At 49.2% G+C, this 115,343-nt stretch carries 109 protein-coding genes, 1 tRNA gene and 3 pseudogenes (2 of these 113 running past the window's edge); 27 read left to right on the top strand and 86 right to left on the bottom strand.

The window, feature by feature from the left end; all coding sequences use genetic code 11:
* The 4 genes from gltX to FD09_RS06570 all read right to left on the bottom strand — a co-directional run.
* On the bottom strand, nt 1-415 hold the start of the coding sequence (gltX, locus tag FD09_RS06585) for a glutamate--tRNA ligase (RefSeq protein ID WP_057819565.1). 1,094 nt of this gene lie to the left of the window's left edge; only the first 415 of its 1,509 coding nucleotides appear in the window; it begins with the start codon at nt 413-415; its stop codon lies off the left edge, out of view.
* A gap of 114 nt (nt 416-529) precedes the next feature.
* Complete coding sequence (locus tag FD09_RS06580; RefSeq protein WP_057819563.1) at nt 530-1,663, bottom strand: PIN/TRAM domain-containing protein; 1,134 nt, start codon at nt 1,661-1,663, stop codon at nt 530-532.
* Nucleotides 1,660-3,066 carry a DNA repair protein RadA gene (gene radA, locus FD09_RS06575; protein ID WP_057819561.1) on the bottom strand — a complete coding sequence of 469 codons (1,407 nt, stop codon included), beginning with the start codon at nt 3,064-3,066 and terminating at the stop codon, nt 1,660-1,662. The genes FD09_RS06580 and radA overlap by 4 nt, the downstream gene beginning before the upstream one ends.
* Nucleotides 3,067-3,130: 64 nt before the next feature.
* Nucleotides 3,131-3,673: a dCTP deaminase/dUTPase family protein gene (locus tag FD09_RS06570; RefSeq protein ID WP_057819559.1), complete on the bottom strand. Its 543-nt coding sequence runs from the start codon at nt 3,671-3,673 to the stop codon at nt 3,131-3,133.
* Between the two features lie 121 nt (nt 3,674-3,794).
* Here FD09_RS06570 and FD09_RS06565 point away from each other — a divergent pair, with 121 nt between their 5' ends.
* Nucleotides 3,795-4,073, top strand: coding sequence for a GNAT family N-acetyltransferase (locus tag FD09_RS06565; RefSeq protein WP_057819558.1), 279 nt, complete (start codon nt 3,795-3,797; stop codon nt 4,071-4,073).
* 72 nt (nt 4,074-4,145) lie between these two features.
* Here FD09_RS06565 and FD09_RS06560 read toward each other — a convergent pair whose 3' ends face one another.
* The gene (locus FD09_RS06560; protein ID WP_057819556.1) at nt 4,146-4,880 is read right to left on the bottom strand and encodes a YebC/PmpR family DNA-binding transcriptional regulator; all 735 of its coding nucleotides are present in this window, start codon (nt 4,878-4,880) and stop codon (nt 4,146-4,148) included.
* 355 nt (nt 4,881-5,235) lie between these two features.
* Here FD09_RS06560 and FD09_RS06555 point away from each other — a divergent pair, with 355 nt between their 5' ends.
* Together FD09_RS06555 and FD09_RS06550 are read left to right on the top strand one after the other, a co-directional pair.
* On the top strand, nt 5,236-5,877 hold the full coding sequence (locus FD09_RS06555) for an endonuclease III domain-containing protein (protein WP_057819554.1): 642 nt from the start codon (nt 5,236-5,238) through the stop codon (nt 5,875-5,877).
* A gap of 54 nt (nt 5,878-5,931) precedes the next feature.
* Nucleotides 5,932-7,278, top strand: coding sequence for a D-serine ammonia-lyase (locus FD09_RS06550; protein ID WP_057819553.1), 1,347 nt, complete (start codon nt 5,932-5,934; stop codon nt 7,276-7,278).
* Here FD09_RS06550 and FD09_RS06545 read toward each other — a convergent pair.
* Together FD09_RS06545 and glmS are read right to left on the bottom strand one after the other, a co-directional pair.
* Nucleotides 7,253-8,035 (bottom strand): methyltransferase domain-containing protein, encoded by a 783-nt coding sequence (locus tag FD09_RS06545; RefSeq protein ID WP_057819551.1) that lies wholly within the window; start codon nt 8,033-8,035, stop codon nt 7,253-7,255. The two genes, FD09_RS06550 and FD09_RS06545, sit on opposite strands and share 26 nt — an antisense overlap.
* Before the next feature lie 93 nt (nt 8,036-8,128).
* The gene (gene glmS, locus FD09_RS06540) at nt 8,129-9,940 is read right to left on the bottom strand and encodes a glutamine--fructose-6-phosphate transaminase (isomerizing) (RefSeq protein WP_057819549.1); all 1,812 of its coding nucleotides are present in this window, start codon (nt 9,938-9,940) and stop codon (nt 8,129-8,131) included.
* Nucleotides 9,941-10,162: 222 nt separating this feature from the next.
* Between glmS and FD09_RS06535 the strand changes: the two genes are divergently transcribed.
* The gene (locus tag FD09_RS06535) at nt 10,163-11,320 is read left to right on the top strand and encodes an ArgE/DapE family deacylase (RefSeq protein ID WP_057819547.1); all 1,158 of its coding nucleotides are present in this window, start codon (nt 10,163-10,165) and stop codon (nt 11,318-11,320) included.
* Nucleotides 11,321-11,402: 82 nt separating this feature from the next.
* Here FD09_RS06535 and glmM read toward each other — a convergent pair whose 3' ends face one another.
* From glmM to cdaA, 3 genes are read right to left on the bottom strand one after another with little or no spacing between them, the layout of a single operon-like run.
* Nucleotides 11,403-12,773 (bottom strand): phosphoglucosamine mutase, encoded by a 1,371-nt coding sequence (glmM, locus tag FD09_RS06530; protein WP_057819545.1) that lies wholly within the window; start codon nt 12,771-12,773, stop codon nt 11,403-11,405.
* Nucleotides 12,774-12,802: 29 nt separating this feature from the next.
* On the bottom strand, nt 12,803-13,897 hold the full coding sequence (locus FD09_RS06525) for a CdaR family protein (protein ID WP_057819542.1): 1,095 nt from the start codon (nt 13,895-13,897) through the stop codon (nt 12,803-12,805).
* Nucleotides 13,887-14,747 carry a diadenylate cyclase CdaA gene (cdaA, locus tag FD09_RS06520; protein WP_057819541.1) on the bottom strand — a complete coding sequence of 287 codons (861 nt, stop codon included), beginning with the start codon at nt 14,745-14,747 and terminating at the stop codon, nt 13,887-13,889. Before cdaA ends, FD09_RS06525 begins: the two co-directional genes overlap by 11 nt.
* 449 nt (nt 14,748-15,196) lie before the next feature.
* Between cdaA and FD09_RS06515 the strand changes: the two genes are divergently transcribed.
* Nucleotides 15,197-15,847, top strand: coding sequence for a DUF1361 domain-containing protein (locus FD09_RS06515; protein ID WP_057819539.1), 651 nt, complete (start codon nt 15,197-15,199; stop codon nt 15,845-15,847).
* Here the strand turns inward: FD09_RS06515 and FD09_RS06510 are convergent.
* The 5 genes from FD09_RS06510 to FD09_RS06490 are packed head-to-tail and all read right to left on the bottom strand — an operon-like array spanning nt 15,844 to nt 20,227.
* A complete protein-coding gene (locus FD09_RS06510; RefSeq protein WP_057819537.1) occupies nt 15,844-16,917 on the bottom strand; it encodes an ABC transporter substrate-binding protein in 1,074 nt (357 codons plus the stop codon). The two genes, FD09_RS06515 and FD09_RS06510, sit on opposite strands and share 4 nt — an antisense overlap.
* Nucleotides 16,914-17,732: an ABC transporter permease gene (locus FD09_RS06505; protein WP_057819535.1), complete on the bottom strand. Its 819-nt coding sequence runs from the start codon at nt 17,730-17,732 to the stop codon at nt 16,914-16,916. Before FD09_RS06505 ends, FD09_RS06510 begins: the two co-directional genes overlap by 4 nt.
* On the bottom strand, nt 17,716-18,510 hold the full coding sequence (locus tag FD09_RS06500; RefSeq protein ID WP_057819618.1) for an ABC transporter permease: 795 nt from the start codon (nt 18,508-18,510) through the stop codon (nt 17,716-17,718). Before FD09_RS06500 ends, FD09_RS06505 begins: the two co-directional genes overlap by 17 nt.
* A 44-nt stretch (nt 18,511-18,554) precedes the next feature.
* On the bottom strand, nt 18,555-19,643 hold the full coding sequence (locus tag FD09_RS06495) for an ABC transporter ATP-binding protein (protein WP_057819532.1): 1,089 nt from the start codon (nt 19,641-19,643) through the stop codon (nt 18,555-18,557).
* Nucleotides 19,644-19,690: 47 nt separating this feature from the next.
* The gene (locus tag FD09_RS06490) at nt 19,691-20,227 is read right to left on the bottom strand and encodes a helix-turn-helix domain-containing protein (RefSeq protein ID WP_057819530.1); all 537 of its coding nucleotides are present in this window, start codon (nt 20,225-20,227) and stop codon (nt 19,691-19,693) included.
* A 139-nt stretch (nt 20,228-20,366) separates the two neighbouring features.
* Here FD09_RS06490 and FD09_RS17080 point away from each other — a divergent pair.
* Nucleotides 20,367-20,750, top strand: a pseudogene (locus FD09_RS17080) (alcohol dehydrogenase catalytic domain-containing protein); the annotation flags it as partial.
* A 584-nt stretch (nt 20,751-21,334) separates the two neighbouring features.
* Here the strand turns inward: FD09_RS17080 and FD09_RS06480 are convergent.
* Nucleotides 21,335-23,455: a cation:proton antiporter gene (locus FD09_RS06480; protein WP_057819527.1), complete on the bottom strand. Its 2,121-nt coding sequence runs from the start codon at nt 23,453-23,455 to the stop codon at nt 21,335-21,337.
* Between the two features lie 36 nt (nt 23,456-23,491).
* Nucleotides 23,492-24,394, bottom strand: coding sequence for a UDP-N-acetylmuramate dehydrogenase (murB, locus tag FD09_RS06475; RefSeq protein WP_235812224.1), 903 nt, complete (start codon nt 24,392-24,394; stop codon nt 23,492-23,494).
* A gap of 137 nt (nt 24,395-24,531) precedes the next feature.
* On the opposite strand from murB, the gene FD09_RS06470 reads away from it, so the two are divergent.
* Entirely contained in the window at nt 24,532-25,332 is an 801-nt protein-coding gene (locus FD09_RS06470) for an exodeoxyribonuclease III (protein ID WP_057819523.1), read from the top strand.
* On the top strand, nt 25,329-25,862 hold the full coding sequence (locus FD09_RS06465; RefSeq protein ID WP_057819521.1) for a 3'-5' exonuclease: 534 nt from the start codon (nt 25,329-25,331) through the stop codon (nt 25,860-25,862). The genes FD09_RS06470 and FD09_RS06465 overlap by 4 nt, the downstream gene beginning before the upstream one ends.
* 63 nt (nt 25,863-25,925) lie before the next feature.
* On the opposite strand, the gene tsaE is transcribed toward FD09_RS06465, so the two are convergent.
* The 3 genes from tsaE to FD09_RS06450 form a co-directional block, all read right to left on the bottom strand.
* Entirely contained in the window at nt 25,926-26,402 is a 477-nt protein-coding gene (gene tsaE, locus FD09_RS06460; protein WP_057819518.1) for a tRNA (adenosine(37)-N6)-threonylcarbamoyltransferase complex ATPase subunit type 1 TsaE, read from the bottom strand.
* Between the two features lie 11 nt (nt 26,403-26,413).
* Nucleotides 26,414-27,397, bottom strand: a complete 984-nt coding sequence (gene pta, locus FD09_RS06455) for a phosphate acetyltransferase (RefSeq protein ID WP_057819516.1) — start codon at nt 27,395-27,397, stop codon at nt 26,414-26,416.
* Nucleotides 27,398-27,902: 505 nt separating this feature from the next.
* Complete coding sequence (locus FD09_RS06450; RefSeq protein ID WP_057819513.1) at nt 27,903-28,589, bottom strand: uracil-DNA glycosylase; 687 nt, start codon at nt 28,587-28,589, stop codon at nt 27,903-27,905.
* 190 nt (nt 28,590-28,779) lie between these two features.
* Here FD09_RS06450 and FD09_RS06445 point away from each other — a divergent pair, with 190 nt between their 5' ends.
* Both FD09_RS06445 and FD09_RS06440 read left to right on the top strand, forming a co-directional pair.
* Nucleotides 28,780-29,673, top strand: a complete 894-nt coding sequence (locus FD09_RS06445) for a Cof-type HAD-IIB family hydrolase (protein ID WP_057819511.1) — start codon at nt 28,780-28,782, stop codon at nt 29,671-29,673.
* 1 nt (nt 29,674) lies between these two features.
* Entirely contained in the window at nt 29,675-30,226 is a 552-nt protein-coding gene (locus FD09_RS06440) for an LURP-one-related/scramblase family protein (protein ID WP_057819509.1), read from the top strand.
* Nucleotides 30,227-30,283: 57 nt separating this feature from the next.
* On the opposite strand, the gene FD09_RS06435 is transcribed toward FD09_RS06440, so the two are convergent.
* The gene (locus FD09_RS06435; protein WP_157053706.1) at nt 30,284-30,841 is read right to left on the bottom strand and encodes a GNAT family N-acetyltransferase; all 558 of its coding nucleotides are present in this window, start codon (nt 30,839-30,841) and stop codon (nt 30,284-30,286) included.
* Between the two features lie 260 nt (nt 30,842-31,101).
* Between FD09_RS06435 and FD09_RS06430 the strand changes: the two genes are divergently transcribed.
* The 6 genes from FD09_RS06430 to FD09_RS06405 all read left to right on the top strand — a co-directional run bounded on the left by FD09_RS06430 (nt 31,102) and on the right by FD09_RS06405 (nt 38,385).
* Nucleotides 31,102-32,238 (top strand): ABC transporter ATP-binding protein, encoded by a 1,137-nt coding sequence (locus tag FD09_RS06430; protein WP_083487610.1) that lies wholly within the window; start codon nt 31,102-31,104, stop codon nt 32,236-32,238.
* Nucleotides 32,228-33,121, top strand: coding sequence for a carbohydrate ABC transporter permease (locus FD09_RS06425; protein ID WP_057819504.1), 894 nt, complete (start codon nt 32,228-32,230; stop codon nt 33,119-33,121). Before FD09_RS06430 ends, FD09_RS06425 begins: the two co-directional genes overlap by 11 nt.
* A gap of 13 nt (nt 33,122-33,134) precedes the next feature.
* Nucleotides 33,135-33,953 carry a carbohydrate ABC transporter permease gene (locus FD09_RS06420; RefSeq protein WP_415649990.1) on the top strand — a complete coding sequence of 273 codons (819 nt, stop codon included), beginning with the start codon at nt 33,135-33,137 and terminating at the stop codon, nt 33,951-33,953.
* A gap of 6 nt (nt 33,954-33,959) precedes the next feature.
* Complete coding sequence (locus tag FD09_RS06415; RefSeq protein ID WP_057819616.1) at nt 33,960-35,279, top strand: ABC transporter substrate-binding protein; 1,320 nt, start codon at nt 33,960-33,962, stop codon at nt 35,277-35,279.
* 90 nt (nt 35,280-35,369) lie between these two features.
* Nucleotides 35,370-36,599, top strand: a complete 1,230-nt coding sequence (locus FD09_RS06410; RefSeq protein WP_057819500.1) for an MBL fold metallo-hydrolase — start codon at nt 35,370-35,372, stop codon at nt 36,597-36,599.
* Between the two features lie 40 nt (nt 36,600-36,639).
* A complete protein-coding gene (locus FD09_RS06405) occupies nt 36,640-38,385 on the top strand; it encodes a helix-turn-helix domain-containing protein (RefSeq protein WP_057819498.1) in 1,746 nt (581 codons plus the stop codon).
* Between the two features lie 68 nt (nt 38,386-38,453).
* Here the strand turns inward: FD09_RS06405 and smpB are convergent, their stop codons facing one another.
* From smpB to secG, 3 genes are all read right to left on the bottom strand, one after another.
* Complete coding sequence (gene smpB / locus FD09_RS06400; RefSeq protein ID WP_057819497.1) at nt 38,454-38,930, bottom strand: SsrA-binding protein SmpB; 477 nt, start codon at nt 38,928-38,930, stop codon at nt 38,454-38,456.
* 42 nt (nt 38,931-38,972) lie between these two features.
* Nucleotides 38,973-41,396 carry a ribonuclease R gene (rnr, locus tag FD09_RS06395; protein WP_083487608.1) on the bottom strand — a complete coding sequence of 808 codons (2,424 nt, stop codon included), beginning with the start codon at nt 41,394-41,396 and terminating at the stop codon, nt 38,973-38,975.
* Between the two features lie 107 nt (nt 41,397-41,503).
* Nucleotides 41,504-41,740 carry a preprotein translocase subunit SecG gene (gene secG / locus FD09_RS06390; RefSeq protein ID WP_057819495.1) on the bottom strand — a complete coding sequence of 79 codons (237 nt, stop codon included), beginning with the start codon at nt 41,738-41,740 and terminating at the stop codon, nt 41,504-41,506.
* 138 nt (nt 41,741-41,878) lie between these two features.
* On the opposite strand from secG, the gene FD09_RS06385 reads away from it, so the two are divergent.
* Nucleotides 41,879-42,328 carry a hypothetical protein gene (locus tag FD09_RS06385; protein WP_057819494.1) on the top strand — a complete coding sequence of 150 codons (450 nt, stop codon included), beginning with the start codon at nt 41,879-41,881 and terminating at the stop codon, nt 42,326-42,328.
* Here FD09_RS06385 and FD09_RS06380 read toward each other — a convergent pair.
* From FD09_RS06380 to FD09_RS06350, 7 genes are all read right to left on the bottom strand, one after another.
* Entirely contained in the window at nt 42,297-43,871 is a 1,575-nt protein-coding gene (locus tag FD09_RS06380) for a ClC family H(+)/Cl(-) exchange transporter (RefSeq protein ID WP_057819492.1), read from the bottom strand. The genes FD09_RS06385 and FD09_RS06380 overlap by 32 nt on opposite strands.
* Nucleotides 43,872-43,952: 81 nt before the next feature.
* Nucleotides 43,953-45,245, bottom strand: coding sequence for a phosphopyruvate hydratase (gene eno / locus FD09_RS06375; protein ID WP_057819491.1), 1,293 nt, complete (start codon nt 45,243-45,245; stop codon nt 43,953-43,955).
* Nucleotides 45,246-45,336: 91 nt separating this feature from the next.
* On the bottom strand, nt 45,337-46,092 hold the full coding sequence (gene tpiA / locus FD09_RS06370) for a triose-phosphate isomerase (RefSeq protein ID WP_057819489.1): 756 nt from the start codon (nt 46,090-46,092) through the stop codon (nt 45,337-45,339).
* A 21-nt stretch (nt 46,093-46,113) separates the two neighbouring features.
* Nucleotides 46,114-47,325, bottom strand: coding sequence for a phosphoglycerate kinase (locus FD09_RS06365; protein WP_057819487.1), 1,212 nt, complete (start codon nt 47,323-47,325; stop codon nt 46,114-46,116).
* A gap of 108 nt (nt 47,326-47,433) precedes the next feature.
* Nucleotides 47,434-48,456: a type I glyceraldehyde-3-phosphate dehydrogenase gene (gene gap, locus FD09_RS06360; protein WP_057819485.1), complete on the bottom strand. Its 1,023-nt coding sequence runs from the start codon at nt 48,454-48,456 to the stop codon at nt 47,434-47,436.
* A gap of 38 nt (nt 48,457-48,494) precedes the next feature.
* Complete coding sequence (locus FD09_RS06355; RefSeq protein ID WP_057819482.1) at nt 48,495-49,532, bottom strand: sugar-binding transcriptional regulator; 1,038 nt, start codon at nt 49,530-49,532, stop codon at nt 48,495-48,497.
* Nucleotides 49,533-49,906: 374 nt separating this feature from the next.
* Nucleotides 49,907-49,978 (bottom strand) — tRNA-Arg (locus FD09_RS06350).
* A gap of 125 nt (nt 49,979-50,103) precedes the next feature.
* Here FD09_RS06350 and FD09_RS16905 point away from each other — a divergent pair.
* On the top strand, nt 50,104-50,238 hold the full coding sequence (locus FD09_RS16905) for a hypothetical protein (RefSeq protein ID WP_268873284.1): 135 nt from the start codon (nt 50,104-50,106) through the stop codon (nt 50,236-50,238).
* A gap of 131 nt (nt 50,239-50,369) precedes the next feature.
* Nucleotides 50,370-50,963, top strand: coding sequence for an ATP-dependent Clp endopeptidase proteolytic subunit ClpP (gene clpP, locus FD09_RS06345; protein WP_057819480.1), 594 nt, complete (start codon nt 50,370-50,372; stop codon nt 50,961-50,963).
* A 101-nt stretch (nt 50,964-51,064) separates the two neighbouring features.
* On the opposite strand, the gene FD09_RS06340 is transcribed toward clpP, so the two are convergent.
* The 33 genes from FD09_RS06340 to FD09_RS16465 form a co-directional block, all read right to left on the bottom strand.
* Complete coding sequence (locus FD09_RS06340) at nt 51,065-51,532, bottom strand: MarR family winged helix-turn-helix transcriptional regulator (RefSeq protein WP_057819478.1); 468 nt, start codon at nt 51,530-51,532, stop codon at nt 51,065-51,067.
* A 5-nt stretch (nt 51,533-51,537) separates the two neighbouring features.
* Nucleotides 51,538-52,491, bottom strand: coding sequence for a DNA-binding protein WhiA (gene whiA, locus FD09_RS06335; RefSeq protein WP_057819476.1), 954 nt, complete (start codon nt 52,489-52,491; stop codon nt 51,538-51,540).
* A complete protein-coding gene (locus FD09_RS06330) occupies nt 52,491-53,528 on the bottom strand; it encodes a gluconeogenesis factor YvcK family protein (protein WP_057819475.1) in 1,038 nt (345 codons plus the stop codon). Before FD09_RS06330 ends, whiA begins: the two co-directional genes overlap by 1 nt.
* Nucleotides 53,525-54,415: an RNase adapter RapZ gene (gene rapZ, locus FD09_RS06325; RefSeq protein WP_057819473.1), complete on the bottom strand. Its 891-nt coding sequence runs from the start codon at nt 54,413-54,415 to the stop codon at nt 53,525-53,527. The genes FD09_RS06330 and rapZ overlap by 4 nt, the downstream gene beginning before the upstream one ends.
* A gap of 137 nt (nt 54,416-54,552) precedes the next feature.
* Nucleotides 54,553-57,441 (bottom strand): excinuclease ABC subunit UvrA, encoded by a 2,889-nt coding sequence (gene uvrA / locus FD09_RS06320; protein WP_057819471.1) that lies wholly within the window; start codon nt 57,439-57,441, stop codon nt 54,553-54,555.
* A 4-nt stretch (nt 57,442-57,445) separates the two neighbouring features.
* Nucleotides 57,446-59,449 carry an excinuclease ABC subunit UvrB gene (gene uvrB, locus FD09_RS06315; protein WP_057819470.1) on the bottom strand — a complete coding sequence of 668 codons (2,004 nt, stop codon included), beginning with the start codon at nt 59,447-59,449 and terminating at the stop codon, nt 57,446-57,448.
* A gap of 254 nt (nt 59,450-59,703) precedes the next feature.
* The gene (locus FD09_RS06310) at nt 59,704-60,357 is read right to left on the bottom strand and encodes a YfbR-like 5'-deoxynucleotidase (protein WP_057819468.1); all 654 of its coding nucleotides are present in this window, start codon (nt 60,355-60,357) and stop codon (nt 59,704-59,706) included.
* Between the two features lie 131 nt (nt 60,358-60,488).
* Nucleotides 60,489-62,213, bottom strand: coding sequence for a phospho-sugar mutase (locus FD09_RS06305; RefSeq protein ID WP_057819466.1), 1,725 nt, complete (start codon nt 62,211-62,213; stop codon nt 60,489-60,491).
* A 192-nt stretch (nt 62,214-62,405) separates the two neighbouring features.
* Entirely contained in the window at nt 62,406-63,362 is a 957-nt protein-coding gene (trxB, locus tag FD09_RS06300; protein ID WP_057819464.1) for a thioredoxin-disulfide reductase, read from the bottom strand.
* 74 nt (nt 63,363-63,436) lie between these two features.
* Nucleotides 63,437-64,294 (bottom strand): sugar phosphate nucleotidyltransferase, encoded by an 858-nt coding sequence (locus FD09_RS06295; protein ID WP_057819463.1) that lies wholly within the window; start codon nt 64,292-64,294, stop codon nt 63,437-63,439.
* Nucleotides 64,295-64,309: 15 nt separating this feature from the next.
* Nucleotides 64,310-65,341: an NAD(P)H-dependent glycerol-3-phosphate dehydrogenase gene (locus FD09_RS06290; RefSeq protein ID WP_057819461.1), complete on the bottom strand. Its 1,032-nt coding sequence runs from the start codon at nt 65,339-65,341 to the stop codon at nt 64,310-64,312.
* Nucleotides 65,331-66,173, bottom strand: a complete 843-nt coding sequence (lgt, locus tag FD09_RS06285) for a prolipoprotein diacylglyceryl transferase (protein WP_057819460.1) — start codon at nt 66,171-66,173, stop codon at nt 65,331-65,333. The genes FD09_RS06290 and lgt overlap by 11 nt, the downstream gene beginning before the upstream one ends.
* Before the next feature lie 26 nt (nt 66,174-66,199).
* Nucleotides 66,200-67,147 carry an HPr(Ser) kinase/phosphatase gene (gene hprK, locus FD09_RS06280; protein ID WP_057819458.1) on the bottom strand — a complete coding sequence of 316 codons (948 nt, stop codon included), beginning with the start codon at nt 67,145-67,147 and terminating at the stop codon, nt 66,200-66,202.
* A gap of 547 nt (nt 67,148-67,694) precedes the next feature.
* The gene (locus FD09_RS06275) at nt 67,695-67,991 is read right to left on the bottom strand and encodes a hypothetical protein (protein ID WP_057819456.1); all 297 of its coding nucleotides are present in this window, start codon (nt 67,989-67,991) and stop codon (nt 67,695-67,697) included.
* Nucleotides 67,992-68,279, bottom strand: a complete 288-nt coding sequence (locus FD09_RS06270) for a PspC domain-containing protein (RefSeq protein ID WP_083487606.1) — start codon at nt 68,277-68,279, stop codon at nt 67,992-67,994.
* A gap of 25 nt (nt 68,280-68,304) precedes the next feature.
* Nucleotides 68,305-69,774 carry a daptomycin-sensing surface protein LiaX gene (liaX, locus tag FD09_RS06265; RefSeq protein WP_057819454.1) on the bottom strand — a complete coding sequence of 490 codons (1,470 nt, stop codon included), beginning with the start codon at nt 69,772-69,774 and terminating at the stop codon, nt 68,305-68,307.
* Nucleotides 69,775-69,949: 175 nt separating this feature from the next.
* Nucleotides 69,950-70,627, bottom strand: a complete 678-nt coding sequence (gene phoU / locus FD09_RS06260; protein WP_057819452.1) for a phosphate signaling complex protein PhoU — start codon at nt 70,625-70,627, stop codon at nt 69,950-69,952.
* Between the two features lie 27 nt (nt 70,628-70,654).
* Nucleotides 70,655-71,449: a phosphate ABC transporter ATP-binding protein PstB gene (pstB, locus tag FD09_RS06255; protein WP_057819614.1), complete on the bottom strand. Its 795-nt coding sequence runs from the start codon at nt 71,447-71,449 to the stop codon at nt 70,655-70,657.
* A 21-nt stretch (nt 71,450-71,470) separates the two neighbouring features.
* Nucleotides 71,471-72,280 (bottom strand): phosphate ABC transporter ATP-binding protein PstB, encoded by an 810-nt coding sequence (gene pstB / locus FD09_RS06250; protein WP_057819450.1) that lies wholly within the window; start codon nt 72,278-72,280, stop codon nt 71,471-71,473.
* A 12-nt stretch (nt 72,281-72,292) separates the two neighbouring features.
* Nucleotides 72,293-73,177, bottom strand: coding sequence for a phosphate ABC transporter permease PstA (gene pstA, locus FD09_RS06245; protein ID WP_057819448.1), 885 nt, complete (start codon nt 73,175-73,177; stop codon nt 72,293-72,295).
* Complete coding sequence (pstC, locus tag FD09_RS06240) at nt 73,177-74,103, bottom strand: phosphate ABC transporter permease subunit PstC (RefSeq protein WP_057819446.1); 927 nt, start codon at nt 74,101-74,103, stop codon at nt 73,177-73,179. Before pstC ends, pstA begins: the two co-directional genes overlap by 1 nt.
* A complete protein-coding gene (locus tag FD09_RS06235) occupies nt 74,103-74,963 on the bottom strand; it encodes a phosphate ABC transporter substrate-binding protein PstS family protein (RefSeq protein WP_057819445.1) in 861 nt (286 codons plus the stop codon). Before FD09_RS06235 ends, pstC begins: the two co-directional genes overlap by 1 nt.
* A complete protein-coding gene (locus FD09_RS16670) occupies nt 74,960-75,142 on the bottom strand; it encodes a hypothetical protein (protein ID WP_157053703.1) in 183 nt (60 codons plus the stop codon). The genes FD09_RS06235 and FD09_RS16670 overlap by 4 nt, the downstream gene beginning before the upstream one ends.
* Before the next feature lie 102 nt (nt 75,143-75,244).
* Nucleotides 75,245-76,675 carry a sensor histidine kinase gene (locus FD09_RS06230; protein WP_057819443.1) on the bottom strand — a complete coding sequence of 477 codons (1,431 nt, stop codon included), beginning with the start codon at nt 76,673-76,675 and terminating at the stop codon, nt 75,245-75,247.
* Complete coding sequence (locus tag FD09_RS06225) at nt 76,672-77,382, bottom strand: response regulator transcription factor (protein ID WP_057819441.1); 711 nt, start codon at nt 77,380-77,382, stop codon at nt 76,672-76,674. The genes FD09_RS06230 and FD09_RS06225 overlap by 4 nt, the downstream gene beginning before the upstream one ends.
* Before the next feature lie 128 nt (nt 77,383-77,510).
* The gene (gene ftsX, locus FD09_RS06220) at nt 77,511-78,398 is read right to left on the bottom strand and encodes a permease-like cell division protein FtsX (protein ID WP_057819439.1); all 888 of its coding nucleotides are present in this window, start codon (nt 78,396-78,398) and stop codon (nt 77,511-77,513) included.
* Nucleotides 78,388-79,074, bottom strand: a complete 687-nt coding sequence (gene ftsE, locus FD09_RS06215; protein ID WP_057819438.1) for a cell division ATP-binding protein FtsE — start codon at nt 79,072-79,074, stop codon at nt 78,388-78,390. Before ftsE ends, ftsX begins: the two co-directional genes overlap by 11 nt.
* Before the next feature lie 104 nt (nt 79,075-79,178).
* Nucleotides 79,179-80,301 (bottom strand): peptide chain release factor 2 gene (prfB, locus tag FD09_RS06210; RefSeq protein ID WP_201782860.1). Its coding sequence is split into 2 segments (ribosomal slippage): nt 79,179-80,228 and nt 80,230-80,301, totalling 1,122 coding nucleotides; the frame shifts between segments, so codons are not numbered across the junction.
* Between the two features lie 67 nt (nt 80,302-80,368).
* On the bottom strand, nt 80,369-82,732 hold the full coding sequence (gene secA / locus FD09_RS06205; protein WP_057819436.1) for a preprotein translocase subunit SecA: 2,364 nt from the start codon (nt 82,730-82,732) through the stop codon (nt 80,369-80,371).
* 125 nt (nt 82,733-82,857) lie between these two features.
* On the bottom strand, nt 82,858-83,430 hold the full coding sequence (gene hpf, locus FD09_RS06200) for a ribosome hibernation-promoting factor, HPF/YfiA family (protein ID WP_057819435.1): 573 nt from the start codon (nt 83,428-83,430) through the stop codon (nt 82,858-82,860).
* Between the two features lie 137 nt (nt 83,431-83,567).
* Nucleotides 83,568-84,059, bottom strand: a complete 492-nt coding sequence (locus FD09_RS06195; protein WP_157053702.1) for a ComF family protein — start codon at nt 84,057-84,059, stop codon at nt 83,568-83,570.
* A gap of 210 nt (nt 84,060-84,269) precedes the next feature.
* Entirely contained in the window at nt 84,270-85,334 is a 1,065-nt protein-coding gene (locus FD09_RS06185) for a DEAD/DEAH box helicase (RefSeq protein ID WP_057819429.1), read from the bottom strand.
* A gap of 38 nt (nt 85,335-85,372) precedes the next feature.
* Complete coding sequence (locus tag FD09_RS16465; RefSeq protein WP_235812227.1) at nt 85,373-85,687, bottom strand: hypothetical protein; 315 nt, start codon at nt 85,685-85,687, stop codon at nt 85,373-85,375.
* On the opposite strand from FD09_RS16465, the gene FD09_RS06180 reads away from it, so the two are divergent.
* Nucleotides 85,601-86,272, top strand: a complete 672-nt coding sequence (locus FD09_RS06180; RefSeq protein WP_057819427.1) for a YigZ family protein — start codon at nt 85,601-85,603, stop codon at nt 86,270-86,272. The genes FD09_RS16465 and FD09_RS06180 overlap by 87 nt on opposite strands.
* A 66-nt stretch (nt 86,273-86,338) precedes the next feature.
* Here FD09_RS06180 and FD09_RS06175 read toward each other — a convergent pair whose 3' ends face one another.
* From FD09_RS06175 to trmL, 13 genes and pseudogenes are all read right to left on the bottom strand, one after another.
* Nucleotides 86,339-87,430 (bottom strand): glycosyltransferase family 4 protein, encoded by a 1,092-nt coding sequence (locus tag FD09_RS06175; protein ID WP_057819424.1) that lies wholly within the window; start codon nt 87,428-87,430, stop codon nt 86,339-86,341.
* Between the two features lie 168 nt (nt 87,431-87,598).
* Nucleotides 87,599-89,182 (bottom strand): ribonuclease Y, encoded by a 1,584-nt coding sequence (rny, locus tag FD09_RS06170; protein WP_057819422.1) that lies wholly within the window; start codon nt 89,180-89,182, stop codon nt 87,599-87,601.
* A gap of 719 nt (nt 89,183-89,901) precedes the next feature.
* Nucleotides 89,902-90,963: pseudogene (gene recA, locus FD09_RS06165) on the bottom strand (recombinase RecA); the annotation flags it as partial.
* A 175-nt stretch (nt 90,964-91,138) separates the two neighbouring features.
* On the bottom strand, nt 91,139-92,371 hold the full coding sequence (locus FD09_RS06160; RefSeq protein WP_057819610.1) for a competence/damage-inducible protein A: 1,233 nt from the start codon (nt 92,369-92,371) through the stop codon (nt 91,139-91,141).
* Between the two features lie 103 nt (nt 92,372-92,474).
* Nucleotides 92,475-93,062, bottom strand: a complete 588-nt coding sequence (pgsA, locus tag FD09_RS06155; protein ID WP_057819419.1) for a CDP-diacylglycerol--glycerol-3-phosphate 3-phosphatidyltransferase — start codon at nt 93,060-93,062, stop codon at nt 92,475-92,477.
* Between the two features lie 63 nt (nt 93,063-93,125).
* Nucleotides 93,126-93,506 carry a RodZ domain-containing protein gene (locus FD09_RS17075; RefSeq protein WP_415650029.1) on the bottom strand — a complete coding sequence of 127 codons (381 nt, stop codon included), beginning with the start codon at nt 93,504-93,506 and terminating at the stop codon, nt 93,126-93,128.
* Between the two features lie 393 nt (nt 93,507-93,899).
* A pseudogene (locus FD09_RS17070) lies at nt 93,900-94,106 on the bottom strand (helix-turn-helix domain-containing protein); the annotation flags it as partial.
* Nucleotides 94,107-94,231: 125 nt separating this feature from the next.
* Complete coding sequence (ymfI, locus tag FD09_RS06145) at nt 94,232-94,960, bottom strand: elongation factor P 5-aminopentanone reductase (RefSeq protein ID WP_057819414.1); 729 nt, start codon at nt 94,958-94,960, stop codon at nt 94,232-94,234.
* Nucleotides 94,957-96,264 (bottom strand): EF-P 5-aminopentanol modification-associated protein YfmH, encoded by a 1,308-nt coding sequence (gene yfmH, locus FD09_RS06140; RefSeq protein WP_057819412.1) that lies wholly within the window; start codon nt 96,262-96,264, stop codon nt 94,957-94,959. Before yfmH ends, ymfI begins: the two co-directional genes overlap by 4 nt.
* Nucleotides 96,254-97,528, bottom strand: coding sequence for an EF-P 5-aminopentanol modification-associated protein YfmF (gene yfmF / locus FD09_RS06135; RefSeq protein ID WP_057819410.1), 1,275 nt, complete (start codon nt 97,526-97,528; stop codon nt 96,254-96,256). Before yfmF ends, yfmH begins: the two co-directional genes overlap by 11 nt.
* 14 nt (nt 97,529-97,542) lie before the next feature.
* Nucleotides 97,543-99,924 (bottom strand): DNA translocase FtsK, encoded by a 2,382-nt coding sequence (locus FD09_RS06130; RefSeq protein WP_057819409.1) that lies wholly within the window; start codon nt 99,922-99,924, stop codon nt 97,543-97,545.
* A 137-nt stretch (nt 99,925-100,061) separates the two neighbouring features.
* The gene (locus tag FD09_RS06125; protein WP_057819407.1) at nt 100,062-100,466 is read right to left on the bottom strand and encodes a DUF1149 family protein; all 405 of its coding nucleotides are present in this window, start codon (nt 100,464-100,466) and stop codon (nt 100,062-100,064) included.
* Between the two features lie 66 nt (nt 100,467-100,532).
* Nucleotides 100,533-101,042, bottom strand: a complete 510-nt coding sequence (gene trmL, locus FD09_RS06120; RefSeq protein WP_057819406.1) for a tRNA (uridine(34)/cytosine(34)/5-carboxymethylaminomethyluridine(34)-2'-O)-methyltransferase TrmL — start codon at nt 101,040-101,042, stop codon at nt 100,533-100,535.
* Nucleotides 101,043-101,732: 690 nt separating this feature from the next.
* On the opposite strand from trmL, the gene FD09_RS06115 reads away from it, so the two are divergent.
* Entirely contained in the window at nt 101,733-102,680 is a 948-nt protein-coding gene (locus FD09_RS06115; protein WP_057819404.1) for a magnesium transporter CorA family protein, read from the top strand.
* A gap of 125 nt (nt 102,681-102,805) precedes the next feature.
* Complete coding sequence (gene rpsN / locus FD09_RS06110; protein WP_057819403.1) at nt 102,806-103,075, top strand: 30S ribosomal protein S14; 270 nt, start codon at nt 102,806-102,808, stop codon at nt 103,073-103,075.
* Between the two features lie 62 nt (nt 103,076-103,137).
* On the opposite strand, the gene FD09_RS06105 is transcribed toward rpsN, so the two are convergent.
* Complete coding sequence (locus FD09_RS06105; RefSeq protein WP_057819401.1) at nt 103,138-104,400, bottom strand: AI-2E family transporter; 1,263 nt, start codon at nt 104,398-104,400, stop codon at nt 103,138-103,140.
* A gap of 29 nt (nt 104,401-104,429) precedes the next feature.
* Nucleotides 104,430-104,819, bottom strand: a complete 390-nt coding sequence (locus tag FD09_RS06100; RefSeq protein ID WP_057819609.1) for a PTS glucitol/sorbitol transporter subunit IIA — start codon at nt 104,817-104,819, stop codon at nt 104,430-104,432.
* Nucleotides 104,820-104,958: 139 nt separating this feature from the next.
* Between FD09_RS06100 and FD09_RS06095 the strand changes: the two genes are divergently transcribed.
* From FD09_RS06095 to FD09_RS06085, 3 genes are all read left to right on the top strand, one after another.
* Entirely contained in the window at nt 104,959-105,990 is a 1,032-nt protein-coding gene (locus FD09_RS06095) for a lactonase family protein (RefSeq protein WP_057819399.1), read from the top strand.
* Nucleotides 105,991-106,072: 82 nt separating this feature from the next.
* Nucleotides 106,073-106,897: an undecaprenyl-diphosphate phosphatase gene (locus FD09_RS06090; protein ID WP_057819396.1), complete on the top strand. Its 825-nt coding sequence runs from the start codon at nt 106,073-106,075 to the stop codon at nt 106,895-106,897.
* A 21-nt stretch (nt 106,898-106,918) separates the two neighbouring features.
* A complete protein-coding gene (locus FD09_RS06085; RefSeq protein WP_057819394.1) occupies nt 106,919-107,563 on the top strand; it encodes a copper homeostasis protein CutC in 645 nt (214 codons plus the stop codon).
* Between the two features lie 58 nt (nt 107,564-107,621).
* Here FD09_RS06085 and FD09_RS06080 read toward each other — a convergent pair whose 3' ends face one another.
* The 3 genes from FD09_RS06080 to yjbM are packed head-to-tail and all read right to left on the bottom strand — an operon-like array spanning nt 107,622 to nt 110,033.
* Nucleotides 107,622-108,524: an RluA family pseudouridine synthase gene (locus FD09_RS06080; protein WP_057819392.1), complete on the bottom strand. Its 903-nt coding sequence runs from the start codon at nt 108,522-108,524 to the stop codon at nt 107,622-107,624.
* Nucleotides 108,521-109,345 (bottom strand): NAD kinase, encoded by an 825-nt coding sequence (locus FD09_RS06075; RefSeq protein WP_338054138.1) that lies wholly within the window; start codon nt 109,343-109,345, stop codon nt 108,521-108,523. The genes FD09_RS06080 and FD09_RS06075 overlap by 4 nt, the downstream gene beginning before the upstream one ends.
* Nucleotides 109,317-110,033, bottom strand: coding sequence for a GTP diphosphokinase (gene yjbM / locus FD09_RS06070; RefSeq protein ID WP_057819390.1), 717 nt, complete (start codon nt 110,031-110,033; stop codon nt 109,317-109,319). The genes FD09_RS06075 and yjbM overlap by 29 nt, the downstream gene beginning before the upstream one ends.
* A 425-nt stretch (nt 110,034-110,458) precedes the next feature.
* Between yjbM and FD09_RS06065 the strand changes: the two genes are divergently transcribed.
* On the top strand, nt 110,459-111,079 hold the full coding sequence (locus FD09_RS06065) for a DsbA family protein (RefSeq protein ID WP_057819388.1): 621 nt from the start codon (nt 110,459-110,461) through the stop codon (nt 111,077-111,079).
* Here the strand turns inward: FD09_RS06065 and FD09_RS06060 are convergent.
* The 4 genes from FD09_RS06060 to FD09_RS06045 all read right to left on the bottom strand — a co-directional run bounded on the left by FD09_RS06060 (nt 111,067) and on the right by FD09_RS06045 (nt 114,911).
* The gene (locus tag FD09_RS06060; RefSeq protein ID WP_057819386.1) at nt 111,067-112,053 is read right to left on the bottom strand and encodes a competence protein CoiA; all 987 of its coding nucleotides are present in this window, start codon (nt 112,051-112,053) and stop codon (nt 111,067-111,069) included. The genes FD09_RS06065 and FD09_RS06060 overlap by 13 nt on opposite strands.
* Before the next feature lie 85 nt (nt 112,054-112,138).
* Nucleotides 112,139-112,864, bottom strand: a complete 726-nt coding sequence (locus FD09_RS06055) for an adaptor protein MecA (protein ID WP_057819384.1) — start codon at nt 112,862-112,864, stop codon at nt 112,139-112,141.
* 581 nt (nt 112,865-113,445) lie between these two features.
* Nucleotides 113,446-113,844, bottom strand: a complete 399-nt coding sequence (locus FD09_RS06050; protein ID WP_057819382.1) for a Spx/MgsR family RNA polymerase-binding regulatory protein — start codon at nt 113,842-113,844, stop codon at nt 113,446-113,448.
* 326 nt (nt 113,845-114,170) lie between these two features.
* Entirely contained in the window at nt 114,171-114,911 is a 741-nt protein-coding gene (locus tag FD09_RS06045) for an MBL fold metallo-hydrolase (protein ID WP_057819380.1), read from the bottom strand.
* Between the two features lie 40 nt (nt 114,912-114,951).
* Between FD09_RS06045 and FD09_RS06040 the strand changes: the two genes are divergently transcribed.
* A protein-coding gene (locus FD09_RS06040) for a hypothetical protein (RefSeq protein WP_057819378.1) crosses the window boundary here: on the top strand, nt 114,952-115,343 show its 5' portion. The gene runs 151 nt beyond the window's last position; only the first 392 of its 543 coding nucleotides appear in the window; the start codon lies at nt 114,952-114,954; its stop codon lies off the right edge, out of view.

Here is a 115,343-nt window from a genome sequence, read left to right as displayed (position 1 = left end):
TTCCCTCATATTCATACTCGTAATGGGGGGCTTCGCCGGCAGCTTTTTGGCCTTCCCGCTGAGCGGCTAATTCGTCTTCTGTCATATAAGACTCATAGGCTTTGCCTTCGTCCAACAGCTGCTTGATCAAACGATCATAGATATCCTTGCGTTCACTCTGGCGATAAGGGCCAAAAGAACCGCCAACATCTGGCCCTTCATCCCAATCGATACCTAACCAGTGCAGGTTATCGATTTGGCTTTGGGTACCGCCCTCGATATTCCGCTTTTGGTCTGTGTCTTCGATCCGCAACACCATGGTGCCGCCATTGTGGCGCGCAAATAAGTAGTTGAATAGGGCCGTCCGGGCATTACCAATATGCAAGTGGCCCGTCGGTGATGGGGCATACCGTACACGAATCTTTCCGTCAGTCAAGAAAATAACCTCTTTCCAAAGTCAAAATATACCTTATTAGTGTAGCGACAAAAAGAAATGGGTGCAATAGGCCGGATGAAAACAGACCGCACTAGCACACCATTTCCAGAAAACTTACTTCTTAGAATTATTGTCCTCGCCGTGATCACCGATCTTCTTTTGTTGGTGGGCGGGTTTCGCGAAGATCATCCGGCCAGCACTTGTCTGGATCGCACTAGTGACAACAACTTCCAACGGTTTGTTAATGTAATACTGACCATCTTCGACCACGATCATCGTACCATCTTCCAAGTATGCCACCCCTTGGGCTCGTTCAGTCCCCTGCTTAATCACTTTCACAGTCATGGTTTCGCCAGGAAGTACTTGCGGCTTAAGGGTATTCGCCAAAGCATTGATGTTGAGAACGGGCACGTTTTGGAACTGACTGACCTTATTTAGGTTAAAGTCATTTGTGACGACAATCCCGTCAATGATTTTGGCTAGCTTGATCAATTTGGAATCCACTTCCGTCAAGTCATCAAAATCACCGTCATAATTGTCAATATGCACTGCCGGATCTTCCCGCATGGCGTTCAAAATATCCAATCCACGCCGGCCTTTGGCGCGTTTCAAATTATCCGCAGAATCAGAGATGAGTTGCAATTCATGGACGACGAAATCGGGTACCAGCAATGTCCCTTCAATAAATCCAGTCTTGGCAATATCATGAATACGGCCATCAATGATGACACTCGTATCCAGAATCTTATACTTGTGGAAATTATCGTCTGCCCGCCGTTCTAATACTTCACCGGTACCTGTTTTTTCTTTGTTGCTGCGCCGAGTGAACGCCTTGCGCCAATCCTCCACTCGTAAAGTCCCCACTCTGGCACCTAAATACGCAAAGAGGATCATCAACGCAATCGGGACGATCTTGTTGGTCAAAACGTTATTGGTCTGATATAGCGGGATAGAAATCAAGTTAGCGATAATCAACCCTGCTGTCGCAAACAATGTACTGAACAACAGCACTGTAGGCGCTAGGGTCGCCAACTTCTCCTCCGTCTTATTTAAACTTGCCGTGATTGTCGGTTCGGCAGCTAATTCAACGACCAGCAGAATAATTGCACCTAGCAAAGCATTGACTAATCCATTCATCAAAATGGTGTTTCCAGCCATGCCAATCAAAGACCAAAAATAAGGAAATACAGTATAACCAATCGCTGCACCAGCTAATGCGAAAACGAACCGAATAATAATTTTTCTCATGCACCACGGCCTCCTTTCATCATTTTAGTTTGGTTGAGTACCTGTTGCAGGCACTCGTTGATCGTGGCCACCCCCACTACTTCAATGGCCGCGGTGGGTTTATATTTGGCCAGATTGTTCTTAGGGACAAAGATTCGTTTGAAACCCAGCTTGGCTGCCTCAGCAATCCGCGTTTCGATCCGATTGACGCGCCGAATTTCACCGGTTAAGCCAATCTCTCCCACGAAACAGTCGCCTGGATCAACCTCGGCATCTTGGTAACTGGAAGCAATCGCCACAGCCATGGCTAAATCAATGGCCGGTTCATCTAATTTGACACCGCCGGTGGCTTTCAAGTAAGCATCTTGGTTTTGCAAGAGCAGGTTGGCTCGTTTCTCCAGCACCGCCATGATGAGCGCCGCCCGGTTGTGATCCAATCCAGTGGTCGTTCGCTTGGCGTTACCAAACAGTGTGGGTGACATGAGTGCTTGAATCTCCACTAAGATTGGGCGGGTACCTTCCATGGACACCACAATGGCCGAACCAGTCGCGTGGGGCAGCCGTTCCTCCAAAAAGGATTCAGAGGGATTAGCAACTTCACGCAAACCATCCTCTTCCATCGAAAAAATGCCAATTTCATTCGTTGATCCGTACCGGTTTTTGACAGTCCGCAGGATACGATAAGTATGATGCATGTCACCTTCAAAGTACAGAACAGTATCCACCATATGTTCCAACACCTTAGGCCCGGCAATAGCGCCATCTTTGGTCACATGGCCAATCACAAAAGTAGTGATCCCTTGATTTTTGGCGATTTTCATCAATTCACTGGTAACTTCTCGGATTTGACTTACACTGCCGCTGGCGGATGCCAAAGCCGGTTCATTCATGGTTTGCACCGAATCGATCACCAAAAAGGCCGGCTTCACTTCTTTGATGGCTTGCCGAATCAAATCCATATCGGTTTCCGGATAAACAATGACATTGTGATCCCGGACCCCTAATCGTTCCGCCCGCAACCGAATTTGGCTGGCACTCTCTTCCCCACTGACATAAAGAACTTTATCTGTGCTGGAATCGGCCAGTTGACCAGATACTTGCATCAGCAATGTGGACTTGCCAATCCCGGGATCCCCCCCGATCAAGATCAAGGAGCCCGGCACCACGCCGCCACCCAATACCCGGTTTAACTCATTCAGCTTCGTCGGAATCCGTTTGTTCTCGGTGAGATCTACCGCATCTAACGCCACCGGCGCGCTATGGATACCATTCGCTGCCCCACCGACGCGCTGGGTATTGGTACTGACGATTTCTTCTACCATCTGATTCCAGGCACCGCAATTCGGACAGCGACCAAAATATTGCGGTGAGGTATAGCCGCAGTTTTGACATACGTAACGACTATGCGTTTTTGCTTTTGCCAAACTGGCACTCCCCCTTCATACTCACTTGGTTAATATTAAATTATGCAGGTTTTTATCGTTGCCGTCATCGGTCGGAAGAACCAAACCCGCCCTGTCTTCTATCACCAGTGCCATCATCGCCGTCCGCCAGCAAATACGGCATGAAAATGCCCTGACCAATATGATCACCCTTATGAATCACGACATCCCGCACGCCGAAATTGACGAGCTGGAAGAAAATCTCCCCTTCATTGCTCGGATTGTTGTAATAATCGGCGTCAATGACACCGACCCCGTTGGGCAGTACCAACCCGCGTTTAAGCGGATTGCTGGAACGATTGGCCAGCATCAAAAACTCATCGTCTTCCATATAGGCTTTAATCCCAGTGGGAACAAGATACGGCTTCAACACTTCTTCGGCTTGTTCATAATCCCGATTCACCAAAGTGTGCTCGTTACGAATTAGGCGAAATAATCGCACAAAATTCATCCGCCAAATTGTTGGTAACAAAAAATCCTCGGCGGCACTAAAATCATAACCAGCCGAGTGGGCAGTCGACCGTTTGGGCAGGGTCAAGTTTGCTTCAGAAAAACGGTGAACTACCGCAAACCCGCGTTTTTTTTCCATCATGTGTCCTCTTTTCAACCTTTATGCATTATTACATTTTAACATTGAATACAGATTACTTGCACTGCTTGCGCCACTCATGTACATTAACGATGGAGCACCCATGAGAGGAGTGATAGATGTGCACTTTATTGAAGAACCTGGCCGTTTCTTTACCAACGACTTGGCAGGTGATTTGATGGCCGAGCTGACGTATCAGGCGATTGATGATAATAAGACTTGGGTCATTGACCATACCTTCGTCCGCGGCGATCAACGGGGAAAAGGAATTGCAAAAGAATTGCTGGATACTGCGGTCGGCGCCGCCCGTGAGCGTGGTATTAAAGTGAAGCCGCTTTGCACCTATGCCCGCACCCAATTCATGAAGCATCCTGAACAATATGCGGATGTAAAAGCCTGATCAGGCCAAATAAATACCACCAGTCGACACGTATTCACTGTCGCCTGGTGGTATTTTTACCCACAAATTAAATTAATCTTCGTCTGGTAAGTCAGCTGCGTAATACACTTCAGACACGTCATCGTTGTCTTCCAGCGCATCAATCATATTTTGAAATTTCTCCAGCTTTTCGTCAGGAATTGGCGTTAAGTTTTGGGGAATCATCGTTAATTCTGCATCTGCCAATTTGTAGCCCTGTTTCTCCAGAGAATCACGCACAGTCGTGAAATCTTTGGGATCTGTATAAATTTCATAAGCTTCATCGGAAGTCTGTAAATCTTCACCGCCGGCTTCCATGACATCTTCTAAAATCTGATCTTCATCGGCATCCGTCGTGGACCGGTCGATGACAATATAGCCCTTCCGATCAAACAAATAAGAAACCGAACCAGCTGCCCCCAGCGCACCGCCGTGCCGAGTGAAAGCCACCCGCACATCAGAAGCGGTTCGATTCTTGTTGTCAGTCAATGCCTCAACCAACACAGGAACACCGCCGGCGCCATAGCCTTCATAAGTCACTTCATCATAGTGGGTGTCATCATTGCCGGCCGCTTTGTCCAATGCCCGTTTAATATTGTCCTTGGGCATGTTGGCAGCACGGGCCTTATCCATGACTAACCGCAATGAGGGGTTACCGTCGGGGTCAGGGCCTCCACTCTTTGCAGCCATAAATAACTCACGGGAGAGTTTTTGGAAAATTTTGCCGCGCTTAGCATCTTGGGCGTTCTTACGCCCTTGAATGTTATGCCATTTGGAATGTCCTGACATTCTATTTGTCCTTCTTTCGTTTAAATCAAAAATTGTACACGCAAACACAATAGATATTACCAAAATCACATGAGACGTGCAAGAGGCAGAGGGCGGAGCGCCCCGGGTAGGCCCCGACCGCTAAGAACGGCCTGGGCACAATCCCCCGGTCTTGGGGATTTTGACCAGGACGGGCTTAGCGCGAGGGGCCTGGGGCGCGGAGCCCGTTTATGGCGAGAGACTCATCCCCTAGCTTCCACTCGGCTTTGCCCGTTTCGGGAAACTAGCCCCTACCGTTTAGAAGACACAACGGTTCACCCTCCCCTTCTTAATGCGCTAAAATAAACCCATATACGCCTCTCGAAAGGAGCCTTCCATGCAACTGCGACAACTATACAACATGCTCTTCGACCACTACGGCGACCAAGGCTGGTGGCCGGGACGATCGGATTGGGAAATAATCTTTGGCAGTATTTTAATCCAAAACACCAATTGGCGGAATGTCGACAAGGCGATTGCCGCTTTATTTAACCAAACAGAATTCTGGCCAGCCAATATGCGCCAGCTGACCACCGACCAACTTGGTACCCTCATCCGGCCCGCCGGTTTTTATACCCGTAAAGTGGTCACCATCGAAGCAATGCTGGACTGGCTGGCCAACTACAATGATGATCTCACCCTGCTGCGCCGCCAAGATCCCCGGCAGACCAGGGAGGAATTGGTCGCCCTCAAGGGGATTGGCGAAGAAACGGCCGATGATATCCTATTGTATGTGCTGAGTGTGCCAACAATGATTATCGATACTTACACTCGGCGCTTCTTTAAGCGGTTCGGTGTATCTTTGCCGACTAACTATCAAACTGCGCAAAAACAACTATTGGCAGCACTACCGAACTTCACACTGCGCAGTTATCAAAATTTTCATGCGTTAATCGTGGCGGTAGAGAAGGAAAAATACAGCACCGCGGATTGGCAGGATTTACCGTGGGGCCATATTCAGCTAGAATGGAAGCAATAATTATACCGTTCAACCATTTGTATAGCTTGCGGTATGATATTTCACCCATCTCAAATGGGTCACGATATCATCTCTAAATTAAAAAGTGAGGTCACAATTTTGGATAAACAAGAACTGCTGGCGCAATATCCGGCGCTCGCTCCTTACGCAAAAGAAACACCAACTTTTTGGGCTAACCCCCATTATGGTCAGCCCCGTGTGGATTCCGCATTGCGGGTTGAAGATGTATTTGATGCCGAGGCTCGTTGGCATCGTTTTGCCCCCTATTTGGCGGAAGTATTCCCAGAAACAGCAGCCACTCAGGGTATCATTGAATCACCAATTTATCGACTCCCTCATCTGGAAAAACAAATTGCAAAAGATACCCGCACGCCTTTCCCGGGTCGGCTGTATATGAAAGCCGATAGTGAATTACCAGTCTCTGGTTCGATCAAATCCCGAGGCGGTATTTATGAAGTGCTCAAGTTTGCGGAGACCGTGGCCCAGCGCGATGGCGATTTAGCCTACACGGATGATTACCGTATTTTGAACAGTCCGCTGTATAAACGGATTTTTTCAAAATACGAAATTGCTGTGGGATCCACCGGTAATTTGGGCCTCAGCATCGGCATCATGGCAGCAACATTGGGTTTCCGCACTACTGTGCACATGTCCGCTGACGCACGACAATGGAAAAAAGACAAGTTACGCGCTAATGGCGTCAATGTCGTGGAATACGACGCCGATTTTACCACTGCGATTACTGCCGGCCGGAAGAAAGCAGAAAGTGAACCCGACACATATTTTATTGATGACGAAGGTTCAACAGATCTTTTCGTCGGTTATGCCGTCGCCGCGATCCGCTTGCAAAAGCAGTTGAAGGACGCTGGTATTCCGCTGGACCGCGATCACCCAGTGTTTGTCTATCTGCCAGCTGGCGTGGGCGGCTCTCCCGGCGGTGTCACTTTTGGACTAAAAACGGTTCTCGGGGACAACATCCATGGCATCTTTGCCGAACCGACCCACATGCCTTCTGTCACCATTGGCATGATCAGCGGTTTGCAGGAAAAAATTGATGTATACGACTTAGGCATTGACGGCAAAACGGCCGCAGACGGTTTAGCCGTGCCCCGGCCATCGCGGTTAGCCGGTCGGGTCATGGACACATTGCTTCTGGGCTCGTGCACTTTTCCCGATGATGATATGATGCGCTGGACGGCACGCCTCACCGATCAAGAACACCACAATGTCGAGCCCTCAGCAGCAGGCGGTCTGGCCATCCTGGAGCAATCCTTCCCGGCACTGCAAAAATTAGGCTACCCCGTGGCTAGCGCGACCCATATTATTTGGGCAACCGGTGGAAGTATGGTGCCTAAAGACGAAATGGCCGACTACATCAAAGCCGGAAATGACCTCCTGTAAGCGTAAATGCCACTATTCCCAGGGTCAATGTTTTATGTGTCATGATGGTCGCCCGACGTTGAAAGATCCGATCCAGCATCACCAACAGATCGTTCTGTTGACTGACAGTCAGTAATGGCGCCAATTCGTCATGTAAGAAGTCCCGATCGATCTCTTCCGAATAATCAAACGTCAATTGTGTGTGCCGTTGAGACCAACCGTCTTGACGGCCTTTTGTTTGCCATTGCTGCAAAATATCCGGTGATTCCACCACATAATCCACACGTAACGTCGGAAAAGCGGCCAAAAATTGGTCAAAGATCGCATCTGTCCGACCCACGATCCGACTGAGGACAAACACGCCGGTGGGGGTAAGCAATGCAGCCAATCGCGGAAAATCATCAACCTGTAAAAATGGCGCCATGTGGGCAAAGATAACATCGTATTGATGCCTTGGTTGACGATAAAATTCATCCCAAGGCAGTTGTACAGTAGTTGCCGTTAATCCTTGGCGGTGCAGCTCTAATTGGGCGAAATCAAGCATTTCGCCACTAATATCGGTAATCGTGAGTTGTTGGGCGTGTTGGGCAAGCATAGGCGAAAAGCGCCCCGCTCCGCTGCCTAAGTCTAATACTTGTGCCGCCGGTAATATTTTCTGGGCACTTAACCACTGCTCAACGGTACTCGCTAACGGGAGCGAGTCCGCTTGCTGCATGGCATAATATTCAGCCGCAAAATCATCCCACTGCGCCGCCGTGTCCCGGTCTTCAGAATTCATCGGGGTCGCCTCCTCTGGCTAATTTTATCAAATATTAGACCACGGACAACAAAAAAGACACCCGCAGGTGTCTTCACTTCAAGTACATTGATTCTATTCCACGGTGACACTTTTTGCTAAATTACGTGGCTTATCGACGTCCAACTTTTTGCCTAACGCCGCATAATAAGCAATTAATTGTGCGGGAATGATCCCCACTAACGCACTCAGCAAAGGATTAATATCCGGCAGTACGATGTTATCAGTCGGTTGCGCCAAATGCTCACTGACAATCGTCATTGTGTGAGCACCGCGGGCTTCAGTTTCCTGCAAATTGCTGCGAGTATGAGCCGCAGTGACATCATCGGTGATGAACGCCATCACCGGCGTGTCCTCTTCGATCAACGCAATCGTCCCATGCTTCAATTCTCCAGCCGCAAAGCCCTCGGTATGCACATACGATACTTCCTTCAGCTTCAATGCAGCTTCCAGACTCAGTGGATAATCCTCACCGCGGCCGATATAAAAGGCATGTTGCTGATTTGGAATATATTGAGCCACCAGATTCTTGACCTGTTCTTTCTCATCCACCAATGTTTGCATGCCCGCCGCGGCGATACTTAAGTCATGGCGTAGATCGAAGTCCTTGGCCACTTCCCGCTTGCGGAAAACGCCCAACGCCTTAGCCAGGACCGCTTGGACAGCAATCTGCGCAGTGTAGGCCTTTGTTGAAGCCACCGCAATTTCCGGTCCCGCATGCAACAGCATCGTGTAATCTGCTTCCCGGGACAAAGTCGATCCGGCCGTATTGGTCATGGTCAAAACTGGATATCCCTGCTTCTTCACATTCACCAAGACTTCCCGACTATCGGCAGTTTCACCACTTTGAGAAAGTAAAAGGAAGAGAGGATGTTTAGCCAACAGCGGCATATGATAACCAAACTCGCTGGCCAGATATGCCTCCGCAGGCAGCCCGGCCATCTCTTCAAAAATGCGTGCCCCGACAAGACCAGCATGATAGCTGGTTCCGGCAGCCACAATATACAACTTGTCAGCCTGGTCTAACGCCTGCAGCAAACTTTGATTCACAGCAACACTGCCATCAGCCGGTAGGTAAGCATCAACCACCCGCCGCATCACAGCGGGCTGCTCATCGATTTCTTTCAACATGTAATATGGATAAGTGCCTTTGGAAATGTCTGCAGCATCTAGTTTAGCCGTAAATGTGGGCCGTTCCACGAAATCACCGTCTAAATCAGTAATCGTAATGCGATCACGATGCAAGATCACCACATCACCGTCTTGTAAAGCAATAAACTGCTTGGTTTCATTCAACATAGCCATGGCGTCGGAGGCGACGTAGTAGGCTCCATCACCGACGCCGACTAATAATGGCGATTTATTTTTGGCAACGTAAAGTGTTTCCGGATCATCCGCATCGGCCAAGACAAAGGCATACGACCCTTGGAGCAGACCCAGCGTTCGATAAAATGCGGCAGTTGGAGTTGCGCCATCTTGAACAAATTTGGCCACCAATTGCACGACGACTTCAGTGTCCGTTTGGGATGAGAAGTGGACATCACGCAAATATTCATCCTTCAGTGCCTGGGCGTTGGTAATGACCCCATTGTGCACCAAATAGAAGCGATCGTCCGCAGAGAATTGCGGGTGGGCGTTGTCATCTGACGGTGCCCCATTGGTCGCCCAGCGGGTATGACCAATGCCGACCGTCCCGTCAACGGCAGGGGTCAGCTTAGCCTTCAAGGCAGCGATCTTCCCCACCGTCTTGACCATTTGAGCAGGGGTATGGGTACTATTCACAAAAATACCCGCTGAGTCATAGCCCCGATATTCCAGTTTTTCTAAACCGTTAATTAAAATGTTTGTCACTGGTTTGGCGCCAATAACGCCGACGATTCCGCACATAGATAAGCCTCCAGATAAATAATTGGTGAACCAGCCCTAAACATTTGGTATAGACAGATTCCGGGAGCTGATTCGTGATGTCTGTGGTGTATATTACGTACAAAAATCGTTGTTGTCAACAAAATTGTGTTATTGGTATGCTGTTTTCGTCATTATTGGTATATATGTCTATACCATTGCCTTTTGATACGGCTTATGAGAAGATACCCACGAGGTGATTTTATGTCTAATTCAGCTGCTATTGCCTTCCTCCAGGACCTGATCCGGATCCCCTCCGTCGGGCAACAAGAGGAAGCCGTCGCAGATCGTATTTGGGAATTCGTAGAGGCTTCAGGAACGGCTCAATATTTTCATAAACAAATCGTCCCTTATGCCACTGGCCGGGAAAATATCATTCTTGACCTGGGGACGGATGATACGCTCCCCCTCTTGGGGGTTTCAGGCCATATGGACGTCGTCAAAGCAGGCGATGAAAAAGCATGGCAATACCCGCCATTTGCTGCCGAAATTCATGATGGTGTGCTTTATGGCCGCGGTGCCAGTGACATGAAATCTGGCTTGGCGGCGCTAGTGGTGGCTCTCACCAATGTGGCAGGCCAGGAATTGCCCAACCGTATTCGCTTCATGGGCACTGTCAACGAGGAAGTGGACAACGGTGGTGCCGCCAAATTGGCCAAACTTGGTTTTACCAAGGATCTGGCGGCCCTGCTGATTGCGGAACCAACTGGGGTCCACACCATGTGGCACAGTGAAAAAGGAATCTCTGATTTCACTGCGCGCGTCAAGGGCTTGGCTGCCCACAGTTCAGAACCGCAATTAGGTAAAAATGCCATCAATGGTCTGCTCCGGTTAGCTCAATTGATGAGTGAAAAGACAGCACCTTTAACGGCTGAAGAAGATGTCCAACTGGGGCATGCCACATACAATCTGACCTTAATTGGCGGCGGAGTCCAAGTTAACATCATTCCCGACCAAGCTTATTTCCGGGGAAATATTCGCAGTACGCCGACTGCCAATAACGATCGCTTCGCCGCTGCGCTCCAGGATGCCGTCACCCAGGCCCAGGACGAAGGCATTGAAGCTACGTTGGAAATCGGCTCAACTTTACCAGCCCGGGCGAGTGCAGAAGATAATCCGCTGATTACCCAATTACAGGAAGTTATCGTATTGAACGGGCACGCGCCGGCACAGGTCACAGCGGGGGCAGGCATCACCGACGCGGCTGCCATGATCCCCAACGATTTCCCCTTTGCCGTTTTCGGCCCTGGTAACGATACCAGTCACCAAGTGGATGAAAATGTGGATGTCCAAGATTACTTGGATGCAATTCGGATCTATACGGATTTATTTGTCCATTTCACCGACCAGCCAAAAAAATAGACGATTATCAAAAAAGCCCAGCTGCATTTTTTCGCAGCTGAGCCTTTTTTAATCGCACAGAGTCAAATAGACTGTTTGTGACTTATTCTTCACCCATGACATTACGAACAACATCGGCAATTTGATCCACGTATTGATTGACCTTCTCTTGGGTCGGTGCTTCTGCCATGATCCGCAGCAAACTTTCAGTACCTGAAGGACGTACCAATACCCGGCCATCGCCGGCCATTTCTTTCTCCACGGTATCGATGGCTGCTGTAATTTCAGCATGTTCACGCCAATCTTTCTTATTTTTAACACGGATGTTAACCAGCTTCTGCGGATATTTCTTGACCGGTGCAGCCAGTTCAGATAATGACTTCCCGGTCTTTTTCATGACATTCATCAATTGCAGAGCAGTCAGCATACCGTCCCCGGTATTGTGGTAATCAAAAATAATAATATGTCCGGATTGTTCGCCGCCCAAATTGTAGCCGCCGGCCCGCATCCGCTCAACCACATAACGGTCACCGACAGCAGTTTGTTCGGAATGCATCCCAGCCTTTTCAAGTGCTTTGTATAAGCCAATGTTACTCATGACCGTCGTGACCACGGTATCTTTCTTCAACCGGCCACGTTTGTCATAATAGGCCCCCAGGATATACATAATCTTATCCCCATCAACGATATTACCCTTCTCATCCACAGCAATGGCCCGGTCGCCGTCACCATCGAAAGCCACGCCTAATTGAGCATGGCGTTCAACAACTGTCTTAGCCAGTTCTTGGGGATGGGTGGAACCCACATTATCATTGATATTCAAGCCATCTGGTTTGGTGGCAATCGTGGTGAAATCGGCTTCGACATCGGCGAATAACCGGCTCACCAGCGCAGAGGTGGATCCATTGGCACCGTCAAAGACGACAGGAATGCCATCCAGAGAGGAGGATACCGACTGCTCCAGAAATTGGAGGTACTTTAATGCACCCTCAGGATAATCGGCCACAGTTCCCAATCCATTGGCTTCTGGCCGGGGCAAAGTGTCTTCAGGGGCATCCAATAAAGCTTCGATCTCTTCTTCAGTCTCATCGGACAATTTGTAACCATCTGAACCAAAGAACTTGATGCCATTGTCGGCAACAGGGTTATGAGAAGCGGAAATCATGATCCCGGCATCCGCATTCTGAATCCGCGTCAGATAAGCCACAGCGGGGGTGGTAATGACATCCAAATTCAGCACTTCAATACCCACTGACAAAAGGCCGGCAATCAAGGCGTGTTCCAACATTTCCCCTGAAATTCGAGTGTCTCGGGCCACCAATACCCGTGCCCGGGTATTACTGTCCTTGCTCTTTTGCAACGCATGCTGAGTTAATACATAACCGCCTGTGCGTCCCAACTTAAACGCTAATTCTGGACTCAATTCCCGGTTGGCAATCCCCCGTACACCATCTGTTCCAAAGTACTTTGTCATTGCAAAAACTCCAATCCTCAAAATTTGATTTAATCATTACTGCTGCTACTGCTGCTATCGCTACTGCTTTTACTACTGCTTGTACTGCTGCTCGAGCTTGACACGGCACTGCGGCGCTGAGCACTCGCAGCACTCTCGGAATCACTGGCCCCGCTGCTAGTGTTGCTGGCCTTCACCGTGATTTTCACCGAACTCGGGTCAGCAGCGTCCAAGTCGTTATCCTTCAATGGAATTGATATCTGTTGGTCAAAACTGCCTGCAGTGGCAATGTTGCTGACATCCACTGGCACGGTCAACGACTTGATCTTATTCAAGACGTCACTGGTCGCAGTGATCTTCACTGTTTTAACACTGCTGGAAACTGTGTAATCCAAATTGTCCTTGCCCTTCTCTGTGGTGAAACTGAGGGGCACGGTCTTGCTGGGTAAACGAATTCCAAGCGTCACGTGAATGGTTTGCGGATCCAATACGGCATTCACAATATTACCGTTGCTATCCAATGCTTGCAATAGGACTTCTTGATTGGCCGTGGCCTTCGTATTGCGACTTAACGGCACATTCGCCACGACCCGGGCAATTTTGCGAATTTCGTCAGTCGCTCCGGTCACTTGCACGGTATCTTGCGAAAGTTTTGGTTGTTCAGTCACGTAACCCTCCGCAATGGCATTTTTGTTATAGGTGACTTGGATGGGGAACTTTTGCGTCTTTCGATTTTGAATATCCACCGTGATGGTTTTGGGTGAAATCGCATAAGTTAATTCCTTGTTCAACCCGGTCGCTTTGAGAGTCACCGTGTGTTTACCCAAACCCAGATGGCGCAAACTTGCAATTACTTCAAAGTTCTGGGTGTTCACAGTCGTCGTCACTAACGACGACGGCCCCTCTAAATCTACGCTGACCTTCTCTGGATAACCTGTAATATAGTATTTATCCGTGTCCGCATCCAAGCGCAACGGCACCTTAATTGTTTCTTTCCGGGTCGCGGAAACGGATTGGCGGTATTGATTATCGGAATTATTTAAAAAAGACAAACTGTTAAAATTGACATAGGTGAATAGGAGTAGCGCAAAGGCTAATGAAATCAGGCGATAGAACCACTTGCTGGTCGTTATCTTAGTCCACATGGTGGTCACCTCCGTTGCTGGCGAAGAAGCGAAGCACACGCTCGCGGATCTTATCCCACTGGTTAGGTTCTTTGTCTTCTACAATAAATTGAGAACGCAAATATTTGAGATACTCATCCTGACTCATATCCTGCATCAATTGACTATTCTTCGTCAATGTCACACCGCCCGTTTCTTCTGAGACAACGATTGTTAAGGCGTCGGTGACTTCACTAATTCCCACGGCAGCCCGGTGCCGCGTCCCTAATTCTTTGGGAATCGTGTTACTTTCAGAAAGCGGTAAATAAGCTGCTGCCACAGCAATCCGATTGTCTCGAACGATGACCGCTCCATCATGAAGCGGCGTGTTCGGAATAAAAATATTAATCAATAATTCACCAGAAATATCCGCATCCAGGGGAATCCCGGTCTCGATGTAATCCTCCAAACCGGTGTGCATCTGAATAGAGATCAGCGCCCCAATACGGCGCTTCGCCATATATTGAATGGCCTTATCCAACTCATTGATCATTCGTTGGGCAATCCGGTTTTGATCTTGCCCTGCCCGTCGCAACAAAGCACCGCGGCCCAGATGTTCCAGGCCGCGACGAATTTCTGGCTGGAAGACGATCACTAACGCAATGACGCCCCAAGTCAGAATTTGATCCATCAGGAAAGAAATGGTGGTCAAATGCAGTAAGGCACTGACTAATTTGACCACAATAATCACGGCGATGCCTTTGACGAGTTGGACAGCCTTGGTACCCCGAATCAACATGATCAGTTTGTAGATCACGTACCAGACCACTAAGATGTCGATAAGGTTGGCCAATGACTGCCAGCTAAGAATATTGGCCCATGGTATTTGCATACATCCACTCCCACTCGTTTTTCTTTGGTTTCAATGTCTCCTCAACCAAAACATTATAGCATAGCAAAGAGGGCGGAGCGCCCCGGGTAGGCCCCGACCGCTAAGAACAGCCTGGACGAAATCCCCCGCACTTGGGGATTTTGACCAGGATGGGCTTAGCGCGAGGGGCCTGGGGCGCGGAGCCCGTTTACACGGATAAATCGGTTCAACAGCCGTGCCAACGCTGCGCAATCTCCGGTGAAATGGGGCTGGAACGTGGTGACGGCGCTGAGCCCCATTTCACCTCCGATTACTCCGCATTGTCACTACACAGTTGCGAAAAAACAGGACAGGCGCCACGCCCATCCTGTCCCAATTGCAAAAAACAATCTTTATTGATTCTTTAACCGCTCAGAAGCGTGTATATTTTAAGATAGTAAGGTTATCACCTCACAGAAAGGAGCAAGACCATGACATCCCGTCAATGGCGTTGGATAATTCGAATCTTTTACTGGCTGTACATTCTGGCCACCGCCTGGTTCGTACAGGATGCCTTCAGCTTTTTAGCATTTAACACTCTGTTGGGGTACATTCCCATTGAGTTGAGCTTTTGGCTACAGCACCATTCGTTTCGCTGGTCTTTGGTGTTTTGGCTAGTCAGTCTAATTTGGCTGCTGTTTTATCCTAATGCACCATATTTGTTGACTGACTTCTTCCATTTGGCCCTGCTCCATCCCTATGCTCCGCTCACCGGGCTATTGCGTAATTCTTTGCCTTTATGGACGCATTTCTTATTGCTGGTGGGAATCGGCATTATCACCGCTGCGATTGCCCAGGTTCAGGCGGAGCACGTCTTACAGCAAGTCAGTGCCCGCCTGCCCGGTAAAGGTGCCAACTGGTTGCCCTGGTTGCGCTTAGTCCTTTATACATTGACCGGCATTGGTATTTACATCGGCCGGTTTTTGCGCCTGCACACGGTCTATTTACTCACTCCCACCTTGATTTGGGGACCACTTAGTCAGATGTGGTCGTGGCATATGATGGGGTTCGTGGTGCTCATGATGGGGCTGCAATATTTGCTCTGGGCAGTCTGGCAATTTAGTCGTCAAGCCACAAATTAACTGCGATGCATCTTGAATTCGAGGAATAGATCGTTATACATGCCGACCGTTTTCAGGCCTAAATCTTCGTAAACTTGCAGTTTGCCGATTGTGTCTGTTGGTGGATAGAATTGCTTATCATTGCGAACATCTTTAGGCAATAACGCCTTGGCCTTGTCGTTGGGAGTCGCATACCCCACGTACAGGGCATTTTGTTTGGCATTTTCCGGACGGAGCATAAAATTCAAGAAGGCATAAATGGCCTTAAAGTGCTTGGCAGTCTTGGGAATGACTAGATTATCAAACCACAGGTTGCTGCCCTCGGTAGGTACCACATAATGCAAGTGACTGTTGTTCGAAAGCATCTCCGAGGCTTCGCCGGACCAAGTGACCGCAATCTTTGCCTCATTTTGAATCATATACATTTTAATTTCGTCTGCGACAATGGCTTTAACATTCGGTGCCAGTTTATCGAGATCGTCTTTAGCCCGCGTCACTTGTGCTCTGGAGCGGGTATTCATGGAATCACCGTTTTTAACCAGCGAAAAACCAAGAATATCCCGCGCTGAATCCACTAACATAATACTGTGGGCAAATTCAGGATTCCAAAGATCCCGCCAATGTTGGATTTGGTCGGCCTTAACGAACTTATCATTGTAAATGATCCCTAGTGTCCCCCAGAAATACGGAATGGAATACCGATTGTCGGGATCAAAGCTCTTATTCATGAAAGAGGGATCAATATTGCCTAGGCCCTTGATTTGCTTCTTGTCCAAGGGCAGTAATAAATGTTCCTTCTTCATTTTTTCAATTGTGTAATCACTGGGTACAGCCAAATCATAACTGGTCCCGCCCTGTTGAATCTTGGTCAGCATGGCTTCATTACTGTCAAAAGTTTCATAATTGACTTGATAGCCAGTTTCCTTTTCAAATTTCTTGATCAGCGCCGGATCGATATAATCGCCCCAGTTGAAAAGATTCAACGTTTTTGCCGAGCTGTCGCCCTGCGCACTCTCTAGTCTTTTAATACCGACCGTCAATAGCAAGCAGGCGGCAACGATGGCAATGAAGAAACTCATTAACTTTTTCATGCCGCATTCCTCGCTTTCTGCTTATTCCGCTTGGTCCGGTTAGACTGGTGAACCTGAATGAAGAAATAAATCAGGACTAAGAGTAGCGCAAACACAAACATCAGAGCAGACAAGGCATTGATTTCCAAAGAAATACCCTGACGAGCTCGAGAATAAATTTCCACAGAAAGTGTGGCAAACCCATTACCGGTCACAAAGAAAGTCACCGCGAAATCATCCAATGAATACGTGAAGGCCATAAAATAACCCGCCACGATTCCCGGGGTGATAAAAGGTAAAATTACCCGGTTTAACACTTGCGGGGCACTGGCTCCCAAGTCGTACGCCGCATCAATTAACGCGTGATCCATTTCCTGAATTCGGGGAAGTACCATCAACACGACGATAGGGATCGAGAATGCGATATGACTGGCCAGCACGGAGCCAAAGCCTAAACTGATTCCTAACATGGTAAAAAGGATCAGGAAGGAGGCCCCAATGATGACGTCTGGTGACACCATTAGCACATTGTTAAGAGATAACATCAAATTGCGCGTACTGGTGCGCTTGCTGGCGGCAATACCCAGCGCTCCCATGGTGCCAACAACAGTGGCAATCAGGGAAGACAAGAGTGCTAACAGCAACGTTTGCAGGACGATTTGAATCAATCGCGTATCCGCAAACAGAGTGCGGTAATTTGCCCACGTAAAGTTCTTGAAGGTGTTCATGGTACTGCCGGAACTAAACGAGAAGTAAATCAAATAAAGAATCGGCAAATACAGCACTAAAAAGACGATGACCAGGTACACCCGGCCTAATCTATTCTTTCGTTGCACCAGTATCAATCTCCTTTCGCTTCCGTTTGTGTTCGCCAGTGAGGGCCATGCTAATGAACATCATGATGATCAAAACAACCCCAATGGTAGAACCCATGCCCCAGTTCATGGTGGTTAAGAAATGCTCTTCGATAGCCGTCCCTAACGTGATCACCCGGTTCCCACCAATCAGGCGGGTCAACATGAACAGAGAGAGTGAAGGAATGAAAACGGCCTGCACGCCAGCGGTAATCCCTTTGCGAGTCAGCGGTAAAATCACTCGGATCAGTGTTTGCCAATTAGTCGCTCCCAAATCGCGGCTAGCGGTCAACAATGCCGGATCAATTTCAGCGATGGCGTTGTAAATTGGCAAAATCATAAACGGGATTTCAATATACGTGGCGACAAAAATAAAACTGAAATCCGTGAATAGAATCTGTTTCGGACCAATGCCGATGAACCCAAGGAATTGGTTCACAGACCCATTTTGGGCAAAAATTCCAATGAAGGCATACGCCTTAAGCAATAAGTTGATCCAGGTCGGCAAGATGATCAACAACAGCCAAAAATCTTTGTGCTTCAATTGATTCAAAAAAAGAGCTGCTGGATAACTGATCAAGACGGTAAACAGGGTGATCAAAAAGGCGTACCAGAAGGAATTCAGAGTCATCCGTAAGTACGTACTGGAGGTCAAATAGGTCACGTAGTTTTGAATAGTTGCCTGGTGATCTAAATTAAAGAATGATTGGTAGACAATCAAAGCCACGGGGGCAATGACGAACAGCAGAATCCACAGCATGTATGGAATGTAATAAATACGTTTGGCGGTGGTATTCACCGATCTCACTCCCCTTCGTATTGCTCCAGCCGAGCGTCAAAGTCCGCTTCTTTTTCATTAAACCGCATCACGTGAATATCTTCCGGTTCAAAGAAGAGACCAATATCGGCATCTTCTTTCACTGGGTTGGTGGAATGGATCAACCATTCGTTGTGATCAGCATCGTAGGCGACCACTTCGAAATGATCACCCCGAAAAAGTTGGGAATCCACTTGGACAATCAATTTACCTTTGTCCGGCGTAGTCACGTCTAAATCCTCTGGCCGCAGCACCACTTCGACGGGTTCGTTGGGCCGCATGCCGGCGTCGGCACATTCAAACCGTTTACCGACAAATTCAACTTCGTAATCTTTGACCATAGTCCCCTTTACGATATTGCTTTCACCAATAAAATCCGCCACAAAGTGATTAATGGGTTCATCATAAATATCCACGGGGGTACCGTTTTGTAAAATGGCGCCCTCATCCATCACAAAGATCTCATCGCTCATGGCTAATGCTTCTTCTTGATCATGGGTGACAAAAACAAAAGTGATCCCCAGTCGTTGCTGCAATTCTCGCAATTCGTACTGCATATCTTGACGCAACTTTTTATCCAGTGCGGATAACGGTTCGTCCAATAATAACAACTCTGGTTCGTTAATAATGGCCCGGGCAATGGCCACTCGTTGTTGCTGGCCGCCGGATAATTCATTAATGTCTCGGCTGGCCAGTTCCTGCAAGTGCACCATCTTTAACGCGTCCATCACCCGCGTCTGAATCTCATCCTTCGGTACGTGGCGAATGGATAGCCCAAATGCGACGTTATCGAACACGTTGAGATGCGGAAAAAGTGCATAGTTTTGAAAGATTGTGTTAACCCGGCGTTTATTCGGCGGCACATTCTTGAGCGGTTTGCCTTGGAACAAAACGGTACCGCTGGTCACACTGTTAAAACCGGCAATCGTCCGTAAAATTGTGGTTTTACCGGAGCCAGAAGGACCCAGTAAGGAATAGAATTTACCCTGGTCCAGTTGGAAATTGATGTCTTTTAATGCCTGAAAATCGCCAAAAAACTTATTCACATGTTGAAATTCAATGATCGGCGTAGTCATGAATGAATGCCTCCTCGAATGCTTATTTGATTGGTTCTGGGTGCTGATTACAAATAAGAATCAGTGGCCACAATTAATGCTTGACTCGGTCCTGCGCTGATTAACTGATGAGGCGCGTCAGCCCGAAAATACATTGCTTCCCCACTATGTGCTGTGTACTGAGCCTCTCCCAGGTGCAGTGTAATGGCCCCCTGCAGACAATAGATAAACGTTTCTGCTGGGGACGGCGGGAACGTCTTATACGCACCAGCTGCGTGAAACGTCAACAGCACTGGTTCCATTTGCTTCTCATTAGAATCGGGGACCAACCATTGTAAAACATAATGAGCGTCAGTATCTTCATATACCGTTTGTTCAGCGGGAGTATAAACGACCCGGGGAGCTTTGGCTCCTTCTGCAAAAAAAGCTGCCGGGCTAGTCCCCAATACCTCCAAAATTGAAAAGAAGGTATCCAAAGACGGCGATGATTGGTTGTTTTCCAGCTGAGAAATAAACCCTTTAGAAAGATCAGTCCGTTCACCCAATTCTTCTTGGGTCAGATTCTTTTGAATACGCAAATTTCGGATTCGTGAGCCAATATCCAAGTTTGCCGCCTGCTTTCTGACAATGGTTTTGCAGTACTAAACCAAATGTTTAGTACAACGACCATTATACGGAACCAATCAGCCAGTGCAAGCAAAAAGTCCAAAAAGATTCGAGGAAAATCCATTCAACAGTTATAATATGTATCAGAACATACCAGAAAGGATCAGATACATGGCGCAGAATCGGGCATTGAGTTTGACAGGCGACCCGGCCCACCCGTATGTGTGGGTCACATCCGCACTGAAGGCGGCAAGCAAACTGCCAGCTGACGAAGTGATCGTCCAAATCACATACAGTCATATTAATCACAAAGATCGGCTGGCATTAGACCCCGCCAACAAAGTCATTCCGGCCGCAGCTTATCCCCGGATCGGCGGAATTGATTTAGCCGGCGTTGTTGCCGTCTCCAAACATCCCATGTGGCCAAAGGGCACCCCAGTACTGGCCACTGGTTTTGATATCGGCATTACCCGGGATGGCGGGTTTGCGGAATACTGTCAATTGCCCATTCGGTATCTGGTCCAGCTACCGGATCATTTATCAGCAGAACAGGCAATGCAAATGGGCACCGCTGGCTTGACGGCTGGTGCCGCTCTCGCTGAAATGTTTCGTAATCCCCGTCTAGTAGCCAAAGATAGCCCGCTTTTGATCACTGGCGGGCACAGCGACGTGGCCCGCATTGCGGCGGGTATTTTGCATCACCGTGGTTTTACCAATGTGACAGTGAATACAAATCATCACTGGCCGGCCCCATCACGGCCGCTAGCCCACGCAAAATACGCCGCCGTCCTTGATACAGTGGGCGGCGACGCATTAAGTCATTTATTGCCTCAGATGATGCCTAACGGTGCAGTACTCGCCGTGGGCAACCTGGGCGAGGGTCGGCTGGACACTTCCATTTTTCCCTTTATCTTGCGTGGTGTCCGATTAATTGGAATTGATTCAGTGCATTTACCAATCAGCGATCGGGCAGAAATTTGGCAGCTACTCGCAACAAACTTGGCGCCGCAGCCATTTCCGCCACACACCACAATCCCCTTTGCGGAGTTACCGAATGCATTGCGCAGCCAGGTACCGACTCCGCTGACGGCTGTGCAGATCGCACATTAAACCGGTTCATCCCCGCTGCTTAACACCAGAGTTTCAGCAAAATTGATTTGTTGCCGCATCTTTGCCGCCATCTCTGGTGAAATGCGGCCCGCTTCAAACATTTCCTGAACAGCGCTTCGTTCAGCCGCTAAAGCGGTTTGACGGAGCGTTTTTAGTTGGGTCGCATATTGATCGTTACGAGGTGACGAGAGACTCTTGAGATGCGCGATCCGCGCCCGGTACCGGGTAATCACCCGATAGATTGTTTGCGGTGAAATATCCGCCGCCTGAAACGCATGGGTCTTACTCATCTTGGAGATTCCTTTAATGGCCCCTTTGGCCAGTTCCCGATCCACAAACAACTGCTCATTGTAAAAAGGATGGTCCAGTTCGCGCGTGTTGCTAGCGCTCACTCGGGTCAAAATGGCCTTGATCCGCGCCAACAATCGTCGCCCGCTGGCAACCCAGGGGTGAAAACGATTATCCAGCATGGCTGCATAATCTGCCTCTTGCGTGCGCAGGCGATGCACATTTTGTGTATAAGTCGTCGCTTGAATTAGGTTTTCACGCCACAACCGATCCAGTGCAATCCTTTCCTGCTGAACGGAAATAATCCGTAATCGCAAATCTTCCGCCAATGTAGGCGACACCCGGCGATCACCGTTTGTGCCAACTTGGCGCAATTGTCTCTCATATTCATCAATCAGATTGAGCACCGCTTGCTGGTTTTCCTCATGCCGTTCACCCTCCAGGGCGGTAATCGCGACCCGCAACGCGTAACTCTGGGCCTGGTCGTTGGTGAGCAAACCGCCACTTTGCTCAGCGGCCGTAGCGGTGTCATCATCCTCTTCCTCAGTCGCATTCACTGAACTACCACGGGATCGAAACGCACCACTGCCTGGACTGAGCAAAGGCAAAAATACAGCGGCCATCACCAAGCTCAAAATGACGGTCCCCGCAGCGACAAACAGTAACAGGGAACGTTCAGGGAATGGTGCACCGCCTTCGATCGTTAATGGCAAAGACAGGACCGCGGCCATGGAAATGGCACCCCGGACACCGGACAAGCCGCTTAACAGCGCTGTACGAACACTGGGCCGTTGAGCATTTGGCGTCCGCCAGTAATACAACAGCGCCGCCCCATAGGTCCACCCCATCCGGATCAGTACGAGCATTAACCAAAAGGCACCCACGTAACCAACCGCCTTAAAAGTGTTGATCCCCGGATCGGTGATGGTCTGCCCAAAGGCCACGGGCAGTTCGATCCCCAAAATCAAAAATACGAGACCGTTCAAAATATAGACCACCAATTGCCAGGTCCGCTTGGTGACGATTCGTAATTCAGGAATCGCCGCAAAGTTAACTGATCGCTGGGACGCCATGATCCCGGCCAATACAACCGCAATGACCCCGGACGCGTGGAATACCTCTTCTGACAGCAGATACACCACGAAGGGCACGATCAACGACAAAATAGTATGCAGTAATACATCGGAGATTCCTTGGTTAAGGAGCCACGCCTGCAAGGCATGGAACACTAACGCTAACACGATGCCGACCAAGGCACCCACGATACTGATGTAAAAAAAGTCAAGGATTGCGGCGGTGGGGTTGAACACACCACTGACAGTGGCATTCACGCCATATTTGAAACCAATTAACCCGCTGGCATCGTTGATCAAACTTTCGCCAGCCACCAGATGCAAAATATAATTGGGTAATTTAGCTCGACGGGCGATGGACTCTACAGCAATGGGGTCAGTTGGGGACATAATGGCCGCAAAAGCGAAAGCAGCCGCTAAAGGTACCGTGGGCAGCAGCCAATGAAAAAACAAGCCGCCAACAAATGTGGCGACAAAGACAAGCAAGATGGCATTGGTAATAATCGGGCCTTTTAATTCCCACAACTGGCGCTTGGGAAAAGTAGCCCCATCGTTATACAGGAGTGGCGCAATAAAAAGCAGCGTGAACCAGTCCGATTCCAGGGGAATTTTAACGGCAAAGAACAGTGCCAAGATTAACCCCACGGTAATCTGAATCAAGCTGATGGGGACGGCCACCCAATAATGGCTAATGATATTAGACAGGACCACCAAACTGACCAGCAAAATGACCCCTTCAATTAAAGCAATTTGCATCAACCATCACCATCCTTCTCCCAATCGTACTGAATGTTAAACCAACTCGCCCACGGGTTCCTCACCGATAATACGGACCTCTGTTTCTAACCGGACACCGAACTTGCCCCATACCGTGTGCTGGATTAAATGGATCAATTCCAAATAATCAGAAGCCGTGGCATGATCGATATTCACGATAAAGCCCGCGTGCTTCATGGATACCTGGGCCCCGCCAATTTGCTTGCCCTGCAGTCCAGCCTTAATAATCAGCGGACCAGTATAGTGACCGGTCGGCCGCTTAAAGACACTGCCGCATGAAGGATATTCCAACGGCTGCTTGGCAGCCCGCTGACCATTCACATCGTCCATTTTGGCCCGAATCTGGGTCTTGTTGCCCTTTGCGAGATGGAAGGTGGCGGTTAATACAATGCCGTCATTTTCCTGAATCAAACTATGCCGATAAGCAAAATGCATCCCGCGACCGACGGCTTGATGTTGCGCGCCGCTGCGGTCTAAATAAGTGAACGCACTGGCCACATCTGCCACTTGGCCACCGTATGCACCAGCATTCATGAACACTGCCCCGCCAATACTCCCAGGAATTCCAGCGGCAAATTCCAGACCGGTAAGTCCGGCCTGCCAGGCAGTTTCTGCCACATCAATGATCCGTGCGCCAGCCTCTGCGACAATATCCGTCCCAACGACTTTGATTTGGTTCATTTTTGTCAAAATCAATACCAAACCACGAATACCACCGTCCCGGACGATTAAATTGGAAGCATTGCCCAAAACAGTCAAAGGAATATTTTCTTCTTCAGCAATGGCCACGAGCCGGATCGTTTCTTCATGACTGTGGGGGAAAACCAGCCAATCAGCCCGGCCGCCCGTCTTAGTGAACGTATATTTAGATAATGGTTCATCCACCAATGGGGTGAACCCAGCATTTTTTAATTCCATCGTAAAATCGACCTGTGTTAACATATGTCACCCGTTCTCTCATCATTGTTAGGTCTAGTTTAGCACAACCTGTTTAATCGTTGGCTGCTTTGCGTTTACTCCGCTGAACTGATATTCTTTCTTTGAGGTGGAACAAAATGAAACTCATTTCCTGGAATGTTAACGGGCTGCGGGCCGTGTTGAAGAAAGGCTTTCTTGCCACGTTCACGGCACTCGACGCCGATATTTTTTGTATTCAAGAAACAAAAATGCATGCGGGCCAGGCGGAAGTCAATACGCCAGGGTACCATCAATATTTCAATTACGCGGAACGCAAGGGTTACTCCGGTACCGCCGTATTCACGAAATACGAACCATTACATGTAACTTACGGGATTGCGCCATTCTTCGACGATGACGAAGGGCGGGTCATTACCTTGGAATTCCCCAAATTCTATTTGGTCAACTGTTACACTCCTAACTCAGGCGGCGAACTTAAGCGGCTAGACTTTCGTGGCGGCTGGGATGAGGCCTTCCGGGCATACCTGGTGGCTCTAGACAAGAAAAAGCCGGTCATTTTTTGCGGCGACTTGAATGTAGCCCACGAAGAAATTGATATTAAAAACCCGACTAGCAACCACCACAGTGCAGGCTTCACCGATCAAGAACGGGCCGATTTCACGATGCTGTTAAATGAAAACTTCATTGATTCGTTCCGACATTTTCACCCCACTCAAGTCACTTATTCTTGGTGGAGTTACCGGTTCGCGGCCCGCTCGCGCAATGCCGGTTGGCGTATTGATTATTTCTGCTTTTCCAAACGGTTACTACCGCAATTAACTGATGCCCAGATTCTCACGACGATCCTCGGTTCCGACCATTGCCCCGTTGAGTTGGATACCACTAATGAGCTGGCGCCGGACCAAGACCCTGTTAATAAGGAGGAATCGCCTGCGTGAACTTTGTCGCCATGGATTTTGAAACCGCCAATGCGCGCCCCGACAGTGCCCTTTCACTAGCTCTGGTGGTGGTCCGCAATAGCGAAATCACTGACTCTTTTTATACCTTGATCAAACCCCAAACGAAATTGGATTGGCGCAATACTAAGATCCACGGAATTCATACTGCGGATGTAGCGGATTCACCCACGTTCGATCAGGTGTGGCCGCATATTGCCCACTTTTATACAGCAGACAAGCTGGTCGCCGCGCATAATGCTAGCTTCGACAGCCGCGTATTACGAGAGACCTTAGCCAGCTACGCCATTGATGTTCCGCGATACTTACTGATCGATACAGTCCGCACTTCGCGGCGTTTTTACCCGGATATGAAAAATCATCGACTGAACACCGTGGCCGCTAACCTCGGCTTTGACTTGCGCCAGCATCATAATGCACTGGCAGACAGCATTGCTTGTGCACAGATCTTGCTGCAAGAGGAAGCCGCTTTTGGGGATGATGCGTTGAAGAAGTTCGTTAAATTAGTTTAGTAATACCAAAAAGCTGATTGAGCACCCATCGCCCAATCAGCTTTTTTAGACAAGTTCAAAACATTAGTTATCTTCGTGGCTGCTCCACGTGACATCCTCGTAGCGCATGTACTCTTCTCCCACGGCTGTAATTTTAATCCGCCGAGCGTCATCGTCGCGACCGGTGCGATCCAGAGCGATGCGAACATAATCTTCTGGCAGCAACGCTGGAATGAACTGAGACCACTCAACAACACTCACGCCGTCGCCTTCGAAATATTCTTCGAGACCTAGGTCTTCTGCGCCGCCGTTCTCTAACCGATAAATATCCATATGGTAGAGCGGAATCCGCCCCTCCGGGTATTCCCGAATCAAGGTGAACGTAGGGCTCTTAACTGGTCTCGAAATACCCAAACCGCGAGCAATTCCCTTGGTCAATGTCGTCTTGCCAGCGCCTAAGTCACCGTCCAGCAAAATGACATCACCCGGTTGTGCTAATTCGCCCAAGGCTTTGCCTAAACGAATCGTTTCTTGAGCACCATTTGTTTCGATTTCGCGCATAGATTCACTTCCTAATGATGGTTCAAAGTTTGAGCGGCCGTGATAATGGCCAGTTTATATACATCCTCTTCATTGGATCCCCGGGATAAATCAGACACCGGTTTGTTCAAGCCTTGCAAAATTGGACCGATGGCTTCGAAATGACCGAAGCGCTGAGCAATTTTATACCCAATATTACCAGATTGTAAATCAGGGAAGATGAAGACTGTGGCTTCACCAGCCACAGTGGAGTCTGGTGCCTTCTGGTGGGCAACTGAAGGTACGAAGGCGGCATCAAACTGTAGTTCGCCGTCTAGGCTCAATTCAGGGGCAAGCTCATGGGCAATCTTGGTGGCCTCGGCAACTTTATCCACTTGCGGGGCCTTTGCGGATCCTTTGGTGGAGAAGCTCAACATGGCGACATGGGGTTCAATATCGAATAATTTGGCGGTTTCTGCAGAATCCACCGCAATTTCGGCTAATTCCTGTGCAGATGGATCAATGTTGATGGCGCAATCGGCAAAAATATACCGTTCCGCATCTCGGCCCCGTTGCATAATGAACGCACCACTAGTGCGGGACACCCCCGGCCGGGTCTTGATGATTTGCAAGGCTGGCCGGACCGTATCGCCGGTGGAATGAACAGCGCCAGATACCATGCCGTCTGCCTGATCTGTATAGACCAGCATTGTCCCAAAGTAATTCGGGTCGCGCAGCATCTTTTCGCCCTGTTCCTTAGTATTTTTACCCTTGCGCCGTTCCACAAAAGCATCCACTAATCCTTCATAACCCGCATAATTGTCGGGATCAAGAATTTGAATACTGCCCAGGGTAAAACCGGCCTTCTTCGCTGCCGCTTCCACCGCTGCTGGCGCACCCAACAAGATTGGCGTCAAAATACCCTCCGCGTTCAACCGCACAGCTGCCCCAATAATCCGCGGCTCAGTGCCTTCAGGAAAGACGATGCGAATGTTTTTCCCCTTAATTTTCTCCTGTAAGCTTGCAAATAAGTCCATATGTTTTAATAACCTCCAAAAAATCGGCCACCAAGTGACCAGAGTTCATGCTCGTTTATCATACCGTGAAATCGTTATCTTGTATAGAGAGGGCGGAGACCAGCGGTTAGAAGCGTAGGCGTAAGAGCAAAGACCCAGAAAACCGCACTTAGGTTTTATGGGTCTTTGCTCTTACGCCCTAGCTTCTGCTGGTCTCCGCCCGTTTATGGGAGTAGGCAGAAAACTCGCACTTAAGTTTTACACCTGCCCGGCCTTATCTCNTAGCTTCTGCTGGTCTCCGCCCGTTTATGGGAGTAGGCAGAAAACTCGCACTTAAGTTTTACACCTGCCCGGCCTTATCTCCTAGCTTCTGGTCCGCGGAGCCCGTTTATGGGGACGCGCAGAAAACCCGCAGTTTTTTTGCACCTTCGCTCTAGCCCCTGGTCGGCGCAGCCCGTTTAAATAGAGGCGGCCCGGCCCAGCCAATTCGCCAAAACGCAGCGAATCTCGAATGAACATCCACCCCTCAGTCCACATCCGCCTTCTCCGGTAACTGCCAATTAATCGGCGATTCCCCCAGCTCTGCCAACGCGGCATTGGCCCGCGAAAACGGCCGCGAGCCAAAGAATCCCCGACTGGCGGATAACGGACTGGGGTGGGCGGAAGCAATAATTCGATTCCGTTCCTTATCAATTAACGGAATTTTTTTCTTGGCAGCATTTCCCCACAGGATAAAGACCACCCCACCCCGGGCAGATAAAGCTTTGATCGCCGCATCAGTCAATGTTTCCCAACCTTTGCCGGCGTGGGAAAAAGCATCACCGGCACGAACGGTGAGCACCGAGTTCAACAGCAGTACGCCTTGTTGTGCCCAGCTCTTTAAGTAGCCGTGGTGAACTGGCGGATAACCCAGATCAGCCTGCAATTCTTTATAAATGTTTTGCAAAGAGGGGGGGACTGGCACACCCGGCAGCACTGAAAAACTCAACCCATGGGCTTGGTGGGGATTGTGATAAGGGTCCTGGCCAAGAATCACGACCTTTACCTGGCTAAAAGGTGTCCATTCGAACGCCTGAAAAATATGATGCATCTCCGGATAAATCGTATGATGCGCATATTCCACTTTCAAAAATTCATGCAGCTGACCGTAATATGGTGCTGCAAACTGTTTTTCTAACACTTCCTGCCAATCATTGTGAATCAAGACCTTCACTATCTATTCACCTTCCCAAAGTGCACTGTTTTCAGTTCCACTGTACCAAAGAATGACCAAGGGTAAAAGCCGCTCTGGCGCCAGATTATGCTAAACTAAAGAGGCAAGATCTTTCTCCGCCTGCGGGTGAAGGTCAGTCAATTAAAATCGGATTGTCTTTTTCAAGTCGTTCTCGGAAAGGAATATCACTATGTTAAAACTAATTGCCTCAGATATGGACGGCACATTATTGAACGATCGCATGACCGTCTCCGACGCCAATATCGCCGCCATCGAACGGGCCAACGAGGCGGGAGTCGAGTTCGTGGTGGCTACTGGCCGCGGCCTCAGTGAAGCCCAGCCTTTGGTGTCTGGACTCAAAGTTAAACCGGCTTTCATCACATTGAATGGTGCACGGGTATTCTCCGAAAATGGTGAACTCCTAGTGGATCTGCCCATCCCCCGCGAACTGATCACTGGTGTCCGTAAAGATTTAGAGGCTCAAGGATTTTATTATGAATTGGTCACTGACCGCGGCATTTTCTCGGAAAGTAAAGTCCGCCGGATTCAAAACGTCGCAGACTTACTGACGCGGTTGAACCCGGACACATCCTTCAAAATTGCAGTGGTCTTGGCCAGTGCTCGACTGGAGTTAATGGATATTCATTACGTCGATACTTTTGACAGCCTGCTCCTTGATCCGACTGTCGAAGTGCTCAAAATCCTTGTTTTTGATGCGCGGGGACAATCCGCCTTTGCGGATATTCGGGCCAAATACGGCGAAGATCACGGTGTCGTGATTACCTCCAGCTCGGATAACAACATCGAAATCAACAACATCGAAGCGCAAAAGGGGTTGGCTTTGACCCGGCTTGCCCGGATGCGAGGGTACGACATTGCAGACGTGATGGCCATTGGCGACAACTTGAACGATCGTTCCATGATTGAAGCCGCCGGCATTGGCGTCGCGATGGGCAATGCCATTCCAGAGATTCGCCAAATTGCCACCCATATCACTGGTACCAATATTCAAGATGGCGTCGCTCAAGCCATTGACTGGGGGTTAAGCCAAAAGGATCGGCGCCGCACGAAGGAGCGGTCATAATATGCGTCTTTATGTGCCAGCAGATCATAACGCTTTGGTGAAAGTCACGGATGAAAAAAACAGTCCCCACTACCTCATTCAAACGATTCGCTCTTTTGAATTGAACGGTGTTCGGGTTCTTTCTCTCAGTGCAGACACATTGGGTGAAGCGCGTCAATCATCGCTCAATTTATTACCGCGCTACACCCTGGTGGTCGATGAGCAAGAAGTCGGCCAAATCAATCGGTTAGCCGGCGTGTGGCGAGAAGTCCTATTCGTGTCTGGATTAAACTGGCTCCTCGTCGGGGATATTACTAGGAATCAATATACTGGTTACCATGGTAGTAAAAAGGTGCTTACTGTGGATACTTTGGCAACCGTCGATGATGCCAATTATTTTATTGTCGACGTGACCGAGTCCAATGATGAGGTTCCCGCCCTCCTTGTCGCCGCCACTCTCAATCGCTGGCGGAAAGTTTCCATCCGTGCCGGCGTCCGTGGGTTGTTTCACCAAAAAAAGCGAGCCTACGACCTCGGCGAAGACTTCACCCGTTTCACCAACCGGCAAAAATAAAAAGCGCAAGCCGCTGGTTTTTTCCACCAGCGGCTTGCGCTTTTTCCATGTCTCAAATTAAATATCCAATACCATATGATGATATTTATGATCACCAATCATCTGTTCACCGATATTCCGGTAGCCATTCTTCACGTACAACCGCTCGGCCTTCGGGTTCGTCAAATCCACATTCAACGAGATCCGATGCAAGCCCGTTTGCTGCACATATTCTGGCAGTGCCTGGAGCAGAGCGGTGGCGACCCCATGACCCTGCGCGGCCGGATCTACAGCCAGGGAATCTAGATACCATTCACCAGGACGGGCTTCCTTATCCGTGAACAACCGATAGTCAGCCGGCAGCCCCACCTTGGGCCATAATGGGCGCAAGGCATCATCCACGTGAGCTTCGTCTTTTTCTGGGTATCCCACCGCCACACCAATCACTTGGTCTTGATCATCGGTGGAGACGAGCGTGCGCCGATAGCTGTACCGGTAATCTTCCGTTTTAAAGGCCTCCGTAAGCTCCGCAAACAATACCCGCTTTGGAATTTGCGCCATCGTTTTAAGTTCCATTTCATCAAAAATTTGATCGATAATGGGCAGCACCGCCGCCACATCCGTTTTCTTTGCCATTCTAATCACTGTGCATACCTCCTCCAATCAGTGTACCGATTCATTGGACGCTTGCCAACCGCTCTACTCATCAGTGTAACAGATGTGTGTCAAAGGCTTTGCAACGGGTTCCATATGGTAGTCAAAGCCGGTTGAATGCGGTAAAATCTTAATGATTCGTGAACATTCAGAACAGCTAATTCGAGGAGCGATCCATGGTTTGATTATCTTGATGCAGCACCAAGTTCAGCATGTACAACTCAGCGAAGGGGAGAAAATTCTTGCAAGTCACTTTTAAAGACGTCACGCTATCCTATGACGGTAAGCGGGACATTTTAAAGCACCTAAACTTTGTTATCCAAGAAGGGTCCCTGGTATGTCTACTCGGTCCATCCGGTGGTGGTAAGTCCACCACGTTGAACCTCATTTCAGGTTTACTGGCACCCACCGGTGGACACATCTTTTTTGATGACGCCGATGTGACAAAAAAAGATGCCCTTGGCCGTAAAGTCGGTATGGTATTCCAAAACTACGCCCTTTATCCGCATTTGACCGTCCTTAAGAATATCGAATTTCCATTGAAGATGGCAAAAATGTCCAAGGCCGATCGAACCAAAAGGGCCAAGGAATTGGCTGCTTTAGTCCATGTGGAAGATCAATTGGATAAGAAACCCGGTGAACTATCTGGCGGCCAGCAACAGCGGGTCGCCATCGCCCGGGCACTGGCTAAGGAACCCAGCATTCTGCTATTGGATGAACCATTATCCAACTTGGATGCCCGGTTGCGGATTGAAATGCGTGAAGAAATTCGTCGGATTCAGCGTGAAACCGGCGTCACCACCGTTTTCGTCACCCATGATCAAGATGAAGCAATGCACATCTCAGATCAGATCATGGTCTTGCACGACGGTCATATTCAGCAATTTAGTACGCCAAAGAAATTGTATGCCAGTCCGGATAATTTATTTGTCGCGCAATTTATCGGGGAACCGGTGATTAATTCCATCCCGGCCACAGCGCTCAATCATGATCTGGCCGGGATTGTGCCTGACAGCATTTTGACCCAGGCCCAGACCGCTGGGATTCGGCCAGAGGCTTTGACACTGCCGCAGCGTGCCCTAGACCCATTAGTCACCTTGCACGGCAAAGTCTTGGAATTCGATCAATTCGGCCGGGAATCCACCGCTAATATTGATTACAACGGTTACCAATTGATTAGTACAGAAATGAGCCAGTTAGCACACGACACGAAGGAATTAGACTTCACATTGGAAAAGAAGGGTTTCTTCCTGTTTGATGCAGATGGTAAGCGCATATTCGGCGGTGATACGCCGATGGTCTTGGTCGGCGACCAATCGGCCCAAAAGGACCCCGCCGCCGCGCCAACTGAATCTGGTGGTGACACACATGCTGAATGAGAAGCCGACGGTTAAATCGTCCATTAAGGCGTATCTGTATCTATTGCCCATGCTGGTGATCACTTTCACCTTCAATATTTACCCGATCATTAAGTCGTTTTTGATGAGTTTTTACACCAAATACGATTTTTACACCGACGTGGTCTCGGCTTACGGTTTCAGCAATTTCACCTATTTGTGGAACGATCCAGATTTCCACTTGGCAGTACGCAACACCCTGGTCTTCGTAGTCGGTGTGGTGCCGCTGAACATCATTATTTCTTTATTCATTGCCCTACTGTTGAATAAAATCAAACGGTTTGCCGGTGCCTTCCGGACAATTTACTTCTTGCCCTTCGTCACCAGTACAGTAGCCATTGCCCAAGTGTGGAACTGGATTTACCACTCCGACTATGGTTTATTGAATTATTTTCTCGGACTAGTGGGTATCAATCCGATCAACTGGTTGAATGATCCCAATTGGGCCATGCCGGCGTTAATTATTATGTCCATCTGGAAGGGTTTAGGATTCAATATCGTCCTCTTCCTGGTGGGCTTGAACAACATTAACACCCGCTATTATCAGGCTGCTGAAATCGACGGTGCCGATTCCTGGCACCAGTTTACCAACGTGACTTTACCGTTACTCTCACCGATTACATTCCTGGTGACCATCAATGGTGTCATTGGTTCCTTCAAAGTCTTTGATGAAATCTTCGCCCTCTTCCAAGGATCGTCAGGTCCTTCCAAATCGGCGTTGACGATCGTGTACTACCTGTATGAAAAGTTCTACACCGAATGGAAATATGGGATTGCTGCGGCCAGCGGGGTCGTGCTATTCTTCCTGATTCTGTTAGTGACTTTGATTCAGCTCTGGTATAGTCGCAAGCACGTCCATTATTAAGGAGGGAGAAATCATGAAAAAAGTCGCTTCAATTTTACGCTACACGATTCTGACTCTGGGTGCACTCATCATGATCCTGCCTTTCTTCTGGATGCTGTCCACGTCATTGAAGACACAACCAGAAACTGTGCAAATTCCTCCAGTCTGGATTCCCAAGCAGTTGCAATGGGGTAACTACGTCGAAGCCTTCAAGGCTGCGCCTTTCGCCCGTTATTTCGTTAACTCTGTGATCGTCACCGGGGTGACCACCATAGGCCAATTATTTACCAGTATTTTGGCGGCCTTTGCATTCAGCAAGCTGCGGTTTTGGGGTAAAAATATTTTGTTCCTAATTTTCTTAGGCACTATGATGATTCCTGGGGAAATGTTGATCATCCCGAACTTCGTCACACTGTCCAACATGCATTTGGTCAACACGTATGGCGCTTTGATCCTACCTTGGTTAGCCAGTTTCTTCACCGTCTTTACGCTTCGCCAAACGTTCAACAGTGTTTCGGATCAGACATATTTTGCCGCCAAAATTGATGGTGCATCGGATTGGCGTTTTCTTTGGCACATCCTTGTACCAATGTCCAAATCCACCATCACCGCAGTCACTGTGTTACAGGTCATTGGTTCATGGAACGCCTTCATGTGGCCTTTGATCGTGACGAATGATGAGAATATGCGGACTCTACCAGTGGGGTTGCAAGCGTTCACGACGGATGCTGGTACCAACTTTGCGCTGTTGATGGCAGCCTCCACATTTGTTATTATTCCTATGGTTGTTGTTTACATTTTCCTTCAGAAGTACATTATTGCAGGTATTTCCAACTCAGGATTGAAAGGATAGGTAATGATGAAGAAGCATACTTGGTTGAAAGTCTTGGCCTCGACTGTCACCGTCGTATTAGCTGCCCTCGTATTAACCGGGTGCGGTAATAGCAACAGTTCCAATTCTTCAAGCAGCAAGGGTTCTAATTCCGGTAAGAAAGTAGAGATCACGTTCTGGCATGGTATGAACGGTCCCTACCAAAAAGCACTGAATTCCATTATTGATGATTTCAACAAGTCCCAATCGAAATACGTGGTCAAAGGGACTGCTCAGGGTAACTATACTGCTCTGCAGCAAAAGATTATGGCTGCTGCCAAATCACGCAGCCTGCCCACAATTTCCCAAACCACCTATACCACCGTACCGGATTATAGTAAGAGTAATTTGATTGCTCCCCTGGATGAATACATGCTGTCTGGCAGCGATAAATTGACCAGCAGTGATCTGAAGGATATCTACCCCGCCTTCTTGAAGAGTTCCAAGTATCAAGGCAAGTACTATTCCATTCCTTTCTCCAAGTCGACCCGGATCTTGTATTATAACCAAGCCATCTTGGACAAATACAACATTGCGAAACCAAAGACCTGGAACGATATCGTCAAGGCTGGCGATAAGTTGAAAGCTGATGGCATTTACGGCATGGGCTTCGATCGTTCCTGGGATATGGAATTTGAAGGTCTGGCTCGGCAAGCGGGCAATCCGTTGATCGCTCCAGGATCTTTGAAGGTTAACTTGAACACTGCCGATACATTAGAAGCAGTGAACTTGATCAATAACATGGTCAAGAACAAGACGGCTAAAACAGCCGGTGCAGATAACTACTTTACCCAGGGCTTTATTCAGGGCAAGGCAGCGTTCTACGCAGGTTCTTCCGCCGGTGTGACACAAATGGTTGCCCAAGCACCCAAGACTTTGAAGTGGGGGACAATGCCACTGCCGAGTTACAAGGGCAAGAAGGCGACTGAAGTAGCCGGTAATGATATCGTCATGTTTAAGAGTGCCAGTGCAGATCAAAAGAAGGGTGCTTGGCAGTTCATGAAGTTCCTGCTTTCCTCAAAGGAGACCGCTAAGTGGGCCATGGCGACTGGTTATGTGCCGTTGCGTAAATCAGCAATGGACACCGCCGATTACAAGAAGTATTTGCAAGAAAAGCCTTATAACAAGGCCGCTGTTGATTCTTTGGATGATGGTTTCCAATCGACTGCCTTCCTTGGATTCTCCGAATATCGGAACGATCTGCTCGAAGCTGTGGATAAGATGATCTCTAAGAACGCTGATCCCAAGACGACGATGGATCAACTGCAAAAGACCACCGAAAATATTATCAAAGAGAATAAGCAGTAATCTTCAAACAGTTTAATTAAACAATGACCACGGGGCCAGGCAACGTAACTGTTGACTGGCCCCGTTTTTTCGAAAGAAAGGACTTAATTTATGACCACATTACGATTTTTGAATGGCTTAGACACCATCGGCGGCAACATTGTAGAAATTGCCCAGGGCGACAGCCGGATCATTATGGACTTTGGCATCACGGATTTAGATCCGCAACTGACCGTTCCAGAAATGCTGGCGAAGCATCAACTACCCCATCTGCCAGAACTTTTTTTACCAAACACCCCCGACCATTTTCACCATGAGGCCATCTTTATTTCCCATTTGCACATTGACCACATGGGTGCGTTAAAATATCTGCAAAGCGATATTCCCATTTATTTGAGCCCAGAGGCCTACAAACTATACAATGTAATGATTGCCGAAAAGATGGAGGGCCCGGTGGCTAATCTGCATATCCTGCCTTATGAGACACCATTGAGCGTGGGCAACTTGACCGTCACCGGTTTTGCCAGCGATCATGACACAGTCGGCGCGATGGCTTTATTGGTCCATGACGGTCAGCACTACTTCGCCCACAGTGGTGACGTACGCTTGAATGGACCCCACGCTCAGCGCGTGTTAAACTGGTCAAGAGTCCTACAGGAAAAACGGGTCAAAGTATTTATGTTAGAGGGCACCACTTTTAGTTTTGACGCACCAGTGCCCGTGGAAGATACTGACCATCCCGCTATTCCTCTCACGGAGGAGACGCTCGCGCAACGCTTTACTCAGCTGCTCACGAACCCGGTGACACCATCGACGCAATATGTGTTGAATGTGTATCCGCGGAATGTGGAGCGGATGCTGACGTTAAACCAGATTGCGTTAACCAATCATCATCCAATTCTTTGGGAACCTCAATTTGCTGCGATTATGCATGCTTTTGCACCGGCCGCAACGATTCACACGATTACAGAAGACAACTTAAATGAGCTTAAACAAGTGCCTGGACGCTTTGTCCTGCAAAACACATTCAACCATCTTGATCGATTGGCCGACTTGCCCCATCCCACTATTTACTTACATTCAAACGGTGAACCATTAGGGGATTATGACCCCCGTTTTGCTGTGTTAAAAGAAAAAATAGCGGATTGGGATATTGAATTACAGTTCATGTCGGCCACTGGTCATGCCCGCAAAGAAGATTTAATTAAACTGGCTGATCTAGTCCACGCTCAAATTATTGTCCCCTGGCACACGTTCCATCCCCAAGCTATGGCTGATGCATTGGCCCCAACGTATAGCGACGTACTCTTACCTGAACGGGACCTTTACTACGAGATGTAACACCACTTTTTAAACGAAAAACGGAAGAGGGAATTTTTTTATGGCAAATGATTCGTTGCCTGAACAACTAAAACAAGAACTACTGCGTACCAAGAAAACAACTAAAGAACTGGCCGGGGATATTGGTATCTCTTATGCCTCATTACAATCTTATTTAACCGGGCGCACCCAACCAGGGGCAAAGAACCGGGGAATTCTAGAAACCTACTTTGAAAAAGCGGCCAAAGAGATTGCTGAGCAGAAACCAGAAGAAATTGCCGCAGAGAGCAAAAATGAACCAGAAGAAGAATTGGATACGCCATTAATGACGGATTATTCCATTTACATGGACGAGAGCTTCGATCCCGATCAACAAAGTCGCGGCAATAATCAAATCGTCGTCAGTGGTATTTTGGTTCCGCAGCTCGAAGAAGCCAGCTCACTGAAGAAGTTTCAAAATGCCCTTTATCCGTTTGGCTGGGATAAAGGCGATGAAGTCAAGGCACACTTCAAGACCAATGATAATATCGTCAAGATCCTGCAGTTGAGCCATGATAAGTATATCGATTACGCTGGGTTGAAGACTGAGAAGATTCCCGTTTTGCTTACCCGCAACCAGGCCAATGAACGATTCTCGCAAGTATTTCCTTACGTCCGGTTGCTCAGTGAATTAATCGGTCATACGTTAGCAGGTAAGAAACTGCCCCAGCTGAACCTGACGATCACGATGGATCATTCCCCTATCATCGACGAGAACCAGTTACGGATGGTTCGGGAGAGCATTCAAAAGCACCTGTTCTTAAAATATGGGCAACGTTCCAGCATTTATATCACCGGTGCTGACTCTAAGGATCGTTTAGGTTTGCAATTGGCCGACTTCTTAGCGAATTATTTGAACCGGGTCGCAGCTAACTCCATCGAACCGGTGATTGATTTAATTCCATTCAACAATGATAATTCGGCCATGGCCCAACAATTCGTTTACTTCTACGGCTTGCAAGATCAGCGGATTCAATATTCCGCTCTCGCAGCGGCGACCACTGAAGCAAAGGAAAAAGAAGCCGCCAATCAATCACCACAAGAAGCACAGTCCACAGCACCAACCAAGCCAATCACTTCTGCTGCTGCAACTAATAGTACGCCGCACGGTCAAAGTCAGGTTCAAAGCCAGGCAGCTACCAATCAATTAACGGTCACCACGCCGAATCAAAATCGACCAGCGGTCATCCAGTCTAACCATAGCAACAATAACAATAATAACAGCCACGCTCCGGTACCGACGCGCAAGGCGCCCATCATTCATAAACTGGATGCCCACCTTAGCCGGCCTGTACCCACTTCAACCCAACATTTCACCTCTGGGTCCAAGGGTGAAAGTACAACTAACCATAGTACCAAGAATACCGCCTCGACTGACGACAAAGGTCCGGTCGCCCCGAAAGAATCAGTGCAAGATATCGAAAAAGTCGTCGATTTCTTACAGGAATTGCTCCCATTGACTCAATCGGTGCTGCGTCATTCACCTGAGAAAGAACAAGAAGAATACAAGGATACCATCAAAGGACTCACCACAATTATCTTCAACGTCTTACCAGTGGCTATGAAAGGTCAACTGGTAACCGGGAAGCCGCGTAAATCATTGCAAAATATTACTGATTTGCTAGTGGCTGTCCACAATGCTGAAAAGACGATTCCAAACTTGAAGATTAAGGATAAGCATGGTCAATTGACCGCTGCTCGCACGATCCTAGAGAACACACTGGAATGGGCTAAGAAACACAACGTCAGTCCCGTTGCTGCCGATTAATTAATTCAGTGCATACAAAAACACCACCGTCATTAAATTTGACGGTGGTGTTTTTTTGCGACCTGGAATCAATATCGCTGCTTCAAGGCACGATCGATATCGCGTTGTTGTTCTTTACGTTTCAACGTTTCACGTTTGTCATAGTCGTGCTTACCCTCACCGACACCGATGAGGATCTTGGCAAAACCATGTTTGAGATACGCCTTCAACGGCACGATGGTGATCCCCTTTTGCTGTACGACCCCAGCTAATTTGGCAATCTCACGCTTTTTAAGCAAGAGTTTGCGACTGCGCAATGGATCCGCGTTAAATTGATTACCCTGCTTGTACGGCGAGATATGCACGTTCTCCAGCCAGACTTCACCGTTACGCACCCGCGCGTAGCCATCCCGCATATTCATCTTACCGGCCCGGACAGACTTAATCTCTGTACCAGTTAAGGCAATCCCTGCTTCATAGGTATCTAGAATATTGTAGTTATGGGACGCTTTTTTGTTTTGCGCTAATTGATTGGCCGGCTTTTGTTTTTCTTTCTGTTTTGCCACGCATACTCACCATCCTTTGCTGCCAAACTGTGTGACTAGTGCTTAGTGGCGCTGGTTACTTTTACCGTTACCGTGTTTATTGCTTTGCACGATCCGAGGGCGGTTAAAGCCATCGTCACTAGCGCTGTTTGTATTGGTGCGATTATTGTTGTTATTGTTATTACGACGTTGATTACTGCGATTGTTGCCTGGTCGATGACGCGGGCCATTCATGGTCTTGCGGGGCCCGCTATAATTACCCGAATTACCATATTGGGCCATTCGTTCCTTACGTTGATCCGCCCGCTTTTGCTCTTCTGGACTCAAGACAAGTTCAAAGTTCAATTGGCGCAAGGTCACATTGGCGCTGACCAATTTCACCTTGACCGCTTGCCCAATCCGGTACATCTTGTGGGTCGATCGGCCCAGTAGTGCCAATTGTTTGTCGTCAAAGGAATAGAAGTCATCTCCGATGGTCGAAATATGGACTAAGCCTTCAACCGTATTCGGTAACGCAATAAACATTCCGAAGCTAGTCACAGAGGCAATCACTGCATCGAATTCTTCATCCACATGCTTTTCCATGTATTCCGTCTTCAACAGATCATCCACATCGCGTTCAGTATCCACCGACTTGCGTTCTTGTGTCGAAGTCTGTTCCGCAATGTCCGGCAATACTTTGTGCCATTTATCCTTCTCTGCCTGACCCTCACCACTTTGTGCATATTGGTGAATCATGCGGTGCACGATCAAGTCAGGATACCGTCGGATTGGTGACGTGAAGTGCGTGTAATACTTGGCAGCCAAACCAAAGTGGCCTAACAATTCATCGGAGTAATGCGCTTGTTTCAAGCTCCGCAGCATCATGGTATTAACCACGGCCTCTTCAGGCGTCCCTGCCACTTGGGCTAAAATATCTTGCAACGCCTTAGGCTGTACGTTTTTAGTACCGCCCTTGGGATGAATACCAAAAGCGGAAACAAATTCATAGAAGGATTGGATTCGATCTTGGTCAGGTGTTTCGTGGACCCGGTACAGGAAGGGGACATGCTGAAGATAATACTCTTTGGCCACGGTTTCGTTGGCGGCCAACATAAAGCTTTCGATCATGCGTTCCGCCGTGCCTCGTTCCCGTAAAACAATGTCCACAGGCTTGGAGTCTTTATCGACGATAATCTTGGCTTCAGTGTCCTCAAAGTCAATCGCTCCACGGCGATGGCGCATATTGAAGAGAATCTCGTGCAATTCACCCATCGTATCAAACATGTCTGTAAGTTGGCTGTACTGCTCGCGCAATGCGGGATCTCGGTCTTGAATGATCTTGTTAACATTGTTATACGTCATCCGGGCAGCCGATTTCATGACACTGGGATAAATTGTGTGTTTCACGATCTGACCCTGATCATCAATCTCCATATCGCAGGTCAAAGTTAATCGCTCAACCCCTGGATTCAGCGAACAAATGCCATTGGACAAACGGAACGGCAGCATCGGAATCACCCGATCTGCTAAATACGTACTGAAGCTGCGATCATAAGCTTCCTGGTCCAATGGCGAGCCCTCCGTGACGTAATGGGAGACGTCGGCAATGGATACCCCCAAATGGAAGTTGCCATTGGGCAGGCGCCATACTGCGACGGCATCATCAAAGTCCTTTGAGTCATCGCCATCAATAGTCACCATGGGCTGATCGGTGATATCTTTCCGGCCCACTTTGTCTTCTGGTTGGACCGTGTCTGGAATGGCATTGGCTTGATCCAATACTTCTTGCGGGAACTCGTCATGCAGCCCGTGGTCATAAACAATCGACAGAATGTCCACACCAGGTTCATTCTTATTCCCCAGTGTCTTCAAGACGATGCCTTGCATCTGAGTTGGTGTCTGAGCAGTCGGGTATTGTGTAATTTCCAGTAAGACCATGTCGCCCATCTGGGGATGAACGCCTTCACTAGAAAGAAAAATAGAATACTGTGATAACTTCTTTTCGTGACTTTGGGCATACCCAATCATGCCCGTCTTAGCGACCTCAGCATCGGAGTATTGGAAAAATTCGCCCACCAATCGGGTAATTTTACGTTCTACAACACCAGAAATGTAACCTTCTGGACCCTTCTTCTTCCATGGGTTGCCGCCGCGCACCAAGGTGACCACAACGGTGTCGCCGTCAATGGCCGTATCTGATTTGCCATTCGGGATAAAGACATCCTGCTGGTCTGGATCGTAGGAAACAAAGCCAAAGCCCTTCTCATGGGCATGAAATACCCCTGTCACGACTTCGTCCAAGGGTGCTAACTGATAGCGATTATCGTTAATCACCACAATGTGATGATCGTTTTCTAATTCCGTCACGACTTTAACAATATTCTTGAATGCCGCCGCACCGCTCATATGCATGATTCGGGCCAGTGTATCGACTGTATACTGGGCTTCTGGATTGCTTTCAAAGACATCGTAAACATTCGCGATTAATTCATCGTGTTCTTCCATAAAGTGTGTAACCGTCCTTCTTCTTATCGGGGGATATCCCCATTCTATTAAGCGAAAAAATGCCTAGTCCACGAGGGGGAACTAGGCAAAAAGAGTCATTCCATTATTTACTTGGACCCTAAAAATACCAGTATCAACGCAAACACGAAGAAGAGGAAACCGAGAACGGCGGTGACTTTCTCCATGAACGCTTCAAAACCCCGTTTTTTACTTTGGCCGAACAACTCACCAGCACCACCAGATAATGCGTTCAACGCATCCTGTTGCTTAGTGGGTTGCATCATAACAGCAATGACAATGGCAATCGAATCAATGATGAGCAGCGTCATGACGACATTATACACGAGCGAAACCTCCAAAACTTGTCCTAAATTCTCTAACCAATCGTAACACACCGATTGGGCGGCGTCTATAAGCATGTCTACCGACAGTTGCGCGATATCGTTGTAAGATGGAGATAGAGTGTTAAGGAAGGAATGAGCATGATGATATCGTTGGATTTGGTGACGTTAATGATTACTTTCTTAGTCGCAATGACACTTGCGTTTGCCTGGTTATTAGTCCGGTTGCGCGCTCAAACCATGACCACCATCCATAATCGGCTGATTCGGTTACGTCAGACACTGCATCCCCATGACCGGTATGAATTAAGTGGACCTGTGATTACCCATCGGTACTGGCAAGACTACGTGAATCATCAAGGCCTGGGGGTTGCTGAACACATCGGTCAACTGGTAATCGGTACCCTGATCGTTGTAATCACCGGTATATTTATCCCAGCTAAGTTGACGATGATCTTTTTATTCGTGCCTTTTGTCAATGCTGTGGTTTTCTATATTCACCTGCACAACCATGACGATCTCGTCAATGATTGGCCCAATCAGGTGAAGACCCACTTAATTATTCATGATCCCCATGAGTTGAATGAGTAGGCTGTGATTGTGCAGCCAGGATGGTTGCCAATTGTCGGCGCACCTGCGCCCGCATATTCTGATCCATGGTTAATATCAGTGTATCGCCCGCATGGATTAACATGTCCCCACTGGGCACGAGTTCACGTTCACCCCGACGGATAGCCACGAGCAGCGTGCCGTGAGGCCAAGTAAAGTCCCGCACAGCGATGTTATCCAGCCGGCTGCCAAGCATCACTGGTATTTCCAGATGTGCGCGTTTGCCTTGCATGGCCTGCTGTTGCTCTGGCACCTGCAATCGAGTCCGCAGGCTTTCGTAAATTGGCGCACCGCCCAATGCATCCACGACCACGTAAGCCACCAAAGACACCACGGCCAGTGGCATTAAATGGGTCAACGTCCCGACCATTTCAGTGATTAACAAGATCGCGGTAAAAGGTGCTTTCCCAATCCCGGCAAAATACCCCGCCATGGCGACGATGACAAAATTCACAAAATACTTTGGCGGCAGCCACCCGATTTGAATCATGCAGGCGGCATAAATGCCCCCAATAATCGCTCCTAGACTCAGAATGGGTAAGAAGATACCCCCGGGTAGTCCGGAACCATAGGACACCATAGACAGGCAAAAACGAACCAAGAAAAGAATGATCAACGTGCCTAAAACAGGACTCAAACGCCCAACACTTAAGATAATGGCATTCCCACCACCTAGCCACTGGGGGACAATGATTCCCACGAGAATGGTAACTAAAAATGGGACTACCCCATTTAACCAACGGGGACCAGGGATGAACCGCTGATACAATTGCGGCATCGCCAAAAGCGCTTGTTGATACACAATCCCTAACAAGCCCAAGATAACGCCTAACGCAACCAAATGGCCATACAATATCACGGGTAAACTAGCTGCGTACTGCAGATGCAACACCGGTGTTAATCCAAATACGGTGGTTGCGATCAGATTAGCGCCCACAGCACTAGCCAAACTCGCCAACCAGACCAAAGGCGAAAAGTTATGATAAACTTCCTCTAGCACAAATAATGTCCCAGCGATGGGTGCGTTAAAGGCAGCGGCCAAGCCACCGGCGGCACCACAAGCGATGGCCACCCGGCGCCGAGTACCCCGTTGTCCTGAAATCTCGGCTACACCTTGGCCAACAGCGGCGCCGAGTTGGATCGAGGGGCCTTCGCGTCCCAAGAACAGCCCCGGACCAATACTCAGGATGCCGCCAATAAATTTACGCCAGAGAATTGACCACCACGATAACGTCAGTTCATCATCCAGCTGTGCCTCAACCTGGGGAATCCCAGAACCGCTGATTTGCGGCTGCTGCTTCACAAGCAAACCAACGATCAGCGGAATCAATAAACTGCCACCAATGACGATCAACCACCAGACAACTTGCCCCTGCTGCATCTGATGGTAAGCCCAAATAGTCGCAGTCAGGGCATGCTCAATGCACCATCGAAACATACTGACCACAGCGCCAGTGATCAATCCAATCAGTAGTCCCCATAAGACGATGGTTAAACGGGTTGTATCTTTTTCCTGCTCTGTCACGTTGCGCCAATCCTCCCGAAATGAGTCCTCAAAAAAACGCCGTGCAGATACACGACGTTTTTTATTCGCTTATGCGAACAATTACTTCTTAATGTTGTAGAAGCTGTTGATGCCCTTGTATTCAGCGGCATCGCCCAGTTGATCTTCAATCCGCATTAATTGGTTGTACTTAGCGATCCGATCAGTCCGGCTCATAGAACCAGTCTTGATTTGGCCCGCATTCGTTGCAACAACTAAGTCAGCAATTGTCGTATCTTCAGTTTCACCAGAACGGTGGGAAACAATGGCAGTATAGCCAGCTTCCTTGGCCATTTCGATGGCTTCGAAGGTTTCGGTCAAAGTACCGATTTGGTTAACCTTGATCAAGATGGAGTTAGCCACGCCCATCTCAATACCCTTCTTCAGGTATTGGGTGTTTGTGACAAACAGGTCATCACCGACGATTTGGACCTTCTTGCCCAAACGAGCAGTCAAAGTCTTCCAGTCGTCCCATTCGTTTTCATCCAAGGGATCTTCAACGGAAACGATCGGATACTTGTCGATTAAGCCTTCCAGCAATGTAGTGAATTCGTCAGCAGTATAGTTCTTGCCGTCACCCTTCAATTCATATTGATGAGTTTCAGTGTTGTAGAATTCAGATGCTGCACAGTCGAAGGCAATCGAAATATCTTCACCAGGCTTGTAGCCAGCACGTTGGATGGCTTCAACCAGGATTTCAAACGGTTCCTCGTTGTTCTTCAAGTTAGGAGCGAAGCCGCCTTCGTCACCAACAGCCGTTTGGTAACCGCGTTCTTCCAATAACTTCTTCAAAACGTGGAATGTTTCTGAACCCATCCGAACTGCTTCGTGGATGGACTTAGCACCAACTGGCATGATCATGAATTCTTGGAAGTCAACGTTGTTGTCCGCGTGTGCACCACCATTGATGACATTCATCATCGGAGTGGGTAATACGTGGCCATTGGCACCGCCAAGATAAGAATACAGAGGCAGGCCTAATTCGTCAGCAGCTGCCCGAGCAGCAGCCAAGGAAACACTAAGAATAGCGTTAGCACCCAACTTGCCCTTGTTCGGTGTACCGTCCAGGTCGATCATGGCCTGATCCAGTGCGCGTTGATCAGTCACATCCATACCGATCACTTCTTTAGCGATCTTGTCGTTGACGTTACCAACAGCCTTCAAGACACCCTTGCCGCCGAAACGCTTGGGATCGCCGTCACGTAATTCAGCAGCTTCGTGTTCACCAGTAGAAGCACCAGAAGGTACGATTGCCCGGCCAAAGCCGCCAAGTTCAGTATAAACTTCTGCTTCGACAGTGGGATTGCCCCGGGAATCAAGTACTTCGCGGGCCAGTACATCAGTAATAACAGACATGTGGTTTATCTCTCCTTTTTTACTTTTGAGTAAGTTGACTCACTCTTATTTTACCGTATTTACCCCCTAGGGTAAACGCGATTTATCACAATTAGTCTTGATAATGAACTAATTGTAAGAAAGAATCAGGTTGCAATGAAGCACCGCCAACCAGGCCGCCGTCGATATCCGGTTGAGCCATTAATTCTTTGACGTTGTTTGGCTTCATAGAACCGCCGTATTGGATCCGCGTGGCATCAGCAGTCGTTTGATCATACAGTTTTGCCACTGTCTCGCGAATATGCCGGCAAACTTCCTCTGCTTGTTCAGAAGTGGCAGTTTTGCCTGTACCGATTGCCCAAATAGGTTCGTAGGCAATCACTAACTCTTTAGCCTGGTCAGCAGAAAGGCCGTTTAGGGCTGCTTCTACTTGAGTGGCTACTAAGTCTTCAGTCTCGCCAGCTTCGCGTTGATCCAGGGATTCACCAACACAGATGATCGGCTTCATACCGTTCGCAAAAACAGCCTTCGCCTTTTTATTCACATCTTCATTGGTTTCGTGGTAATAACCGCGCCGCTCGGAGTGACCAACGATAACGTACTTGACGCCTAAGTCAGCCAATACCTTCGGACTCGTTTCGCCAGTATATGCACCAGACTCATGATCATTGGCATTTTGAGCAGCCGGTACCAAGACAGAATCCTTGGCAGCGTCCACTAATGCTGTTAAATCAACAGCTGGTGCAGCAATAACAGATTCAACTTTGCTGGGGTCTGGTAATTCATTCTTAACCGCAGCCACGAACGCCCGTGTTTCGTCGGGGTTCATGTTCATCTTCCAGTTACCTGCAATAATTGGTTTACGCAATTTTGTATCGTCCTCTCGTGATTACTTGTCGGAAATGGATGCAATACCTGGTAAAGTTTTGCCTTCCAGATATTCCAGAGAAGCACCACCGCCAGTAGAGATATGCGTAATCTTGTCGGCAATACCCAACTGTTGTGCAGCCGCAGCAGAATCGCCGCCGCCGATGATGGTTGTGGCACCCTTCAAATCGCCCAGTGCTTGGCCAATTTCCAGAGTACCCTTGGCGAAGTTGCTCATTTCGAATGCACCCATTGGTCCGTTCCATACAACGGTCTTAGCGCCTTGCAGCTTGTCTTTGAACAAAGCAACAGTCTTGGGGCCAATATCCAATGCCAATTTATCAGCAGGAATATCATCGCCAACAACTTCAGTCGGTACATCATTTGAGAATTCCTTAGCAACCACGTTATCCACTGGCAATACGATCTTGTCGCCGGCTTTAGCTAACAATTGTTTTGCTAAATCTTCCTTATCGGCTTCATACAAGGACTTACCAATTGAGTGGCCTTGAGCAGCCAAGAAGGTATAAGCCATGCCGCCGCCAATGAGGATGTAGTCAGACTTAGGAATCAAGTTATCAATGACACCAATCTTGTCAGAAACCTTGGCACCACCCAAGATCGTGACAAATGGGTGAACAGGATTGTCCACGGCGTCGCCTAAGAACTTGATTTCCTTTTCCATCAGGAAGCCTGCTGCAACTGGTTTGCCAGCAGCCTTCATGGCTGTTGCAATACCAACGTTAGAAGCATGTTCCCGGTGCGCTGTCCCAAATGCATCATTGACGTATAAGTCACCCAGAGAAGCCCAATATTGACCAAGCTTAGGATCGTTCTTGGATTCACGCTTGCCAAAGTCGTTGTCAATATCTTGGAACCGGGTATTTTCCATCAAGAGAACTTGACCGTCTTGCATGTTGCTGATGGCGTCTTCCAATTCCTTGCCTTCGTTAACGGGCACGAATTCAACAGGCTTCTTCAACAATTCAGACAGACGTGCAGCAACAGGCTTCAAGCTCAATTGCGCTTTGTCTGCGTCACTCTTGATCCGGCCTAAGTGAGACAGCAAGATTGCCTTGCCGCCATGATCAATAATGTATTGGATCGTCGGCAATGCAGCGCGAATCCGGTTGTCATCACCAATCTTACCGTCCTTGATGGGCACGTTAAAGTCAACCCGCACCAAGACCTTCTTGTCTTTGACATCAACGTCAGAAACAATCAATTTTGCCATTTAAAGTAACCTCCTAAAAGTAAAGTTAAGCTTTCCAAAATAAAAGGCGAAGGGAGTGAACCTCCCTCCGCCTAAACGTTACTGCATTATCAAAGTCAGACGCTCAGATTAGAGAGTGGCAAACTTCAACAGCGTACGAATCATCTGGCAAGTGAAACCATATTCGTTGTCGTACCAAGCAACGGTCTTAACCAATTGATGGTCACCGGCAGTAACAACTTCAGTTTGGGTAGGATCGAAGATAGAACCGTATGTTGTGCCGATTACATCGGAAGATACGATTTCGTCATCGTTGTAGCCAAAGCTTTCGTTGCCTTCAGTGTGCTTCTTGATTGCAGCGTTAACTTCGTCAGCAGTTACCTTCTTGTCCAAGATAGCAACTAATTCAGTCAAGGAACCATCAACAACAGAAACACGTTGTGCATGGCCGTTCAGCTTGCCGTTCAATTCAGGAATTACCAAACCGATTGCCTTAGCGGCACCAGTGGAATGCGGAATTGTGTTAACAGCGGCAGAACGAGCAGCACGCAAGTTACCACCACGTACAGGGCCGTCAAGCAGCATCTGTGTAGAAGTATAAGCATGGATAGTCGTCATGGTACCAACGTTGATACCAAATTCATTGTTTTCGAAGAATGCCAGCGGAGCCAAGCAGTTCGTTGTGCAGGAACCTGCAGAAACGATGCGGTCTTCACTGTTCAAAGTGTCATCATTTACGTTGTAAACAATGGTCTTAGTGTCGCTGCCAGCAGGTGCAGAAATCAGAACCCGCTTTGCGCCAGCGTCCAAGTGAGCTTGTGACTTGGCTTTAGAAGTGTAGAAGCCAGTACATTCAAGAACGTATTCAACACCATCGTTCTTAACCCAAGGAATGTTTTGAGCTTGCGGTTCAGCGTAAACCCGGTACTTCTTGCCGTCAACGACGATAGAATCGTCAGTCGCACTAACTTCACCAGGGAATGTACCATGAGTGGAGTCATACTTCAGCAAGTGTGCCAGCATAGCCGGGCTGGTCAGATCGTTGATCGCAACTACTTGGATGTCATCAGACTTAGCACCTAATTCATAAATCCGACGAAAAGCTAAACGACCAATACGACCGAAACCGTTGATACCAATTTTGACAGTCATACAAAACTTCCTCCTTTAGGAAATTGAAAAATAATATTTTAAAGGGTTGCCCCGTTTAAAATCACTTTAGCGGCACCTTCATCCGTGATCAACCACGTATGATCCGGTGCACTATGCATATACGCGCGAATTGCTTTGCCTTTGGACGCGCCGCCAGCGATACAGATAATGTGCGGAATCCGTTGTAGGTCCGCCACCTGTAATCCAATTCGCGGTACTTTATAAACCACTTGGCCTGCCTCATTGAAGAAATAGCCAAACGCTTCGCCGACTGCTTGGTCCTCGCGCAACAGCTGAATGGTATCGGCATCCATCTCGCGACGCTCGGCCATGACCAGGGCGTCACCGACACTATGTACCACTGCTGTTGCATGATCAATCAGATCCAGCACCCGCCGTACACTCGGCTCTTTCAGCAACGGCTCGTAAACTTCCTCGCTTACATTATCCGGAAGATAAAGTGCGCGATGTTCACCACCGGTAGCTCGGGCCATCTCAGCACAAATTGTATTGGCTTGGATGTCCACCCGCTCACCGATGCCGCCACGGGCCGGTACAAACATCAATTGTCGGCCCTGCCCCAACTTGCGTGTTAAAGCAGTGGCAACGTGACCCATGGTGTTACCACCCATGACAGCCACAATATTCTTGCCATCCGGCAACAATGCATTCAATGTTTGACTCACCAGTTGACCCATTTCGTCAAGAATCTTCGGCTGTACATCGCAATTACCGGACACGATCATACAATGATCAATGCCCAAAGCGTCAGCCAACTGTTTCTCAGCATCATGAATACCAACTAATTGATTCATGAAGTTCTCCAATCCCTGGAGGACTTCCCGACCGCGCGGCGTGATTACCATGCCGGCGGTCGTTGCATCAATCAAACGTTGGCGGCGTAAAAAGTCCGTCTCAGTGCGCAATACCCGCTCACTGATATCGAGTTCAGCAGCCAAAGTCCGCCGACCGATCGGCGATGCCCAACTGATCATGCGTAGGACCTGATATCGTTGGCGAAGCACGGTTAGGAAATCCGGCGCGAGCGCCTCAATCCACCCTAATTCTTCGTGCACGATATCTGACCCCTCTCTGGGACGCATTATGTCCAAGGGTGTCGCAGAGCGACCCAGCAAGACAAAATTTTTTAGGGATCCAATTGCTAGGTCTTCCCTTTAACATCTCTAAATATAGCACTCAACCGACTCGTTTGCAAGCACGATGCATGGCCGCCAAATCCTTGATACACTTGGCGTTCTCGTTGTTTAACTGCACTTGTGAAGGTAAAAAATCTAGAATCATTCGTCTTTTCTTAACAAATTGTGACCTGGATGGACGATTTACGGCCCACCTGTCTAGACCTGTCGCCAACGTTCAAAAACGATCACAGGGGGCAGAAAAAAATCCGTAGCAGAATGATTCTGCTACGGATCGCTTTCAAATATATTTATGCGCTGTGGGGGAATCGAACCCTCATCTAAAGAACCGGAATCTTTCGTGCGATCCATTACACTAACAGCGCATCACTTGAAATATGATACATGATGGCGGCCCGGATTGCAAGAGTCTCCGCCGATTTTTTTCCGCCATCTGCCGCAAATGTTTGTTATGATGAAGAAGTACAGACTATGGAAGGGAGCAATCCGCATGAATAAGCATATGGCGGCCCAGGTCTTGGGCATTGTGAATGGTGTGTTGCTGATTACCACTGGTGCCATCGCGATTATTGCCGCTGGTTTGAACCTGGCTGCACCCGTCGAAAAACATGAGCGTCGTCGTTGACGACATGTTTCTTTAGTGGTAAATTAGCAGAGTACTTTAATGAGTGCTAATTATGGTTCTTTGATTACGGCACTTGGAAACGGCTGCGTCCCTGCAGTAGGAGACGTGCCCAAGCTTAAGGAGGTTCTTCTATGTTAGTCCCTACAGTTATTGAACAGACTTCTCGGGGCGAACGGGCCTACGACATTTATTCCCGTCTATTAAAGGACCGCATCATCATGCTGTCCGGCGAGGTTAATGACCAAATGGCCAATTCGATTATTGCCCAACTGCTGTTCTTGGATGCTCAAGATTCAGAAAAAGATATTTACCTATACATCAATTCTCCGGGTGGTGTCATCACTTCCGGCTTGGCAATCATGGATACTATGAACTTTGTCAAGGCAGACGTACAGACGATTGCCATCGGTATGGCGGCTTCCATGGCCTCCATCCTGTTGACGGCCGGCACGAAGGGCAAGCGTTATGCTCTGCCTAACGCCACCGTCTTAATTCACCAACCACTCGGCGGCGCCCAGGGTCAGCAAACTGATATTCAGATTGCGGCAGAAGAAATTCTGAAGACCCGGGAAAAGATTAACCAAATCTTGGCCGATACCACTGGTCAACCCATTGAAAAGATTCAGCAAGATACCGAACGGGATAACTACCTCACGGCTGAACAAGCTAAAGATTACGGTTTGATCGATCACATCATGGATCGGACAAATCCTGAAAGCAAGTAATTCGTGACCGGGTACCAATCGGTTTAATGCTTAACGAAAATGAATAAGCCCCAGAGATTTCCGTGTAAAATGGAAATCTCTGGGGCTTATTTTTTGATCCATCAGTGGGCGTCATCGAGGTGATCAAAATAGTTGTCCGGGATGTCTGCCAGATGATCGCGCACGGACAACACCGTATCCCGCATCTGCGCATACTGATCCGCCGATAACCCGATCCATTCCAGACAGGTCCCCACACGCTCATAGACTTTCTCTTGCATGGCTTGACCATGGTCCGTTAAAGCGACGTCTAATTTACGTTCATCGTTCTTAGACCGGGATCGGGTCAGCCAGCCATCTTTTTCCAGACGCTTGAGCAGCGGTGTGAGCGTACCACTGTCCAAGCCGACCCGCGCTCCCAAGTCTTTGACAGAAAGCGTGCCATACTGCCACAGGGCTAACAGAACAATGTATTGAGAATAAGTCAAAGAAAACGGGGCCAACGCCTTGGTGTAAAAATGATTAAACACCTTGTGGGCCTGGTAAATTGAAAAACACAACTGCTGATCCAGAATAATTGGCGTCGCCATAATGTTTAAGCTTCCTTTCTGTCTCCTTGCCGCAATGATTCTGCAAACGTGTTGATCTTGCGCAAGCGATGATTCACACCGGATTTTGAAACCGGTCCGTTGGGTAACATTTCTCCCAGTTCTTTCAAAGACACTTCTGGATTGGCCAAGCGGACCACTGCAATTTCGCGCAGGGACGGTGACAACTGATTCAGACCCACGGTAGCCTGAATGTATTCAATATTGTCGATCTGTTTGGCAGCAGCGTTGACCGTTTTATTCATATTAGCCGTCTCGCAATTCACCAATCGGTTAACCGAATTACGCATATCGCGGACAATGCGCACATCCTCAAACTGCAGCATGGCATTGGTGGCGCCAATCAATTGCAGAAAATCAGCGACCTGCTCGGCTTCCTTCAGATAGACAATGAATCCGCTGCGCCGCTGGGTCTCTTTGGCATTGAGATGAAACTGATGCATGACTTTCAAAAGATCTGCACTGTGATCCGCATACGTGGAGTATATCTCCAGGTGATACCGGCTGGTTTCGGGATTGTTAACCGATCCGCCGGCCAAAAACGCACCCCGCAGATAGGACCGCAACAACGGCTGGCGCTCCCAAATATCCGCTGAAATCTGGTGACTCAAATGCAACTGATCATTTTGCAAAATCGACAGATCCGTAAGTACGCGATGACTGCCGCCCTTTAACCGCACCGCGTAATTATAATTTTTCCGCAAATTCATCTTACGGCTTACCAGCAGTTCTGCCTCAACGTGATACACCTGTTTTAACAAGGCATAAATCCGCCGGGCAATCGCCGGATTCTCGGTCTGCACGCTTAACACAAATTGGTGATCCACCAACCGCAGCGCCCCATTCATGCGAATGAGCGCTGCCAGTTCAGCCCGGGCATGCTGGCGATGTACCGGCAGCAGGGTGAGCTCTTTTTTTACTTGACTGGCAAATGACGCCATTAATGCACCCAGCCCTTCTTGTCGAGTTTTGCCTGGAATGCCAGGTTCAACAGTTCTTTCGCCACTTTATCGCCGTTATGGAAAACACCCCGATCGTGCAGGGATAAAAAGTTGTCCGTAATCACGTTGCAGCCAAGCTGCCGCAACCCGGCAAAATCATGGCGCACTTGGTAGAGATATTCATCATACTTTTGCCGATCCATGTAATCCGGCGGCACCGGTTCGGTATTGACCAACACGGTGTCGATGTATTGACCGCCCAGATGCTGATCCAAGACACGCACATGATCCGCATCGGTGAAGTTTTCCGTCTCCCCCTTTTGGGTCATGATGTTACAAATATAAGTAATATTTGCCGGAGTGGTTTGTAACGCCTGATGGACATTGTCAATCATGAGATTAGGTAAAATACTGGTGAATAATGAGCCGGGACCAAGAACCACCACTTCGGCGGCCTGAATGGCATCAATGACCGGATCGGCCGCTTCTGGCGGTACACTGGGATCATCTTTTTGCGTAACCCAAACCCGTTTGATGCGCTTGCCAGCACCAGAAATTTCCGTCTCACCTTGTGCTTTAGCCCCATCAGTAAACTCAGCGTTCAACGTCAATGGCACATTGGCTACGGGATACACATGGCCATCTACTTTCATCATCGCCGCTAATTCCTGAACCGCGGTAAAAATACCGCCATCCATTTCAGCCAATGCCGTAATAATTAAGTTGCCAATCGCGTGGCCGGATAAAAAGGCATCAGAACTCTCGAAGCGATACTGAAAAATTCGTAATTCTGCTTCGGACAACTGGGATAAAGAAACCAGGACATTACGGATGTCACCAGGTGGTACGACATTAATATAATTGCGCAGCACACCGGAAGAACCGCCGTCATCTGCCACCGTGACCACCGCTGTAATATCGGCATTCTGTTGGCGCAGCGCACTCAAAATAACAGGCAGGCCCGTTCCACCGCCAATGACCACGACTTTCGGGCGGCGGCCGCGGATGACACGGATAATTCGATTATCACCATTCATGAACGGTTCACAGTCTCCTTTCGCCGGGCCATATCACGGTGGGTCACATCCACGGGATATTTCTTTCCCAAATCATCGGCTAACCGCTGAGCAATGGCCACGCTGCGGTGTTGACCGCCGGTACACCCGATGGCAATCGTCATACTGGTCTTTCCTTCCCGTTGGTAGCCGGGCATGGTTAACCATAACAAATTAAGAAATTGTTGATAAAATGCTTCGGTCTCGGGTTGCTTCATGACATAGTCGTAAACAGGTTTATCGAGTCCCGTTAACGGTTTATAAGCGGGAATATAATAAGGATTCGGTAAAAAGCGGACATCCATGACGATATCGGCGTCAATGGGCAGGCCATACTTATAGCCAAACGACATGACTTCCACATGGAAGGGCGTTTCCCCTTGTTCTTTAAAGTGCGCAAAAATATCTTCGCGCAGCTCCCGCGGCGACATATTCGAAGTATCAATCACGATTTGCGCACGATTCTTCATTTCTGTCAGTAATGTGCGTTCTTTCTTAATACCTTCCAACAGCCGCCCGTCCATTGCCAGCGGATGAGACCGGCGAGTTTCTTTGTAGCGGGCAACTAATTCCGAATTGGACGCATCCAAGAACAAGATGCGCGTGTGGGCGGTATTGGCATTGTCCAAGTCCGCCAACATCGAAATGATTTGATCGTAAAAAGCACGGGAGCGTAAATCAATGACCAGGGCAACTTTAGAAATTGTACCGGACTCTTGTACCAATTCCCAGAATTTGGGCAACAAGGAAGGTGGCATATTATCAATCACAAAATAGCCCAGGTCCTCAAAAGCCTGAGCCCCAATCGTCTTGCCGGCGCCACTCATACCGGTAATGATCACAACATCTAAGGGATTACCTGCAGACATCCAAATCCTCCTTTTCTGACTCGCTGACATTATAACACATCCGGGCGTGTCGTTTGTGTACCAAACTAATTGTTCCCAATTAAAAGAGCTGCACCCGCAACGACCCCTGGGCCATTTCGGTGCAGCTCTCTTATTCACTACTTTTTGGCCTTCACTGATGCCGACTTTTTGGTTTTTGTCAGCGTCTTTTCAGTCCTTGCTTTATCCCGTTTCAATACTGGTCCTAAATATTGACCAGTATAACTCTCTGGGACTTCAGCGACTTGTTCAGGAGTCCCTTCAGCGACCACCGTACCACCGCCGTCACCGCCCTCGGGTCCCAGATCGATCAGCCAGTCGGCACTCTTGACCACGTCAAGATTGTGTTCAATGATCAACACCGTATTGCCCTCATCGACTAACCGTTCCAAGACCACGAGCAGGCGCTTGATATCATCTGTGTGCAACCCTGTCGTGGGTTCATCCAGAATGTAGAAGTTATTTCCCGTAGACTTCTTGTAAAGTTCAGAAGCCAGCTTCATCCGCTGGGCCTCGCCACCAGAAAGGGTCGTCGCTGGCTGGCCCATTTTCACGTAACCCAGGCCCACGTCGACGATGGTTTGCAGCTTCCGGGTAATCTTGGGAATAGCCTTGAAGAAATCCAGGGCCTCTGCCACAGTCATATCCAGCACCTGGGCGATGTTTTTGCCATGATAGGTGACTTCCAGGGTTTCAGAATTGTAACGGGTCCCATGGCATACTTCACACGGTACATAAATATCCGGCAAGAAGTTCATTTCGATCCGAATGATCCCATCGCCCTTGCAGGTCTCACAGCGACCGCCCTTGACGTTAAAGCTAAAGCGGCCCTTGCTGTAGCCACGGACTTTGGCCTCGTTGGTCTTCGCAAATAGGTCGCGAATGTCGTCAAACACACTTGTATAGGTGGCCGGATTGCTCCGGGGCGTCCGACCAATGGGACTCTGGTCAATATCCACGAGTTTTTCGATATTTTTATATCCAGAAATTGACTTGTACTTCCCAGCCTTGTGGGAGTTACGGTTAAGTTTCTGGGCCAATGCCCGTTTCAAAATCTGGTTGACCAGCGTGGACTTGCCTGAACCGGATACACCAGTCACCACGATAAACTTACCTAACGGAAAGTCTACATCAATGCCTTTCAGATTGTTCTCTGCGGCCCCGGTAATTCGAATCTTCTTGCCATTACCGGATCGCCGGGTAAGCGGTACCGGCACGAATTTCTTACCAGCTAAGTATTGTCCCGTGAGCGACTTGGGATCTTTAGCAACTTGTGCCGGGGTCCCAGCTGCCATGACACGGCCGCCCTTTTCGCCGGCACCCGGGCCAATATCAATCAGATAATCCGCCGCCCGCATGGTGTCCTCATCGTGCTCGACGACGATCAGGGTATTTCCCAGATCTCGCATTTTCTTTAAAGAAGAAATCAAACGGTCATTATCGCGCTGATGTAACCCAATTGACGGTTCATCCAAGATATAAAGGACGCCAGAAAGGTTAGAACCAATTTGGGTGGCCAACCGAATTCGCTGCGCTTCCCCGCCAGATAATGTGCCAGCAGAACGGGACAAAGTTAAGTAATCCAATCCCACGTTGCGCAAGAAAGTCAGCCGATCGCGGACTTCTTTCAGGATCGGTTTTGCGATCACCGTCTCCTGTTCAGACAGTTTAACGTGTTGGAAAAATGGCAGTGCGTCCTTGATGGACAGATCCGATACATCCGCGATGTCTTCGCCATCCAATTTTACAGATAACGCCTGTCGGTTCAGCCGCTTGCCATGGCAAGTCGGACAAGTCAACTCGGTCATGTATTGCCGCATCTGTTCGCGCGTGAAGTCGCTGTTGGTATCCCGATAACGACGGGAGACATTAGAGAGCACCCCTTCAAAGGCGACATCCACATCCCGCACACCACCAAAATCGTTTTCATAATGGAAATGGAATTCCTTGCCCGCTGAGCCATTCAAAACAAGCTCCCGATCTTTCTTCGGTAGTTTCTTAAACGGAGTATCCATGTCCACATGGAACGCCTTGGCAGCTTGTTCCAATAATTCCGGATAGTATTGCGAACTAATTGGATTCCAAGGGGCTAAGGCACCCTCCCGCAGGGTCTTGGTATCATCAGGAATCACCAGATCAGGATCGACGGAAAGTTTCATACCAAGGCCGTCACAGTCAGGGCAGGCACCAAACGGCGCATTGAAAGAAAATAAGCGCGGCTCCAACTCACCCACGGTAAACCCACAGATTGGGCAGGCATAGTGCTCTGAGAATACCAACGGTTCGCCACCGATGACATCCACATTAGCATAACCATCAGACAAGCGCAGTGCAGCTTCCAGTGAATCAAAAAGACGTGAACGGACATTGGGCCGCACAACAATTCGGTCCACAACAATGTCCACATCATGCTTTTTGTTCTTTTCTAATTCTGGTGCTTCACTAATGTCGTAAGTCTCACCATCGACGCGAATCCGGACGTAACCTTCGCGCTTGACCCGAGCAAATTCCTTCTGCTGGGTACCCTTCTTTTGCCGAACAATCGGCGACATGATCTGAATCCGCGAACCTTCAGGCAAATTGAGTACTCGGGCCGCCATTTGATCCACAGATTGACTCTGAATAGGAGTGCCGTCATTCGGACAAATGGGATGCCCCACCCGCGCCCATAAGAGCCGTAAATAGTCGTTAATTTCAGTAACTGTTCCCACGGTTGAACGCGGATTTTTCGATGTCGTCTTTTGATCAATCGAAATAGCCGGTGATAAACCGTCAATGCTGTCCACATCCGGCTTTTGCATCTGGCCTAAAAATTGTCGAGCATAAGCTGACAAGCTCTCAACGTAGCGCCGCTGTCCCTCGGCATATAGCGTATCAAATGCCAATGAACTCTTGCCCGAACCGGACAAACCGGTCACTACGACCAACTTGTCACGCGGAATGGTCACATCAATATCTTTAAGATTGTGCGCGCGGGCACCGTGTATCACAATTTTGTCGTTCGCCATATGTTTAATCCACTTCTGCTTTCAATTCTAGAATTGTATCCCGTAAGGTGGCTGCTGACTCAAAGTCTAACTTCTTCGCTGCCGCCTGCATTTGTTCTGTGAGGTTCTTGATCAGTTCAGTCCGCTCTTTCTTCGTCATGTTGCTCAGATCAATGTCGCTGGTCTTGGTCTCTTCATCCGCCACATCGACAGACTTGACCACCGAGATGGCGTCCCGAATTGGCTTCACAATCGTGGTTGGAGTGACATGATGTTCCTCATTGAAGGCTTCCTGTACTTCCCGTCGATGCCGGGTTTTATCAATCGCGCCCTTCATCGAATCAGTCACAGAGTCTGCATACATAATTACTTTACCATGGACATTACGCGATGCTCGGCCGATGATCTGGGTCAAGGATTGTTCAGACCGTAAGAATCCCTCTTTATCAGCATCCAAAATAGCAATCAGGGACACTTCTGGGACATCAATTCCTTCTCGCAACAAATTGATCCCAATTAAGACATCAAAAACGCCTAGTCGCAAGTCGCGGATGATTTGCGTCCGTTCCAAAGTTTTGATATCCGAGTGCAGATAACGAACTTTCAGACCCATTTCTTTCAGATAATCGGTCAAATCCTCGGCCATCTTCTTGGTCATGGTCGTGACAAAGACCCGCTCGTGCTTCTCCACTCGTTTGTTGATCTCACCAACCAAGTCATCAATTTGGCCCATGATCGGCCGCACTTCGATGACTGGATCCAAAAGTCCCGTCGGCCGAATAATTTGCGGCACATGATCCTCGGACCGGTCGACTTCATAAGGGCCAGGAGTGGCTGAGACGTAGAGGATGCGTTTGACGTGTTCTTCAAATTCATTCAATTTCAACGGCCGATTATCCCGCGCAGAAGGCAGACGGAAGCCATAGTCCACTAACATTTGTTTCCGCGCCCGATCCCCATTGTACATGCCCCGAATTTGCGGCATCGTGACATGGGATTCATCAATCATAATATTGAAATCCTTCGGGAAGAAATCAATCAGTGTGTGTGGCGGAACGCCAGGGGCGCGCCCTTCTAGCGGCGCAGAGTAGTTTTCGATTCCGTTGGTATAGCCCATTTCGCGCATCATATCAATGTCGTAATTGGTCCGTTGTTCCAACCGTTGAGCCTCGAGTAATTTACCATTGTCCCGGAACCACTTCAGACGATCCTTCAGTTCATCTTGAATCCGTTTGATGGCACCTTCCATTTGCTCATCATTGGTCATGAAGTGGGTCGCCGGGAAGATGGATACTTGGTCTCGTTCACCAATTATTTCACCCGTCAATGCATCGACTTCGACAATTCGGTCAATTTCATCACCAAAAAATTCGACCCGAATCGCATTCTCGTCCTGGGAAGCCGGGAAAATCTCCACAACATCTCCCCGGACCCGGAAACGGCCCCGTTGGAAATCAATATCATTTCGTTCAAACTGGATACCGACTAATTCTCGCAGGAGCGTATTCCGATCGATTTCCATACCAGCTCGTAATGAAATTACGCTTTTCGCATATTCCACCGGGTCGCCTAAGCCAAAGATACAGGAGACGCTGGCTACCACGATCACGTCGTTTCGTTCCAATAAAGCACTGGTGGCTGAATGACGCAGTTTATCAATTTCATCATTGATGCTGGCATCCTTCTCGATGTATGTGTCGCTGGAGGGCACATACGCCTCAGGTTGGTAATAATCATAATAACTGACGAAATATTCCACTGCATTATGAGGGAAGAACTCTTTGAATTCTCCGTAGAGTTGACCGGCCAGCGTCTTGTTATGTGAAATGACCAACGTCGGCTTGTTGAGATTGGCAATGACGTTAGCCATGGTGAAGGTTTTACCGGTCCCGGTAGCCCCTTCCAGAACCACCTGCTTTTCGCCTTTGTTAAAATCTTTTGTAATTCGACTAATGGCCGCGCCTTGGTCGCCGGCGGGCTGATACTTTGAGACTAATTGAAAGGGACGATCTGCTTGGCGAGTGATCAAAAAAATTCCTCCTCCACAATTACGCTATTGCACAAAATGAGAAAATGAAACGCACAAGCTGGCGAGAGCTTCTGCGCTAAAAACGATTAATATACGAGGCAGGTTGGCAAACCTTAGCCGCACCACCTGATAATTCACTAGCCGTATTGTACCACGACGAACATACTTTCGCCAGATGGTTGCTCACAAGTAAAAACTGTCTGGGCAACCAATCCCCCATTGAGATGGTCATCCAGACAGTTTACAAAAACAAATTATTGTTCCTTGGCAAAGTGATATTCAGGCATGATTTCTTTGGTGATTTTAGCCAACTTGTCTCGATCAGTGAAATCTTCATTCAGCAAATCAGGTAAGACATTGGTCAAGAAATATTGCACAGAAGGCATTTCTTTGAACGCGACAATGGTCGTTAAGCTTTCTCGGAAAATGTCACTATAAACAGTTTCTGGATTGCCCTTTTGGATTTCCCCAAATGACTCATAGAGCAAGTCCACCTTATCAGCGACGGAAAGAATCTTGCCTTCAAGTGAATCATCTTTGCCTTCTCCTAACCGCCGCCGATAAATATTTTGCAACTCGCTAGGAATTTCATTCTGGATAAAATTCTCCGTCATGTGCGTCTCCACACGGGCCAGCATGTGCCGTAATTCCTTGGTGGCATATTTGACAGGTGTCTTGATGTCACCGATGAACCGTTCAGTATAATCATGGTTTAACGATTTTTCATAGAGCATTTTCCAATCGATCTTGTTGCCGTGTAGTTCCTCAATGTCGCCCAGCATCTGGGCAATGGCAGCAACTTTGAATGAATGGGCCGCCACCGAATGTTGTTGATACTTGAAGAAACCCGGTGCCCGATCCAACCATTCCAAATTCGTCAAACCCGTGATGTACTGATGCAGACCCATGCTGACCACTCCTTCATAGACTTAGTTAAATTGTTGATAGCTTACCACTCTAAGGAAGCAGTAGCAAGGCGCTCTGACATTAGAAAAAGGGACTAGGATCAAATTTTGTCCTAGTCCCTACTCCGGATAGTTTATTCCTTCGCAAAAGCATCTAGTGCTTTTTCAAATTCATCTAACCGCTTGTGGGCGGCGTCTTGGGAATCAGCTTGGGTACCGACGTAGTATTTGATCTTGGGTTCGGTGCCGGAAGGACGAATGGCGATCCAAGTACCATCAGCCAAGATGAACTTCAATACGTTGGACTTAGGTAGCGTGAGTTTTTCTTGACTACCATCCGCCAATTTGGCAATCCCGGTCAAATAGTCCTCAGTCCGGGTGACTTTCACATTGGCAAATTCTGCGGGTTCTTCTTCACGGAATTTGGTCATCAAGGCACTCATTTCTTCTCCACCCTTGATTCCTGGGAAGTCTTGAGAAACTGTCTTCTCGGCAAAGTAACCATATTCCTTGTACAGATCCTGCAGGCCATCATACAATGTCTTACCTTGGTGCCGATAGAATGCAGCGACTTCAGCCAGCAGCAAAGTGGCCTGCATGGCATCCTTGTCGCGAACAAACGGTTTGATCAAATAGCCGTAACTCTCTTCGAAGCCAAACAAGAATTCATGTTCATGGGTTTCCTCAAAGTGTTCAATCTGTTCGGCAATAAACTTGAAACCAGTCTCCACATTGATCATCGTCATGCCGAAGCTTTCGGCAATCTTCGTTGCCAGCTCTGTGGAAACAAAGGACTTCACAACAGCCCCATTCTTCGGTAACGTACCAGCGTTCTTCCGGGCAGTCAAAATATAGTGCAGCATGATGCTGGCGATCTGGTTACCCGTTAACAGTTGATATTCACCATTGGGCAGGCGCACCGCGGTGCCTAAACGATCCGCATCGGGGTCTGTAGCGATTAAGACATCCGCATGTTCCTCTTTACCCAATTTAATAGCTAAATCAAACGTCTGCGGAAATTCAGGGTTCGGGAATGGTGTAGTCGGGAATTCTGGATCCAAAATTGCCTGTTTCGGCACGATCCGCACTGCCTGGAAACCAGCACCTTGCAATACGCGTTGGGCCAATACTTTACCTGTCCCGTGCAATGGGCTGTAAATTAACTTCATGTCTTTGCCGTCACTGGCAATCAAATCAGGATTAATGGTGACTGACTTCAGGGCGTCCAGATAGGCCTCATCCACATCTTCACCAATGAGATGCATAACCTTTTCTTCCCGCAATTTAGTTTCTTGAATGACCGGAATGTGGAATAAGTCAGTCACTTCGCGAATGTACTTAGTAATCGTATCGGCTTCTTCCGGTGGCATTTGACCACCATCTGGGCCATAAATCTTATACCCATTGTATTGTTTCGGGTTGTGACTGGCCGTGATCATAATCCCAGCATAAGTGTGTAAGTGGCGAATTGAAAACGACAGTTCTGGTGTCGGGCGTAAAGAATCAAAAACGTATGAAGGAATGTTGTGCGCACCGAGAACGCGCGCAGACTCGTGAGCAAACTCTTGGGAATGATAACGGGAATCGAAACTGATCGCGACACCCTGCTGCTTCTTCTCGGCGGGTAATTTATCCATGAAGCGCGCCAACCCCTCAGTAGCTTGTCGCACCGTATAAATGTTCATCCGATTGATACCAGGACCCATGACTCCGCGCATTCCTGCTGTACCAAACTCCATCGGGGCAGTAAATGCATCCTCTAAATCGTCGGTATGTCCAGCCATTTGCGCCAATTCCTCCGCAATATCCGGAGTTAGATCAGCCTTTTGCCATTGTTCATAATTATCTTGCCAGCTCATCACGAACGGCCTCCTTTATTCAGCCTTGTGCAAAATATATTTTTGTTTACGCTTTTATTATACATGGTTCTGTAACTTAGGTAATGCAAAAGGCCCTGTAATTTTGAAAACAGTGGTAATCGAGCTTAATTTTATTTCCCGGGAAATAAAAAAAGCCAGTGAATCAAACTTCACTGACTAAAACCTAATTAATTATTGAGCGTTTTGTTGAACAGCAGCCGTCTTGTCTCCCAATTCCTGAATATAATGGAAAACCTGTTGACCAGCAATGCCGCCTTCACCGACTGCGGTTGTGATTTGCCGTAAATCTTTAGCCCGGGCATCACCCACTGCAAAGACACCAGGTACTTTTGTCCGCATATGATCGTCTGTGAGGATCCAACCATGGTCATCCAGAATGGGTAAATTCTTGAATGAATCTGTCATTGGCTTGACGCCGACATAGATAAACACGCCGCCCACAGGAATATGCTTCTCTTCCCCAGTCACCTTATCTTTGTAAGTCACACCAGTCACTTTTTTGCCATCACCGTCGATGGATTGTAACTGCGTGTTCCATACAAAATGCATATGATCATTGGCAAATGCGCGGTGTTGCAATACTTGCTGCGCACGCAATTGATCCCGACGATGCATGACAAAAACATCGGGCGATAACTGAGCCAAGTAGAGGCCTTCTTCAACAGCAGAGTCGCCACCGCCAATCACGGCTAACGGTTGACCCTTGAAGAAAGCACCATCACAGACCGCACAGTACGATACGCCCCGGCCAGAGTATTCTTCCTCACCAGGAACACCCACTTTGCGATGTTCTGCCCCTGTAGCCAGTACAACTGCCTTGGCCCGATAATCGTCTTCATCGGTGTGAATGAGTTTCGTATCGCCTTCATCTTCAATGCTGGCGACTTCACCATAGGCATATTCCACCCCGGCGTTGGTCGCAGTAGCGTACATCTTCTCACCCAACTCAGGCCCCAGCACACTGGTAAACCCAGGGTAGTTCTCAATTGACGCCGTGTTGTTCATTTGGCCCCCGTAAATCCCGCGGTCCAACATCACAACCCGCAGATTAGAACGAGCAGCGTACAAAGCGGCAGTCATCCCACCAGGACCTGCACCGATCACGACGACATCATATTCTTTGGCCATGGACAACACTCCTTACTAAAAGTTAGTACAACATTCAATATACCTGATTAACCCATAAAAGTCTAGCCGGTTGTTTAGTCAGCCATGCGTTGGCGTAAATATGCCCGCAACGGTTCGGCCGTATCTGGATCTTTCAAGGCTAAAGCAATATTAGCCTTGAGCAGGCCCAAATGTCCATCAATATTTTGATGGGCGCCAGTATAGGCCAGTCCGCTCAGACAATCTTGCGCTGCCAGTGCATTCAATGCTGCCGCAAATTGGTTCTCGGACACTGGCAGTTGATTGAGTTGCTCAAAAATATCCGCAGAAAAGACATACCGACCTAATACAGCGTCCTGCTGCGTACCATTCGCTATGGGCTGCTTCTCATGAATCTGGGCAATTGGCCGCACGTGATTAATTGCCTGTGTATCTGCTTGCCAATCAATCACGCCATAATACTGGCTCTCGGTCACTGGAATAGGCACAGACGCCAGTACATGCCGGCCAGTTTGTTGATGGATCTGCCACAAATCTTGCAGCAAATGCCCTTCCACAGGCAGCACGTCATCAGACAACACAAAGTAAAAGTCTTCACCATCCACGAAATCACTAGCCAGTTGCAGTGCTGAGCCGATGCCTAAAGCGGCTTTTTGATGGATGAAGTACAGATTCACTGCAGTGGATCCTGCCAAGTCACGTAACTGGGCAGTGTCTCCCTTCACTTTTAAGGCCCTTTCCAGTTCAGGGGCTGAATCAAAATAGTCCTCAATCGCCTGTTTGCTCTTACCGGATACAATTAATATATCAGACACCCCGGCCGCGTGTAATTCTCGGACAATATAATCAATTACGGGGCGGCCGCCAATGGGTAAAATCTCTTTGGCCACCGCTTTTGTCATTGGTAATAATGATGCACCAATCCCGCCAGCGGCAATCACTGCTTTTACCATGGACACCCTACTTTCTTAAAAATCAATTTCTGGTTTTGCAATCCGCTGCATCAAAGCATCGATGCTCTCTTGTAAAGGCCGATCCCGATACAAAACTTGATAAATTGTATCACAAATGGGCATATCGACATGCATCTGGGCGCTCAAGGTATGCACCGCCTGGGCAGTGGGGACACCTTCTACAACCATCCCCATCGTGGCCAAAATGTGTTCCAGCGGTTCGCCGCGCCCCAAGCGATCGCCGCACCGCCAGTTTCGAGAATTCGTACTGGTACATGTCACGATTAAATCGCCTAAACCGGACAACCCGCTGAATGTCAAAGGATCGGCACCGAATTGCACACCGAGCCGGGCCATTTCCGCCAAGCCGCGGGTCATCAACGCTGCCTTCGTATTGTCACCATAGCCAAGACCATGAATTGCTCCAGCACCAATGGCGATGACATTCTTAATCGCACCACCTAATTCCACACCGGTGACATCCGTACTGGTATAAATCCGCATATAATCGTTCATCACGATCCATTGCACCCAGGCGGCGGCATCTTCATTCTCCGATGCGGCAGTCAGCGTTGTTATATCATGCTTCGCTACATCTTCTGCATGACTGGGACCCGACAGAATCACCACATCGCCACGCACTGGCTGGGGAATGGATTGGGTTAGAATCTGGGAAATACGGTCCAACGTTCCCTCTTCCAGACCTTTGGCTGCTGAAATGAGAAACGGCCGATTGCCTGTTTCGCTGAGGAGCGCACCAACTTTTTCTGCCACCGGCCGAATGGCTTGCGTAGGGATCACGAAGAAGATCGCAGCCGCTCCCTGAACAGCCTCGCGCAGATCGGTGGTCCCGACAATACTTTCATCCATCTGCAAGTTGGGAATGTAGTGCGAGTTGGTATGATCGCGATTGATTTCGGCAATCTCTTGCGCGTTACGGCCATAAATCGTAATGGCGTGACCATTGCGCGCCAACACATCTGCCAATACACTGCCCCACGAGCCGGAACCCAGGACAGTCATCCGTAACTGGTGTTTAACGTTCATAAGGATATTTCAACCCACTTCCATCAAGATACCAGGGATTATTAGGCTTGGCCCGTCGCCGGTAGATAATTAACCCCACTGCGACCACAAACAAAATGGCAGAAAGCAACTGGGAAACCCGAATCGGTCCAAATAAATACAGACTGTCCGTCCGGGTCCCCTCAATCCAAAACCGAGCAAAGGAATACCAGGCAATATAGGATAATGCCACTTCACCCTGTTTAAACAAATGCGTCCGGTGCCGCAGACTGAGGAGCAAAATGACACCGAGAAAACTCCACGTCGACTCATAGAGAAAGTCCGGTTGCCGATACAAGCCATTGATGTACATCTGATTAATAATAAAATTTGGTAAATGGATGCCCTCTAAAAATGCACGGGTGGTGGTGGCGCCAAACGCTTCCTGGTTCATGAAATTGCCCCACCGACCAATGGCTTGCGCTAACAGCACAGTGGGCGCGATAATATCCAATACCAGCCAGGTCGGCAGCATCCGATAATAGCAATAAACCAGCAACACCGCCAGACCCGCAATGATCCCACCATAAATGGCTAAGCCGCCATGCCAAATGGCAAAAATTTCACCGAAATTATTGGCATAATACGACCAGCGAAAGATCACATAATAAAGACGCGCCCCGATTACGCCAATGGGCAACATCCATAAGAGCAAATCGACAATGTCGTCTGGCGAGATTTGACGGCGATCTGCCTCCCGCATCGAGAGAATCACGGCGAGCACCACACCCGTGGCAATTAACACGCCATACCATTTGATTTGCAGTGGTCCCAAGCGCAAGGCGACAGGATCCAAGGCAGCAAGTAAAGACATTGGTTCATCTGCTTTCTTTTCGGAATTTACTGAGCATCTGGTTCATCAGAGTTCTGTTTGATCAAAGCATTCAAGTTGTGTTCAAAAACTTTGGTGGCATCATAACCCATGGATTGCGCCCGGAAATTCATTGCGGCCGATTCAATAATAATCGCCAAATTCCGGCCAACTTTCACAGGAATCGTAATCTTAGGGACTTGCACATCAAAAATTTGTTGCGATTGTTCATTGGTGCCGATACGGTCGTAGTTCTTATCTGGTGACCAGTTTTCCAAATGCACGATGAGTGAAACTTCGGCAGAATCGCGCACTGCGCCGGCGCCAAAGAGGTTCATGACATCAATAATACCAATCCCACGAATTTCCAACAAATGCCGCAAGATCTGCGGGGCAGCGCCCACGATTGTTTTTTCATCACGCTGATAGACATCGACCCGGTCATCCGCGATGAGCCGGTGACCACGTTTGATTAAATCTAGGGCAGTTTCACTCTTACCGACACCAGAGTCCCCAGTGATGAGCACCCCTAAACCATAGATGTCCACCAGGACACCGTGCATGGACCGACGCTCGGCTAATTCTTCTTCCAGAAACTCGGTCACCACACTGGACAAGCGAGAAGTCGGCGACTTTGATCCGAGGACAGGAATCTTAGCGCGGTTCCCTTCCTGGATCATTTCCGCGGGTGGTTGATACCCTCGGGAGACTAAGAATGCCGGCGTGTCTGGTTGGGCCATCCGCCGTAAGACAACGGACAGTTCTTCATCGGTCATTCCCTTGGAAAAGGAAATTTCTGTCTTACCAAATAATTGGATCCGATTACTGGGATAATAGCGAAAATATCCGGTTAATTCGAGCCCCGGGCGAGAAATATCGCTCACGCTGATGGTTCTATTGGCTAGAAATTCTTTACCAGAAAACACGGTTAAATTGGCCTCTTGGACTAACTTGGCCACGGACACTGTGTTTGCCATGATCAAACCTCCACTCTATACACATCGTAAATCATACCATAATTACAGAGGGTGTAGGCCACCGGTTAGGGATGTTGAGCTAAGTGGCCGTCGGATAAAAATCCCGCACTTAGGATTTTTGTATGACGGTCCTTAGATCACACATCCCTGGTGGCCGAAACCCGTTTAGAGGGCAGAGCGACCCGGTTAGGCCCCGACCGCTAAGAACGGCCTAGGCATAAATCCCCCGGTCTTGGGGATTTTGACCAGGACGGGCTTAGCGCGAGGGGCCTGGGTCGCTCTGCCCGTTTCCGCGGAGTGCGCCGTATGCCCAGCCGTGCCAAAGCTGCGCAATCTACGGCTGAAATGGGTGGCGACGCGCAGCTAGTGCGTAGCCGCAGGCGAAGCTAGCTGTTCCCACAGCTGAGCCTATTTCAGCCTCCGATTGCTCCGCATTCGCACTGTCTCCATGAAAATCAAGACTTTCAATACCAAGCGAGTGGATAACACGCATAACAAAAAAGAGTCCCCGCCAAACTTCGACAGGAACTCTCTTCATCGTCACTCGTTAAAAATCATCCCAGTTGTCATCCTGGTGTGTCTTGTCGTTTTGCGGACGGTCATCTTCATGTACTTCGCGGCGTGGTCGTTGGTGACGGCTGGAAGCGTATGGGGTGCCCGCAAAGTTCGTGGGGCGGCTGGGTCGTTGCGGCTTGACCAACCAACGATAAAGCAGATAAATCACAATGAGTGGGAACAAGAACTTGATCAGCCCAAATACCATTGCGATTAATCCGATCCCCAGGGCAAAGAACACGACCAGAAAGACTGGAATGAGGATCAAAAGTACCAATAAAGTAATCATTTAAAAGTCACTCCAATTGTCATCATTCGATTTGCCAGAATTTTGAGTCGCATCATTCGGTTCGCTGGGACGACTAGCCTCGCGAGGCGGGTTAGGCATCACCATGTCCAGGATAATGTACAACAGCAAGGCCGACCCAAAACTTGGGAAGAGTAAGATGATGTACAAAACCCGTAACAGCGTGCTGTCCCAGCCGAAATATTCTGCGACGCCGCCTATCACACCGTCAACTTTGCGGTCTGTCCGTGACTTCGTTAATTTTTTCGGTTTATTTTGTCGCTCGTTCATAATGTCGTCCCTTTCGATCCAAACCTTAGTCGTTATCTTTCAACATAATTGCTCCAGCGCCCGCAGTCAGTTCCAATTCAGCCACATCGCCAGCCGCACTGGACCGGCTTAAGTTTAAGCGTTGGCCCACTGTCCCGCGCACAGGCTGCTCGCTTAAATTGCTTAGGCGGGAACGGACGGCACCGACTTTACTCTGAGCATTCCCAGTCAGGCCCAAATCCTTAGGCACAGACACCTTGATTGCCCCACTGGTAGAATTAGCCACTAACTTGTGCAAATCGGTATCGGGTGCGGTCACTCGAATCGTACCATTCACTGTCGACAATTCTGCACTGTGGAACGGTGCTTTCGTGGTGAGCGTACCATTCATGGTCTGCGCAATTAATTCTTCTACCTTGCCGCTGGTATATGTCATACTACCATTAATATCTTCTACGTTCAGCAACTGTAACGTCACATTTTCGAACGTGCCGGCGCCATTGGTTAATTTAGCGTAGAAATCCTGGCCCGAAAAACCGTCAACAGACAAGTTGCCGTTCAACACCTTGACAGAAGTATGATCGTAAACCCGTTTAGGCAGGTAAACATCAATATCGGCCCGGATTCGCTTGTTAGGCACAGCGAAGACAATGTGCTCGTTAGTCACATCGACTTGGCTGCGAGCCATTAATGCAGCCAGCGGGGTCGGTTCATCAAAGTGCCCGTAAATCTTGAAGTTGCCCCGGATGGACACATTGTCGTTGATGGACGGCTGAATGTGGATATCCCCATTGGCGATCCGCAACTCAACAGCCGGTGCATCAATGTGATCAAACAAGAATTCGTGGTCAAATGTGGCACTGACCACACCGGGCACCTTGATCTTAACATCTTTCCAATCGACGTTGTCAGTAACTCCCGTCACGGCATCCCGGACAGCCCGACCCACTTGAGTTCCCAGACTGCCCATCCGCCGACCTAAGTCAGAGAATGTTTGGGACATGTCATTGGCCCAATCTTCGCCGCTGAATTGTTCCTTGGTATCTTGCCACGCTTCGGCTTGTAAATTTTCCACAACTTGTTTCTGTTGGCCCACTGCTTCTTGCAGCTCGTCAACATCTTCCTTCATCGTCACCAGGTTGGCTTGTAATTTGGACCGTTCTTCCGCCTTCGCAGCAGACAAGTCTTCCAAGTCCTCTAAGGTGTCCAGCACTGTGATTTGTTCTTCAGCGGCTCGAATTTGACGCTGCTTTTCTTGCAGCTTCTGTTCCAACTCAGCCAACTTGCTGTGGGCCTCTTGCAGCTTAGCGTCATTTTCGGCGCTGGCTTTAGCCTGTTCAGCATTTTCTTGTGCAGCCTGTTCAGTGGCCTCTGTATCCTCTTCTGGTGCACTCTCTTTATTTTCAGTAGCGTGATCACCAGTTGACTTTGCCAGATTTTCCAGCAACACCAGTGCTTCTTCAGAACTGATCACACCGTCTTTGACTAATTGCATAATGCGTTCGCGTTCATTCATTGTAAATGCCCTCCATATCCACGTGATGGCTTACTTGATTACATTTTCATTATGCCAAGGAACCTGGCTTCGTGCATAGGTCCAAAGGTGGATATTTACATCATTACTTTGGTACAAAAAACGGGCCGGCAACCGCCGACCCGTTCTTCAACACAATTTGACGCCGAAACGCCCTTTAGAAATCGTCTTCCTTGGCATTGGAATTCAATTCAACGATTTTACCTGTTTGCAAGTAAACAATCCACTCGCAAATGTTCGTAACATAATCACCGATCCGCTCCAGATAGCTGCTGACGAACAGATAGTCCATACTCCCTGGAATCGTCGCTGGATCCTTTTGCATCGTTTCCAAACATGTTTCATAGATCAAATCAGAATAATGATTGATACCATGATCTTCCAGAGCAATCTTCAAAGCCCTTTTATCATCACTCTTGACATAGGCATCCAACACTTCAGTTACCATTTCCTTGACCAAAGCAGCCATGGATGCGATGTCTTGTTCGACCTTGGGTACCCGGGTCGTACCCTTCACCCGAATCGTGGACTTACTAATGGAAACGGCGTGGTCCCCCATCCGTTCCAAATCTGAACTCGCCTTCATGACAGTGACAATCGTCCGTAGATCGGTCGTCACCGGTTGCTGCAAGGCAATCAGTTCAAAACTTCGCTTCTCTAAATCCACTTCCCGTTCATTGATCAAATGATCGTGACTGATCACATCGCGGGCAAGTTCCTTATCATGATTGATGAACGCTTTCACTGACTTGTAGATGGCCTCATTGACCATCATCCCCATCTCGGAGAAACGGACATGTAAATCGTTTAGTTCATCTTCAAAAACACGGCGCACGCTTGCCACCTCTTTCCTTTTTCCCTACTAACCAAACCGGCCGCTGATATAATCTTCTGTCTCTTTCTTCTGCGGATTCAAGAAGATCGTCTTAGTATCATTATACTCAATCAGATGGCCTTGCAAGAAGAAAGCGGTCCGATCAGAGATACGCGACGCTTGGGCCATGTTGTGAGTCACTAATATGATAGTATAGTTCTTTTTCAACTCGACGAGCATATTTTCGATCTGACTGCTGGAAATGGGATCCAACGCAGAAGTTGGTTCATCCAACAAGATCACATCGGGCTTCACGGCTAATACGCGAGCAATACATACCCGCTGTTGCTGCCCCCCGGAAAGTGCCATGGCACTCTGATGCAATTTGTCCTTCAACTCATCCCAAATTGCAGCCTGACGCAATGCTGTTTCCACCGCCTCATCTAACCGGCCGCGGTCTTTAACGCCCGCAATCCGCAAACCATAAGTGACGTTGTCATAAATTGAAAACGGAAACGGATTTGGTTGCTGAAACACCATCCCGACTTCTTTGCGCAACCGGACGGTGTCCATATTGGAAGCGTAGATATCTTGACCTTTCAAATCGACTTTACCTTTAATGGTCACATTCGGAATCAAATCGTTCATTCGGTTCAATGTCCGCAGATAAGTGGATTTACCGCAGCCACTGGGACCGATCAAGGCCGTGATTTCGTTCTCCTTGAAAGACATGGAAATACCTTTCAAAGCTTCATTGCTGCCATAAAACAAATGTACATCTTCGGTATCAATGATCGGCGGTTGGGTTGTTGTCCCTGCTGCCTGCTCTGTTGGTTTTGTCATTGCCATTGCCATACGCTCACCTCATCCAAAATGTCCAGATACATAATCCTCAGTCGCCTTAATTTTCGGGGCGGTGAAGATTTTTTTCGTTTCATTAAATTCCAATACGTGGCCGAGATGGAAAAACGCGGTGTAGTCACTGATCCGCGCCGCTTGCTGCATATTGTGGGTCACGATAATGATGGTGTAGTTATCCCGCAGCCGCAACAGCGTTTCTTCCACGGTTGAGGTCGAAATGGGATCCAGTGCACTGGCCGGTTCATCCAATAACAGAATGTCCGGCTTCATCGCAATCGACCGAGCAATACATAGGCGCTGAGCTTGTCCACCTGAAAGGGCGAGCGCACTTTGATGCAGATCGTCTTTGACTTGATCCCATAACGCTGCTTCTTTCAGCGTGGTTTCCACCAGTTCATCCAGCTTAGCTTTATCTTTCAAGCCGTGTCGTTTAGGCGCGAAGGTGATATTATCATAAATCGACTTAGCAAACGGGTTGGGCCGCTGAAACACCATCCCGATGTGCTTGCGCATCTCATAAGTGTCAATACCGTCACCGTTGATATCCAAATCTCGATACATGATCTTGCCAGTCACTCTGGCACTGGCAATGTTATCATTCATCCGGTTCAACGACCGTAAATACGTCGATTTGCCGGAACCAGAAGCCCCAATCAGGGCCGTGATCTTAAAACGTTCAAAAGGCAGCGACGCATCAAAAATCGCCTGCTTATCCCCGTAATAGACATTCAAATCTTCCGTTGAGATCGCAATCTCATGGGTCTTTGGATCCAGGGGCAAGAAATATGTGTCATCATATGAATAGTTTTGCATTATGCCCCTCCTTTATAAACCAGTAGACCGTTTGTAGACTTTGTTACCGATCAACCGGGCCAAGATATTGAACAGCAGCACGGCAATGATCAACACCGCTGAAGCGCCAGCCGATACGGCCGTAGCGTCGGGAATGATCCCTTCCGAGTTGATCTTCCAAATGTGTACTGCCAATGTTTCCGCGGGCCGCATCGGATTCAACGGTGACGCAATATAGAACGGATTCCAATTGGTGAAATCCAATGCTGGAGCGCTTTGTCCCGCGGTATAAATCAACGCGGCGGCTTCTCCGAATACCCGGCCGGCGGATAGAATCATCCCAGTGATAATACCCGGTAAAGCTTCTGGCAAAACCACATGAATGACGGTTTCCCAGCGGGATAAGCCCAGAGACAGGCCCGCCTCACGTTGCGTAAAGGCAACCGACCGCAATGAGTCTTCAACGTTTCGGGTCAACAACGGCAGGTTGAACACCGTCAATGCCAGCGCCCCAGAAAGAATAGAGAAACCAAAGCCTGCTTGTACGGCGAAAACCAGGAAGCCAAATAATCCAACTACGACAGAGGGCAGGGATGATAAGACTTCGATCGATGTCCGCACAATATTCGTTAAGCGATTGGGCTTAGCATACTCGGATAAGTAAATCCCGGCCCAAATTGAAATCGGCGTAGAAATTAACATGGAAAGAAATAACAAGTAAAAGGAGTTAAAGAGCTGCACTCCGATACCGCCACCCTTTTGGAAGCTCTCGGCGGGGGCAGTCAAGAAATGCCAGCTAATATGCGGGACCCCATTGAACAAAATATAAAAGAGTAACAGGGCCAAAATCAGCACGATGATGCCCGACATCACATATAGCACCGCTGTGGCAATTTTATCGGCACGTTTGGCGTTCATTAGTGCAAGGCTCCTTTCTTACTGATCCGGTGAACCAAGATATTGAAGAGCAAGGACATTAGTAACAGGAGTAAAGCCAACGACCACAACGCATTATTGGATACACTGCCCATAACGGAATTACCCATACCCATGGTCAGGATACTGGTCAAGGTTGACGCCGGAGATACCAGATTCTGGGGCAACAATGTCGCATTCCCGATGACCATTTGGACGGCCAGGGCCTCACCAAACGCCCGGGACATACCAAAAATCACGGCGGTCATAATACCCGGTACCGCCGCCCGCAGCACCACTTTATAAATGGTCTGCCAGCGTGTTGCTCCCAATGCTAAGGACGCTTCCCGATAATATCGGGGCACTGCGCGAAGGGCATCGACACTCATTGACGTGGCCGTGGGTAAAATCATCACGAACAACACCAGCGTACCGGCTAAGATACCAAAACCGGTACCACCGAAATGATTCCGGATAAACGGTACGACCACGGATAAACCGACGAAGCCGTAAACGACTGACGGGATCCCCACTAATAACTCAATGACGGGCTGTAAAATCTTGTATCCCCGCCGGGGAGAAATCTCCACCATGTAGATTGCCGCCGCGATGGCAAACGGAGTTGCGACAATGGCGGATAACACCGTCACTGCGAAAGAACCCACGATCATCGGCAACGCACCAATCAACGGATGACCGCCCTTATCAGTCGCTCCGGGATTCCACTGACTCTTCGTAAAGAAATCAATGATACTACCCTTATTCACCGTAAAGGTGGCGATACCACGCGTCGCCACAAACAGGAATATAGAAACCACAACGACCACGATCAAAATAATGGCCGAGTAGCTCAATATTTTCCCGTGCTTTTCTCGCTTCGATGCTTTCGATTCCTTCAGTAAACTCTCCCGAATTTTATCCTCTGCCATTAAGACTGCCCCGCTCTCTCACGGACGTGACCGGCCAGATCACGCTCGACTTTCATTTCGTTTACTGCGATGTACCCCAGCTTCTTAACAATCTCCTGCTGGACTGTATCGCTCAGCACATAATCGACAAACCGTTTTGCTAAGCCTTTCGCTGGACCTTTGGTATACATATGTTCATAGGACCAAATGACCCACTTGTTGGTTTGCACATTCGCGTCTGTCGGAGCCACGCCATCCACACTGATGGTTTTCACTGTCTTATCCACATAGGGAAAAGCCACATAGCTAATCGCTCCCGGAGTAGATGATACGATTTGCCGGACCATCCCGGTGGAGTCTTGCTCCTGTGCTGATTTGGTCGGCGTCTTCGCCATGACCCACCGTTCGAAAGTAACCCGGGTACCAGAACCGCTGGCCCGGTTCACAATCACGATGGGCACATCGGGACCGCCGAGTTGCCGCCAATTTGTGTAACGACCAGAAAAAATCCCGCGGAGCTGGACCATCGTCAAGTTTTTGATCGGAATATCTTTGTTTACGATGGGGGTCACTCCCACAACCGCCACCCGATGATCAACTAACTTCTTGGCATCAATTCCGCTTTTTTCCTCTGCATAGAGATCGGAGTTGCCGATATCAACAGCGCCGCTTTGGATCTGACTCAAGCCAGTTCCGGAGCCGCCGCCCTGCACATTAACGAACTCGCCTGCATGGTCTTTGCTGTATCGCTCGCCAGCTGCTTCCACCAACGGTTGCAGCGCAGACGAACCGACTGCTGTAATAGCCGCCCCTTGTTGTTTGCAACCCGTTAAGAAAAACAAGCCGGCCAATAATAGCAGCCAGAATTTATTATGTTTCACTGGGCATTCCTCAATTCACCAATAAGTCTCATATTAATAATACTGGCGTCATGTAATAATTTGACCTGGGCTTTGTAAATTTCTTGTAAAGAAGCGTGACAATATTTAGTTTTCATACCTTTTTTCCTCCCCTCACCAACCAAACGGTAGCATCTTTCAGCAATCTTTGTCCATTGCACTGCTCACCAATCAAAAAAGTCCGCGTGGGTTGATCTGATCACTCAGAGTCAATCCATCTCGGGCTTCTTATCCGGCACTGAGACCCGGTTTACTCAAACCGATTACTTGGTGTCCGCTGTTGTTTGGTTATTGGCAATTTCTTTGGCTGGCTTCCGAGGTAAAGTGACCGTGAAGGTCGTGCCCACTGCGACTTGGCTGTGTAAAATGATTTCACCGCCAGCCCGTTGAACAATGGCTTGGACGATCGACAGACCTAACCCAGTTCCTCCGTTGCGCCGTGAACGCATCTTATCGACGCGGTAGAAGCGTTCAAAGACCCGCTGCTGGTCGTCCTCGGGGATACCAATACCAGTATCAGCAACCACCAAGCGGAAGTTTTTGTCACTCAATCCATATTCGACACGAATTTCGCCACCATGATGATTATAAATGACGGCATTCGTTAACAAATTCTTGATAATATCATCAAACTCAGCCGGATCAAAGACAAAGGTCGTATCCGTATCACCCTTAATCTGTACACTGAGATCGCGTTCAATGATGCGCGGCCGCAACATAGTCAACACCCGGCCGATCTCTGAATTGACTTGGATTTTTTGCGGATGAATGGGATGCGGATTGGCAAACCGGGCCACGGAAATGGTGTCGGTGACCAAATCATTCAACCGATTGGATTCCTGTAAAATAATCTGTAAAAACTTATCCAAAGACTGTGGATCATTCTTGGCACCACTGAGAAGTGTTTCTGCAAAACCGGCAATGGATGTAATCGGGGTTTTCAATTCGTGGGACACATTCCCTACGAAGTCCAATTGCATTTGTTCTGCAGCGCGAATCAAGGCGAGATCGTAAAGCACGACTACCACCTGGCCGCTTTCTTCATCGCCAATCCAAATGGCATAGGCATCCACTGGCCGTTCATTATTTTGCACGAGTTTCACTTCAGCGTGATGGGTCCGATGATTGGCCTCAGTATGTTCGATCAAGTGGCTCAATCCAAACGTCTTCACATCATCCAAATAAGAATGCGGCGTAGGGTCAATGGGGACGTTCAATAAAGTCTCCATCACCTCATTGGCCATTTGCACATTATCGTCTGGATTAATCACCATCACCCCCACGGGCAAGTGGTTAATGAGCCGATCAAAGTCGGCTTGTTTCTGGTCCGCTTGCGCATGCAGCTGATGCGTCAGCTGATTCACCTGATTAGCCTGTTGATAAAAAGCTTGCCACTCAGGGTCATCATCGGCCAGCATTAATTCTGGGGCTTTGAGATGCTGAATCTGGTTCATGTATGTCGCAGCCTCGGCGACTTGCTGCTCATACCGGCGTAAACGATAATCCCGCAGACTGCTGAGCAAGATAAAGACTACCCAAAACGCCCCGATCATCCCCCAGTAGATCCATGGTGCGGCCACCGCCAGCGGTTGTTGTAATCCTAACATCCCTGGCCAATTATTCATCCAGGCTAATAGTCCAATAAACAGCACCACGGCGCAGAAAAGCCGGATACCAAGTGCGCGCCATCTCATTCTGACATCTCCGATTCTGGTTTCGTGAGCTTATAACCAAATCCCCGAACCGTTTGTAAATAAACAGGCTCCTTGGGATTGGGTTCGATTTTGTCCCGTAAATGCGATATCTGCATGTCCACGGTCCGCGTTTCAGTAGGGTAATCCACACCCCAGACAGCGTCTAAGATGTGTTCTCGTGAAATAACCCGATTGGGCCGCTTGACCAAGTAAGCCAGCACATCGAATTCCTTTGGCGTCAATGTCAGCGGCTCACCGCGCAACGATGCCTGCAAGCCGTCCACGTCCACAGTCAACGGGCCAAAGGTAATCACCTCGGCCGCCGTTTTTTCACTGGGATCCTGGATACGCCGCAGGACCGCATGGATACGGGCCAACAATTCTTTGACGCTGAAAGGCTTCGTGACATAATCATCGGCGCCCAACTCTAATCCTACAATTTTATCCGTTTCACTATCTTTCGCCGTCAGCATAATAATCGGTGTGGCAATCTTTTCCTGACGCAATGTTTTAGTTACGGTGAGCCCATCTTTGCCCGGTAACATTAAGTCTAGCAAAATGAGATCATAATTTGTGGTTTGCGCCATCTGTAACGCGCCATCCCCATCCTCAGCGGTATCCACTTGGAAACCCTCTTGGGTCAAATTATATTCGATCAGCGTCCGAATTGTTGATTCATCGTCCACCACCAGAATTCGTGTGGCCATCATGTATCCCTCCTAAAATCAAAGCGCGGCAATACGCATGTGTTTAATGCACTTTGAGTATATCAGAAAAAAACGCGATTTTTGAAACTCACTGAAAAAAGTGAGAACAAAAATCGCGCTTTTCAACATTATATTTTCAAGAACCGACCCATCGAGATGGCTGCACCGACCGCCCCAATGACGATTCCAATACCAGCCAGCAAGAAGTCTAGGCCAATAAGCAGACTCCCCGGCGATAACAGCGTGTAGCCTGCCGAAGCAAAGCCCCGGGCGGACGCGCCATAGATGACCGCGTACCCAATATCGACAATCGCGATGGGAATGATTGAACCGAACAATCCGGTCCATGCTCCTTCTAGCAAGAATGGCCAGCGAATATATGAATTCGTCGCCCCCACTAACCGCATAATGCCGATCTCGGTTTGCCGGCTCAGGATGGTGATCCGGACCGTGTTTGAGATCAAAAAGACAGCGACCAACAGCAACATCAGGCTGAAGCCTAAGCCCCACTGCCGCAAACTGTCTGTGGCCCGGAATAGGTTGCGGGCATTCGCACCACCATAAACCGCGTCATTCACGTGATTGAGTTTCTTCGCCGCTTGAGCTACTTTTTGCGTGGCTTGCGGGGTCTTCGTTTTAACCACATAGACGTCGTTAAGTGGGTTAGAGTCACCACTAAACATACTGAAAGCACTCCCGTAACTGCCGACAACTTTATCCAATTCCTGTTTGCGGCTGGAGAATGATACTTGCGCCACATTATCCATGTCTTGCAATTCACGCTTCAATTTTGCACGTTGGGCAGCAGTGGTCTTTTGGTCAATTTCGACCCGTACTCGGACATCATTTTCCACTTCTCGAGAAACGTGGTTCACGTTGAAAATGAGGGCCATGAAAATACCGACCAGGAGCAGCGTGACTGTCACGGAGACAATGGCTGCTACCGACATCCCACCGTTCCGGCGTAAACTCCGGAAACTATCCGTGACATGACGTTTAAATGTACTAGCCTTCATTTTCGTAAGTCCCCTCTTTCTCGTCGCGGATCAGCGTACCATTATTGATTTCCAATAAACGGTGCGGATGACTGTTGACGATCTGATCGTTGTGCGTGGCCATAATCACAGTTGTGCCTTTGTGATTGATCTCTTCCAGCAGGGCCATGATTTCTTCAGCTGTGTTCGGATCCAAATTGCCCGTCGGTTCATCCGCAATCAGGATATGCGGGGAGTTGGCAATGGCCCGGGCAATCGCCACCCGTTGTTGTTCCCCACCGGATAACTCGCTGGGGAAACGCGCGGCTTTGTCCGCCAGTCCGACCTCATTGAGTACTTCCGTAACGCGCTGTTTAATTTCTTCAGGATCTTTCTCGATGACTTCCATCGCGTAAGCAATGTTTTCCGCTACCGTTAAGCGCGTCAACAATTTGAAGTCTTGGAAAACGACGCCAATCGTCCGCCGAAGAAAAGGCACTTCACGATCTTTCAACTTCATCAGATCGAACTCATCGATCATGATCAGTCCTTTAGTTGCGCGCAATTCACGGTATAACAGTTTAATAAACGTGGATTTACCGGCCCCAGATGGACCCACCACATAGACGAAATCGCCTTGATCAATCTCAACATTAACGTCCTTTAAGGCCTGTACATCATTGTCATAGGTCTTGGACACATCTACCATTCGAATCATAGGGATTGTTAATTCCTTTCTCTAGAAAACACGAGAGTCATTATAACAAGCAAACGTAACAGTTCGTTTACGGAATATCACAAAGCTGTCTCATTCTTAATTTCCTATGAAATGTGTGCTTGATGACGCGCCAATTCCCATTGCAAATAGGCATAAATAAACCCATCGAGATCGCCATCCATGACAGCTTGACCATTGCTTGTTTCGTAGTTTGTGCGATGATCTTTGACCATCGTATACGGATGGAACACATAAGAGCGAATCTGTGAACCCCAGCCGATTTCTTTTTGTTCGCCCTGAATGGCTGCTTCCTTTTGCTTTTGTTCTTCTTGTGCCCGTTCATACAGTTTTGACCGCAACATTGCCATGGCCGTCTCCCGGTTTTGCAGCTGGGAGCGCTGCGCTTGGGATTGGGTCACAATACCCGTGGGTAAATGAGTGATCCGGACGGCACTAGAGGTCTTGTTGATATGTTGACCACCGGCACCAGAGGAGCGATAGACATCGACTCGCAAATCTTCCGGGCGAATCTTGATTGATATGTCATCGTTTAACACTGGCATGATATCCACGGAAGCAAATGACGTATGCCGCCGCCCAGCCGAATCAAAGGGTGAAATCCGCACCAAGCGGTGAATCCCTTTTTCACTGCGCAATAATCCATACGCATTATGCCCAGTGATCTGAATCGTGACCGACTTCACACCGGCCTCGTCACCAGCTAAATAATCCAATGTTTCTACATTGAAATGCCGGTTTTGGGCCCACCGGGTGTACATTCGCAACAACATTGACGCCCAATCCTGTGCTTCTGTGCCGCCAGCACCAGGGTGAATTTCCACCAAGGCATCATTGCGGTCATAGGGCCCGGATAATAACTGATTGAGTTCATATTCCCGCATGGATTCTTGCAATTTTGGAATGCCCGCATCCAGTTGTTTGGTCAACTCGGCATCCGGACCATCAGCCAACAATTCTGTGGCGACTTGTAAATCCTGCCAGGCGTCATCTAACTTTTTGAATGTATCCAACTGCCCCTTGGCATCGTTCGTTTCATCAATAATCTTTTGCGCACTCTCGGAATCATTCCAAAAGTCTGGTTCAGTCATCTTGGCTTCATTCACCGCAATTGTTTCCTGCAAGTGAGGGAAGTCAAAGAGACCCCCTAAACTGATTTATTTTGGTGCGCATCTCATCTAAGATATGCCGTGCTTCTGCTAATTCCATGTTTTGCCTCCAAATATTTTCTTGACAAGCGAAAGGCTGGCGACAAACTTGCCCCCAGCCCCACGTGTTAACGACGAATGTTTTGGCGAATCTCTGCCCGCATGAACAAGCGGGTGGCATCGTAATCAATGTCTGCAATCATTTCTTCAAACATGCGATACCCTTCTTCTTGATATTCCACCAACGGGTTCATCTGACCATAACCCCGTAAGCCGATGGATTGTCGCAACTGATCCATGGCATCAATGTGGTCGGTCCAATGCGCATCCACCACTCGCAGAATAACGACCTTTTCAAACTCCAACATTTGTGCCGGATCGTTCAAAGCCTTTTCCTTGTCGCTGTAATTCTCTTCCGCCAGATTCATCATAAACTTCTTGATTTCGTCGGCGGATTTGCCCTTGATATCCTTCATGCCGATTTTGTCATCGCTGACCATGGCCGTGTGGGCAAAATCGAGGATCGCCTGCAAATCCCATTCTTCAGGCTTGCCTTGCGTATGAATATCCACTTGATTGGTGATCGTCCGCTTGATCATGGGCATCAAGACTGACTTCAGATCTTTATCTTCAGAAATCACTTGCAGCCGTTGTTTGTACATGACTTCCCGTTGTTCCCGCATGACGTCATCATACTGCAGAGTGTTTTTCCGAGTATCGTAGTTATTCCCTTCGACCCGCTTTTGTGCTGATTCCACAGAGTGAGTAATCAGCCGGCTCTCGATGACCTTATCATCATCGGGGCCGCTTAAGCGATCCATGAAGTTCTTGACCCGGTCACCACCAAAGCGTTTCATCAAGTCGTCTTCCAAAGACATATAGAACCGAGTTTCACCAGGGTCCCCCTGTCGGCCAGAACGGCCCCGCAACTGGTTATCAATCCGCCGAGACTCGTGTCGTTCAGTCCCCAACACCGTTAAACCGCCTAATTCTTTGACACCTGGTCCCAATTTAATATCGGTCCCCCGGCCGGCCATGTTGGTGGCAATCGTAACGGCGCCGCGTTGACCGGCATTCATGATGATCTCAGCTTCCTTGGCATGGTTCTTGGCGTTTAAGACCGCATGGGGAATGTTCACTTTATCCAGCATGCGCGATAAACGTTCAGAATTTTCCACGGCCACAGTCCCGACCAGCATGGGTTGGCCCTTTGCATGGCGTTCTTGAATTTCTCGAACAACTGCATTGAACTTACTGTCCAGCGTCGGATACAGCACATCTGGATTGTCTACCCGAATCACTGGCTTGTTTGTCGGAATAGAAATAACTTCCATGTTATAAATTTCACGGAATTCTTCCTCTTCCGTTTTGGCCGTACCAGTCATCCCGGCCAGCTTGTTGTACATCCGGAAATAGTTCTGATACGTGATGTTGGCCATGGTCTTGGTTTCGTCTTCGATCTTGACGCCTTCCTTGGCTTCAATGGCCTGGTGCAGACCGTCGGAATACCGCCGGCCTTCCATGACCCGGCCAGTGAACTGGTCAACGATTAAGACTTTACCGTCCTGAACCACGTAATCAATATCATTCAACATGATGTAATTGGCCCGCAATGCTTGGTCCAAATGGTGGTTAAGAACCATGTTATCTGTATCGTACAAGTTATCCAGGCCAAAGTTTTTCTCTGCCTTACGAATACCTTCTTCAGTCAGTGAAATACTCTTCGTCGGCCAATCAATCTTGTAGTCTTCGTTTTCCTTTAATGTCTTAACGAACCGATCTGTCCGAATGTACAGTGCAGTGGATTTTTCAGCCTGGCCGGAAATAATCAATGGTGTCCGGGCTTCATCGATTAAGATGGAGTCCACTTCGTCGACGATCGCATAATTCAGCGGCCGTTGCACCATCTGGTCTTTGTAGACGACCATGTTATCCCGCAAGTAATCGAATCCGAGTTCACTGTTGGTGGAATACGTGATGTCGCAATTATAGGCTTCACGCTTCTCGTCGGTACTCTTTTCATTTAAGTTTAAACCCACTGACAAACCCAACCAGTTGTAGAGTTGACCCATTTCGGTGGCGTCCCGACTGGACAGGTACTCGTTAACAGTAACGACGTGTACCCCTTTGCCTGCCAAGGCATTCAAATAAACCGGCATGGTGGCTGTCAAAGTTTTACCTTCACCAGTCTTCATTTCGGCAATGTTGCCTTCGTGTAATGTGATCCCACCGATGATTTGCACCCGGAATGGGAACAAACCCAGCACACGTTTTGCGCCTTCACGCACCACGGCGAATGCTTCCGGTAAAATATCATCGAGAGTTTCACCATTGGCCAACCGATCCTTGAACTTTGGCGTTTTAGCCTGTAATTGTTCATCTGTCAAATCTGCATATTCGTCTTCATAGCTGATGACTTGATCGGCGATCTTACCCATTCGTTTAACTTCGCGGGCGTCGGATTCGACCCACCGCTTCAATACATTTGCCATTTCTAGACCTCACAACCTCATTTGTATAACTACTGCGAAAATATAGTCCGGTCCATTTTAACATAGACAGAAAGGCCAGAGCAAACACGTTTGCCCTGGCCTTTTTCATCAAGCATTAATGCTAATTATTCGTCTGTTTCAATCAAGCCGTACCGGCCATCGCGCCGACGGTAAACAATGCTGGTGCCATTAGTTTCAGCATCTTCGAAGATAAAGAAGTTATGCCCCAACATATCCATCTGCAACACAGCTTCCTCTGAATCCATTGGCTTCAAGGAAACCCGCTTGGTCCGGACAATCGTGAAGTTGTCGCTGGGTGCTGCCGGTTCAGGCACCGGTGCATCCTGCACGCCTTCAGCAGGACCAGTTAAATCGAAGTTCTTGATACCCTTCTCCCGGCTCTTCCGATTGATCTTCGTCTTGTACTTACGAATCTGCCGCTCCAACTTGTCAGTCACCAAATCGATGCTGGCATAAAGATCCGGAGAAGTTTCCTCTGCCCGCAATACCAAGTAAGGCAGTGGAATTGTCACTTCGACCTTGGCATTCTTATTGGGGTACAGCTTTAAGTTGACGTGGGCAATCGAGCTTGGTGCATCCTCAAAATACTTGTTCAACTTGCTCAAACGTTTTTCAACGTATGCGCGGATGGCATCAGTAACCTCGATGTTTTCGCCACGGACATTAAAAGATAACATAATACTTCTCTCCCTTCAAAGTGTATCAAAAGGTACACCCGGTGGTGAGGATAACGTCTTGCACCACCCTTACTACACCTTAATTATAACAAACTACCCGCCACAAACAAACATTTCAGGAAGCGTTTTAGACTTTTTTACCGTGCTAATGTCCAACTATCCATGGCAGCCGCTACGCCCGCTTGATGAATCACGTGCATTGCTTGGTGTAAAGTGGCTCCCGTCGTGTAAATATCATCCACAATTAATATCCGCCGCCATTGGTGTCCGTTCACCCCTCGGCAGGGCTGCCACCGAAACGGTTGTGGTTGCGTCAAGCGGTCATGGCGATTGAGCTGCGCCTGCTCGGGCGTGGTTACCGTTTTGGCCAGAGCCAAGGTTAATGGAAACACATCACCAATCAGCTGGATGACCGGCTCAAACCCGCGTTGAAGGGACCGTTTTGGATCTCCTGGCACGGGAATCACGGCATCGTAAAGAGAGTGACGGGTGCGCCACCAGTTGGCAAGATCATATTGAAAAAGGGGCGCTAAGCGCACATCCCCTTGGCGCTTGTATCGCTCAAAATACGTCTGCATTAAGGAGTGATACCCAAACAAATAATACTCTCGGCCTTTTTGCCAAGGCATCCGAGTATGCCACAACTGGCATTCTGGACATAAATGCGTGTCCCCCAACCGGCCGCAACCAGGACATTGCGCAGTGTTGGTGGCGACGGGAGCAAATTGACTGCGACAATCTGGGCAAAGAGTTTCTGGACGCCGTCTTTGTAAACTACACAGCTGGGAAAATGTAATTTTAACTTGCCACGGGCGCCCGCACCAACCACAAAGTGTCATTCAAACGCCCCCTCGCCGATTCATTTTTTTGATTTGCCGAATGGCCTCGGCAATGGCCAAAGTGTACCGGTGATAAAAAAAGTCCACATTCCCGTCTGGCTGCCAATCGGCGCGACCAGCCCGACCGGCCACCTGCACCAAGGCATTGGCCTGGAAATGCTGATGACACGCTTGCCACACAATGACCTGCAGCCCGCCAATGGTCACTCCGCGTTCTAGAATCGTCGTGGTCACTAAAACTGTGGTCTGACCTTGGCGAAACGCTTGAATCTTTTCAATCCGGTGCGAATCATTCGCATGCACACCAGCTACCTTGATCTGCGGCCAGCGGTGGTGAATGCGTTCCACAATCGTGGTTAACAATGGTACCGTCGGCACAAAAATCATCACTGGCACAAACTGCTGGCGGTATTGTCCCACCACAGCTAAAAGTGGCCGCAATGAAGTGGTTAATGTGGTTTGGCGACACCAATGGCAGCGCGGAACCGGTAACGGATAGCCGTGGAAACGCCGAGCCAAATACGTCACATCAATCTCACCATGCCTGGCTTGGTACAGCAGCTTGCGATCGGGGGTGGCCGAAAGATACACTTTAGCTCCTGTGGGCAATAAAGCGCTGCGCACTGCCGCATGCAGTAATCGAGAGTTCACCATCGGAAAGGCGTCCACTTCATCTACAATCAGCAGTTGAAAAGCATGATAGAATCGAAGTAGTTGATGGACTGTACAGACGACTAACTGCTCTCCCGCGTAGCCCTGGGTCTGTTGACCGTGCAGGAGTGTGCTTGCCACGGTGGGAAATGCCCGTTGCAAGCGAGGGAAAAGTTCGTTACAAACATCGATCCGCGGTGACGCGTACCCCACCATTCCGCCACTGGCCAAAACTGCGGCCACTGCCGGGAAGGTCATCTCGGTCTTACCAGCACCGGTGACGGCCCATACCAACAGCGGTCGCTGCCGATTGATTGTCTGGATAATATCTTGACTTGCCCCAGCCTGTGCCGGTGTCAGTGTGCCAGACCACGCACATACATCTGCTGCTGCTCTGACCATGAACTCGGTCATCGGTTCCCGATATAAATCATCTCGGCTGGTGATTCGCCCTAGGCCAATACACTCTGGGCAAAATTCACCACCAAGAGGTAATTGATTTTCTCCCCTCGTCCACTGGCACCGCATCGTTGACAGTTACTGGCGCCATGCGTGTGGCTGATAGCGGGAATTGCTCCCCGCATGGTCGAACCTGCCACCACTGCTTGTCCGCCAGGAAATATGGATTCCACTGTTAATCCCACCACCTTCTCGTTCTCACTCAATATATACGCAAAGGAATGGATATTGTGCTCAATAATTACCTCACCATCGCCCAAACTGGCGAATATGAAATTGAAATCAAAAAGTCCCGTTTTATTTGCCAAATGGCACGAGTCACCGACGAACAAGCGGCCAACGACTTCATTGCCGCAATCAAAAAGAAACACTATCAAGCCACCCATAATTGCAGCGCCTATATCATTGGCGACAATGATGAGCATCAACGGGCCAACGACGATGGGGAACCCAGTGGCACAGCCGGGGTGCCAATGCTGGAAGCGATGAAGTTGATGAAATTAAAAAACGTCGTTGCCGTCACCACCCGCTACTTCGGCGGTACGAAGTTGGGCGCGGGCGGTCTCATTCGTGCATATAGTAATTCCGTTACGAAGGCCGCCCACCATATCGGTATTATCCGGGGCGTGCTGCAGCAGGCCGTCATCCTGGAAATTGACTATAGTCAAGTGGCCTTGATTCAACATTTCTTTGAAGAAAGTCCCTACAGTATTGAAAATACGGATTACGGCGTCAAAGTCACTGTGACGGCCTATATTGATGACGGTGATGTGGCTAATTACCGAGACAAATTGACTGATCTGACCAGTGGGAGTATTCAAATCCAGACTGGTGATAAACAATACCGGGAAGTGCCTTACACTGATCCGGCTGCGCCGAGATATGAAAACTAAGGAAGAGACAACAAAACCGTCAGACACTTTGCCTGACGGTTTTGTTCCAAGATAAAGACAAAATACTCAAACTGGATGATCCGAACGTGACAGGCGTTTAACGAAACGCTGAATGGCGTGGAGTAACGGTTGGCGGCCGGCACCCAATAAACCGATTGATTCTACGAACAGTTCAAGTCCCAGGATTACTGCGATCGTCAGCAGGATGCTGCCCCAAAGCGTCGATAGTGGGTAAATTAGGGCGATGGCTGAGAAGATCAGGGTCAATCCGTAGATCACCATCACGGTTTGGCGCTGAGTTAAACCCAAAGCCATTAGCTGATGGTGCAAATGGTGCTTGTCGGCTTGCGAGATTGGTTTCTTGTTAAGTTTGCGCCGCAGGATGGCATAGACGGTGTCGGTAATCGGTACACCCAAGATGATGACCGGAATAACCGTGGTGATAAAAGTGACGTTTTTCAACCCTTTAAGCGAGAAAACAGAAATCATGAAACCAATAAACAATGCCCCAGTGTCCCCTAGGAAAATGCTGGCGGGATGAAAATTATGGGGTAAAAAGCCGATCAGTGCGGCCACTAGGCAGAAGATCCAAATAGGAACGTAAATTTCTCCAGGGAGCAGGAAGAACACCCCGATGACCCCCATGGTAAAGAGGGCGATAATGGCTACTCCAGTGGCAAGACCATCCAGGCCGTCGATCAAGTTGACAGCGTTGGTTAACGCGGCAATCCAGAAGATGGTGACGAAGTAGCTGGCCCAGCCCAAATCGAAGTGCATCCCAAATAATGCCACACTATCCATCCGGATACCGGCTAAGAAGTAGATTATGCTGGCGGCAATAACAATCCCCAACATTTTCTGCCACGGCTTCAATTCCTTGATATCGTCGATCATTCCGGTCAGAATGATCACGCTGGCCCCCAACAAGACGCTGAACAGCTCATGGGTTGGGAATTGATTGCGCAGTAACACAAACGTGGCAAACACGAAGGAAATGAAGATTCCTAACCCGCCCATTGTCGGCATCGGCTTGCGATTGACCCGCCGAGCATTGGGCATATCCACTGCACCCAACACGAAAGCCAGTTTACGGATAAACGGGGTGATGACTGCTGAAAAGAACATCGTACCAAAAAGCGCGACAATTACTCGAAACATCATGAATCTCCTAATCCCTAGAATTAATCTTATTATACCGGTCTGACAGAAAAGCGGCAATGCCATCGAACGATGGTATTGCCGCTCATATTATTAATTGGATCGGATCAGACTTGCTCTTGGAAAATCCGACCGCAGATGGGCGTCTGGATTTTCCTTGAATAAGTGCTACTTCGCAGTTTCCACGAAGCGTGTTTCCCGAATGACTGTCACTTTGATATGACCTGGATATTCCAGTTCTTTCTCGATACGCTCCCGAATCTCATGGGTCAAAATAGCTGCTTGATCATCGTTTACTTTCTCCGGTGTCACAATAACCCGGACTTCCCGACCGGCTTGAATCGCGAAGCTGTGATCCACGCCAGCAAAGGAATTAGTGATGTCTTCCAGCTTTTCTAACCGATGGATATAATTCTCCAGAGACTCTGAACGCGCACCTGGTCGAGCAGCTGAAATCGCATCAGCCGCCGCCACCAGGACAGCAATGACGCTTTCCGGTGCCACATCCCCATGGTGGGACGCAATGGTGTTGATCACCGTGGCTGATTCGCGATATTTCTTCGCCAATTCCACACCAATCTCCACATGGGACCCATCGACTTCATGGTCGATGGCCTTACCTATATCGTGTAATAATCCTGCGCGTTTTGCCAGGGTAACGTCTTCTCCAAGCTCACCCGCCATAATGCCAGCAAGTTTAGCCACCTCAATTGAGTGATTCAACACATTCTGGCCATAACTGGTCCGGAAGTGCATCCGCCCCACTAACTTAATCAGGTCGGGGTGCATGTGGTGAATGCCCAGTTCAAATAATGCCTGTTCACCGATCTCTCGAATGCGGGCATCCATTTCTTTCCGAGCCTTCTCCACAGCTTCTTCAATGCGGGCCGGATGAATCCGACCGTCAGCGATCAGCTTCTCCAACGCAATTCGGGCAATCTCTCGCCGAACCGGGTCAAAGCCGGATAATACAACCGCTTCTGGCGTATCATCAATAATCAAGTCAATGCCGGTCAATGTTTCCAAAGTCCGAATGTTGCGACCTTCTTTACCGATGATCCGTCCTTTCATATCATCACTAGGCAGCGACACAACGGTCACTGTTGTTTCAGTTACCACGTCCGCAGCAGAACGCTGGATGGCTTGAGCGATAAGATCCCTCGCCTTGCTATCCGCTTCCTCCTTGGCAGTTTCCTCGCTTTCGCGAATCATCACTGCCCGTTCGTGGGTCAATTCTTCTTTAGTGGCAGCGAGAATTTGGTTGCGGGCATCGTCCCTACTGAACTGAGCAATCTCCGCTAACTTATCTTCCTGTGCCTGGAGTGTATCCGTTACTTTTTTCTTGGCTTCATCGATCTGTTGCTGCTGCATTTCGAGTTTATCCTCACGTTTATCAAGGCTGCCCTCTTTATTATTCAAAACGTCATCCTTGTGGTCTAACGTCTCTTCTCTTTGCAGCAAGCGATTTTCTTGCTTTTGTAATTCCTCCCGCCGCGTCTTAAGCTCCGCTTCCATTTCTGCACGGTAGCGGTGGCCCTCGTCCTTGGCGGAAAGAAGTGCTTCTTTCTTAGCGGTGTCTGCTTCCCGCTTAATCGCGGCAGCATCCCGTTTAGCACTTGCAATAATTCCCGCAGCGTTTTGATGTGCATCGTCTAAATCCCGACGCTGCGCGGCTTTCTTGGTCAAATACCCAGCAACAAAACCAACAACACACATGATGACTGCGAGGATTATCAGAACCCAGGGTTCCATTTGTTCACCTCCGCATCATCAAAAAGTGTTACTCATTTTTTAGAGAATCTTTTTAGATGGTTAGTAAATTGTAGATTATTGACACAATCATAATTCTAGAGGGAAAAAGGAAGGGTGTCAATACAAAGAGAGGGCGGAGCCGACCGGTTAGGGGCGTAGGCAGAAGGCAGGGCAGACAGAAAACCCGGTTTTAGGTTTTATGTCTGCCCTGCCTTCTGCCCTAGCCCCTGGTCGGCGCAGCCCGTTTATGGGGCCGAACCCCTGGTCGGCGGAGCCCGTTTCTGAGAGTGCGGAAAGGCGCAGAAAACCCGCCCTTAGGTTTTGTGCCTGCTTGCCCTTATCTCCTAGCCTCTGGCCCGCGCAGCCCGTTTATGGGGGATACAGCGAAAGAGCCCACCCCAGCCGTGCCAAAACTGCGCAAGCTAGGGTGCTCCGCATTGGCACTAAATTCAGCAACCTCACAATTATAATTCACTCATCCGCTTTCCCCCCAAAAAAAGATTCACCCACTAAAAAATCCCCCGCCACCTGGCAGAGGATTCATCACTAAAAAATTACTTCTCCGACCCATCAAAGATATCGATAGCTTCACCGGCAGATGCCTTGGCTTTACCCTTGGTATCTTTAGTATCCTTGACATCCTTGGTCTCTTTAACGTCCTTTGTATCCGGACTTGCTTTGGCAGCAGGCTTAGTCGCTGGTGCCTTCGCGTCTGCGGCTTTCTTATCCGCTGCTGCAGTCGTTTCTTTACCGGCATCAGCCTTAGCTGCTTCGGCATCCTTTTCTTGGTCCGCCTCTGCATCCTTGGCATCACTGATTCCATAAGCCTGACGTACCTTGATCCGAATCTCGGATTCAACATCTGGATGATCCGCCAGATATTGTTTCGCATTCTCACGGCCTTGTCCAATTCGGTCAGCGCCATAGGAATACCAAGAACCGCTCTTATCGACGATATCCTTATCCACAGCCATATCGAGCAATTCGCCGGTTCGGGAAATCCCCTTGCCGTACATAATATCGACTTCAGCAACCTTAAACGGCGGTGCTACCTTATTCTTCACGACCTTGATCTTGACCCGGTTACCAATAATATCCGTACCGTCTTTGATCTGTTCTGACCGGCGCACTTCCAGCCGAATAGTCGCATAGAACTTCAATGCCCGGCCGCCAGGAGTGGTTTCTGGATTACCAAACATTACGCCGACTTTTTCCCGGATCTGGTTGATGAAGATGGCGATCGTCTTGGTTTTACTGATGGAGCCAGACAACTTCCGCAACGCCTGGGACATCAGCCGTGCCTGCAGACCAACATGGGCATCACCCATTTCGCCTTCAATTTCTGCACGAGGGACTAATGCCGCCACCGAGTCGACGACAACCAAGTCCACGGCGCCGCTGGTGACTAAGGCGTCCGCGATTTCCAACCCTTGTTCACCAGTATCTGGCTGGGACAATAGCAGATCATCGATGTTGACGCCTAAGTGCTTTGCGTATTCTGGGTCAAGGGCGTTTTCGGCATCAATATATGCCGCCGTGCCGCCCTCTTTTTGTACTTCCGCCACTGCATGGAGAGCCACGGTGGTTTTACCGGATGATTCTGGACCGTAAATTTCCACGATCCGGCCCCGGGGATAGCCGCCCACACCAAGGGCGGTATCCAAGGCTAAGGAACCAGTGGAGACCGTTTTGATTTGCGTATCGGCTTTTTCGCCCATACGCATAATCGCCCCTTTACCGAAGTTCTTTTCAATCTTCTTCAGGGCATCGGCAAGTGCCACTTTTCGTTCTTCTTTACCAGTTTTTTCAGTGACTTCTTTAAGTGGATGAGTATTTTTAGCCAAAGGCGATCCTCTTTTCTTTTGTGTGCCTATTATCGAATTCTCGGTTAATTCAGATCATCTTCTATTTTATCGGATAGTGGCAGAAATAACAACAAAAAAGCGAACAAATGTTTTATTCTGGCAAATTATTTTGCAGCATTTTGAACCCCCAGGCCACCGCCCGGGCCCGGACTTCGTTGCGGCTGCCGATCAGGTGAAATTCACGTACCACCGTCTTAGCGGGGCCGGCCAAGCCGATGAAAACTGTCCCGGCTGGCTTCTCTTCAAGATTATCCGGACCAGCCACGCCAGTAAAGCCTAAGGCATACTCGGTTCCCACTTGCCGTTTTGCCCCCTCGGCCATTGCCTGGGCGGTTTCCGCGCTCACCACACCGTGGGCCTGGATGGTATCCGCTGGGACACCGATCATTGCTGTTTTTTGAGCAGCGGCATACGTGACAAAGCCGCCGGGAAAGACCGCAGAAATTCCTGGGACGCTACCCAAAGTGGCCTGAAACTCCCCCGCAGTGAGGCTCTCCGCTGCAGTGATCGTGTGCTGGCCATGGATGAGTTCATTACCGACCACTTGAGCCAGTGAATTGTGCTCACCTTCACCATAATATGCGTCCCCCAACAATGTCTGCACTTGCCGCACCACGGGCTGTAGTATGCGCTCAGCACTCTCCGTGTCCTGTGCTCGGGCCGTAATCCGCACCGCGATATCCGGAAACTGATAATAAATGGCAATGGTGGGATTAGTTTGGGCATCAATGACTTCAGCTAAACGCGTGGCAATCACGGATTCTGTCAGACCGAAAAAGCGCAACATGCGCGATGCCAAGACGTGATGCGTCTGTTTGGCGAGTAACGGAATCAATTGCTCACTCACCATTGGCCGTAATTCCTGAGGCGGACCAGGCAAAGTGACATAAACCCGCCCGTCCACTGCGGTCCAACTACCCACCGCCAAACCTGTGCGGTTAGCCAGGGGAATCGAATCCGCCGGTAATTGGGCCTGTACATAATTATTCGCGGTCAGTGCGTGCTGCAACCGCCGGGCTTGTTCATGTAATTTCTGCTCCGCCGCTGCATCAGTAACCAATGGACGCTTTAAAAAGCTGGTCAGCGTTTGTTTCGTCACATCATCCGCCGTCGGTCCCAGCCCACCCATCAAAACGATGAGATCGCTGCGCTGACTAGCCTGGGCCAGTAACCCCGTGATCCGGGCCGGGTTATCTCCTACCGTGTTTTGATAATACATATCGATCCCCAACTGAGCCAGTTGCCGGGCTAAATACGGGGTGTTGGTGTCCGTAATTTCGCCCAACAACATTTCAGTACCCACTGCAATAATTTCTGCCTTCATCATTCATCCGCTCCCATCAATTAATTATGCTAAGCGTAACGCAATTTGCCGAAAAAAATAAATTCCAGCAACCCGTCGGCCACTGGAACTTATTTGGACTTGATTATTCTTGGCTGGAATCACTGAATGCATGGCGCCCTTTAATAAAGTAATCCGCGCCAGAGTAAACCGTAAAGAACAGACAAATGTACAACAATATTTCACCAAAAGGAATATGCAGCGTGCTGAAACCAATATTATTCAGCAACAGGAAAATAATGGCAAACATCTGCGTATTAGTCTTAATCTTACCCGGCCAAGCAGCCGCCATCACAGTCCCGCTTTGTTCAACGATCAGTAACCGCAGCCCAGTCACCGCCAGCTCCCGGCAGACGATAATGGCCACAACCCAAGCTGGGGCTTTGCCCAACTCAACCAAAAAGATAAAGGCGGTCATAACCAGCATCTTGTCTGCCAAGGGATCAGCAAACTTACCGAAGTTAGTGACGAGATGTTGGCTGCGGGCAATCTTCCCGTCCAACAAATCCGTTAATGAGGCCACGATGAAAACGATCGCTGCCACTAAGTAATTGGTCGCAATCGCGGTGCCCAAAAGCACCACGGAACCCCAAGCCCAGGGAATAGCCAGCAACAAAATAAACACAGGGATCAAAATGATTCGAAAAACAGTCAACTTATTTGGTAAATTCATACTCATCCTCCACCCAAAGGCCGCGGCCTACTTAGTCGCGACGTGTCATGTGCAATCACACAATTACTCTGCGCTGCTCTCACTGGACGCACTGGTATCTGTGTCCGTATCTGCCGTGCCAGTGGCACTACTGCTGCTGGCGGCAGCACCATTAGCCCCGGCCACCGTGATCGTCGCTGTCCGCACAACGCTTGTAATGCCGCTGGCGTCGATATCGATCTTCTTGTCGTTCAGCTTAGCAGAAGTGGCGGTGGCATTACCAGTCCGCAACTCAATGGCGGTAGTGCCGTCCGGTACGGCCACTTCATGGCTTTGACCAGCAGTCAAAGTACCCTGCCAGCTTTGCACACCACCAAAGGAAATGGCTAACCAAACCGATTGATTCGTAGCGGCCACTGTGATCTTGTTACCGCTGCTGGGTAAATCAGTGACGGTGAAATTCATCTGACTACCGTTGTTCCCAGTGTTGGTGATCTTCAATTCCGACTTCTTACTGCTGCTTTCTTTCTTAGAAGACGATTCCGACTTCTTAGAGCTGCTGCTCTTGCTGGAAGATGATCCCTTCTTACTGGACTTCACAACTTGACTGGACGATGCACCCGTAGTCGGGATCTGTTTTTGACTGTTGCGGCCCTGGAAAGCAAACCAGGTCAACAGGCCGATAATCAAAATCACGACCGCCACGACGATAATCTGGGGAACATAATTCCGCGCCCGAGCGGCTAAACCAGTGGCACTGGCCAAAGGTCGTGATTCCCGCCGCTTGTCTGCGGGTGTTTCCTCTTCTTCAACTGCCGCTGGTTGTGCCGGTTGGGGAATATCCTTGCTGTATTGATCCAGCAGTTTCTGACCATCAATTCCCACCGTTTCCGCATATTGTTTGATAAATGCCCGGACATAAAAGTCGCCGGGCAATGCATCAAAATTACCTTCTTCGATGGCGATTAAATAACGTTTTTGAATCTTTGTGATCTGTTGCAGGTCATCAATCGTATAGCCCTTTGCAACTCGGGCTTCCCGCAATTTGTTACCAACTTCATCCATTTAAATATTCACCCACTAAGTTATTTTCAAGGACAGTATATCATAGGGCTACAACCGCACCAATGAAAGATTGTGTTAAGAACGGCCAGCCATTAATACCCTGACCGTATTCATATCCATATATGTTACACTAACCAGCCGCCAGAAACATAAATTGTTTGACCTGTTAAATATTGCGCTTCTGGAGCTAACAGTACCCGTAACCAGTATGCCACATCTTGAGGCGCAGCGAGGCGGCCAGCGGGAATTTCTGTGGTTAATTCTTCCCTGGCAGCTCCCGCCAGCATGGCAGCGTTCATTGGTGTGTCCACAGCACCAGGAGCAATCACATTTACGGTGATGCCTAACGAGGCGACCTCGCGGGCATAGGCCTGGGCAAATGCAGAGAGTGCGCCCTTAGTCATACTGTAAATGGCCTCCATGGCACTGCCCTGGCCGCCGTAAACAGAACCTAAGTAGACAATTCGACCATGGCCAGTTTGTGCTAACTTTTCTTGTAAGCTCTGCGTGATCAGTAATGGCGAGCGGACATTCACTAGCCAAAGCCGATCCAACACATCCGCCGGGGCATCGACAAACAATTCATAATCGGTGATCCCTTGACTGAAAACAACCGCGTCCACACCAAACAAATTGTCTTTAATGGGCGTAACCGGATCAGCCACTGAAAAATCGGCCTGCAGTGGTAAAAACTCCTGTTGCGGATACCGAATTTGTAACTCGCGGACCAAATCATGGATGCGCGCCATATGCTGCCATCCTTGCAAGTACAGCGACCAGCCGGCCGCGGCGAGGGTACGCGCCGCCGCCTGACCGATCGCGCCGGTAGCGCCGCATAACAATACCCGTTTCATTCGTGTTCACCCTCCTCCGGCGAAACCAGTACCGCTGACATTTTGCTGGGCTGTAATAACTGCTCAGCCAGCGTCAGTAATTCTGCTCGATTCAAACTGGCCACCATATTGGCCAACCCATTCACCGAATAAATACTATGCCGATCACCTTCACGCAAATCAGCCGTATCAATCATCTGCTGGGCGAGCCAGCCGTAATGATCAAACCCGGTAATCGTGCGGCCGATCAGTTCTTTTTGTAAATGGGCAAACGCCGTCGGGGTGATCGCTTGCCGTGCATGCTCCACCGTCAGGATATGCGTCAATGTGTGTAGCAGCGAGACCGGCACTGGTGTTTTACCACCCACGGTCAGTACCCCAAATTGGGAATGAAGTTCAGCATCCACCAAGAACGAATCATCGATCCAGCCGTCCTGATATAAGTGAAGAAAATCCGGTGCAGATTCCAACAATAAACCGCTGAGTAAAATATCCAGCAATAACGACATCCGCATCCGCTGGATGGGATCCGGCATGGCTGGTAATCTAACGCCTAGCCATGCTTCTGGGAGGCTTGAGGGGGCCCGCATGAGACGGGGCGCTGTTTTCACATTTTCTTGCACAACTGGCGCAGCCGGGACAGCACGTTTTGGCGTAGCGACAGCCGGGAAGGTCAACTGGTCTATCAATTGCGTGAAATCAAAATCACCGATGACCACCAATTGCATGTTATGGGCCTGGTAATACGTATCGTAGGCCGCCCGTAAAATGGCCGGCGTAATCTGGACGATACTGGCTCTGGTGCCAGCCACATCCTCAGCAATAATACTATCGGGGAAAAGATGCTCCCATAAGACTTGTTGGCTCGCATAATCCGGCTCGTCTTGGTACATCTGAATTTCCTGGGCGATAATCCCCTGCTCCCGTTCCACCGTTTCCTGAGTGAAATACGGTGTCAGGACAAAATTGATCAAGTCCTGGACATCCGCCTGAATGTTTTGCAGACCGGAGCAATAATAGTTGGTGATATCCCGGGTCGTGTAGGCATTCACGTCTGCGCCCCGAGCGGCGAACAAATCCGCCGCATCGTAGGTCCCTTTATCAAACATCTTGTGTTCCAGAAAATGGGCCATACCCGCTGGCAGTGTCACCGTCGTGCCATCACTGGCCGTCACCGTGCGGGTGCTGGCGCTGCCGAAGAACACTGTCAGCTGGGCATAATGACGAACGAAACCAGGCTTTTGAATGCCGATCACCGTCAGCCCATTGGGCAATACTTGTTGCTGCACAGTTTCCGGTAATGGTGGAAATTGATCAGTCATCATGGCTTGCCCCTTCCTGTAAGAAATCGACCACCAATTGGTACTGCTTCGCACAAGCGGCCACTTGCTCTCGAGTCACATTTTGAATGCCCTGGGTAAAGGTCGTCGTGGTCATATCTGCATCCGGCAATCGCCGCTGTAATAGTGCCCGGCTGTTCACATCGCTTTGGCGATCCGCTTCACCCAGCCGCATCCCAATCAATTCTTCTTGAATACTGTGCAGCCGTACATCGGTAAAATCACCAGTCTGCAGTTGCTCCAATGTCTGGGCAACGATTGCCCGGACTTGGTCCGCCGTACCAGGATCAATACCCGCCTGCAGCAATGTCGTCCCAGTCTGGGCATCCAAGTCCGTCCCAGCATAATACGCCAGGCTGGCCTGTTCCCGTACCGCCGCAAATAAAAGTGAGCTAGCCGATCCGCCAAACAGAGCGTCTGTCACCATATAGTCAAAATACTTTGGCCCATAATATGTTACAGGCAGGTGATACATCATGATTAATTGGCTTTGTTGAAAAGGCGCCGCAACCTGCCATTGACGCAGATGAGGCAACTTGCCCGTCCATTGGATCGGTGTCGGGACAATTGGCCGGGGGGCAATCGACCAAGCGTTGACAATTGCCGCCGCCTGCTGGGGGTCCACATCCCCGGTGATGACGATCTCAATTTGGTCCGTATCCTGCATGTGTGTCCAGTAAGCCGCCAACTGTGCGGCATTAGCGGCGGCAATCGTGGCAGGCGTTCCTGCTAATAAAGCGGCCTGCTCCGGCGCATGCTGGAAGTACTGTTTCTGAGCAGTCAGTACCGCCGCATTATCTGCGCTATCCATCACACTGCGCAATTCATGATCTAAATTATCGCGTTCAGGCTTAAAAAAACTGGGCGCATAATCCCCTTGTTGCAGGAGCGGCTGCCACACAATACTTTGCAGCAAAGCCAGGGCCTGGGGTAATAAGGATTCCCCAGCAGGCAAAGTGCGGTCACTCAAAAACTGTAATTGGGCACTGACGATACTCAGTGCCCCTTCTCGATCCACGCCAGTACGTAAACTAGCACCATACAGGTCCTGCAACGCCATGGTCAATTGCCGCGGGTCTGGATACTGGGCGTTGGCTACTGGCCACAGATTGGCAATCAATTGCCGCTCCGTCAACGTATTTAATTCTAATGGCGCAATAAAATTCACTGCAGCAGACACTGTTTTAAATTTCTGACTGGGCACAACAGTGAGGTGCACGCCACGTCGTAAATCTTGGGAAAATGCCATACATTACCTACCTTTCAACTCGTTGCTTGCCCGGTTCGATTCAGCACCTTGCGCGGTTTGGAACCATCCGGCCCACTGACCACGCCATGCGCTTCCAGCTCATCCATTAATCGAGCAGCCCGGTTGTAACCAATACGAAACCGCCGTTGAAGCATGGAGACACTGGCCGAATCTTGATCTTTCAATAAAGTGACGGCATCATTAAAGTATTCGTCTTCACTGTCTTTGTCTTTGCTGGCGCCAATTCCGTTGAGATCATCTTCCGTTGGTTCCATCGATTGATCATACTCTGCTGGTTGCTGATCGGCGACAAAGGCCACTACTTTTTCCACATCTTCAGACGAAATGTAAGCACCTTGAATCCGGGTTGGCTTGCTCGCTCCCATCGGCAGGAACAACATGTCTCCCCGTCCCAGCAGTTTCTCAGCCCCAGTTTGATCCAAAATAGTCCGGGAATCGATCCCGCTGGAAACGGCAAAGGCAATGCGGGATGGAATGTTCGCTTTGATCAAGCCGGTAATGACGTCGACTGACGGCCGCTGGGTGGCAATGATCATATGAATCCCGGCAGCTCGGGCCATTTGAGCCAACCGCACAATGGCTGTTTCGACCTCGTTACCGGCAACCATCATCAGATCGGATAACTCATCCACAATGACGACGATGTAAGGCAAAATGGGCATAGGCGTTTTTTTACCTTCTGCAGTGGCATTGAACGCCGTCGCTTTGGCATTGTACTCCCCCATGTTCCGCAAACTGGCATGGGCAAACAGTTCATAGCGTCGTTCCATTTCTGCCACCACTTTGTTTAATGCCCCGGCCGCCTTCTTGGCTTCCGTCACCACTGGAATTAACAGATGCGGTACCCCGTTATATACGCTGAGTTCGACCATCTTCGGATCGATAAGCATCAGTTTCACTTGGTCGGGCCGAGTCCGTAATAACAGACTAGTGATAATCGTGTTGATCATCACGGATTTACCACTCCCGGTGGAACCGGCAATCAGTAAGTGGGGCATCTTCGACAGATCCGCGCTGATCACCCGGCCCGTCACATCTTTACCTAGTGGCACCCGCAACAAGTGGGTTTCATCCAAGGGCAGGTGTTCCACCACATCCCGGAAAGACACCGTGGACACTTGCTGATTCGGAACCTCAATTCCCACATAAGGCTTACCGGGAATCGGTGCTTCCATTCGGATGTCTTTAGCCGCTAACGCCAATGCCAAATCGTCGGTTAAATTGACGATTCGAGAAACCTTCACGCCGGCCGCCGGTTGCACTTCGTACTTGGTAACCGCCGGCCCTAAGCTGGCTTTTTTTACTGCGGCATGAACGCCAAAACTGGCCAACGTATCCTCCAGTTTGCGGCGATTCTTATTGATCGTGGAGACCTCCGCGCTTTGATCTGTCGGAGGAATTGCAGTCAATAAATCAGTGGGCGGCAGTGTGTAGTTCTCCGCAACTTTCGTGGTGCGTATCGGCAAGTCCGTATCCTCAGTCGAGTCTGGCGCAATATCCGCCGGTTGAGGTTCATCCGTCATACCGGACACCGGTGCCTGGGACTTCGGGGCCGCCGCTGTCGGCGCGTCAATAACAAAATCATCCGACTTAGCCGGAGCCGCTTCAGATGTGGTGTTGTTCGGGGCTGCTGGAGTCGCCGGTTGTTCAGCCTCTGCGGCCTTAGGGGTCGCCTTCGTCTCTGGGGTGCCACTAGCAGTTGTTGAATCTTCAAAAAAGCGTTCTTGCACTTTGGCCCAAAACGATACAGTGTGATGGCGGGCGGCGCGACTCATGGCCACCGAACCAGTCTCCACATGTTGGGCCACATGCACCACCCGGGCAAAGGGCACGCCAAAGAACAGCATCGCCCCACCCAGCATTAAGAGCAGCGCCACGATGTAGGTGCCAATCTGAGAAACCAAAAAATAACTGCCGCTGTACAAGGTAGTGCCAATCAAGCCGCCGCCCACACTCTCGGTAATAGCTGCCCGCTGAAATTCGGCCGACAGTGCACCCCAAATGTAGGCCAGGAAGCGACTATGCATGTTGGCTTGCTGGAAAAACATGGCCGTCATCATGAGCAGGCTGCCGCAATAAGTAATTGCTAAGCCGCCAGTACGCCGCCCGGGCACTTCAGGCAGTTCACCATTGGCCATCAGCATGAACCCAAAAGCACCCAGCAAGACGGCTGCTAAAATATACGTGTCACCCACCAGCAGCCGCAGCGCATTGGCTAAAAACACCCCTAAAAACCCCAACCGAAATGTCGCCAAAACAGCCAATAACAAGAATGCAAAGCCAATCACATTCAAGGATAAATCGGCTTGTTTTGGTGTACGCCGTTTCGGTCGGCTGGTAGTTTTTCGAGTTCGCGCGGTTTTCCGCTTCGCCATGATGACTTTTTCCTCCGTTCAATCCATTACTCTGAATCACTATTATATTAGAAAAGAGCGGACAAAACCAAACCGGTTCGGCCCGCTCCCTCTTGGCTGGCAGTCAGACATGCCGACGCCAGCTTACTGTCTCAAGATTACTTGCTTTCTGGTTCCCCAGAAGCTTGGAAATTCAATGAAACTCCCTCGTTCAAAGCCACCGCGGTGACTTGATAGGTCAGTGTTTCAATATATTCCACCAATGGCCGGGACAATTTCTCTAATTCATCCGGCGGTAGTTCACTGGCTTCGCCCTCATAGCCTAATGTCTGCACCACCCGGCTGATCGAACCGGATACCTTGAAGCCATTGTCTTCCACAGTCACATCAAAGGGCACCATAATTTCAAAGAAGGCTCCATCCTTCTCAGTGCCCTTCAACCGCTCGTCGGTCGGCTGTACTTTACGCATGGCGACTTGCACGTCTTGACTGGGCTGATCGCCCTTTTGCAGTAAATCATAGTGGAACGAATTCACCACGATTGGGAATTTTTTAGTTTCCATTTTTACCCTCCAAAAATTGCTCGGTTTGTTATATCCAGTATGGCAATTTTTACAGTGTGACGCAACCTACTTCCACTTGTCGTGGGGATAAACATGGTGCTCTTCCAGACCCGTAAAGTGCTGCTGGCGGACCGCCTCGTAGATGACAATAGCCACTGAATTCGCCAGGTTAAGAGCCCGCACTTTATCCGTCATGGGAATCCGCAAACACCGGTCATGGTATTTCTGCATGAAGTCTTCAGGCAACCCTGTGGTTTCTTTGCCGAACATAAAATAGTGATCAACCTCTGTATCGGAAAAGTCTTGGTCGGTGTATACCAAGTCAGAAAACTTGCTGATCAAATAGAGATGCTGGGTATCTGGTAATGTCGCCATGAAGGCGTTCAGATCATCATGTTCCACTAAATTAACGTTATCCCAATAATCCAGCCCGGCTCGCTTCATGTTTCGGTCGCTCAGCTCGAATCCTAAGGGGTAGATTAAATCCAAAGTGCTGCCGGTCGCTGCACAGGTGCGGGCGATGTTGCCTGTATTGGCCGGCATGAGTGGTTCGTATAGTACAATATGATTAGTCACGAGAAGCTCCTTCTTTGCGTCAAATTTCTTATATGTATTGTACAGCAGGTGCAAGAGTGGTGCGAATTTTGGTGAGTGTATGTGGGCTCGTGGGTCTCTGCTTCCTCTTATAATGGGCTCCACGCCTCAGTATCCCCGGGCAAAGTCCCCAACCCAAGTAGGGGATTAGCGCCCCGAAACGGGCTCCGCCGACCAGGGGCTAGGGCAGAAGGCAGGGCAGACATAAAACCTAAGTGCGGGTTTTCTGCCTGCCCGGTCCCCTTCTTAAACGGGCGGAGCCAAGCAGAAGCTAGGGTGCAAGAGCGCAGGCACATAAAACCTAAGTGCAGGTTTTCTGCGCCTCACCGCGCCCTCCAAAACGGGCTCCGCCGACCAGGGGCTAGGGCAGAAGGCAGGGCAGACATAAAACCTAAGTGCGGGTTTTCTGCCTGCCCTGCCTTCTGCCTACGCCCCTAACCGGTCGGCTGCGCCCTCTCCATAAAAAAAACGCACTACTTCGGTGTTATGCCACGGCGAAGTCGTACGTTAGTGAGGTCTCATCGCTTGTTTTTATCAAAAGAATTTCTGAGAAAAGTAAGCGAAAAGGACGTTGAAAATAATATAGCACCCAGTTGTGTAAAATGCAACAGGTCTAGACTAATTTTTCCCCGAGGTTTATAGTCAAGAAAAACGATGAAAGCGAGCAATACCATGCTAAAAGTATATGCTTACGACCGCCAGCACCATCAATTGACAGCCAGCAATTCATTTGCCAATCATACATGGATCAACGTGGTGGATCCGACTGCTGAAGAAATAGCGACACTGCTGGGCAAAACGGACATCCCGGAATCATTTATCTACTACGGCTTGGATAAAGATGAGAATGCCCGGACTGAATACAATGAAGATGATGACGCGACGCTAATTATCTTCGACGTCCCTGTTCTCCAACGGAACAGCAAGGATCATGACGGGATTTATCGCACAGTGCCGTTGGCCATTGTCTTGACCAAAAATCATCTGGTCACAATCTCCAATAACCGCATGCCGTTCCTCGATTCTTTCAGTGATAACCGGCGGCACTTGAATCCGACTAAACCAGCTCATGCCGTGTTAAGTATTCTGGCCCACGTGGTCTCTAATTATCAGCGCTATTTGCGGGATATGAATAAAAGTCGGGAACGCACCGAAGATCGCCTGCAACGAAATATGCGCAACCGGGATCTGTATGATCTGATGCGGATCCAACGCGGCTTAGTTTATTTCTTAATGTCTCTGCGCACTGATCGGTTAGTCTTAGAAGCGTTACGCAAAGCACCTCACTTCCCGTTAAGTGAAATCGACGACGACTATCTTGAAGATATATTGACCGAAGTCCAACAGAGTGTGGAAATGGCCCAAATCAGCAATAACATTCTGAATGAATCCACCGACACGTACTCGTCCATTATTAACAACAATATGAACACAGTCATGAAATTTCTCACAGTGTACTCCATCCTTTTGACTATTCCGACCCTGGTTTTCAGTTTTTACGGCATGAACATGAAGCTGCCCATGGCCGATCTGAGCCTGAGCTGGATCATCACCATCATTATGTCGCTGATTATTGTGGCATTAGTGGGTTACTGGTTCTATCGGCGTCATCTGTTCTAAAAGAATGAACGAATGCACATATGAGCACTTACTAATTGTTAGTGCTAAGCCCACGTGCTATAATGATCTTGTTTGTGACCCAGAAAAACGTGTATTCAAATTTCTCTATGAAAGGAGATCCATTTATGGCAAAAAAGTCCAAGATTGAAAAAGAAATGAAGATTGAAGCCACTGTCGCTAAATACGCCAGTGTGCGTGCTGAGTTAAAAGCCAATCACGACTATGCCGGCTTGCAAAAGCTGCCCCGCAACGCCTCCCCAGTTCGAATTCATCACCGGGATCGTCTGGACGGCCGGCCGCATGCGTACATGCGCAAATTCGGTATTAGCCGGATCAAGTTCCGCGACTTGGCCCACAAAGGGCAAATCCCTGGCGTCCGTAAAGCCAGTTGGTAAATTGAAAAAGTGGCCACCAAACGAAAATTATTTTCGCCTGGTGGCCACTTTTTTAATTGCCCTTATTCTTTAGGATCTGTTTTATCCGTTGGTTCTTTCGCCGCAGGCTTATCCGCTTTCGAATTTGCCTTCACTACCGGCGCTGGGGCGGGTAAACTGGTCTGGGTTTCGTACAAACTGGATGTACTAGTGAACCAGTGCCATAAACGAATCCAAATAATCTTGATGATGGCGTATACCGGGATACCAAACAGTACCCCCGGCAGACCGTACAGACCACCAGCACCCAGCAAGACCATCAAGGTCGTCACAGGATGCATGTCCATCTTGCTGCCAACCACCAGCGGCGACACCACGCGCTGTTCAATCGTTTGTTCCACCATGAAGACGACCAAGACCCAGAAGATCATCTGGGGCGATGTCATCGCCGCCACCAGAACACTAGGCACCATGGCCAAAAAAGACCCTAAGTAAGGAATCAAATTCAGAATCGCCGCTAGAATCGCCAAAGTGACACCATAGCGCTGGCCAATCACGGTGTAGCCAATAGCAAACATGACACCGACCCAGAAAGCCACAGTTAACTGACCACGGATGTAGTTACTGATCGATTGAGAAATTTCGGTCAAAATTTGGCGTAAATGGTCCCGCCAACGCGGCGGTGCAATGCGGACAATGCTATCGCGAAAAGCATCTGGGCTTTTAAGCATAAAGAATAATAAGAACGGCGCAGTGATGATCGCCATCACGACACCCGTAATCGTGCCCACGGCGCCACCAATGTTTTGCAGTGCACTAATTGCTCCGGATTGGACCCGGGTGATCCAATTCGACGACACATTGTGCATCGCATCTTCTACCGACTTGGTAACCGCATGAAAACGGGAATCGGCCAATAAATCGGTGACCCATTTTTCTAATCCGGTCCAATAGCCCGGCAATGCCGCCACGAATTGTCCCACTTGAGTTTGAATCAACGGGATCAAGGTCAGGACACCCCAAATCAGCAGTGCCAAAATGATAACAAACAATACCAACGTGGACACCACCCGGGGGACATGCCATTTATGTTCAGCAAAAGACACTGTGGGTTCCATTAAGTAATAAAATACACCGGCTAACAAAACGGACGGCAGCAAAATATTAATCACTTTGCCAACCGGCGCAAAGATCCCATCAACTTTGGTGAATAAAAACAACACGATCAAGGTCAACAAAATATTGACCAAGGCCACGGTTAATTTATTATTGACGAACCAGCGGAAAAACCAGGATTGATTGAAATGTGCCTGTTTCCGTGAATTAGAGTTTTGTTGTTGCTCCATCGCGAATCTCCCTTCGTGATGCCCGAGTACTATCCCTGGTGGATGTAAACCAGCGGCGTGCCCACCGTGAATTCGGGCATTTGCAAAGCGCCATCTAACGGTGCCAGATACAATGCATTCTGCAATCGATCGCCGGCCAGTTTGTCAGTGAACACCAGCGCGACATGGCCCAGCGTCTGCAAGTTAGCAGACGCCGCCCGGCCGACATAAGTGACCGTGTAGCGATCATCGTTAATCTGCACTTGATCCCCTTGGGCCATTGTTAACTGGGCCTGCGCGGCTTTGTCTGAGAAGCGCTGAATAACTGCGATGGACGCAATTTCATCCGTGGCTTCCTCACCAAACAATACCACCATTGGGTCGGCATGGCCCAAAGCCTGCTTGCCGATTGCTGTGACTGTTGCCTTTGTTTCTGTCATCATCATGCCTCGTTTGTCATATTTTGGAGTATCTGTTACAAAATCCCATTTTATCATAGTCTGCACTCCTCTGACCCCGACTTGAGACCGGTTTCCATGCTATACTTTTCCCTAGAACCGATGGAAGGAGCAAAACCTCTTGCAAGAAAAAATTTATCTCGGCGGTTATACCAAGCGCATTTCGCAAGGTATTTACGAAGCCGCGCTGGATACCGATACAGAAAAAATCAGTGACCCGCAAAATATTATTTCAATTAAGGGTGCCACGTATATCGCCTATGATCCCCAAGGGCGTCATCTTTTTGCCATCGAGGCTAAAGACGGTCAAGGCGGCGTCGCTAGTTACGATATGGCGGGCCACACCCCTAAGTTGATCAACGAAGTCTTGGCTCCGGGCTCTTCGCCGGCCCATATTTTCTTTGATGCCGACCGCTCTCTGCTCTATGCTGCCAACTATCATAAGGGCACCATTCAAGTCTTCACCGTGTCTCCCGCTGGCGAATTAGCGGAAGTGACCGTGGTGACCCACGAAGGCCATGGTCCCAAGCCCGAGCAAGACGCCGCCCATGTCCATCAAACCATTTTGACCCCGGACAAGCGGCTGGTCTCCTGCGATTTAGGCATGGACCAAGTGGACACATATGATGTGTCGGCAGACGGTCAATTGACCCATGTGGCGACATTCGCTACCCCGGCTGGCTTTGGACCCCGCCACATGGTCTTCCACCCGACCCAGTCCATCGCGTATTTACTGGGCGAACTCGGCAGCGCCGTCATTGTCTTGAATTATGACGCCACTAAGGGCAGTTTCTCGCCACTGATGGAAACGTCCCTCATTCCCGACGACTGGACCGCCTTCAACGGTTCGGCTGCGATTCGCATCAGCCATGATGGCCGCTTCTTATATGCTTCCAACCGGGGCCACGATAGTATTGCCGTGTTCAGTGTCAGCCCGGACGGTCGCAAGATCAGTCTAATTCAACGGATCAGCACGGAAGGTAAGATCCCCCGGGACTTTGCACTAGACCCTACTGAAAAATATGTCTTGGTCGTGAATCAAGATTCTGATAACGGGACTTTGTATCGCCGCGATTCAGAAAGCGGCTTCTTGACCAAGATCCAGCAAGATATTACGACGCCGGAGAGCACGTGTGTCGTTTTTGTTCGTTAAACTTCGGTAAACGCGCTACTCCCATCCTCCTCAGTACGATATACTTAGGCTCGTTAATGTATATCTTGAGGAGGATTTTTTCGTGCTGAATATTTTAAAAGCAGTGATCCTAGGCATTATTGAAGGTGTCACCGAGTTTCTGCCCATCAGTTCTACGGGACATTTATACCTGGCTAACGAATTCGTGAAACTAGACGAATCCCCAGCCTTTATCACCATGTTCATGGTCGTGATTCAACTGGGCGCAATCCTGGCAGTGGTCGTGCTCTACTTCCATCGCCTCAATCCGTTCTCGCCCAAGAAGACCCACGCAGAAAAAAGCGATACGTGGCGATTATGGTTTAAAGTCATCTTAGCAGTCATTCCATCCATGATTGTCGGCCTGTTGCTAAACGACTGGATGGATGCACATCTCAATACGTGGCCTGTGATCAGTGCCACGTTGATTATTTATGGGGTATTGTTCATTGTCGTAGAACGTTGGAACGCGCATCGGACACCACGGGAAACGGATCTCAACGCCGTGAGTCCTGCTACGGGCTTCAAGATTGGGCTCTTTCAATTACTCAGTCTAGTACCAGGAACCTCCCGTTCTGGCGCGACAATTCTTGGTGGGATCACGATTGGTGCTTCCCGCTTCGTGGCCACTGAGTTTTCATTTTTTCTGGCGATTCCCACAATGGTGGGGGCGTCCGGCTTGAAATTAGCCAAGTATCTGCTGAAGGGCAACACATTCACTGGGGATGAACTCATGGTGTTACTGGTCGGTACATTCGTGTCTTTCATCGTCGCCTATATTTCTATCCGGTTCTTGCTGAACTTTATCAAGCGCAACGACTTCCAAGGATTTGGCTGGTATCGGATCATTTTAGGGATTTTAGTAATTGCCTGGTTCTCATTCCATTAGTTGGTTGAAAGGAGTCACCACATGGTTCAATTTTTAAAAGAAGTCGCCGTTGAAAACTTCACCCATATTCCAGCATTGTTGGCCGCTGGGGCGGACCGCATCGAATTGAATGACAATCTCGCAGTGGGCGGGACCACCGTCAGTCGCGGCGTCATGGCCGAAAGCATTCGTTATGTCCACGAAAAACAGCGCAGCATTGCGGTCATGATCCGGCCCCGGGGCGGCAATTTCGTGTATAACGACACCGAAGTCAAAATGATGGAGACTGATGTCTTCGTCGCCCAGGAACTCGGGGCCGACGCCATTGTCACCGGTGCTTTGACCCCGGCTGGCGACATTGACACGGACGCCATGGCGCAACTCATTGCCGCGGCAGCGGGAATGACTGTGGTCTTCCACATGGCCTTCGACGCCATCCCCCAAGACAAACAGACGGCTGCATTAAAATGGCTGGCTGCCCACGACGTCTCCCGGGTTCTCACCCACGGCGGCCCGTTAACTATTCCGATTCAAGACACCCTCGCCCATCTGGCGGAAACGGTCCAAGCTGCCCCTAAAAATCTCACTATTCTTCCGGGCGGCGGCATTACTGCCGTGAATGCAGATGAAATTGCGACTTCACTTGGCGTCAAACAACTTCACGGCACCAAGCTGGTTACGATTTAAACCAGCCGTCTGACCAATAAAAAACGTCGTCACGGAGCAAATTCCGTCACGACGTTTTTTATTTTTCCGCAGCGCGCCAAACCATCGCCCGTAAACTGCACAAATCCGGGGGCAGCGGTGCCGTCACCATAATGTTTTGCCCAGTCAGCGGCTGCCGCAACCGCAATACATGGGCGTGCAAAGCCTGCCGATCGATTAACGGGCTAGTGGTCCCGTATAGATCATCACCCACCAGCGGATGGCCTAATGCGTCAAAATGGACCCGAATCTGATGTGTCCGCCCCGTCAACAGCCGAACCGACACGATGCTTGCCTGCGCCGTCGTCGTATCCACAGTATAGGCCGTCAGCGAAGCCTTCCCGCCGACTTTCACCATTCGCGCATACAGCGAATCTGGGGCCCGATCAATGGGCAGATCAATCAACCCGCTCCCAGGGGCCAAGGCACCAGTCACCACGGCAAAATATTCCTTGATCATCGCCTTGCTTTGAATCTGGTGATCCAGCAAACTATGGGCCAAACTGTGCTTGGCAAACAGCATGACCCCGCTGGTATCCCGGTCTAACCGGGACACCACGTGGACCGCATCACTTTCATTACCAATCTCGTGCAGATACCCCTTCACCCGGTTGGCCATGGTGTCTCGGGGATGCTGCGGGGAGGGAATGGATGCGACAAACGGCGGTTTATTCACGATCAACAAGTCTTGATCCTCATACAGCACATGGATTGGCAAATCAGACGGAATAATATTATCCGCACTGCGTTCCGGCGGCGCCACCAAGCGAATGACATCTCCAGGATGGATAGGGTAATCCGAATTGCGCTGATGACTGTTCACAAAAAGCGCCCCACCATTAAACTTGGTGCGGCTAATAAACGACCGAGACAGCCCTAAGTGCGTGAGAAAGGTCTCCATTGACTCAGGTCCATCATCCGGTACGACCCATTTGAAAATCATGACCGTTTAACATGGGACTGCTTGCTGCCGATGAAGGCATCCTCCACCCGGTCCCAGAAGTGCATGTGGCGATAACGAGCAAAATGAATCCGCTCTTTAGCGACTCGGAAAGTAACCTGTGAAATTGGCCGCACCCGATGGGTAAAAGAATCCACCGTCAGAATGTAATCTTCCTGAGCGTCCGGCCGAATGGTAATAAATTCATCCGGTGCAATCACGATGGGGGAAGACAAGGTCCGGAAAAGTCGATTGTTGATGGAGGCCACTTCGGTCATCTGCAATGCCTCTAACCGGGGATGCAGCACAGCCCCGCCCAGTGACTTGGAATAGGCCGTCGACCCAGTCGGGGTGGAAATACACAGACCGTCGCCGCGGAAACTTTCAAACAGCTCATTGCGAATATAAACTTCCGACTTCATGGTCTTGTTCACTCGGCGAATGGTCGATTCGTTCAGCGCGACATAGTGGTCGTGGCCGCCGTCGAAATATTCCACGTACACATCCAACAACGGATAACTCACACTTTGTCCAGAATCTTTCGTTAATGCCTCAACCAACTCGGGCAGTTCATAATCCCGCCAGTCAGTATAGAAGCCCAGATGGCCAGTGTGTACCCCAATAAATCGAATCCGGTCCAGTTGATGGGCATACCGATGAAACGCCGACAGCAGTGTGCCATCGCCGCCCACCGTCACCACGATATCCGGATCGCGGCTGGTCAAAATTATATTCCGATCCCGTAATTCCCGCGATAATTTATTGCGGAACGTGCGGGACTTGGGCTTATCATTGCTAAATATCGCGATTTTCATCGTCGTCATGGTCGTCTTTCTCTCCCGTATCTGTATCATTATCCGTCTGACTCTCACCGCCAGCACCCGTCGATTGTTTGCCGCGGCTGTAATTAAACATGACCTGCGCATCCTGAATTTCTTCGCGAATGGCCGACATTTCTTTATCCAGCATAAACGCCGCTTCCGCCGCCCGCTTCAATCGATCGTTGATCTCTTTTGGAAATGCCTTCGGGTATTTATAGCTGAGGGAATGTTCAATGGTCGCCCAGAAGTTCATCGCCAGTGTGCGGATCTGAATTTCCGCCAAGATCTTTTTCTCCCCGGTAGCCATTTGGACTGGGTAAGAAATCACCATATGGTAACTGCGATAACCGCTGGGTTTGTCATTCGTGACATAATCCCGTTCCTCGACCACCTGCATATCCGAGCGTTCGCGCAACAAGTTGACGACGTCGTAAATATCCTCGACGAATTGGCACTGAATACGCAGGCCCGCAATATCCTGCATGTCTTCTTCTAAAAGAGCCGGTTCAATGACCCGGCGATGCATTTTTTCAATAATACTGGGAACTGGCTTGACCCGGCCGGTGACAAACTCGATCGGAGTGTGTTCCCCTTTTTCTAGAAACTCTGTCCGTAATGCCCTTAATTTTATTTTTAATTCGTTCACAGCCTGTTCATAGGGTAATAAAAATGTGGACCAATCTCTGCCCATGATGATACCTGCTTTCCTCGGTGCCTGAGTGTGGCAAACCAATTCACCAGACAGGCCATGCCTGGCGCACCGCTGTTAAATTCCCACCTCAGTTGACACACAAACCTCTGTTATTCTAACATATGTGAGAGCCGTTCCATACATTAGGGGAACGGGTTGTTTTTGTTTTTAAAGACGTTTTACAAATTGCCATTCGTTTTTCCCACTTCTGTGCCTTTTTGTTCGGTCGTGGGTGAAGCCGAGGCATATTTCAACACTTTCTGGGCAAGATACGGTATGATGCAGGTGTTAGAAAAAGAACTCAGCACTTGCCTAAGTGCGGCAAAGCGGTGCCGGCGCTGTCATTGTCGCATTGCTCGAGTAAGCCACTGTTTTATTAAGATGTTCCTTACCCCGATGGTCACTAAAAAGTTGGAGGTTGTCCCGTGATCGAAATATTTCTGTTCGTCAATCCAATTGGCATCGAATGCCTATCCGCAGAACGTTCCACTTTGCGGGCGATTGAGGACTACCCGGATACCGTCCATTACTCATTCGTCCCATTGATCAACTTAAAAATCGTGAAACACTACATGGAATTGAAGCATATTGACCCCACTGACCTCAAAGCCCAAAACGAGATCAATCGGGTCGCCTATTCTGTGGCATTAGATTTTAAAGCAGCCAGTTTTCAAGGTACCAAAAAAGCTCGGCAATTCTTGCTGTTCATGCAGTCCGCCATCAATGAACATGATCGCCAGTACACGCCGTCATTAATCGAAGAAGGTTTGAAATTAGCCCACATTGATGTGACCATGTTCTGGGAAGACCGGCATAGCACGTATGTGAAGAGCGGCTACGAAAAAGACTTGGCCGCCGCCACCCGAATGGGGGTAGAAACAGCGCCATCCATGGTGCTCTTTGACTACTCCAAGGATATTGATCATTCCGGTTTGCTTGTGGCCGGTTGTACGAATGAAAATATCATTCGCGGCCTGTTTTCCCACGCCGGCGATCTGGATGACCATGCCGCCAGCCATTCCCGTCGCCACTTTCACGTTTTATGACCCGCCCTTTGCCGGGCCAGCCAGTGGATCGGATAATCGATCCACTTTTTTTGTGCCGTCAAAGATAACAACGGCGCGTCCAGGCGTGGCGGTGGCGGAAGTGCCCCGCCGCTTCGCTCCGCCAGCCAAGTATGCACGGCAAAATCAAAAAAAGAACCTGTAAACACCGGTGGCAACGGTGTGGTTGGGAAACACCAGGCGGGAATGTCAGTCACCAGCAAACCCTTGGGATACAAATTATGCAAAAGAGCCCGCATCCGCGGATCACGGCGGCGCACCCGCCATTCTAACTGTTGGCGCCAGGCGGCCACCGAGAAAGAGGCCGCATTAGCCACCCTGTGCGCCTGACTGTGCCAACGATTAAATTCGGTCCAGGGATGAGTCAACGAATACCGTACCCTGTCCCCACCCTGCCACCTTTCTTGATGGGGTGCTTTAGTCAAATGGTGCCACAACTCTAATTCCTGATAAGGGGCACGCAGGACATACACGTAAAAACCAAGCTGCGGTGAATATTGACAAAATTGGGCGGTTTTGGCACACCAGCGCGACTGGGGAATATAGTTAGCCCCCAGTATCCACCAATCCCGCCAGCCCGCCTCGGCGTATCCCCGATGGCGAGCGTGCAAATCCGCCTGCGTGATGGGACTGCACTGGTATTCCAAAGCCAGTTGCTGACTGGGGACACAGACATCGATCCGCTGCTGGCCATTCGCCACGACCTGTTCATTGGTCACCGTCAATTGACTATTTACCAACCACTGACTTAACGCGGCTTTCCCCGCCTGGTGCCCGGCACTTTCTACATCGTGTTGTCCGCCTGCCTGCGGTGTATGGGCGAAGAACCAAGTCCGTTGGCGGCGGCGCAGTTGCACGGCTTGCTGGCAATTCGCACAAGTGTAGGGCGGTCGCTGATTGGCAGCGGCAATCACCGCTGACTCCAATTGTCCTTGACCATTCAACGCAATCCGCATACCGATCACTCCTTCAATAATTAGTACGCAAAAAAGCACCGGTCAACTGAATGACCGGTGCTAATAATTCAAATTTTGCGACTCATTACTTTTGCGGCTGACCAAAGAAGTGTCCGACTTGATGCAATGCACTCTTCGCCATGAGCAAGTGCCCATGTTCAGAAAGCACCTCTGGCGTCACATTACTGACCTCTTGACCATATTCATTGGCAATGGCTAAGTAGTCGTCCTGCGACATATCCAGCAAGTCGCCCTCTGGCATGGTGAAGACTAAGTAGTAGCGGTTCTTATAGGAGTACAGATCCACATCCACTTCGTCATCATTGAGCACATCGGCCAAGGATACAATATCTTCAAAATCAGCAAACGCGAGTACTTTTGTCATTGGTTGGTTGCCATAGTGGGCATGTTTCGCCGTACCCACACTTTTACGACTTTCTACGGACGAATCATCATCGTACCCGCCCAATTGACGTTTAACGAAATCCGATACATCCTCGTGATCATTATTACTTGAGACTCGGGCATTCCGACGAATCCGGCGACGCGGGCCGTCTTCTTCGTCATCATCCATATCGCCCTTGCTAATCAAGAGCTCCAAGCCATTTTTATTCGGCATCACTTGGAAGGTGACCGCATCATTGCTGACGAAGGTATGGTCTTTGTCGACCTCTTCCAAGATGCTGTAGAAAAAGCGTTCGATTTGTTTACGATTACCTAACAAATCCAGAACAGTAACGCCCCGCTCAGCGAGATCTTCACTGCCCAGTATCACCCGAATCGTATTATCATTGATTCGTTCCATTTCCATTCCGGATGCACCTCGCTTCCAGGAACTGCGTACACATCTTACATCGACTTAATTATAACAGTGTTAATCCAAAATGCCCAATACACAGTACCCGGTATGTTAGCGCAGTGAATGACGCAAGTCAAGAGGGCGGAGCGGACCGGTTAGGGGCGTAAACAGAAGGCAGGGGCAGGCAGAAAACCCGCACTTAGGTTTTATGTCTGCCCTGCCTTCTGTCCTAGCCCCTGGTCCGCGCAGCCCGTTTACGCGGTAATGTCGGGTCACTTGCCGTGCCAAAGCTGCGCAATCTCCGGTGGCCGGGGGCTGGAACGTGGTGACGGCGCTTTGAGCCCGCAAAGTGCGCGGTCTCAAAGTCGCCTAACAGCATATAAACTAGGCCAGGACCGGGCCAAGTTTATTGCTGTTTCCACCACTGAGCCCCATGCCACCTCCGATTGCTCCGCATTGGCACTACCCTGTTGCGACCTATAAATCATTTGTTATCCCGCATTAGGCCCAACCACAAAAAAACAGCCCTAACGCAAGGACTGTTTCCCCATACCGCGTCGTCCCAAACGACGCTTTGCTTGCTCCTTTTGATCTTAGAAACCGGCCATTAATTGCGCCTGTTGTAATTCCATTGCCCGTACTTCGCGGGGCAGGAAACGACGAATTTCGTCTTCGTTGTATCCCACTTGTAACCGCTTATCATCCAAAATAATTGGACGGCGTAACAGTCCTGGATGCTGTTGAACTAAATTCAACAGTTGGTCGGTGGTCAAATCATCAAGATTGATCCCCAGCTCCTGGAAAACCTTCGAACGGGTCGAAATAATTTCTTCGGTCCCGTTTTCTGTCATCCGTAGAATATCCATTATTTCCGCCTTGCTTAACGGATCAGTGAAAATATTCCGTTCGACAAAAGGAATGTTATGTTGCTGAAGCCAAGTGCGCGCTTTACGGCAAGATGTGCAACTCGGCGAAATGAAAAGTGTCACCATGGTGCAGGACCCCCCTCTACCGCTGTGACAACAATTAATCTGAACTACATTGTCATTATACACAACAGCCGCCAAAATGGCTATACAGTTTCGGTAAAAAACACATCTTGCAAAACTGTAAGTGGGACTTTTAACAGCTTCACACCAGTGGTGAATCGGATTTCATGCCATTTTTTGCAATTTTAAACACAAAACTTGAAATGCAAATATTTTGCTTAACCGCGTGGATTATGGGGCAATGACCCAACTGTTCAAGTATTTGGACGAGAACATACGGTTGCCACACACAATTGTAACGGTCTTGTAATAAACACCATCAAAGTGTCCTAGACCATTTCTAGGTGATTGATGTTACTTGCTAATGTGACTTTAATGTCTCCGGCTGCTTCTTGGGCTTGTTCCTGCAATTTTGCCAGTGACAGCTGTTGCGGCAGGTGGGAGACTATGAGCCGACCCACTTGGGCATCCCGGGCCAGTTTGCCGGACTCGCCAGCGGTCATGTGCCAGGCCACACCCTGATGATCGTTCAAGAAATTAGTGTCTGTAATCAGCACATCGGAGCCGCGGACAAAATCCGTCAGTTCTGGGAAGTACCGAGTATCGGCAGTGAAACTCAAGACTTTGCCGGTCTTGGCCTCTTCAATGCGCATGGCAAACGCGGGGATTGGATGGACTGTCCGCATGAACGTGAAGGTCAACGGTCCGATCGTGATCGGGGCAGTGTCCGTATAGGGCTGACCGATCGTGGCTCCCGGCCAAGTCAAGGTGGCAAATTCGATGGGATTTTGCGTATTACCGTAAATCGGCAGCACTTTCTCTTTACGCGGTCCCTGCTTCAATTGCCACAAATATTGCAGGACCCCAAGATCGGCCGTATGATCGTGGTGATAGTGAGAAATGACCGCCGCGTCCAGTTGCAGCGGATCAAGCACCTTTTCCAACGCACTGAGTACACCACTGCCAGCATCCAGCAAAACGTTGGTATCGCCGCTGCGTAACAAGTACCCACTGGTACCGGCCTCTGCTGTCGGGTAACCGCCAAAATAACCGAGAACTTGAAATTCCATAAAATAAAACCTCCATTATTAATAGAAATGAGATGTTTCGATGACTGAATTAATTACCGTATTGGGGTCCGCCGATTATTTGCAGACCCGGCAATCCCTCATCCCAGCCAGCCGTCTTTTGGTTCCCTGGGAAAGCGATGGGGATGGTTTGTTATTGGGGACCACCGACCGCACCATACCACAATTTCAGGCCGCCGCCTATTACACAATCACGACGCAAGTGGGGCCATTTGATCAGGATGGTTTTTATCACTTTTGGCATCTGGGTTTCAAACGGACAGACGATGCACTATTTCAAAATGCCCTGGCTCCTGCCTTTATCGATGACTTAATGACCGCTACTCAAGCCACCGCCCTGCGCCTTGCCCGTTCCCAGCAGGAAAAGCACGCTTGGTTGCTGATTTTGCAAACTCCCCAGAAGCCAATTAAACA

The sequence above is a fragment of the Schleiferilactobacillus perolens DSM 12744 genome, from assembly GCF_001435585.1.
In the GTDB taxonomy this organism is placed as follows: Bacteria; Bacillota; Bacilli; order Lactobacillales; family Lactobacillaceae; genus Schleiferilactobacillus; species Schleiferilactobacillus perolens.
The sequence above is the reverse complement of the archived record's forward strand: the minus strand, read 5'-3'. Positions and strand labels throughout refer to the sequence as shown.

Excerpts from the sequence above, each read along its gene's own strand:
- FD09_RS06580 (WP_057819563.1), bottom strand. The coding sequence starts at position 1,663 with ATGAGAAAAATTATTATTCGGTTCGTTTTCGCATTAGCTGGTGCAGCG.
- FD09_RS06570 (WP_057819559.1), bottom strand. The coding sequence starts at position 3,673 with ATGGAAAAAAAACGCGGGTTTGCGGTAGTTCACCGTTTTTCTGAAGCA.
- FD09_RS06560 (WP_057819556.1), bottom strand. The coding sequence starts at position 4,880 with ATGTCAGGACATTCCAAATGGCATAACATTCAAGGGCGTAAGAACGCC.
- FD09_RS06555 (WP_057819554.1), top strand. The coding sequence starts at position 5,236 with ATGCAACTGCGACAACTATACAACATGCTCTTCGACCACTACGGCGAC.
- FD09_RS06550 (WP_057819553.1), top strand. The coding sequence starts at position 5,932 with ATGGGTCACGATATCATCTCTAAATTAAAAAGTGAGGTCACAATTTTG.
- FD09_RS06545 (WP_057819551.1), bottom strand. The coding sequence starts at position 8,035 with ATGAATTCTGAAGACCGGGACACGGCGGCGCAGTGGGATGATTTTGCG.
- glmS (WP_057819549.1), bottom strand. The coding sequence starts at position 9,940 with ATGTGCGGAATCGTCGGCGTTATTGGCGCCAAACCAGTGACAAACATT.
- FD09_RS06535 (WP_057819547.1), top strand. The coding sequence starts at position 10,163 with ATGTCTAATTCAGCTGCTATTGCCTTCCTCCAGGACCTGATCCGGATC.
- glmM (WP_057819545.1), bottom strand. The coding sequence starts at position 12,773 with ATGACAAAGTACTTTGGAACAGATGGTGTACGGGGGATTGCCAACCGG.
- FD09_RS06525 (WP_057819542.1), bottom strand. The coding sequence starts at position 13,897 with ATGTGGACTAAGATAACGACCAGCAAGTGGTTCTATCGCCTGATTTCA.
- cdaA (WP_057819541.1), bottom strand. The coding sequence starts at position 14,747 with ATGCAAATACCATGGGCCAATATTCTTAGCTGGCAGTCATTGGCCAAC.
- FD09_RS06515 (WP_057819539.1), top strand. The coding sequence starts at position 15,197 with ATGACATCCCGTCAATGGCGTTGGATAATTCGAATCTTTTACTGGCTG.
- FD09_RS06510 (WP_057819537.1), bottom strand. The coding sequence starts at position 16,917 with ATGAAAAAGTTAATGAGTTTCTTCATTGCCATCGTTGCCGCCTGCTTG.
- FD09_RS06500 (WP_057819618.1), bottom strand. The coding sequence starts at position 18,510 with ATGCTGTGGATTCTGCTGTTCGTCATTGCCCCCGTGGCTTTGATTGTC.
- FD09_RS06495 (WP_057819532.1), bottom strand. The coding sequence starts at position 19,643 with ATGACTACGCCGATCATTGAATTTCAACATGTGAATAAGTTTTTTGGC.
- FD09_RS06480 (WP_057819527.1), bottom strand. The coding sequence starts at position 23,455 with ATGCAAATTGCTTTAATTGAAGGGGTCATTTTGCTGGTCAGTTTGGTG.
- murB (WP_235812224.1), bottom strand. The coding sequence starts at position 24,394 with ATGGAATTAAAAAATGCTGGGTTCACCCCATTGGTGGATGAACCATTA.
- FD09_RS06470 (WP_057819523.1), top strand. The coding sequence starts at position 24,532 with ATGAAACTCATTTCCTGGAATGTTAACGGGCTGCGGGCCGTGTTGAAG.
- tsaE (WP_057819518.1), bottom strand. The coding sequence starts at position 26,402 with ATGCGCGAAATCGAAACAAATGGTGCTCAAGAAACGATTCGTTTAGGC.
- pta (WP_057819516.1), bottom strand. The coding sequence starts at position 27,397 with ATGGACTTATTTGCAAGCTTACAGGAGAAAATTAAGGGGAAAAACATT.
- FD09_RS06445 (WP_057819511.1), top strand. The coding sequence starts at position 28,780 with ATGTTAAAACTAATTGCCTCAGATATGGACGGCACATTATTGAACGAT.
- FD09_RS06440 (WP_057819509.1), top strand. The coding sequence starts at position 29,675 with ATGCGTCTTTATGTGCCAGCAGATCATAACGCTTTGGTGAAAGTCACG.
- FD09_RS06435 (WP_157053706.1), bottom strand. The coding sequence starts at position 30,841 with ATGGCAAAGAAAACGGATGTGGCGGCGGTGCTGCCCATTATCGATCAA.
- FD09_RS06425 (WP_057819504.1), top strand. The coding sequence starts at position 32,228 with ATGCTGAATGAGAAGCCGACGGTTAAATCGTCCATTAAGGCGTATCTG.
- FD09_RS06420 (WP_415649990.1), top strand. The coding sequence starts at position 33,135 with ATGAAAAAAGTCGCTTCAATTTTACGCTACACGATTCTGACTCTGGGT.
- FD09_RS06415 (WP_057819616.1), top strand. The coding sequence starts at position 33,960 with ATGAAGAAGCATACTTGGTTGAAAGTCTTGGCCTCGACTGTCACCGTC.
- FD09_RS06410 (WP_057819500.1), top strand. The coding sequence starts at position 35,370 with ATGACCACATTACGATTTTTGAATGGCTTAGACACCATCGGCGGCAAC.
- FD09_RS06405 (WP_057819498.1), top strand. The coding sequence starts at position 36,640 with ATGGCAAATGATTCGTTGCCTGAACAACTAAAACAAGAACTACTGCGT.
- rnr (WP_083487608.1), bottom strand. The coding sequence starts at position 41,396 with ATGGAAGAACACGATGAATTAATCGCGAATGTTTACGATGTCTTTGAA.
- FD09_RS06385 (WP_057819494.1), top strand. The coding sequence starts at position 41,879 with ATGATGATATCGTTGGATTTGGTGACGTTAATGATTACTTTCTTAGTC.
- eno (WP_057819491.1), bottom strand. The coding sequence starts at position 45,245 with ATGTCTGTTATTACTGATGTACTGGCCCGCGAAGTACTTGATTCCCGG.
- FD09_RS06365 (WP_057819487.1), bottom strand. The coding sequence starts at position 47,325 with ATGGCAAAATTGATTGTTTCTGACGTTGATGTCAAAGACAAGAAGGTC.
- gap (WP_057819485.1), bottom strand. The coding sequence starts at position 48,456 with ATGACTGTCAAAATTGGTATCAACGGTTTCGGTCGTATTGGTCGTTTA.
- FD09_RS16905 (WP_268873284.1), top strand. The coding sequence starts at position 50,104 with ATGAATAAGCATATGGCGGCCCAGGTCTTGGGCATTGTGAATGGTGTG.
- clpP (WP_057819480.1), top strand. The coding sequence starts at position 50,370 with ATGTTAGTCCCTACAGTTATTGAACAGACTTCTCGGGGCGAACGGGCC.
- FD09_RS06340 (WP_057819478.1), bottom strand. The coding sequence starts at position 51,532 with ATGGCGACGCCAATTATTCTGGATCAGCAGTTGTGTTTTTCAATTTAC.
- whiA (WP_057819476.1), bottom strand. The coding sequence starts at position 52,491 with ATGGCGTCATTTGCCAGTCAAGTAAAAAAAGAGCTCACCCTGCTGCCG.
- FD09_RS06330 (WP_057819475.1), bottom strand. The coding sequence starts at position 53,528 with ATGAATGGTGATAATCGAATTATCCGTGTCATCCGCGGCCGCCGCCCG.
- rapZ (WP_057819473.1), bottom strand. The coding sequence starts at position 54,415 with ATGTCTGCAGGTAATCCCTTAGATGTTGTGATCATTACCGGTATGAGT.
- uvrA (WP_057819471.1), bottom strand. The coding sequence starts at position 57,441 with ATGGCGAACGACAAAATTGTGATACACGGTGCCCGCGCGCACAATCTT.
- FD09_RS06310 (WP_057819468.1), bottom strand. The coding sequence starts at position 60,357 with ATGGGTCTGCATCAGTACATCACGGGTTTGACGAATTTGGAATGGTTG.
- FD09_RS06305 (WP_057819466.1), bottom strand. The coding sequence starts at position 62,213 with ATGAGCTGGCAAGATAATTATGAACAATGGCAAAAGGCTGATCTAACT.
- trxB (WP_057819464.1), bottom strand. The coding sequence starts at position 63,362 with ATGGCCAAAGAATATGATGTCGTCGTGATCGGTGCAGGTCCTGGTGGG.
- FD09_RS06295 (WP_057819463.1), bottom strand. The coding sequence starts at position 64,294 with ATGGTAAAAGCAGTGATTGCCGCTGGCGGGATTGGTGCATCATTATTA.
- FD09_RS06290 (WP_057819461.1), bottom strand. The coding sequence starts at position 65,341 with ATGAACGTTAAACACCAGTTACGGATGACTGTCCTGGGTTCCGGCTCG.
- lgt (WP_057819460.1), bottom strand. The coding sequence starts at position 66,173 with ATGTCTTTACTTGCTGCCTTGGATCCTGTCGCCTTGCGCTTGGGACCA.
- hprK (WP_057819458.1), bottom strand. The coding sequence starts at position 67,147 with ATGGCAAACACAGTGTCCGTGGCCAAGTTAGTCCAAGAGGCCAATTTA.
- FD09_RS06275 (WP_057819456.1), bottom strand. The coding sequence starts at position 67,991 with ATGATTACTTTATTGGTACTTTTGATCCTCATTCCAGTCTTTCTGGTC.
- FD09_RS06270 (WP_083487606.1), bottom strand. The coding sequence starts at position 68,279 with ATGAACGAGCGACAAAATAAACCGAAAAAATTAACGAAGTCACGGACA.
- liaX (WP_057819454.1), bottom strand. The coding sequence starts at position 69,774 with ATGAATGAACGCGAACGCATTATGCAATTAGTCAAAGACGGTGTGATC.
- pstB (WP_057819614.1), bottom strand. The coding sequence starts at position 71,449 with ATGACAAAACCAACAGAGCAGGCAGCAGGGACAACAACCCAACCGCCG.
- pstB (WP_057819450.1), bottom strand. The coding sequence starts at position 72,280 with ATGCAAAACTATTCATATGATGACACATATTTCTTGCCCCTGGATCCA.
- pstA (WP_057819448.1), bottom strand. The coding sequence starts at position 73,177 with ATGAACGCCAAACGTGCCGATAAAATTGCCACAGCGGTGCTATATGTG.
- pstC (WP_057819446.1), bottom strand. The coding sequence starts at position 74,103 with ATGGCAGAGGATAAAATTCGGGAGAGTTTACTGAAGGAATCGAAAGCA.
- FD09_RS06230 (WP_057819443.1), bottom strand. The coding sequence starts at position 76,675 with ATGAGATGGCGCGCACTTGGTATCCGGCTTTTCTGCGCCGTGGTGCTG.
- FD09_RS06225 (WP_057819441.1), bottom strand. The coding sequence starts at position 77,382 with ATGGCCACACGAATTCTGGTGGTGGACGATGAATCAACAATTCGGACG.
- ftsX (WP_057819439.1), bottom strand. The coding sequence starts at position 78,398 with ATGAAGGCTAGTACATTTAAACGTCATGTCACGGATAGTTTCCGGAGT.
- ftsE (WP_057819438.1), bottom strand. The coding sequence starts at position 79,074 with ATGATTCGAATGGTAGATGTGTCCAAGACCTATGACAATGATGTACAG.
- secA (WP_057819436.1), bottom strand. The coding sequence starts at position 82,732 with ATGGCAAATGTATTGAAGCGGTGGGTCGAATCCGACGCCCGCGAAGTT.
- hpf (WP_057819435.1), bottom strand. The coding sequence starts at position 83,430 with ATGTTATCTTTTAATGTCCGTGGCGAAAACATCGAGGTTACTGATGCC.
- FD09_RS06195 (WP_157053702.1), bottom strand. The coding sequence starts at position 84,059 with ATGCCTTGGCAAAAAGGCCGAGAGTATTATTTGTTTGGGTATCACTCC.
- FD09_RS06185 (WP_057819429.1), bottom strand. The coding sequence starts at position 85,334 with ATGACCGAGTTCATGGTCAGAGCAGCAGCAGATGTATGTGCGTGGTCT.
- FD09_RS06180 (WP_057819427.1), top strand. The coding sequence starts at position 85,601 with ATGGATATTGTGCTCAATAATTACCTCACCATCGCCCAAACTGGCGAA.
- FD09_RS06175 (WP_057819424.1), bottom strand. The coding sequence starts at position 87,430 with ATGTTTCGAGTAATTGTCGCGCTTTTTGGTACGATGTTCTTTTCAGCA.
- rny (WP_057819422.1), bottom strand. The coding sequence starts at position 89,182 with ATGGAACCCTGGGTTCTGATAATCCTCGCAGTCATCATGTGTGTTGTT.
- FD09_RS06160 (WP_057819610.1), bottom strand. The coding sequence starts at position 92,371 with ATGAAGGCAGAAATTATTGCAGTGGGTACTGAAATGTTGTTGGGCGAA.
- pgsA (WP_057819419.1), bottom strand. The coding sequence starts at position 93,062 with ATGAATTTACCAAATAAGTTGACTGTTTTTCGAATCATTTTGATCCCT.
- FD09_RS17075 (WP_415650029.1), bottom strand. The coding sequence starts at position 93,506 with ATGAATTTCACCGTCACTGATTTACCCAGCAGCGGTAACAAGATCACA.
- ymfI (WP_057819414.1), bottom strand. The coding sequence starts at position 94,960 with ATGAAACGGGTATTGTTATGCGGCGCTACCGGCGCGATCGGTCAGGCG.
- yfmH (WP_057819412.1), bottom strand. The coding sequence starts at position 96,264 with ATGATGACTGATCAATTTCCACCATTACCGGAAACTGTGCAGCAACAA.
- yfmF (WP_057819410.1), bottom strand. The coding sequence starts at position 97,528 with ATGGCATTTTCCCAAGATTTACGACGTGGCGTGCACCTCACTGTTGTG.
- FD09_RS06130 (WP_057819409.1), bottom strand. The coding sequence starts at position 99,924 with ATGGCGAAGCGGAAAACCGCGCGAACTCGAAAAACTACCAGCCGACCG.
- FD09_RS06125 (WP_057819407.1), bottom strand. The coding sequence starts at position 100,466 with ATGGAAACTAAAAAATTCCCAATCGTGGTGAATTCGTTCCACTATGAT.
- FD09_RS06115 (WP_057819404.1), top strand. The coding sequence starts at position 101,733 with ATGCTAAAAGTATATGCTTACGACCGCCAGCACCATCAATTGACAGCC.
- rpsN (WP_057819403.1), top strand. The coding sequence starts at position 102,806 with ATGGCAAAAAAGTCCAAGATTGAAAAAGAAATGAAGATTGAAGCCACT.
- FD09_RS06105 (WP_057819401.1), bottom strand. The coding sequence starts at position 104,400 with ATGGAGCAACAACAAAACTCTAATTCACGGAAACAGGCACATTTCAAT.
- FD09_RS06100 (WP_057819609.1), bottom strand. The coding sequence starts at position 104,819 with ATGACAGAAACAAAGGCAACAGTCACAGCAATCGGCAAGCAGGCTTTG.
- FD09_RS06085 (WP_057819394.1), top strand. The coding sequence starts at position 106,919 with ATGGTTCAATTTTTAAAAGAAGTCGCCGTTGAAAACTTCACCCATATT.
- FD09_RS06080 (WP_057819392.1), bottom strand. The coding sequence starts at position 108,524 with ATGATTTTCAAATGGGTCGTACCGGATGATGGACCTGAGTCAATGGAG.
- FD09_RS06075 (WP_338054138.1), bottom strand. The coding sequence starts at position 109,345 with ATGACGACGATGAAAATCGCGATATTTAGCAATGATAAGCCCAAGTCC.
- yjbM (WP_057819390.1), bottom strand. The coding sequence starts at position 110,033 with ATGGGCAGAGATTGGTCCACATTTTTATTACCCTATGAACAGGCTGTG.
- FD09_RS06060 (WP_057819386.1), bottom strand. The coding sequence starts at position 112,053 with ATGCGGATTGCGTTGAATGGTCAAGGACAATTGGAGTCAGCGGTGATT.
- FD09_RS06055 (WP_057819384.1), bottom strand. The coding sequence starts at position 112,864 with ATGGAAATGGAACGAATCAATGATAATACGATTCGGGTGATACTGGGC.
- FD09_RS06050 (WP_057819382.1), bottom strand. The coding sequence starts at position 113,844 with ATGGTGACACTTTTCATTTCGCCGAGTTGCACATCTTGCCGTAAAGCG.
- FD09_RS06045 (WP_057819380.1), bottom strand. The coding sequence starts at position 114,911 with ATGGAATTTCAAGTTCTCGGTTATTTTGGCGGTTACCCGACAGCAGAG.